This window comes from Pseudoalteromonas sp. OF7H-1 (assembly GCF_022347825.1).
Classification (GTDB): Bacteria; Pseudomonadota; Gammaproteobacteria; order Enterobacterales; family Alteromonadaceae; genus Pseudoalteromonas; species Pseudoalteromonas maricaloris.
In genome coordinates, this window is the sequence record NZ_JAKRFX010000001.1 from 1 (window position 1) to 115,343 (window position 115,343).

Sequence of the window (115,343 nt, forward strand, 5' to 3'; positions counted from 1 at the left end):
TCGATCAACTGCTTGTAACTCATGGTAACTACTCTTGTTTTTTGGCGATTACAGAGTACCACCAACAGGCAGTTGATCTCTCCTCACCGATTAACCATGAGTGGTGCACTTATTATCTGAATTCGGGTATCGCCAAACTTTCAATCATACACCTTGTTTAAATTTTTTATATTCAGTGTATACTTCCGCCCGCTTTTCATTTCAATATTTCAAACTAAATATTGCTTCCTTTTTAATCTTTAAACACCGATGTGATAATGAAAAAACAATTATTTGGACTGGCAGTACTATCGTTGCCTATGTACGCGAAGGCTGATATTGCTATATTTTCAGAAGTACTTTTTGGTAAAGCCAATAATGAATTTTATGCCGAGCAAGAATCTGATTTAGGATATAAGCGTGCATCATCCGCTAATTCTGATTCATGGGGGCTGAGGCTCGGTGTTGGGCTTACAGATCATTTAGCTCTTGAAATCGCACAGCATTTTCATGGAGAGTCACTAGCTGAATATACCGTTCACGTTTCTAACACACTCTCTGGAATCTATCAAAACCCATATGACTACTCATATAGAGCCAGATTTCCTATTGATACCGAATCTCTGAGGTTGGGGATTAAGGGAGAGATTGAGATGTCTACCAATATTAATGCAAATATAAGAGTTGGAATGGCACATTGGCAATACAAAGATGTGATCCCTGCACAGTTGGTTCCTACAGGCAGCACTAGTTCAGGTGATAGCGGTAATGATATCTATACCTCGATAGGTGTTGAGTATCGACTAACAGATAATCTCTATGTTGGTTTGGAATACTCTCTTTTGAATATTAAAGAATCAAAAGAATATGACAAAACAGGTGTAGTTCAATATGAGCATAATTTGCACGATATATCCATGTTACTTGGTTGGGCTTTTTAATACGCTGATATTCGGAGTAGAGAAAGGTTATTTTTAGAACTGTATTTAGAGTGGGGCGAATTGAGCAATTCACCCCATCAATTTTGACAAGAAAGTTAGATGTACTGTCAGTGACGAAGTTATCTAACCTCAATAGGTGTATAACCAGTTACCAGCCGTCGTAACGCTTTCTACGAGATAAAAATAGCGTCAGGATCACACCGATAATAATGCCACTGATCCCGATGATGCCACCGTAAGTGAGCAACTGGTGTTGTTCTTTTTGGACTTTTTGCTGCTGTGCTAAACGCTCATCTTGTAGCTGCTTTTCAAGCCCTGAAATAGTGTCTTGAAGTGAAGCATTTTCAGCTAGTAAATTGGTATTGTTTTGCTGCAGCATGGGAAGTTGCTGCTGAGCATCGTTCAGCGCCTCTTGGGTTTCCACCAAGGTTTGGTTAACCGTTTCTAATTGTTGCTTTAAACCCGGTTCCGTGGTGACAAATTTACTTTCTACCCAACCTTCTCTTGCTTTGTCGTCTTTAATTTGGACAAACTCGTCATTAGTGCCACTCAAAATAGTGATTGGCGTACCAGCATCAACAGAGCCTAAAATTCGATAATTTTTACTTGGACCTGTGTGCATGAAAATAAAAAGATTGTCACTAATATAGCCGTTTGGTGTTGCCGCGTTTACTGTGCTATTTTCGTCTGGCTCTTCGGCAAAGCTTACTAAGCTGGTGAAGAGCAGGCTCGCAATGATAAATTGCTTAAAGTTGAACATGCGTGGGCCTTTTATTCTTTGGGTCGTAAAGTTTACAAAATAGTAGGGATTTCGCGGCCTAATAGCAAGGCTTTGTTTATTTTGAATGGCGCGAAATAATTGATTACATAATGAAAATTGCAGCATTTAGCGCAATGATTCAGTGTTATTGATCCGTTGATGTTCAGCGAATTTAGCCTGACTATCTATTGATTTAGCGCATATTTGGTGCACTTCTCATCGGATAAAAAGATTGCAAACTTAGCCTCCTTTGTATATTTTGATCCTCCCTTAGACAAATAGGTAAAACACTGCCCTAATGGACACTGAAATAGAACTGAAATTTTTGGTTTCAGATAATGAAGTTCCGCTGATCCCTGCACTCATCACACAGTTTGCAAAAACGGTCACTAACAAGCCTGCTAAAAACTTAACTAACGCCTACTTTGACACGCCAAATCGTGAATTGCGTGCGCTAGATATCGGCCTAAGAACGCGTTGTTGCAATGATGAATGCGAGCAAACGATTAAGCTTGCGGGAGAAGTTGTCGGAGGGTTACATCAACGACCTGAGTACAATTTACCTATTCAGTCAGGACGTCCTGACTTGTTAGCGTTTGACGCGAATATTTGGCCTCACGGCATGCAACTTGAGTCTATCGCAGAAAACATATTCCCGATCTTCAGTACGAATTTCATTCGTCGTACTTGGTTAATCGAAACGGATTCGGGAACCAAAATCGAAGTCGTGTTGGATAAAGGGGAAATAGCAGCCCAAGGGAAGATGGAGCCAATCAATGAGCTTGAAATAGAGCTGATTGAGGGAAATAAAGAAGATCTTTTCTTATTAGCCGATCACCTAATTAAACAAGCTGGTATGCGCTTGGGACTATACTCAAAGGCCGCCAGAGGATATCGAATTGCCGATGATAAACCTCTAAAACCAAATAAGTTTATAGGGTTTGTACCGCTCAAATCTCAGGTAACGCAAGAACAAGCGCTAATTGCGACAGTCAGTTATGGTATTCAGTTCGTCCAAAAACATGAGCAGTGCTATTTTAATAAACCAAGTCTCAAGACATTAAAACGAGTTATTGACGGAGTTTCACTTATCCGTCACGCGTTTTGGTTGTTCGATGACATCGTTGATAAAAGCTCGACTGAGAGTATTCGCAATGAGTTAAAATGGTTGTTGTCAGAACTTGCTTGGGTCGAAAATGCAATTCATTTGAAAACCTATACCTCAAAGCGCCATGCTTATCATAAGAAACTTAATCAGTTTCCTGAATTGGCGCAGGTCATTACCGATCTGCAAGATGTTCAGCCAACACCGACGGACATTGAAGATTTATTTCATTGCACCCGCTATAACCGTTTGATCCTTTCACTTACTCGCTGGCTTGTTGATAGAGCTTGGCGTAAAAACTGGGATCAAAAAGCACTGAGTGCAGCAGAGCTACCGGTCACAGAAATCGCAAGCCAATTATTTGATAAAGACTGGCAAGAGTTGAAAAACTTGCTTCCACAGGATAAATCGCTTTCTGAAAAAGATTATTTACATGTCAGAATAAAGCTAGAAAATACGCTGCTAAGCGGTAACTGTCTGGGTAAGCTTTACGATAAAGAAGCGCGCAAAGCGTTTAGAACGCCTTGGATTGATATCGTTTATGGTATTTATGAGCTAGAAACACTGGCGTATTTATATCAGCTTTGCCAAAGCCAAAATGCAGACGAGCTGCAAGAAGTGCAGGCATGGCTTAAGCAAAAATCAGACTTTTTGATAAGTGCTATGGAGCAAAGTCGACAATCTTCCATGCATAGCGAACCATATTGGTTCTAACCAGATTAAGCGGGGTTTTATCCCGCTTTTTTGTACCACTTCATTACAATCAATACTGCAAATATCAGGCGATGAACTAAACTTGGGTGTATCAATTCTGAGGTAGCCCAATGATCGATATAGACGATAAAGTGCTGAATGATTTGCGCGGCGGATTTAACTTACCTGCTAAGCCTGAAATATTACAAGCCTTACAAAATGAACTATCACAACCGGAGCCTGAGTTATTTACCGTGGCGGATATTATTGCGGCAGATGTTGGTGCGTCTGCAGCGGTATTAAAGGTAATTAATTCACCGGCTTATGGTCTTGCCCGTACAATCACTGATATAAAACAAGCTGTGATGTTTTTGGGCGTTACCTGTATTACACAGCTAGTGACTGGGTATTTGCTTAAAAATGCGTTTGAGCAGTCAAAGTGCTGTATTTCACTGCAGCAGTTTTGGGATAATGCTGCGGATATCTCAAAAGCAGCAATGGTGGTTGGACATCATTTAAAAGCATCATTACCCCTAGAGAATTTGCAGCTGCTCGGACTCTTTCACGATGCCGGGATCCCAGCAATGGCCGTAAAATATCCAGACTACGCTGAAGTAATAAAACAGTCTATAGAGCGGCCTGAGCAAACATTGATTTACTACGAGCAGCAAAAGTATCCAGTGCCTCACACTGTGATAGGTTACTTTCTTGCGACGTCTTGGCACTTACCCAAAGAAATATGCCAGATGATTTTGCGCCACCATGACGTTAGCTATCTTGAAGAGCAAAAAAATGCACAACATGTGCAAACCTTTGCGGCACTTAAACTGGCTGAAAACCTCTGTTTCGAAGCAAAACATTTTAGAAGCGCAGCGGATTGGTATCTATTTAAAGACAAGGTGATGATTGAGCTTAATCTTCATGATGATGAGTATCAAAACTTAAAAGATGATGTCGACGAGGTATTTATCGGGTAGGGGTTATCTATGGGCATTAAAAAAGGCGCACTTGGCGCCTTTTTTACTTTTTCAGCAGGGGTTATAGGCCTGCAGCTGCACGTAGTGCGTCAGCTTTATCTGTTGCTTCCCAAGGGAACTCTTCACGACCAAAGTGGCCGTAAGCAGCAGTAGGCTGATAAATTGGACGCTCAAGGTCTAGCATAGTGATTAGACCGTAAGGACGTAAGTCGAAGTGCGCGCGGATAAGTTCGATTAAACGCGACTCATCAAGCTTGGCTGTACCGAAAGTTTCTACACTGATAGAAGTAGGTTCAGCAACACCGATTGCGTAAGACACTTGGATCTCACACTTGTCAGCAAGGCCAGCGGCAACAATGTTCTTCGCAACGTAGCGCGCTGCGTAAGCTGCAGAACGGTCAACTTTTGATGGATCTTTACCAGAGAATGCACCACCACCGTGACGAGCCATACCGCCGTATGTATCTACGATGATTTTACGACCAGTTAGACCACAGTCACCCATAGGACCACCGATAACGAAACGGCCAGTTGGGTTGATGAAGAACTTAGTCGCTTCTGTGATAAGCTCTGCAGGTAATGTAGGCTTGATGATCGTTTCCATCACAGCTTCTACAAGGTCAGCTTGTGATACAGAATCACAGTGTTGTGTAGATAATACGACTGCGTCGATACCTACTGCTTTACCGTTTTCGTACGCGAATGTTACCTGAGACTTAGCGTCTGGACGTAACCAAGGTAGCGTGCCGTCTTTACGAACTTGCGCTTGGCGCTGAACTAAACGGTGTGAGTATGTGATAGGCGCAGGCATAAGTACGTCAGTTTCGTTACACGCGTAACCAAACATTAGGCCTTGGTCACCAGCACCTTGTTCTTCTGGACGAGAACGGTCAACACCTTGGTTGATATCAGGTGATTGCTTACCAATGGTGTTAAGGATTGCACATGAATCAGCGTCAAAGCCCATGTCAGAGTGTGTGTAACCAATTTCACGCACGGTCTTACGAGTTAATTCCTCGATATCAACCCAAGCGCTAGTTGTGATTTCACCACCAACCATAACCATACCGGTTTTAACGTAAGTTTCACACGCAACACGTGCTTTTGGATCTTGCTCAAGGATGGCATCTAGAACCGCATCAGAGATCTGATCGGCGATTTTATCTGGATGGCCCTCAGAAACAGATTCAGAAGTAAATAAATGTTTAGCCATTGTATTTATGCTCACAAATATTGCGCTTCACAAACATCAGGGACAGCGCGAAAAATTAAGGGGCGTATTCTAACCAAAAAACCTAGGCATTGACTAGTTATTTTACGCCTAGACGTCCAAAATTGTGCAAACTTTTTTAATGGTCGGAAAAAGTCCGTCTGTACCCGTTTTTTTATGGCCTTTGCCGTTGCAGTTAGCCATATAAATAAGTAAGAATGGGCTCAAACCCCCGCGAAACACATTTAAAGGTAGGAGAATTCATGCCATCTCGCAAAGAACTTGCTAATGCAATTCGCGTTCTTTCCATGGACGCTGTACAAAAGGCCAAGTCTGGCCACCCAGGAGCCCCTATGGGCATGGCGGACATCGCAGAAGTACTTTGGCGCGATTTTTTAAAGCACAACCCAAGTAATCCTGAGTGGTTCGACAGAGATCGCTTCGTATTATCAAACGGTCACGGCTCGATGTTAATTTATTCATTGTTGCATTTGTCGGGTTATGACTTATCAATTGACGACATCAAAAATTTCCGTCAGCTACACTCAAAAACACCAGGCCACCCAGAATATGGTTATGCGCCAGGTATTGAAACTACTACTGGCCCATTAGGTCAGGGTATTACTAATGCGGTAGGTATGGCGATTGCTGAAAAAGCATTGGCTGCACAGTTTAACCGTGAAGATTACGACATCGTTAATCACTATACCTATGCATTTTTAGGTGATGGTTGTTTGATGGAAGGTATCTCACACGAAGCTTGTTCACTTGCGGGTACCCTTGGTCTTGGCAAACTGATTGCATTTTGGGATGACAACGGTATTTCAATCGACGGTGAAGTTGAAGGTTGGTTTAGCGACGATACACCAAAACGCTTTGAGTCTTATGGCTGGCATGTTATCGCCGGTGTTGATGGTCACGATAGCGATGCGATTAAAGCGGCAATCGAAGCGGCGCAAGCAGAGTCTGACAAGCCAACCCTTATTTGTTGTAAAACGGTTATCGGTTATGGTTCACCAAATAAATCTGGTAGCCATGATTGTCACGGTGCACCGCTAGGTGATGATGAAATCAAAGCAGCACGTGAATTCCTTGGTTGGGAACACGGTGCATTTGAAATACCAGAAGATGTGTACGCGAAATGGGACGCAACAGCACGTGGTCAAAATCAACAAAGTGACTGGTTGATTAAGTTCACTGAATACCAAATGCATTATCCTGAGCTTGCTGCTGAATTTGAGCGTCGCATGAAAGGCGAGCTTCCAGCAGACTGGTCTGAGAAAACAGAAACCTATATCGCAGAGCTTCAAGCGAATCCTGCAAACCCAGCAACTCGTAAAGCATCACAAAATGCATTGAATGCCTATGGCCCAATTCTACCTGAGTTTATGGGTGGCTCTGCTGACCTTGCGGGTTCTAACTTAACACTTTGGGATCAATCTAAAGGCTTAACGGCAGAAGATGCTGCGGGTAACTACATTTTCTACGGTGTGCGTGAATTTGGTATGTCTGCCATCATGAATGGTATTGCACTGCACAGAGGCTTTATCCCTTATGGTGCGACATTCCTAATGTTTATGGAATACGCGCGTAATGCCGTACGTATGGCTGCATTGATGAAGCAAAGAAGCATCTTTGTGTATACTCATGATTCAATCGGTCTTGGTGAAGATGGTCCAACACACCAACCTGTAGAACAAATGGCGAACTTACGCACTACGCCAAACCTAGCGAGCTGGCGTCCATGTGACCAAGTTGAGTCAGCAGTTGCTTGGCAGCAAGCGGTTGAACGCGCTGATGGTCCATCTGCACTTGTATTTACCCGTCAAGGTCTTGCGCAGCAGCCTCGTACCGCTGAGCAGGTTGCAGCGATTAAGCAAGGTGGTTATGTTCTATCTTGTGATGGTGAGCCTGAAATCATCCTTATTGCAACCGGCTCTGAAGTGCAACTTGCAGTTGAGTCTGCGGATAAGCTTCGTGCAGAAGGTAAAAAGGTACGTGTTGTGTCTATGCCTTCAACGGACATTTTTGATGCGCAATCTCCAGCATACAAAGAAAGCGTACTACCAAGCTCAGTAACGCGTCGCGTCGCTATCGAAGCGGGTATTGAGGACTTCTGGTACAAATATGTAGGCCTAAATGGTGCTATCGTTGGTATGACAACGTTTGGTGAGTCAGCGCCTGCTGATGAGCTATTCAAGCTATTTGGCTTTACGGTAGAAAATATCGTTGAGAAGGCAAACGCATTGTTTGCATAATCAAAGAAAAGAAACAAAAAAACCCATGCCATGCATGGGTTTTTTTATGCTTAGCGGTTTTGCTAAACCACCTAAAGCTTTGAGACTGTTTCCTGCTCAAAGCTCAGGTTAGATAGCTAAACCTTAAACTGTTCTACCGATAAGCGTAACTCTTCGGCGAGTTTAGCAACCTCAGAACTAGAGATTGAGGTTTGGCTCGCGCCTTCAGCCGTTTGCTCTGCGATTGTTACAATCGATTCCAAACGTTCACTAATTTCCTGTGCTACTTGTTGTTGCTCATTCGCCGCGTTTGCAATCTCTTCACTCACATCATGGGCCTGAGAAACGGCTGCAGTGATAGAGTTTAATGCTTCATTAGCAAGATCGCTCTGAGTTACGCACGACTCCGCCTGCTGTTTGCCTTTCGACATCGCGCCTACCGCTTCTTCGGCACCTGCTTGTAAGGATTCAATCATTGCTTGAATTTCTTGAGTTGACTCTTGAGTCTTACTTGCGAGCGAGCGCACTTCGTCTGCTACTACTGCGAAGCCACGACCCTGTTCACCAGCACGCGCAGCTTCGATTGCAGCGTTTAGTGCAAGGAGGTTAGTTTGCTCGGCAATGCCACGGATAACATCCAAAATACTGCCTATCGAAGCGCTGTCTTGGTGTAGTTTGTTAATCACGCGAGAGGCTTCATCCACTTCCCTTGCGAGTTGCTCAATAGTGTGTTTGTTCTCATGTGAAATGCCTTTAACACGCTCAGCTTCTTTATCAGCATTTTTAATTTCTTGTAATGCTTGATGCGCGCTGTTACTAACACCGTGAGAGGTGCTACTCATCTCAGTGGTAGCGGTAGCTGCTTGCTCTACTTGTGCCTGCTGATTCTTAATTGCTTGGCTGGATTCTGTAGTGATAGTCGATGTTTCTTCGGACGCTGCAGCAAGCTGTGTCGAACGAGAAATAATGCCAGTGATAAGTTCACGTAAGCTAGAGATTAGGGTGTTACAGCTTCTAGATAATTCACCAAACTCATCTTTTGCAGTGTCATCTAAGCGCTGTGTCATATCGCCACTGGCGACAATGTTTAAAACTCGGTTTACTTCCGATAGTGGTTTTGTGATACGGCTAACGGTAATGTAAGCTACGCCGACTGCCATTAGCGTTGCTACTATCATCCCGATCCAAGTCCATAGGTTTGCTGTGCCTACATCGGCACGTACGCCTTGCTGTAAGTTAAAGGCGACTTGGCTTGCTTCGGAGAGTAAGTCATCTAGCTGAGACAGAGCGGCTTTTGTGGTTTTCTCGGCGTCGGATAATTCCTTACGCGTTTCGGCTAATGCGTTGATCAAGCGTTTTTGATTTTCCGCGATGCTGTTGCTGCCGGTAACTGCACCTTTTAAATTAGTGTAATAGCCTTCGAGATCAGCAAACAAACTGCTATCAAGCGCGCTAACGGGGCCACGCATTAAATCAATATTACGACCTAGCTCTTCAACGAGATAGCTTTGATCTCGACTTACGATTTCTAGTGTATTGATGTCTTCAACCGTAACAACATCATTGGCGCTGGTCACAACAGAAGAAAAGTTATTTTCTAAGTTATTTGCAGCTTGAAAAGCACGTTTGTCAGCATCTTCTAAGCCATCCAAATCAATGATATCAACCGTCACCATAGTCGCATCTTCTGCGGCAACGTCGATAGTTGATAACTGCTCTTTTAATTTGTCCCGTAACGAAAGCTCAGTTGTTTTTTCGTTTACCAAGCTGTTCATGGCTGTTACGAACGCATCATAACTTTTGCCAACATCACGACTGCTTGAGGCCAATTTATTATTAGCGGCAACGACCTGCTGCAGCTCTGAATAGGTTTTGTCAAAGATCTTCTGGCGCTCTGCAAATTGCTGTTTTAGCGTCGCCAGCTCAGTCTCTGAACGTGCATAAAAACTTCCCTGAGCCATTTTGCTCATTAAAGTGAACTCTACTTGCAGAGCGGAGCTTTTAGAGAGTGCTGGTAAAGACAGGTTATTAACCTGTTGAGTTGAGTTGTCAATGTTTGCAATTCTAAATAAAGAATTGCCCCCGATAAGAAGAAGCAACAAGGTGATGGTAATAAAACCACCCCAAATACGTTGGCTAACAGTCAAATTCATAGCTGTCCTACAAAATTTACAAAGCAATACGGATACTTATCGGATTTATTGCGGATAAGTTAAGTATTTTATAGCAGATGTGACAAAAAATTTCAGTAAAAAAGGTCGGATTACAAAAAATAGCAGCTCAACGGATAAAAAGTATAAGCTTCACGTTTTCTTCGAGTGTAGCTTAGGGCCTGTTGCCCTTTGCTGTTTGACTTTTGTTCTCCTGGGTGTGTTTTGGTCGCGGCGCTCGACTTGCCGCCTAGTAATCTAAGCAAAAGTTGAGCAACAATGAACAAAGCGCACTCAGGGGAACCCAAAGGGCAGCGCTTGATTGGCATTTCTACTGTGTTATCGCCTGACTCACATAGAATACTATGCTACGCAGGCTCTGCCTTGTATAAATACCAATCAAACTGCTGCAAAAACAAACTTGAAAGATCAACAGGCCCTAGTTTAATAAAAGTTAAAGTAAGTGCTTACCCTAACGTTGATTTAGGGCTGTTATAGAGGTTAGCTATGCTGATACTTTTCGCCACTGTCGATATTTATCATTGTCATAGGGCCTCCCCACACGCAGCCAGTGTCTAAGGCAATAATATTTTTCTTGTTGGTTTCGCCTTCCAAAGCAGCCCAGTGGCCGAAAAGTAGGGTAGTGTCGGCTGATGTTTGGCTGAGCTCAAACCACGGAGTGAGACCTGCCGCATCTTTTAGGCCAGACTTGTTCTTAAGATCCAGTTCGCCATTTTGTTTTAGAAAGCGCATTCGAGTGAAGACGTTAACAATGGCTTTAAACTTATCTTGTTCACCGAGCTTATCGAGCTCAAGGCCTGGGTGAGCGCCGTACATATTGGCGTAAAACTCAGGGGCTTTTGTCGATTGATAAATAGCTTCGGCAAAGCGCGCATATTCTAGCGCTTGCGTAATATTCCAGCTTGGATGAATACCTGCATGAGAAATAAAAGTTTGCTGTGTTTCAAGCCAAATAGCCAGCGGCTGTGAACGTAATAAGTCAGCATATTTTTGGCATTTAGGGCTGGCAAAAACCGCGTCTAATTTATCTTTTGGGTTTGGAGCGACTCCCAAAGCAAGACAGGCTAAAAAGTGGAGATCGTGATTGCCGAGTGTCATGCTAATAGAGCCAGCGTGTTGATAGAGGAACTCTAAGCAAGCAAGCGAATCTGGGCCTCTGGCGATGATGTCACCGACAAAGTATAAATGGTCTTGGCTTGGGTTAAAGTTGACTTGATCGAGTAGCCCGATGAGTGGAGTGAAGCAGCCTTGCAGGTCTCCAATTGCGTATTTTGCCATTTATTACCTGTGGTTTTTATAACTCAATGTTTTTATTCTGATGTCTAGCACATATGAGGAACGCGGGGTAAACCCGCTTCCGCAAAATAAAAACGGTATCAATGCAAAATATTTGGACAGGAGAGTCTAAATACATTGATTGGCGCTTTAAACTCGGTGCCAAACTCATTACGCATTAAATAATACCCTTCCATCGTACCAACTGGGGTATCGAGCACCGCGCCGCTGGTGTACTGATAGCTTTCGCCAGGACGAATGGTGGGCTGCTCACCGACAACACCATCACCTTCTACTTCGGTCTCTTTGCCATTAGCATCGGTAATGAGCCAATAACGACTATGTAGCTTAGCGTTACATAAGCTATGGTTTTTGATGGTAATGGTGTAGGCAAACACATATTTGTCCTTTTCAGGCTGTGATTGCGCTTCAACGTAAAAGGTCTCTACCGATACTTTAATCGGTGAGCCAATATTAGTTTGAGTTGTCATATATCCAATTTGCAATTTCAATAAACTGGTTAAGCGACAGGTTTTCAGCACGAAGCGTAGGGTCAATACCTAAGTTTCGCAGCTGCTCTTCGGTTAACAGGTTCGATAAGCTATTTCTTAGTGTCTTACGACGTTGGTTGAACGCTTCTAAGCAAACAGTATTCAAAAGTTTAGTGCTTTTGGCTGTACGTTGTGAAGGATCTTTTGGGATCAATCGAACAACTGCTGAGTCAACTTTTGGTGCCGGTTTAAAGCAATGTGGTGGTACTTCAATCACGGGAATAGCGTGACAATAGTACTGCGTCATTACACTCAAGCGACCAAAGGCCTTGCTGCCAGGGCCTGCAACCATACGGTTAACCACTTCTTTTTGCAGCATAAAGTGCATATGCTCGACCTGATCGGCAAATTCAAATAAGTGAAATAGCAAAGGGGTTGATACGTTGTAAGGTAAGTTACCAAAGATCTTCAGTTTTTCCCCTTCTTTGATTAAAGAAGAGAAGTCAAACTTCATCGCGTCACCTTGGTGAACCGTTAATTTAGGTCCCAAGAATGGATGATGGATCAAGCGCTCGGCAAGATCTTTATCGAGTTCTACAACGGTTAGGTGACCACTTAAATCACAAACAGGCTCAGTGATAGCACCTAAACCAGGACCAATTTCAACCAGATTGTCTTCAGGTTTTGGGTCGATGGCAGTTACTATCTTGTCGATAATATTGTTGTCATTTAAGAAGTTTTGACCAAAGCGTTTACGCGCTCTGTGTCCGAGATGTACTTTATCTGTCATGCATTCTGTGCTTTTTTGGTTGCGAGCTTAATTGCTTCGCGGATCGCTAATTCAAAACTACCCACTTCAACATCACCAGAGCCAGCTAAATCAAGCGCTGTACCGTGATCAACCGATGTGCGAACAAAGGGTAATCCTAGGGTAATGTTTACTGAGTTTCCAAAACCTTTATATTTTAACACAGGTAAGCCTTGATCGTGATACATTGCGAGCACAGCATCAGCATTATCTAAATATTTAGCTTGGAAAAGGGTGTCAGCTGGCAGCGGTCCAACCAAGTTCATGCCTTGTTTATTCAGCATTTCCAGTGTTGGTTCAATGGTTTCTATTTCTTCACGACCAAGGTGGCCACTTTCCCCAGCATGCGGATTTAATCCACAAACTAATACTCTTGGTTGTTCAATACCAAACTTGGTTTGTAGGTCGTGATGTAAAATATGAATGACTTTGCTGAGACGCTCAGGCGTAATCGCCTTTGATACATACGCCAGTGGGATATGCGTAGTAACTAGCGCTACACGCAGCCCTTCGGTTGCGAGTAGCATAACGACATCAGCGGTATCAGACTGCTGTGCAAAGTACTCAGTATGGCCGCTAAACGAGATCCCAGCTTGGTTAATAATACCTTTATGAACAGGACCCGTGACTACCGCTGCGAATGTCCCATCCATATTCTTTTCAGAGGCAATGCGCAAGGTTTCGAGCACATAATGGCCATTGGCTTCATCTAATTGACCTGCGACCACTTCAGCACCTTTGTCTACTTGAAGGTAGTAAATAGCACCAGCAGGTGCCGCTTCAGGCGCAGCATCGCTGTCAAACGGCAATAACTTGATTTGCTCACCAAGTTCTTTGGCGCGTTTTTCTAAAATACTTTTATCAGCCACCGCAACCAACTGAGCAGGCCATGCATGCTGAGCCAGTTTGATAACAAGATCTGGGCCAATACCTGCAGGCTCACCCGGTGTAATTGCGATTCTGAGTGTCATAGCCGTTATTCCGCTTCGATAATTTCAATATGCGCTTGGTCACGCATTTCTTTAATCCATTTAAAGCTTTCTTCTTTAAATTTACGGTTAAACAGCAGACGGTGTGCGCGATTTAACTTGGCTTGTTCTGTTTTATCGGCCACGCGTTTATCTAGCAGTTGTACAATGTGCCAGCCAAATGTACTTCTAAATGGTTCACTGATCTGATCTTTTTCTAGCGACAACAGAGTGTCTCTAAACGCTGGTACGTATGTAGTTGGATCCGTCCAATCGTACTCACCGCCTTTAAGTGCAGAGCCCGGATCTTCAGAATATTCTTTAGCTAGCGTCGCAAAGTCAGCGGTACCTGCGCGCAAGTCTTTTACAAAACCTGTTAGCATTGAGCGTGCTTTTTCTTCACTTAGGATAATAGACGGTTTGATTAAGATATGACGTGAACGTACCTCAACGGTTTCAACGACTTCACGACCACGAATATCTTGTACTTTTAGAATGTGGAAACCTGCACCTGAGCGCAGTGGACCAACGATGTCGTCTTTTTTCGCACCTTTAATGGCCTCAGCGAACAAGGTTGGCATTTCGTTAATGCCCATCCAGCCTAATTGACCACCATCTAGTGCTTTTGAGCCGCTCGAAGAGGCAATTGCGATGCGCTTGAACTCTTTACCTTCGTTCAAAAACTTAATCACGTTATCAGCGCGCTCACGAGCGTCTTCAATTTCTTCTGGCGTTGCTTTATTTGGGATCTTAATCAAGATATGGCCAATATCATATTCTTCCGAGTTACCCGTTTGCTCACTCAAGATTTTTTGCAGGTTAGTCACTTCTTGAGGGCTAATATAAATACGGCGGTCAACACTGGCACGGCGCACTTGGCTTGTGGTTATTTCTTTACGGATCTCTTCTCGATATGCCTGAAAGCTTTCGCCACTCGCTTCAACTGAGCGACGTAGGTCAGCGATAGTACCGCCTTGATCTTGGGCAATATTTGCAATGGTCTGGTCTAATTGAGCATCGGAAATTTGCATACCCATGCGATCACCCAGTTGCAACATTAAAGATTGCTCAATGAGTTTATCGATGGCTTGTAAGCGTAATGTTTTATCGCTAGGAAGCTCTGTGCCTTGCTGCTCAGCCTGTTCTTTAACACGATTTATTATTTGATCGACTTCGCTTTGTAAAATTACACCATCATTAACCGTGGCAACAACAGTATCTAGCTTTACACGCTCAGCATGTGCTTGAGTAAACAGGCCTGCACTTAATGAGGCCACTAATAACAACTTTTTTAAATTCATACGGCTTTCTAAATTCTATTTATTCAAAAAATACGGTCTACGGTAACCAAAAATACCCTGTTGAAGGAGTTTACTCGCATCACCACTGCTTTGGCTTCCAAGCCCTGTAAGGACAAATTTCAGGCTGAAGCCAGAATCAAACACTGCTTCATCATTTGTAAGTGTTTGGTTTAAGTTTGTTTCAATTTGACGATTCGCAGTCACCTGAATAGCCCAACAACAAGACTGGTATTGAACACCAACAAAGGATTCAACACTTCTATTTGCCGTCATATCTCGGTGATAGCTTGCTACAAATTGCCAGTTATCGTCAATTGGTAAACTTGTAAAGAGACCGACTTGGTCAATTTCATAGTCTGAGACATCATTAACATAACGATGGTTCAATTGCACTAACTGCTTGTCGTCTCCTTTATAGTCCAAGGTAAAGTGAGACTGCACTAACTCTTTGCTATCCACATCGTATTGCACCCCACCTGAGAGGTACCAGCGCTTATGCCAATGTAACATGGATTCAGCGGCAAATAGTGCATTATAGTTGGTATCATCAGTAAATAGCTGTTCAGAAGGCTTTACAGATGACTCAAGATAAATGATCTGACCTGCACTGAAGTTAAAGCGTTCGACATTACTGCTATCGAATACACGCGTAGTTGCACCCACGGTGAATTGATTGGCTTCTGCAATACGGTCATAACCTGAGTAACGGCGTGCTCTAAACAGACCAATAAAGTCATCTTGTAATTTAGCCGTGTCGTACCAGCCAATTTGGCTTTGCTCTCTGTGTGGTGTGTAAAGGTACTGAATTTGTGGCTCAAGTGTTTGTGTGCCTTGTTCAAAAAAGAACTCGGTACTGCGTTCAAAATTCAGTTGTCCATGTACCCGTAAACTTGGCAATGTACGCGTGACAGACTCCTCATACTCTGTATCAGGCACATCTATATTTTGTTCATAACGCGTGTGAAGTAGGCGTGCTTCCGAAGTAAATGACCAAGCGTAGTCGCTACGTGAAAAAGACACGCGAGGTTCTAGGTGTAATCGCGACGCCTCTGAGATTGGTAGAGCATCATTTTGAAAATAGGCAAATTCACCCTCAAAGTCCCAATCAAGACCAACAAGTTCATAACTGTCACGTGTACGGAAGCTAATTTGCGGTAGTGCAGTGTAGGATTCTCTGTGATCACCCAACACTTCAAAATCTTGCAGTTTTAAGTCAACCAGCCAATCGTCGCCTAGATAACTCAAGCTGCCAGTACGGTACAATTGAGTGTCGGTTTCATTGGCGTATTCGGATGTTAAGTCAGTGAGGTAGTTATCGTCACTGACATTTGTGACATCAACAAATGCGCGCCATTTATCACTTAAATAGCTTTTTTGTTGCCAATGCACAAGATAGCGATCGTCTAGCTGCGGCTCGGAATCATCCTTACTGAGATATTCCACGCCAATTTTACCTTGATGTTGTTCAGTTAAATATCTGAACTCGGTAATAAGCTGAAATCCTTTATTAGCCATGTATCTTGGCGTTAAGGTCGCGTCGTAGTTGGGGGCTAGGTTGAGATAATAAGGGGTGATCAGCTCTAAACCAAACTTATTTGAGCTGGAAATTGTCGGCGTCAGCAGGCCTGATTTTCGTCTATCGTCGATTGGAAACGTAAAATAGGGTAAATAGATAATGGGCGTGTCCATAATTTTGAACACCGTATTATAGGTCTCACCCCAACCGTCTTCTCGAGAAAGTACAATGCTGCTCGCTTCGATACTCCAAAATGGGTCATCAGCAGGACACGTGGTAAAGCTCGAGTTGTCGAGTGAAATTTTGCTGCCAGAGGCATGCAATTTCTCTGCACCACCGCGGCCCTGCTGGTCTGTTAATTCATATTCAGCACCAAGCAAGCTCACGGTGTTAGCATTTAAATCAGCGAATAGCCCATTACTGTGAACTTTGGTAAATTGGTCACGATAGAGTAGTGGTCCAGAAGCGCTGAGCAGGCCTTCTTTTTTATCGATTAGCGCACGTCTAGCTTCTAAGCTCATGGTTTCAGTGTTAATCACCACATTACCCGAAAATTCAGCGCTATCAGTACCTTGTAGTTCTAAGTCATCGGCAACGATATCAATGGCATGTTTGGGCAGCGAGGCTAACGGCTTCCAGTTTTCTGGCTGCATATAGTCTTTACATTGTGCGGCGACAATGTTCGTATTAGCAAAAGCTGTAGAATGAATCGCGGATAATACAGCCAAGCCCCAAATTTTGCGCATTTAATAACCTATTAGCTGAGCATTTAATAATAAGCTCATCATGATAAATGAAAACTGTCGGAAATACAGTAGCATTTAAATATTTACAAGTAGAAGGTGTAATAGTAAATCCATGAATAGTCAAAACCAGCGCGTTGAGTTTATACAGCAAGCAATACATAGCGACGATTTTACGTGTGAGGCTATCACCTCGGATGCCAGTTTCCGCCGTTATTATCGCGTCAAGCGACAAACGATGTCGTGGATCTTGATGGAGACACCAGTCGATAAACTCGATAATGCCCCTTTTATTGGTTTAAATACGGTGTTTGCAGAGCAAGGCCTCAATGTGCCACAAATCCTTGAGAGTAATGAAGAGCAAGGGCTGTTACTGTTACAAGATTTGGGTTCTGAGCATTTGGCCGATAGATTGGCATTGCCTTCTCGGCTAGAGGACTATCGTGCGTTGATAGCGCTTATTCCAGAAATAGCCAAAACACCAAAGAGTGAATGGATGAAGCCCTATGATGCTGATTTCGTTGATATGGAACTTAATATCTTTTACGAGTGGCTTGTAGCAAAATGGCTTGGTTTAACACCCACCGAATATCAACAAGTGCAGTGGCATAATGTGAAGTTGAAGCTCGTCGATGCGATGACTCGCCAGCCGCAGGTTACGATGCATCGAGATTTTCATAGTCGCAACCTGATATGTCATCAGTCTCAGTGGTATCTCATTGATTATCAGGATGCGGTACAAGGACCTGTCACTTATGATGTGGTTTCGCTGTTGCGGGATTGTTATACTCGCCTTGATGCACATGAGTTTACCGAGCTTCAGCAACATAGCTTTGATTGCTTAAAAGCGGCAAATTTATTAGGCGATATGGATTTTAGCTCCTACCAACATTACTTTGACTTAACGGGGATGCAAAGGCACCTTAAAGCTGCCGGGATTTTTACTCGCCTATTGCAGCGAGACGGCAAAGGCGGGTACTTAGAAAATATTTTGCCAACCTTACGCTATCTTGTTGAAGTGGCGAATAAGTATAAAGAATTTCAGTGGCTTGCAAGCTGGCTGGAGAATGACATAATGCCTCAAGCGCAGGCCAAATTAGGCACTAAATAGAAGTAACAATGAAAGCGATAATTTTATCTGCTGGTCGTGGTAAACGCATGATGCCACTGACCGCGAACCAACCAAAACCTATGCTTAACGTCGCAGGAAAACCACTACTTGAGCATCATATCGAGCGTTTAAAAGCGGCTGGGATCTGCGATATTGTGATAAATCTTGCATGGCAAGGTCAGGTGATAAAAGACTATTTCGGCAATGGCATTCACTTCGGTGTCAATATTGAGTACAGCGATGAGCCTGAAGGTGGGTTAGAAACTGCAGGTGGAATAATTCAAGCATTGCCGATGTTATGTGAACAGAATGATAGCTTTATTGTACTCAATGGCGATATTTTTACTGACTATGATGTCAGCAGTCTAATGCAGTTACAGCTCGGTAGCACAGCAGAGGGTCATTGCGAGGCGCACATTGTGTTGGTAGAAAATCCCGAACATAATCCTGAAGGCGATTTTTGCCTTGCCCATCAGCCGCTCAATCAGCAAAAGTATACCTTGTCTGGCATTGGCAAATATCACCAAAGTTTTTTTGCCGAGCTTGGGGCTGGCTTTATAAAACTAGGGCCGTTGCTGCGCAGTGGGCTTGAGCAGCATAAAGTTTCTACTGAACTATATTTGGGCGCATGGGACGACATTGGCACGCCAGAGCGACTAAAAATGATCAACGAAGAGTTAGGGTATAGCGATGTGGGGTAAATTATTAGGCACAATTTTCGGCTTTTTATTTGGTCGTTGGTTAGGCGCTATTTTAGGTTTTTATCTCGGCCATTTATTTGATAAAAGTTTGCGTCAGGATTTTGATAAAGTCGGTGGCTTTCAAGGTTTCATGAAAGGTGAAGATCTGCATGAGCGCCAAGCCTTGTTCTTTTCCAGCTGTTTTTCTGTGATGGGACATATCGCCAAGTCTAATGGCCGAGTCAGTGAAATCCACATTCAAGCTGCGTCTGCGTTTATGAGCGAAATGGGCTTGCAGGGTGAAGAGCGAAAAGAAGCGCAACATGCGTTTACTGCGGGAAAAAGCAGCGACTTTTCGATAAAAGAAGCGGTTACCGATTTTAAAGAAGCTTTTGCTAGACGCTATGACTTGAGGCAGCTGTTTTTAGAGATTCAAATTCAAATGGCATTTTGTGATGGTCATGTGTCTGATGCGGAGAAGGCCTTACTTAAACAGGTGAGCAAGTATTTAGGTTTCGCAGAAACCCACTTTTTGTTCCTGCTAAAGCGCTACCAAGCAGAATTTGAGTTTCGTCGCTCTCAGGCGTCGGGGAGATCGCAACATCAACACCAGCAACAGGGCGGCCGTCAACCAGCACCACAAGATAACGGTTTAAACCGTGCTAAAGCATTGGCTGTACTGGGATTGAGTGAAGGGGCGAATGAGCGTGAAATCAAAAAAGCTTACCGCAAACTGATGTCGCAGCATCACCCTGACAAATTGGTGTCTCAGGGATTACCTAAGCATATGATGGAAGTGGCAAAGCGCAAAAGCCAAGATATTCAGTCTGCCTATGAATATTTAAAAAAGAGCTAACTTGAAACACTATAAGACGCGTAAAAAACCGAGTAATTCCTTTCTGAGCCTTTGATGTTGGAGTGGATCGGTTTTTTCTCCAAAAAGCTCCCGTTGGCGATAATCAAATTTACTGTTTTTTCTCGCCCAGCGGGCTCTGTCCGGCGTATTGTCGACCACAATAGGGTTGTCAAAACTGTAGTAAACATCCAGTAAAGCTGGGCTTACCAAAGAAAGGTTGGATGCCAAGTGCTTTTGCCGCGTTGCATTAGGTAGTTGTGGGCTAACAACGGCAAAGGCATCGATACGTAGATTGGGCAGGGTGGCTAAGTGCTCTCCAAATAAACCTGCGCTATTACCAAATGCGACAACCACCAACTTTTCTGTTTGAGTCATGGACAGGGTGTTATAAAGCACCTCAAAGCGGCTGATCAAGGCCATTTTATATTCGTCGAGATTAGATTCTGAAATGGGTGCAAGCGGTTGCTGAGCCGGTTTTTCAGCATCGGGGAGCGCGATGTCTTGCTCTAGCAGCCTCGGTGCATAAGAAAGGTCCGGCGGAGTAAGGGTATAGGTGTCGTAGCCATCATCGCTTAAGCGTTTTGCAAGAAAGCTTATGCCGCTGTTATTGAGAGGCGGAGTTTGCATGTCTGGTAATAAGATCACGATGCCTTCACGAGCAGCTGCCATATATTCTTGATGAAATACATAAAAGCTTTCGTTTTCGCTTTCCAGCTTTATCAGCTGCGATGGCTCGTAGAAACGATTAGCGTCTTGCTGATAAAGAGAACCAAGTGGTGCTGCATCAATATGTTCTGCTGCAAAAGTCGTCGCGGGTAAAGCGGTAACAAGTAATAAAAGCGTTCTGATGATCATGGTACAAGCGCGTAAAATATCATAATTGGTTATCGACCAGTTAAGCGAAAGCTTTAGCTGTCGCTATTTTTTAGCGTTTTAAGTTAAACTGCTCGGCAGTGGAAATGAAAGGAGAAATTTGTGCAGTATAAAGATAGCAAACGAGACTATCTCTTTATGTTTTTAAAAGGGGCCGGAATGGGGGCTGCGGATGTTGTTCCAGGCGTTTCTGGCGGTACTATCGCTTTTATTACCGGCATCTATGCACGCTTTTTAAATGCCATCAAAAGTGTGAACTTACAGGCTTTGAGCACATTACGCCGTGACGGCCTAAAAGCAACGTGGCAGTACATTGATGGTAGCTTTTTACTGGCGGTATTTTCTGGTTTGCTCATCAGTGCAGCGTCTTTGGCGAAGGTGATCACTTATTTATTGGAAGCACATCAAACATTGGTATGGTCATTTTTCTTTGGTCTTATCGTCGCTTCTTTTATTTATGTTGCAAAACAGGTCTCTCATTGGAACGGCCAAAATATTATTGCCTGCGCAGTTGGTGCTGTCGTGGCCTTTGCTATTACTTCCCTTTCACCAGCTGAAGCACAAGCATCTCATTGGATGTTTTTTATCTCAGGTGCTATTGCCATTTGCGCGATGATCTTACCTGGGATCTCAGGGAGCTTTATTCTACTGTTATTGGGTATGTATGGCCATGTACTCAGTGCGGTGAACCAGCTTGAACTTGGCTTAGTGAGTCTATTCTTACTAGGTTGTATTGTGGGGTTAATGTCGTTTTCGCGCCTACTCAGCTGGCTATTGGCGCACTATCAACAAGTAACGTTTTCGCTACTAGCTGGTTTTTTACTTGGCTCGCTTAATTTATTGTGGCCTTGGAAACAAGTGCTTACGACTTACGTGAATTCCAGTGGTATCGAAAAGCCATTGAGTCAGGCCAATATTTTGCCAGCGCAATATAGTACACTATACGGTCAAGATCCAAATACGCTGGCATGTATTGCGCTTGCCATCGCAGGCCTTGCGCTGATCTTAACCATTGAAAAGATAAGCGAAAAATATTAATAAAATAGACACCTAGAACAATAGACACGCGTTGAGCTTACGTGTCTATTGTTCTAAACCACCCCGTTACAGAAAGTCGCGGCGCTTTTGCGAATGGTGCTACGTAAGTCACAGAATGAATTTTGCTTACATCAAAAACCACCAGTGAATTGAACTTAGGTGCATAACTTTTAGTGGGGGTGCCATCACGTTCAAAAAACTGCAGTAGCCCGCCCCAGTCAGGGTGCCAACTTTTGCTTAGGCTGAGTACATAGGCATAAACCCGGCCCTCAGCTTCAACAATATCATTATGTCGAGTTAAATACTGACCACCAATAAATCGTGTTGCTTGGGCAGAAGTACGGATTATGTTCTGTCCAGATATCGCGGAAAAGCAGGACTGTACAGCGCTACTATTGAGGTTATTGTAGAGCTTTTTCAGAGCCTCAGGGCTCGTCGATTCTATGGAGTGGCGGCCATACATAAAACCAACACCACGTGATGCATAGCTATGTATATCTTCAAGCAAGGCTTGCTGCTCTTGCGGTGTTAAGGCAAGAATATCACTGTCTTTGACTGATTTTGCTGCCCCGTTATGAAACAGTGCTAGCTGGTAGTCTAGGTTACAGAGGCACTCATGTAGATGTTGAGCGTTTGTATCGTCTAGAATATTTTCAATCCGTGCAAAGCCTTCGTTGCTCAATTTTTGCTGTAATTCTGTTTGTTGTTGCTGCGAAAGTTGAAGCATATATACCTACTGCTGATGTATGGGCCTGTTTGTAATACTGTAAACAGGATGCCTTAGACTTCAGTCCAATGCTGATTACTTTTTATCTATGCTAAAGTGAGTTTGGCTGAAATGCCATCCCTCTGCACTCATCGATAGGCAAAAAAATGAAAATCAATGGACTACTGCTATTCTGTTGCGCATGGGTCATATCCGTGATCCCATCACCAGCCTTGGCGGCTCAAGGCACCTTAGATCTTACCAGCTCGACACTCGGCTTGGTTTGTATTGTTGTCTTCGTTTTAGCATACGCACTTGTAATGCTCGAAGAAAAACTTCATATGCGAAAATCAAAGCCAGTGCTTGTGGCGGCAGGCATCATTTGGCTCATGATTGGGGCGTATTACGTCAATCAGGGACAACCCGATGTTACCGAGCATGCGTTTCGGCACAACTTGTTAGAATTTGCGGAGTTGATGTTGTTCTTGCTCGTTGCGATGACTTATATCAACGCGCTAGAGGAGCGCCGTCTTTTTGATGCACTACGAGCGTGGATGATCCAAAAGGGTTTTAGCTATAAGAATCTCTTTTGGATCACTGGGTTCTTATCCTTTTTTATCTCTCCAATTGCAGACAACCTAACCACAGCCTTACTAATGTGTGCCGTGGTGATGAAGGTGGCTGATGGTGACAAAGAGTTTATCAATCTAAGCTGTATCAATATCGTGATAGCAGCCAATGCAGGCGGTGCGTTCAGTCCCTTTGGTGACATTACCACTTTGATGGTATGGCAAGCCGGTATGGTACATTTCAGCGAATTCTTAGCGCTATTTATTCCTTCACTGGTCAATTACATCGTACCAGCACTCGTAATGAGTTATTTTGTGGCGGATAGAAAGCCCAGTGCAGTTTATGAAAGAGTAGAGCTTAAACGCGGCGCTTTAAGAATTTTAACTTTGTTCCTACTGACTGTCGCAACCGCTGTGCTCTCACATAGTTTGCTGCATTTACCACCGGTCCTTGGCATGATGATGGGCCTCGGTTACCTACAGTTTTTTGGTTACTTTCTAAGAATGACATTACCGGGGTCATTAGCAAGAAAGCGAGCGATGGCGGAAAGAGAAGGGGATCAAGAGCGTCTTGAGAAGTTAGGAAGCGTTGTGCCATTTGATGTCTTTAGCAAAGTTTCACGCGCTGAGTGGGATACCTTATTATTCTTCTACGGTATTGTTATGTGTGTTGGTGGTCTTGGGTTTCTCGGTTATTTAAGTTTAATGTCAGAGATATTATATGGTGAATGGTCAGCAACCTATGCCAACGTATTCTTAGGGATTATTTCCGCGGTCATCGATAACATTCCTGTGATGTTTGCGGTGCTGTCGATGCAACCTGAAATGTCACATGGCCATTGGTTGTTGATCACGCTTACGGCTGGGGTAGGGGGGAGTTTACTTTCTATTGGCTCGGCGGCAGGTGTTGCGCTCATGGGGCAAGCTAGAGGCTATTATACTTTTATGGGGCACTTAAAATGGGCACCCGTGATTTTGCTTGGTTATATCGCGAGTATTTTATGTCACCTGTGGCTTAACGAATCTGCTTTTAGCGTGTTTGGCTAGCGCTTACACAAAGTATAGTGAGAGTGAATAATCAATATGTGCTTCACTCTCACTGTATTTATTGCTCGGCGAGGTAGTGCTGATATCGTTGCACCCATTCCTGTGATACTGGTTTATCCATATTCAGCACTTTCTCGACTTCAGTAATTACAATAGCACCATGTATTTTTCCTACCATAACAGGCGTCGCAACTTTAGTGTTTGCTTTGATGCTGCCATTGACCACTTCCACAGCCGCTACCCCTAATTCCGTGGCGAGCATTCTATCTTCAACAGATGGTGCCCCACCGCGTTGAATATGCCCTAACACGCAAAGTGCGCAATTGATATCGGCATTGCTATTTAACTCTGTTTTAAGCGCTTGAGCGCCGCCAGGCCATAAATTTTCGGCCAGTATTATCAAAAAGCTACCGTGTTGATGTTGCTGCTCTATGGCATTTTTGAGATGAGCTAAGACCTGAGAGGTATTCTCTGCCGTGCAATTTTCAAATGAAATGATAGCCTCAGCACCTGTCGCAATACCTACATGGTAAGCAATATGCCCGTTATGACGACCCATCACCTCGGTGATAAAAACTCGCTCAAAAGCATTTGCGGTATCACGGATTTTATCTATTGCGGAGGTGGCGGTATTGATGGCTGTGGAGAAACCAATGGTGTTGTCACACCCTGAAAGGTCATTATCTATAGTACCGGGAATACCAATTAGCTGACCTTGCCAGTGAGCTGCCAGCGCCTGCATTCCCCTAAACGAGCCGTCACCACCAATCACAATAAGTACGTCAATATGGAGCTTTCTCAGGGCATTTGCTGCTTGCAGCACGCCAGAGAGTTCTAGCATCGCAGGGCAGCGGGCACTTTTTAGAATTGTGCCACCAAGTTGGGTGATATCGGTGACGGAAACCGCACTTAGCTCGGTGTACTCTTGATTAATTAGACCATTGTAACCATGAAAAAAGCCAAAGCACTGAAATCCAGATCTCAAGGCACTTAACGTGATAGCCCTAATCGCTGAGTTCATACCGGGCGCATCGCCGCCACTTGTCAGTACTGCTATCCTTTTCGTCATGTCGCCACTCTATTATCGCTTGGTTATTCTTTTTGTATACTACCAGAGTGATTTGAAGACAAGTTGATCGACATTAAAGAGAGAGATTAAATGCGAGGATATAGAAAGGTAAAACGGCATTTAGGTCTACCTAAATGCCGTTTTAATTAACGTTGCGTGACTTTGCTAGCAAGTTCTTCACGTTGTGCGGTCGGTAGGTTATCTACGACGATTTGATAAGAATCATCGATCATTTTCTTTATTTCGTCTTCTGGAATAGTGCCATCTAAGATGACTGTGTTCCAAAGACGCTTATTCATGTGATAACCAGGCACAACAGACGAATACTTGTCTCTAAGCAATAATGCTTCGTCAGGGTCGCATTTTACATTTAACCACCAAACAGGTTCACCATTTTCATCTACTTGCCCCTCTTTCCCCTCAGTTAGAGTTGCAAACATTTTATGCTGAACTTTGTACACATCTACGTCTTGCGCAAAAGGCTTAGTGATAAAGGTTGCAGGCTTGGCCTGCAAATATTCATGTACGCTTTTCTGATCCATAGCCCGTGTCCTTGAAGTAACAGTTAATACTACATGAGAGTAAGTTTAGCAGCTCTTGTGATAATACTGTAATCGTCTATCAGTAAAAACTATCAGAAAGTCTATACTATGGCGTTATAACGCAGACAATTATTGAATAACTGACCGTTTTATATCGGTTTAACTCACAGTTGACGATTAAAATAAGTACAGTGTGTAAAAGCACTAAAATTTCAGTCGTCTACAATATTAGAAAAGCTAACTTTTAATTTCCAGTTAAGGACTAAGTTGGCTTCACAAATTATGCTAAAAATACACTCATAACCTAAGTGGACTAAGCTAGGAAATCATTGCCAGTTGACCGTAAAAAATTTCCCACTTGTCTCTGTTTCCCAAATTAGGAAAAGTTACGGCATAACATCCCTTGTGCAATGCTATACCTCTAAACAGTCCGCTATTAAATTAAATAATACAAAAATATGCAACAATAATTTCTTCATTGATTAAATATTAAACGTTGTGTAGACTCATCGGCCGCATTAGTAAATAGTATCGAAATGTGATGTTTCTTTCCTAATAAAGAATGTTTTAGTTTTCTTATTGAATTAAAAAACCGAGGAGTATCAGTGGCTTTTGGAATAATTTCAGCTTTATGTGTGATGGTAATGTATCTTCAAACTCTATGGACTGGAATGCCAAGAAAACGCTGGTTAAGTTTGGCCGTAGTAACAGGCCCCGCGGCGTTAATTCTGTTTCGAGTGCACTATCGCAGAGCGTGGATGCGTCGCTGCGCAAATTTAGTTAGTTGGAAAGCGTAAAGTGGTTAGGTCAAATGAAACTAGACTATTGCACCAGCTGTAGGTTTGGCTTTTCACTCGGGGTGTGTTGCTTTAAAAATTGTTCAAATTCACTGCTTGAAAGCGGTTTTGAATAGTAATAGCCTTGAACTGTTTGGCAGTTTAGCTGCTCTAAAATATTAAGTTGTTCTTCATTTTCAACCCCTTCCGCAACAACGTGAAGATCTAAGTTATGCGCGATAGTGACAATAGAGTCAACCATGTTTCTACCGCGCTCGTTACCCATATCGTCGATAAATGCTTTATCGACCTTGAGTGTATTTAGCGGAAATTGCTTGAGATAAGCCAGTGACGAATAGCCAGTACCAAAGTCATCCATGGCTAAGTGTATCCCTCTAGCACTAAGTGAGCGCATTATCGAAATTGCTTCTTTTGGATCGTCCATCACCGTTCCTTCTGTGATTTCTAACTCAAGAAAATAAGAAGGAAGTTGATTTTTTTGCAAGATAATGTCGATACGAGTGGTTAGATCCGGCAAGCTAAACTGTTTTGCTGATAAATTAACCGCAACTCTGCCATTGAACAGTCCTTTATCAATCCAGCGCTTAACATCACGGCATGCTTTGTCTAAAACGACTTCACCAATTTCGATGATCTGTCCGGTTTCTTCTGCGATAGGGATGAATACACCAGGACTTATTACCCCCTTTTTTGGGGTAATGAAACGGACTAGCGCTTCCATGCCAACCAGTTCACCGGTTTTAATATTCATTTTTGGCTGATAGTAGACAACAAAGTGATCTTCTTTGAGGCCATAGCGCATTAAGTTTTCAATTTGCAGACGCTTAACCGCTTGCTCGTTCATGGAATCATTAAAGAATAAATAATGGTTACCCTTTTGCTTGGCATGATACATAGCCGTATCTGCATTTTTCAGCAGACTTTCAGGAGACTTACCATCTTCAGGGCACAGTACAATTCCAACAGAAGAGGTGATCACTAACTCGTGATTAGCAATTTTAAAAGGTGTCGCAATCGCCGCTAGAAATTGTTTTGCTGTACGTGTAATCGTGTGAATATCATTGGTGCCTGAAATCACCAGCGCAAATTCGTCACCACCTAGTCGGTAGAAGGTATCTTGTTGGCGAGCTAGTTTATTTAGCCGCATTGCCAGTTTCGCAAGTAGCGTATCACCTAACTGATGGCCTAGCGAATCGTTGATCTTTTTAAAGTTATCTAAGTCAAAGACAAGTAGAGCGTGGTGCGTGCCTTGTAATGACAACTTTTGTAAATTGGTAAAGAACAAGTTGCGATTGGGAAGACCTGTTGTACGATCGCGATTAGATAAATTATGGAGTTGAGACTCTGCTTTTTTACGCTCAGTTAAATCAGAGTAAACAACCACATAGTTACTTATCTGACCGTGGTTATTTTTAATTTCATCTATCGTAATTTCGATTGGTAAGAGTACGTCTGCCGCATTACGAAGTTTGAGCTCTTCTTGCCAATGCTCTGTTTGTTTAAGCTGAGCCTTTACCTGAGCAACAAACTTATTGTCATAGCCTGGTAAGCTAAAATGTTTATTTAGATAGTGTTCTCGTTGGCCACCAAATAATTTAAGGTAACTCGGATTTAGATCGACCAAATTATAGTGTCGGTCATAAATTGCGATCGCGTCAGTAAGAGATTCAACACATTTTGCAAACAGATTTAGCCTTTCCTCGGTACTCTTGAAGTGACTAATGTCGCGAACCGTACCTGTCATTCTTAGGGGGTTAAGGTTGGCATCTTTCTCGATAATTTTGCCTCGGTCTAACACCCAGTGATACTGGCCTAGTTCATCTTTAATACGATAGCTTGCTTCAAAGAATGGTGTCTTTTCTGCGAAGTGCTGTCTCATCAGCTTTTCAACGATTAATAGGTCTTGTGGATGGATCCTATGCTGGTTGGGGATGACGCTGCCAGGCTTCGCAGAGTTCATGCCGTATTTATCGTTGATCCGAACAATCTCACCTGATTGAATATTCCAGTCCCATAGTGTATCGCCACTGCCTTCAATGGTACTTTTAAATCGTTGTTCTGAATGCTTAAGTTGAAGAGTGGACTTTTTGAGTTGGTGATTTGACCAAACTAAGTAGGGAATGCTGAGCAGAGCAATCACGCATGGTACGAGCCAAGCTAATTGGGCACCTGTTAATACACTTGCGTCACTGGCGTAAATTACATGCGGAGTCAGTGATAAAAGTAGTGCATTGATTGTTATTGTTTTTATTTTTAGGCTCATATAATGCGTAATTCATAACTGCAATCTCTAATCTAAATCAAGCCATTGTAGTAGTCAAAAGGAAAACGTTGATTAAGGGGAAATTCAGGTTAATTGCGGTTTTTCACAACAGCGAAACAAAGTTTCAGATGAAATTCATTGTTCTAACGAGTATGGTTGCGTATTTTTTGAACTTTGATTAGCTCTCAAATTAATGGACTAGGTGAGAAAAGTCTTATTAGTAATTCAAAAGTTTGATAAGCACTCCTTGCTTACACTAAAACGCTAATTACACTTTAAAATCAGTCGTGGAGCATTTGGCTCTAACATCTTATCTATATAAGTAAGGATGTCTTCTAATTCCAAGTCGGCCAAAGCTTGGATTAATCTTTGTTGCATATCAAACTGGTGAAAGTCATTGGTAATAGAAATCCACAAACGCTGCGCCCTTAGTCTTAGATTTTTGTCTTGCTCCGATATATGTAGCAACAAGCTTTCTTTCGAACGTTGCCAACTCACTTCATCGAGCTGATGCAATTGTTTGGCAAAGTGATGAAGAAATTGGTTGTGCCGTGCAAGTAGGTGTTCACTATCAAAGTTGGGAGATTGAATATAAAAAGCGATACCTGCACGTGTATTGAATGGCGCATACCCTGCGCCAACTAAATAACCAAGTTGTTCCTTTGTTCTTAATTGCTCAAAATAATCTTGATTAATGAGATTATTAATCGCCATCATGGTGACTTTTTCTTTAACGGAATCGGTACGTGATTGAAAATATTCAATGAAGGCATAATCACTGCCTTCGCGCTCGATATGTTGTTCCGTTAATTTCGTCAACTCGTTTAAGGGACGTTTCAAATCTTCTAAAATTTCGCTACTTGAAAATAGCCCGTGCACGGATGTTTTTAATTTTTCAGCATGTTTTAGTTGCCAGTTGCCATGCATGAAAGCTTTGACATGAATGGCTGAAAAGAACTGCTTTCGAAATAGTTGAAATTCGTTAAAACTGGCACTTTTAAGTGCGCTGGCTAAGTCTTCAGGGCTTGGGTTCCAGGGCATCAAATGGGCACCAAGTCGGCTAAACAGTTCGCTAACAGGCTTATTCTTATTGTGATTCTTCCAATGGCGGATAAGTTGCTTTTTATATTCCGCAAAGCGAGCTGCATGAATTGGTTGATTCAGTAGTGCCTCGACTAGCTCTAAAACCAAGGTGATTTGATTACCAGTAAGCCCTGCGGTGTGCAGTGTTAAGCCACCTTGATGGGAATTAATATGATAACTAAGGCCGGCTAATTCTGCGCTATAAAAACGCTCAGCGACCGCATCCATAAAGAGATCGGCAAACAGGCGAGAGAGTGCCATATGCTTGTGACAGGTGACGGATGGGGCGGAATCTATTTCGAGATAAAAATGCCCTTTGGTGACTCTAAAAGTCAAATCCTGCTTAAACCAAAATTCAAATCCAGGCTGATCAGCTAGACGGATCGGCGTATCCTGTTCACTCTCTACATCATGAAGTGGATTTTTTGCGCTGAGGTATGGATTAATTAGTGGCAACGACATTTGTGGCAAAGGCATATGCACATTATAGAGCGACTCAATCCAATCTTTGGCTATTGGCGAGACACTGTATGGCGTGTTGTACCACTTGGCCTTTTTATTAACCTCCACATGAGGGTGGATAAGCACAAGGCGCATATTGGTAGGGCACAAATGCATCAGTAGTTTTTCGTGCTGCTCTTGAGAAAAGCCATCCATGCGATAATCACCATAGAGAAAATCTTCTTCCTCATAGTGGTGCATATTAACGCTGATTGAATTTACCCAGTCTAACATGCGGCCGACTTCTTGGTTATCGAACGCGATATCTAGTAAAGTGCTTTTGTCTTGATAAAGGCGTGGTAGTGCGGCGGTATTTTGCTTAATTAATGCTATGTACTCGAACAGCATTTCCACTATATCTTCATAGTATTCAATCCCTTCATCGGTAAGTGCAAAGCTGATATTAAAATCTCTGAAATTACTACCCGTGATCCCACCACCAGCCGATAGTGCATTGATCCAACCTTGTGACTTGAGGATAGAATACAGTGAGCCTTTACCTTCATACCCTAACAAATGTGCTAAAAAGCTCACACTTTTATGGCGGTATAAATCTGTAGGGTTGGGCATAGCAAAACTGACAATAAGTTTTTGCATATGTTTTCTAGGCTTTATTTGCAGTTCTAGCTGCAGATCTTGCTCTCGGTACATAGGGGCTTGGATCGTTGGCTTTTGCGCTTTGCTGCCAACAATTTTTGTAAAAGGTGAGCAAAAGGTCGCAAGTGTAGCCAGCGGTTGTGGTGCAGCTATCACCAAAGTCATCCACTGGGCCTGATAGTATTGATTGAAAAACGCTCGTAATTCACTGGCAATATTACCATTACGATCTGCGAGAGTGTCTCGGGTACCAACAGAGAACTTGGCAAAAGGATGCTGAGGATTGATGGTTTCTTTATGAACTTGATAGATGCGACGGCCATCATCTTTGATTTTCATCTTAAACTCGGCATCGATGGCTTCACGCTCTTTTTCAGTATCGCTCTCGCTCAGCAGTGGAGACACAAAAAATTGGCTAAAGCGTTCTAACGCTTCGTCTAGTTGTTCGGCGTCGCAATCAAAGTAATAGCTCGAGTGCTCGGTACCGGTCCACGCATTGCTCTGGCCACCATACTGACTAATAAATTGCGAAAAGCCACCTGAATCAGGATGCTCTGCCGTACCAAGGAATAGCATATGCTCCAAAAAGTGCGCCATCCCTTGACGCGTTTCGGGGTCGTCGAAGTGGCCGACATTAACTGTTAATGATACGGCGCACTTAGCAGTTGAATCGTCATTGATCAACAAGACTCTAAGACCATTGTCCAGTGTTAGTAATTGGTACTGCCGACTATCATTATTACTCAGTTTCAATATGCTGCTGCCGATAAATTAGTTAAAAGATAACTGAAGGTAATTAGAATTTCATTTCATGTTAATCCTTCATTTGTTTTAATATAGCGAACAAACCAGTGAGATAGCTACCGGTTTAGAAGAAAATAATACCAAGCTGCATATGTGAGTAGTCAGCAAGTATAAGATCCCGAGTGTGAGTGGCGTAGAAGGGAAAGGCCATTAGCGACAATAGGTTAAACGTGGATCTCATCACGCATAAGTCCGCATATATGTAGGGTGATATAAACAGAAGGTGCTGAACAGTATGAAGACTATCTTGATAATGCGTCATGGTGAAGCTGAGCCCATGCAAGCCGACGATGCAAGCAGAAATTTAACCGAACAAGGATTACAACAAGCCAAGGATGTAGGTGAATGGTTGAAACAATATTTTGAGATAGACGCAGCACTTGTGAGTCCCTTCGTCAGAGCACAACAAACCGCGGAGCAAGTGCTTGCACTTCAAACTCCTAAATTTGTTGAAACCTGTTCAGACATAGTACCGAGTGGATCAGCACACACAGCTATCGATTATTTAGAAACACTTATCTCTATGTATCCAACATACCAAACCTGGATTTTAGTCGCACATATGCCAATAGTTAGTTACTTGGTAGACCGTTTGTGCCCGGATACAATGCCTATCTTCTCGACTGCCGCGGTAGCTATAATTGAATACAATGAACAGACTGGCCGTGCCGAATTCACATCGATGCAGTTACCTTAAGCCTTTTATTCATAATTGGCATAGAAGGGCTAAAACTTCCCTTTAATCGGTCTAATGTCCTCTTTTTAATTTTGTTTGAACTTTATCATTACACCGGTGTCATATCATTGGCATTGCAATCATGGTTTCCGATATGGCCAATACGTTTGTTTGGGCGCAAATTTGTATTGTTTAAGTAACCAGCACAGTTTCGACCACTGTGTTATGGTTCTGTTATCGGTAAAGATGGTTTTTTGGAACTTATATACCATTAAGTTTAAAGGACAATTGTCCGCTTTTTTGTGTTTTTTGTTGCTAAATGTTGTAAACTGTCAGCTAACGTCGCTGAAAGTTGCAAAAAAATTGATTTTTTAGTTCGGTTTATAAAGCAAAGTAGAAATTACCTGCTATAATTACCGCCGTCTCGTTCAGCCTTATAAAGTTGTATCGCACTCTCGACTGTAAGGTCCGCGTTATTACATTCAAATCGCGAAAAATTGAACGTTCACGCCAAGTGAAACGGCGCCCAAATTTTAAACCGTTGAACAAAGAGTGCACTAAAAGGTCGAAAACCAACATGAAAGCAATGAAAAGATCTACGTTAGCTACCCTTATTAATGCTACGTTGTTCTCTGCTGTGGCAGGTACTTCATTTTCTGCACTTGCTGAAGAAGAGCAAGCCAAAAAAAATCAACTAGAAGTTATTCAAATTACCGCACGTAAACGTGTTGAAAACGCGCAGGAAGTACCTGTGTCTGTTTCAGCGCTTCAAGGTGATAACTTGAATGCTTACAGCTCAGCGGGTATGGACATTCGCTTTATGAATGCGAAGATCCCAAGTTTATCGGTAGAATCTTCGTTTGGTCGTACTTTCCCACGTTTTTACGTACGTGGATTAGGTAACACAGACTTCGATCTAAATGCTTCTCAACCTGTATCTTTGGTTGTTGATGAAGTGGTTCAAGAAAACCCTATTCTAAAAGGCTTCCCTGTATTCGATATTGCACGTATTGAAGTATTACGTGGTCCTCAGGGCACGCTATTCGGTCGTAACACACCAGCAGGTCTTGTTAAATTTGACACAGTTAGACCAAGCCAAGAGTTTGATGGCTATGCTGCTGTTTCTTATGGTAGCCGCGGCGCGGTAGACTTTGAAGGCGCAGTAGGCGGCTCAGTAACTGAGCGTGTATCAACGCGTATTTCTGCATTGTGGCAGGAACAAGAAGACTATATCGATGTAAAAGCGCCTGGCTTCGAGAAAGAAGACTCTCTAGGTGGTTACAGCGAGCAAGCCGTTCGTGTTCAATTCCTATATGAAGGCGATGATTTTAACGGCCTACTTAACTACCACTACCGTGATTTAGATGGTCGCCCAATTGCATTTCGCGCAAATTTAATTGAAGCTGGCACAAATAACATTAACCCATTGTATGACAACGATGTGGTATACCACGATGCGGCCTCTCGTTCGACGCAACAGGTTGAAACTCAAGGTTTGAGTCTAAAGCTTGAATGGGACTTACCTGAGCATACTGTAACGTCAATTACTGCTTGGGAAAGTGCTGAAATCTATTCTCGTGCAGACGTTGACGGTGGTTACGGTGCTGACTTCCTTGGTTTCCAAGGCCCAGGTATCATTCCATTTGCTTCTGAAACAGCTGACGTTATTCCTGAGCATAATCAGTACACGCAAGAGCTTCGTTTATCTAGCAACTTCTCTGGCGATTACAACTATCAGGTAGGTATCTTCTTATTTGAAGAAGATCTCATGATTGAAAGCTACAGCTTTGATACATTTGCATTTGATGCTGGCCTTGGTCAGTACGGTGCACAAAATGGTTATGCTTACCAAGATCAAGATACATCAGCATGGGCGGTATTCGGCTCTTTTGATTACACCGTATCTGATGATTTAAAAGTAACAGCAGGTTTGCGTTATTCTGACGATGAGAAAGAGTTTTACGCCAAGCGTACTAAAAACCCAACACCTTGGAACGGCTCTCCAGACGTACTTGATGGTACCGCTAACCCAAGCGATAGCCACGTAAGCTGGGACTTAAGTGCTACTTATAAGCTAACTGATGACGTAAACTTGTTTGGTCGCGTAGCTAACGGTTTCCGTGCTCCAAGTGTTCAAGGCCGTATTTTGTTCGGTGATGAAGTGACTGTTGCTAAGTCAGAAACTACCAACTCAATTGAAGCAGGTATTAAGTCAGACGTACTTGATGGTCAAGGTCGTGTAAACGCGACAGTATTCTACTATCAGATGGATGACCAACAGCTAACAGCTGTAGGTGGCGGCTCAAACTTCAACCGCTTAGTGAATGCTGATAAAACAACCGGTTATGGTTTCGAACTTGATACCGAATGGGTGTTAACGGATGAGCTAAATGCAACCTTTAACCTAAGCTATAACAAAACTGAGCTTGAAGATAAAAACCTTGCGGTTCAAGTTTGTGCTCAATGTACCGTCACAAACGCAGTTAATGGTCAGGGCCTAGCAGTACTTGACGGTAACAGCCTACCTCACGCTCCTGAGTGGATCGCAAACGCAACACTTCGCTACACGAAAGAGTTAGAAGATGGCGAGTTCTTCGTCTATGGTGATATGTCTTACCGTAGTGAAGTAGACTTCTTCTTATACAAATCAGTAGAATTTGAAGGCGAAGCGTTGTTTGAAACAGGTCTTCGTGCTGGTTATATGTGGTCTGAAGGCGATAACGAATATGAAGTGTCAGCCTTTGTTCGTAACCTATTTGACGAGCAAGTGGTTATCGGTGGTGTAGATTTCAATAACAACACCGGTATGCTAAATGAAGCGCGCTTCATTGGTGCTGAATTCAAAGTGAAATTCTTCTAATTCACGCTACAGTGATTATAATAGAGTAACTAAAGCCCGCATTAAGCGGGCTTTTTAATGAAATTTTTATGTTAGGAGTGGATATGTCAGGTTTTTGGAATTATCGAGTGATATATTGTGAAGCAACAAAAGACGAAGCGGCTTTATATCAAATCCATGAAGTGGAATATAACTTAAATGGTAAGGTAACGAATTGGTCTGAAACGGGTGCTGCACCCTTTGGTCGTTCGATGGAAGAGTTGCAAGCGGATGCAGATAGACTGAAGTCAGCTTTCGATAAGCCAATTCTAAAAGTGATTAGACAGCCACGAGGCTATACATTAGTTGAAGTTGATAGCGGTGAAGAAGCCACTGCTGAGCCACCAGCAGGGATCAACGGTTAATTAATACAACCAAATTAAGGAGTGTAAATGCGTTTTCAGGCAGTTTTATTTGATTTTGACGGTACATTAGTTGATTCAGAAGCACTCCATTACCAAAGTTGGATGAAGGTGTTAGCCCCGTATCAGGTTACTTATACGGAGCATGACTTTTGTGATGAGTTTTCGGGTGTACCAACGCTTAAAGCCGCGCATATACTCAAAGAAAGACACCAGCTTGCGCCTTCTGCCCGCCATTTATGTGATGAGAAAAATGTCGTCTTTGTCGCAACCGCTGCGGAAATACTCCCTAAGTTAATGCATTTTGCAAAGCAAGTGGTTGAATTAACCTCAACGCGTTGTCCAATCGCACTCGTGACAGGAAGTAGCAAAGCAGAAGCGCTCCCTGTTTTACAACATTATCGGTTATTAGAGTTATTCTCTGTCATTGTGTGCAAAGACGACGTCGAACAGCCGAAGCCTCATCCAGAACCTTATCGCAAGGCGCTCGCTGCGCTAAACATTGCGCCACACGAAGCCGTGGCAATAGAAGACACCTGCACAGGGCTAACTTCAGCCAAGGAAGCCGGGTTAACTGCGGTTGTCGTGCCAAATATGCACTCTAATAAACAAGATTTAAGTCTTGCCGATCATTCATTTACCGATCTAGAAGCGGTTTTTGACTGGCTTTGCCCTGAAAGGTAATTGCAATTGGTATAAACAGGGACTGTTAGTCAAAGCTGTTCGATTTTACAAACGTCGATTCTTGTGTAATCTTTAAGTGTGAAATTTGTTAATTTTTAATATCGGCGAACGCAAACAATGCACCAAGTTGCTGGTATTAACTATCCACTGCAAAGGATTATGCTATGCGATACGTACCATTCTTGTTCTGTCTTTTTTTAGGCTTTTCCAATCTTCTTTATGGAAGTGAAACCCACACAAAAATCCAACTTGCTTCGGTATATCAAGGCGACGAAGATATTTCTAATTATCTTGTTAGTGAAAAATTCGATGGTGTTAGGGCCATTTGGGATGGCTCGCAACTGCGTACGCGTGGTGGTCATTTAATTAAGGCACCAGACTGGTTTACGCACGGGCTACCTGATACATGGTTAGACGGCGAGTTGTGGGCTGGGTACAATAACTTTGCTTTTGTGAGCGCGATTGCAAGACGCCACTCGCCTAATAATGAGCACTGGCGTCAAGTGACTTATTATGTATTTGATGCGCCAAATTCTACAGAAATATTCTCTGAGCGTCATGAGCGTTACTTAAGCCTACTAAGCCATATTGAGTTATCACACATCAAACCCGTCAAGCAGCTATCATTTGGCTCCGTTGATGAGCTAAACGACTATTATCATGATGTCTTAAAGCGAGGCGGTGAAGGGGTTATGTTGCATGCTAAAAATGCCAAACACGAAGATGGAAGAACAACCAATGTATTAAAATACAAGCCGTACCTTGATGACGAAGCCATCGTGATTAAGCATTTACCCGGCAAGGGAAAGTACCAAGGGATGATGGGGTCGCTACTGGTGAGAGATGAACAAGGTATGGAGTTTAAAGTTGGGTCGGGGTTTAGCGACGAAGAGCGCGCATCACCACCACCGATTGGTAGTCAAATTACCTATCGATATCAAGGATATACTAAGTTTGGTAAACCGCGTTTCGCGCGATTTTTAAGAGTAAGGCCAAAATTATAGAATGGCACTACTGCTGCAAAGAAAACTTGGGGATTTTTATACGCTAGCGAGCACTACGGCTCGCTATCAAAAGTGCAATGGACTTATTCTGCACGGCCCATGAACTTAGATTCAGCAGTGTTGATCTTAATTTTGTCACCGCTTGAAATATGCTCAGGAACTTGAACAACAAGGCCTGTCGTTAATGTCGCAGGCTTTGTTCTAGCGCTAGCAGATGCGCCCTTGATTGAAGGAGAAGTATCTTCAATCACAAGCTCTACGCTTGAAGGCAAGTCGATAGAAACAGGCATGCCCTGAACCACGACGATAGATAAACCTTTCGTTGATTCATCGATAAATAACAATTGCTCAGCAATAGACTCTTTATTCAGGTGGTATGGCGTGTAGTCTTCATCATCCATAAACACATATTCATCACCATCTACATATGAAAGCATTGCAGGGCGGCGGTTAAGATCTGCAAGTGTTAGCATTTCTTCCGCTTTAAAAGTTTCATCTACTTTAGAGTTATCTACTACATCGTACATACGCATACGGTATAGGCTACCACCAGCGCGACCTTGTGGTACTGAGCGCTCAATGTCACGAACAATCATTACGCGGCCGTTATACTCGATCGCGGCATGTTTTTTTATTTCACTTGCCTTTGGCATAGCTTAATTCCTAATACAAATAAAGTTGGCACAATATAATCATTTTTCGGCTTTTTGGCGAGTTTCAAAACTCATTCTGAGCCTCAAATACCGTATAAAGTCGTCATTTCTGAGTACTTGATCCCAAAGTGCTGGTCAAACCAACGGTTGATATAGTCATGCTCAGGTTCAAGCTTGGCACAGCGTAGAATATTTTCACCTTTATTGGTGCCAAGTGCCTGCCCACAGTAATTTTGCTTCCAAGTTAGCGTAAGATCTTGAGAGAATTTTTTGAGTAATTCGTCAAAGGTCTTTTCTGTTATTTGTGAAAGATTAAGAAAGTCTGGAGACAGCGGGGTGATATCAAGTTGTTCAAAATCAGCCTGATGTGCACGGGTTTTATTATGCTTACTATCGCTTGCACTGCCTTTGATATAACGATGGGCTAAACTCGCCTCATAATTAACGTTGATATCAAATTTCTCATCGTAGATGGTCACCGGGTAAGTGAACTCTCTTGTGACTTCTACGGTGTGCGTCTTATCTGAGTTATTTGGGTCTGGTCGTTCAACTTCCTGTTGATAATGCTTACGTTGAATATATTGATTGCTAGTGCGGTAATAATCTGCATCTGCATATAACTCTAATGAAAGCTGTTGACTGCCATCACTATCAAACCACAGGCTATTATTAAATGCCGTATTTAGGCTTGAGATAAATGCGCCATATTGTCCTCTGATTGAGTTGCCAAAGCGCAAGCCAATATCGACACGATCTCGTATGTTCATCGCAAAATAACGACTTTTATCTTGGTTATCTACACGTAAACGTTTTGGAGTTTGCCACGCTAAACAGTATTTTTCCGTGAAACTTTTTAAATAGAAACGCTGCCCACTGACCTGTCCTGCAAGTTCATCACACTTTTTCTGCGCTTGCGTTCTTAGCGTGTCATAGTGGGTGCTCATGGCGCTTGCTAATTGCGCATTGCTGATCAGATGGCGATAGTTATGTTCAAACAGCTTAAACTTATCGGGATAGGGCGTATTTGAGAGTGAACGGGCTTCGTCGAGTAGCCATTGCCTCGCATAATCTAGTTCTTCTCTTTGGGTATTTGCCATCGCGCCGGTCGGCTTCATTTGCCATTGTGCTTGGTTCTCTACGATTTCTTCTAGCCTAGTTGCAGCAGCGGTGTAGTTATTTGCTAAGCGCAGCATACGTACATCGATAAGACCTTTATCTATAAGCTTATCTCGCGCCAGTGTTAAGCCTTGTTTCGCTTCAAGATCTTCTGGGTCCTCCGCGAGTGCTTGTGAATAATATTCAGCAGCTTGGCGGTACATTCCCGCTTCGTAAAGTTTATTACCTTTATAAACTAGCGATTTACAGCCGCTAATAGCAGCCAATATTGCAATGATGATGGCGGTTTTCTTGATCATAATATCATTCCATTCGCGCAAAAAGTTCCATAAGCACAGTTATTGATTTTAGTATCCATTCGCGCAAAAAGTTCCATAGGCACAGTTATTGATTTTAGTATCCATTCGCTTAACGTACAGGCGCACCCGTTCCTAAGCTTTTAACAGGCTTATAATACAGGGTTCTGGCGAAATCTACATCACTGAATTGTTAAGATTTTGTTTTGGGTAATATTGAATCATTATGCTCAACGTAGCCTAAAAGTTCAGCTGCTTAAGTAAGAGCTGAGTTCACAAACTACAGCATTTTCCTCTTCGTCACACCCGAAAAGCGCATGGATGCGCTTTGATATTAAACATGGAGGTTTATGTTGCTAATAGCTAATAGCTAATAGCTCGAAATTTATCGTAAATTCAGTTTGTCCTCCTGACGGATTTCGACGCCCATCCATGGGCTACGACATACTTTTCTTTGATGCCCAAAGAAAAGTATGCAAAAGAAAGGGCACTCCCAACATCACACTGACTCCTCAAGTAAATCGCCAATATGAACGTCACCGCGGTGTAAGGGACATCCCTGTCCCTGTCACCGCTTTTCACGCATCCATGCGTTGAAATGACTCATTGGCAATTTACTTTCAGGTGTGATGAGGGAGGAAAACGGTGCTGCTAGCTTTTTTGGTGCTTGTAAGCTAATCGGCTGCTTTAGTAGATAAAACCAGAAACAACAGTCAATACCACGCCCGAAAAGCGTAACTTCTCGGCGGGTGAACCGCCCCCCACAAAATGATTCAGACTGTGAGTTCGGAGGCTACGCTGATAGTTTTTGTAACCCTTGCAAACAGCTTCACCGTAAAAATCGTAGACGATCTCACAAGCAACTTATTCCCCCCTCCATCACACCCGAAAAGCATAAGCCGATATGCAATGTGCCGACAGGATGTCGGCCAAGTCTTGTCAGGCACAAGGACGTGCCTTACAAGACGGTTGCACTATATCGGCTTAGGATTTGAGGATTGAGTGTGATGCTGGGGCGACGTTTTCTTGGTTCGCTCGATCGCGTCGTTTCAAAAGAATGAACGAGGAGCGCATGGATGCGCTTTGATATAAGCCAAGGAGGGTAAGGCTAATATGTCCTCCTGACTAGTTTCGACGCCCATCCATGGGCTACGACATACTTTTCTTTGATGCCCAAAGAACAAGTATGCAAAAGAAAGGGCACTCCCAACATCACACTGACTCCTCAAGTAAATAGCCAATATGAACGTCACCGCTGTGTAAGGGACATCCCTGTCCCTGTCACAGCTTTTCACGCATCCATGCGTTGAAATGACTCATTGGCAATTTACTTTCGGGTGTGATGAGGGAGACACAAGGCGCTGATAAATTCTTGTGGTGCTTGTAAGCGACTTAGCTGCTTCAGGAGATAAAACCAGAACTAACAAACAGCGCGATTTCCCCTCCATCGCACCCGAAAAGCATAAGTTGATATGCAATGTGCCGACAGGATGTCGGCCAAGTCTTGTCAGGCACAAGGACGTGCCTTACAAGACGGTTGCACTATATCGGCTTAGGGTTTGAGGATTAAGTGTGATGCTGGGGCGACGTTTTCTTGGTTCGTTCTTTTTCGTCGTTTAAAAAGAATGAACGAGGAGCGCATGGATGCGCTTTGATATTAACCAAGGAGGGGATGCTTGATTAGGACTGATGCGTAAAATCAAGTAGTTAACCTGCTTAATTGCTCAGGTTAGCGGCCTCTGTACGCTAAAAAAATATAATTGCTTATTAAGCCAAATTTAGGTGTAATGAATACATAATAAGCGCTGAGCAATGCAGGGAAAGTTTACATAACACTAGCTAAACTGATTACACTAGCTAGATGAGCTAGAGCCTCTAAAAAGCCTAAGTAAGCTATAGCATAAACAACACGAACCCTGTCATAACTAGCGGGTAGCGGCTCAGTCCTACAAGCGATTATGCAACGCAAACTGCGTGTCGCATAAATACTAAAATGTTAGCTCCAAAGGAAAATCATGGCACATTTAAATGAACAAGAAGGATCTATCGTCAGCCATTGCCCAGGTTGTCGTGGAGGTAGAAGCACTTTCGAATGGAAAGTAGATGGCCGAGCAATTGGGGCTCACGAGAGAAGTGAAGAAGACCGATATTGGCGGGACTGTATCATCTCTTATAGATTGTTTAAATGCGCAGGCTGCGGAATGGGAGCGTTTGGCATTGTAAAATTTGGCGGGGGAGGAAACTATCCTGGATCTTATAATCGCCTATTAAAATTCTTCCCGGAAAGTAAGCAGAGGTTATCCATACCTCACTCAGTTCCGCAAGGTATCGTCAATGAATTTCGCGAAGCTGAAACTTGCTTAGAAAACCAGTGCATCAGGGCTGCAGCGGGGCTAATTCGATCGGTACTTGATAAAACACTACGTGCAAACGGGTATAAAACCAAACAAGAATCCAATTTGTACAAACAAATTGAAGCTGCCGCTGAAGATGGTGTAATAACCCAAGCGAGGAAGCGTAGGGCTCATGATGAAATTAGAGTTCTAGGTAATGACGTTTTGCACGACGATTGGCATGAAATACCAGAGGATGATGTCGAGGCGGCGAGGCACTATTGTCAGAGAATACTTGAAGATTTTTATGATGATAGAGAATCTGTTCTAACCCTCTTGAGAGAAGCCGGAAGGAGTCCTGAAGAAGATCGTGAGTTAGAGGGTGCAGAGGGGTAGAGCTAACACATATGAGCCTTCTACGGTCAAGTAAGCATAAAGATTCTTTTTAGTTGCTTTTAAGCGGCTAATTTGTATTGGCAACGCTTAAACCTGTTCAACTTCGTTATGTCAGTTAGCCATTAAAATCGTTTACGGCAGACACATATTGAGGGCCTCTTATTGCGAACTCATCGCTGCCTAAATCAGTCGATACAACTTATAGTTTAGGGCCACTAGACATTCATCGGTTAACCTTAATCTTGCGCTACTCAAGAGGATGGCTCATTCGTCCAGTTAGTTAAAGGCTCAGCTAAGGTGTAAACGATTCAATTCATTGCTTAAATAAATGCGCACCAATGGGGTGCCTAATCAAGGCCAAGTAGCTTATTACTTCGACAACACTTAACCTGTAAAATTCAGCTATTACTGACAAAACACAAATAATGCATGGTTGTTCGTGCTTATCTAGTTAGGTGTAGAGCTCACCCCATTGTGCGACTTAGCTTTTTAAAAAGCGTTAATCGTCGAATACTATTTTGTTCTTAAGCATAAAATAAACACAACGACCGAGCTTATGGGCGAGCACTGAAAGTGCTTTGGCTTTGCTCATGCGTTTTTGTAATTTGTTTAAGTAGCACCGAGCTTTGTCATTTTCACGTAAATAAAGTAGGTAATCAATGAAACGCATGCTGATAATCTATCTACTTGCCTCATGGGGCTGTACAGGGTTAGCTTGGATCAACGGCGCTATTCTTTTATGGGATGGTTTTGATAATGCAGAGTATCGGGTTATTACTTTCGCGGTCGCACTGCTTTTTGGCTTGATCGGTGGCACTGTTTTTGGGGTGGAAAGAAGCCTGCGTAGAATCTACCGATGTTCCTACAATACTTCAGAGGAGCAGGCGAGGTCAAAATCTTCCTGTGCTTGGACATTACTCTATGTATGTCTTATTTTCGGAACGCTTCTTATAGGTGTGATAATGGGAAGCGGTTTAGTCGCGATCGTCGGAAGATTACAAAGTGGATTTCATATCTTTGGGTAAACACTAATGCAGATGTGTTCGACGCTCTAATAAGAAAGTGCTGACTAAAGTGCTACAAACCCGTTGAAGAATACCACCAAAGCGTTTTACGCTTCTAGCAAGGTACTAACACCATTCTTTTCTGACATACAGACAATCGGGTTTGATTAAATCTGATTAATCAAACCCGATAGATAGAGCTAACCCTTGTTAAACCAAGAATTAAACCAAGGTAAGATTATAGCGCTAATTTGTCTTGGGTGCTGGTATCAAAGTCGCTGGCATCGTGCCGTTCATGAAGCTGCTCATGAGGTTCTCCCCATGTTTTATTTACCATTTTTCCGCGTTTGACCGCTTCTCTTGAAGCGATGAGTCCAGCCCAGCGGATCACGTGTTCATAGCCATTGACGTCTAAAAACTCTGCCGCATCATATAGGTGTCCTTGGGCTAGCACGCCATACCACGGCCAGATTGCCATATCTGCGATAGTGTATTCATCACCACAAATATATTCTCTTGTGGCTAGGTGTTGATTTAGTAAGTCCAGTTGGCGCTTCACTTCCATCGTGTAGCGGTTGATTGGATATTCGTAGTGCTCTGGTGCGTAGGCATAGAAGTGACCAAATCCACCACCAAGTAGTGGTGCAGCCCCCATTTGCCAAAATAACCAGTTGAGGCACTCGGTGCGTTTTGTGGGATCTTGAGGAATGAACTTTTGGAACTTTTCAGCTAAATAAAGCAAAATTGAGCCAGATTCAAAGATTTTGGTAGGTTCCTTGGTGCTGGTATCTAATAACGCGGGGATCTTAGAATTTGGATTAAGTGCAACAAACCCTGAGCTAAATTGCTCACCTTCCATGATATTAATTAAAAAGGCATCATATTCTGCTTCTTTTACCCCGGCTGCTAAAAGCTCTTCTAGCAAGATAGTCACTTTCACGCCGTTTGGGGTCGCGAGAGAGTAGAGTTGTAACGGGTGTTTGCCTTGCGGTAGGGACTTTTCGAATCTTGCGCCTGCAGTAGGGCGGTTGATATTTGCAAACTTACTACCATCGCCACTTTGCCATGGCCACTGCCAAACTTTAGGTGGGGTATAACCCGATGTACTCATTTCATGAACTCCTTCTGTGACTGTCCAAATCCATTATAGAGTGTAGAAGTGAAATGGAAATGAACAAATCTTTGTGGATACAGGCTTACTCGTTGTGTCCAGATCTTAAGAGAGGGATATGAATAAGCTATCAACAAAAGATGGGGGGAGTAGTAGAATAAAAAAATGCCGATCAAAAGACCGGCATTCTTGAATTGGTTGGTTGGGAGTTAAAACACAACAGTTTGTGTTGCTGAACAGGCCGCAGTGCTACCTTGTTCGCACACTTGGTAGCCGTATGTACCGCCGCCTTTAACACTGATGCTGTCTGTATGACTATTATCATTGCTAGTTGTGACAATTTTACTACCGTTACGATAAATATCGACTTGTGACGTGCTTGCACCGTTCCAGCTTAAGTCAACATAACTGTTACCTTTTTGCTTATAACCCGAAGCTGAAAGCTCAACGCTTGTCGTGTTATCACCGTCACCTGAACCTGTACCACCGCCAGCACAACCGTTAGCGGTTAAGTAAGCGCTCGCATCTGCTGCTTTAACGATACCGTAACCAAAGTACACGTCTTTACCTGCAGCGCCAGCATCTGCTGCGGTTGCTTTTAATGCACTACGGATTTCTTCACCAGTACACTCTGGGTGGTTAGACCATACCAGTGCTGCAAGACCTGCAACAGCAGGAGTTGCCATTGACGTGCCGCTCATTAAGCCATAATCACTCGTACCAATGCTGATGTTCGCGTTTGTAGCTGCCATCAACGCAGTGCGATCTTCAAATGCAGCGCCAACCGCTGGGATTGATGTGCTGTTAGTATCACCTAAAGTGCCGTATAGCATGCCAGCTTCATTATTTACGATAATCGCACCGATACCACCAGATGCTTCACAGTTTGCTACTTTATCGTGGAATGAAATATTACCACGGTCAATTAAGCACACCTTACCGTTTGCAGCGCCATCAGTTGCTTCAGCGGTGCCCATAAAGTAAAGCGAGCCTGAAGCGTTACCACTGTTTTCCATTGCTGAACTTGCAAACGCCGCACCGTCAGCTGTCATGCTTGAAGAAGTCGCCATGTCTGCTGGGTAAGTTGAAAGTGTATCAACACCGCCTGCAGTTACCTCTACACAAATATGCTCGTCGTTAGTCGCGCGTTTTCCACGGCCAGAAGTACAGCTTGGATACTGAGAAAAGTCTGCAATTTGATTATCTGCATCGTTTGCACCGATCATCATTACTGAAGGATAGCCTGCAGGATATGAACGAACATTGTTGCCATCGTTACCAGCTGCCGCAACCACTAAGCCACCAGCATTACGGAAGTTTTCAAATGCGTTTGATTCTGTATTGTTTGAGCCACCGCCGCCCAAACTCATATTGATGATGTTTGCACCTGCTTGTGAGCATAGGTTTGCTGCGTGAGCAAGATCAGAAGAGTAGCCCCAACCTTCTGCGTTAAATACTTTAATAATGTGCATTGGCACGCCAGGTGCCATGCCGATAACACCAATATTATTGTCAGCAGCACCGATAGTACCGGCTACGTGTGTGCCGTGTGGACCACCATTTTCATACCAATTACCTGTGCCGCTGTCATTATCACCGGTGATATTACCCCAAATGAAATCAGGGTTTGATTGGTCAAGACCTGAGTCAATCACACATACTTTCATGCCGGCATTGGCATTGAAAGTAAGTTGATCAGCTTGTGATTGGTACACCGCATAAGGCGTAACCTGTTGCTGCATTGGGTTACCTGCGTCGTCGTTATAAATCCCCAGAGGGTAACGCTTTTGGTCTGCTTCAACGAGTTTGATGTGTGGGTTGTTTAATAAGCCCTTTACTTGACTAAGATCTTTGCCAGTAAAAGTTGCAGCGAAGAAGCCATCGCCATCAACGTGCAGCTCAGCGCCAAGCTTTTTAGCAAGTGCTTTTACGACGCCTTTTTTCGAATTATCGACCTGAATGATGTATCGATCGTCAGATGCCTGTGCTTGTGACATAGCGCAAGCGCCTGCGATAAGTAGTGCCCCAGTTAACTTGTTTAATTTCATTGTTATTTTCTCAGTTACATTGCGTGAATATTGTTGTTAATAAAAACTAACAACTTCTTAACGGTGGTTAGCATATAACCAATAACAAGAACTCGTAAAGAGTAAATTATGCAGATTTGTGGAATTAATAAGAATATTTAATTACTTTAATATAATGTATGGTTATGATAGGACGTCTAACCATACATCGTAGTTATTAATAAAGGAACTGTACTGATAATTGCTATTATATCAATTCTAATTAAGCTGCACTGTGAAGCTGATGACGGTGCTTCGTAGCCAGTAATAGCAAGAAAGGTAACGCCAGTAGTAAGTGCAACGCGAGTTGAATAGGGGCATCCAATGCTAGTGGTTGCGTCATGGTTGCAAGCACCCCTGCGCCACTCATCTGTAGTACCCCAATCAACGCTGAAGCCGTCCCAGCTTGTTTCGCAAACCCAGATAATGCTTTACCTGCCGCTGCTCCAATTGTAAATGCAAAGCCGACTGACGCCATATACATAGGCAGTACAAAATGCGCTATTTCAGTTTGTGGCAAAGCCAGTAACAACAGGCCGCTAAAGCTAAAAACGGCAAGGCCAAAGGTGAGTGACTTCTGGCTATTGCGCTTGATGAAGTGGGGAGCAATAAAACTTGCGACAATACTCAGCGCCGCATTGCCAGTAAACCAAAACGTGAAGTCGGAAACACTGCCGCCCATTTTTGCCATGATCCACCCCGGAGCCGAAATCACAAATACCAGCATTGCAGCCATACCAAGCATCGCTAAGGCGGCATTGTAAATGAAAGTCGTGCTACTGAGCATCGGCTTAAAACGTCTCAAATCAAGGATATGACCGCTGTAATGTGTATCTTCGGGGCGAGTCTCTTTATAGATAAGAGAAACCAAGATGAGGCCAAGAGCGGCAAAGCCAAACAAAAAGCTAAAATTACTTTGCCAGCCAAATTCGACGGTGAGCCATGCACCTAAAATAGGGGCTAATGCTGGGATAAAACATACAATACCATTGAGGTAAGTGATCATTTGGCCACTGCCTTTGTGTCCAAAGCTATCACGAACAATAGCAAAAGCGCTGACGAATGTGGCGCAAGCGCCCAGGCCTTGTAACACTCGAGCTACCATCATAAGTGGCCAAGTGGAGACTGTGCTTGCCATCACGGCGCCAAGCGCAAACAACACGATTCCAACCAGTGCAACTGGCTTACGGCCATATTTATCCGCAAGCGGACCTGCTATCAATTGTCCAAGACCCACAGCTAACATATAAATACTCACAGTTTGCTGAATTTGGCTTTCTGATACTTGAAGGCTGGACTGCATGTCCACAAACGCAGGTAGATAGAGATCGATACCTAAAGGGCAAAAGATAACAAGTAAAGCGAGAATAAAAATCAGTGCTTTTGAATTTGATTGGGTCATGGCGTCTCCTTTTGGCCGTTATTGTATTGTGGAGAATGAGAAAAGACAGGACAAAGCGCCGATTTAGCAAATTTTTAAGATATTTTATTCGCTGATAATTGTAGACGGTTGATTAACTGGTCAGATGTGTTAATTTTAAGCAAAATCATTTTAGAAAAATCTTATGTCTGCACCACTTTTAAAAATTTATAAAAGGATGAGTTGGTTGCCATTTGGTAAATGGATGTTCAGTAAGGCGGTATGTCGTAAGGCACCTTACTTTGGCACCATTAAGCCTAAAATCACACAATTGAAGCCCGGCGTTTGTAGGGCCACAATTCGTAACCGTAAAGCCATTCATAACCACATAGGTACGGTTCACGCTATTGCTCAGTGTAATCTTGCGGAGTTGTGTGCTGGAGTCATGACAGACGCGACCATCGACCATAAAACCCATCGCTGGATCCCAAAGGGGATGTCAGTGCAATACCTAGCTAAAGCCGAGACAGATCTACATGCCGTGGCGCAAATAGAATATCCGCGAACATGGCAAGATAAAGAAGAGCTCGTTGTTCCGGTGGAAGTTTTTAATACTGTGGGAGAGAAAGTGTTTCACGCCGACATTAACATGTATATCAGCGCAAAAAGATCTTAATTGTTTATGATTTGATCGTCAGCAGAGTCAATTGCCGTGACGTTATTGGCTCGCTCGTTACGGTGCGTCAGTTTACCATCGACATGCGCACCAGCTTCAATCGTTAAGGTCTCGTGTTCGATATTGCCAAATACTTGAGCGCTAGGAAGCAGCGTAACTTGTTTGGCCTGAATATCACCTTCGACCTTACCTAATATCGTCAGTTCATTGGCTTGGATATTACCTTGTACTAAACCTTTATTGCCGATGATTAGTTTTTCGATGTCGAGGTTACCATGGACGGTACCATCTAATTGCAGTTCACCTTCACAGACAATATCGCCCGTGACTTTAGTGCTTTGAGCAATAATGGCTGGGACGTCGTTTCGTTGGTTTTTAAAAGAGTTAAACACGAATGCCTCACTATCGCAGCGTAATTGCAATTAGATGTTACTTATTGAATGCGCGGGCGATTTTAATTGGGTTTAGGTGTTTTTTACCTTGAATCACTTCATAGTGCAAGTGCGTCGCTGTACTTCTTCCTGTGCTGCCCATTAGTGCAATTACGTCACCTTTATTGATTTGCTGGCCTTTTTTTACCTTAATGGTGTGAAGGTGCCCGTAGCGTGTGGTGATATCGTTGGCGTGCTCAATTTCAATAAAATTGCCATAGCCGCCATTTTTCCCCGCTCGTTTAACTGTGCCAGAAGCTGGAGCTACGATCTGTGTCTTGTGCCAACCTGCGAGATCGATACCTTTATGATAGGCACGGCGGCCAGTGATCGGGTCTTTACGAAAACCAAAAGCACTGGAGACATAATATTTCTCCTGAGCGACAGGCAGTGTATCTGGCAGTTGGCCAATCATCGTCGCTAACTGCGCATAAACAGCGTATTGATCAATGGCATTAATAAAGCTGGCTTCTACCAATTCTAAGTCGGCTTGGAAGTAGGGACCACCTTGTGCTTCTGAGAAGTCAGATGATAGTTGTAATCCTGCACTGTCGATGGATTCTTGCATCGCTGCAATTTCAGCGCTGAACGATTGCCCAAGTTGTTCGCTGAGCTGTCGTTGCTGGATAAGTAGGTGACTGGCTTGGGGAGCAAATTCGGTTGTGGTACTTGGTTGTGAGCTGTTAAGGTCTGTCGGTGTTTCTTCTAGCTCGCCTTCCACTACGTTGTCGTCAGTTGTTTGAGTCGAATCAACCAATGATTCAAGCACACTGTGCTGCTGTGACAGTTGGTCAAGCATGCCTTTTTGCTGTGCTAATTGTGCTTGAAGCTGTGATTTTTCTTTTTGCCACTTGGCTTGCAGCTGCGCTAAGTTTTGTTGCTCTTTAGTGAGCTGGTCACCGTTTTCTTGTAATTTGAGTGAGGCATTGGCTATCCAAATAGCGACAGCAAGCAAAATCAAAATCGAGCAAGCTTGAACCCAAGATGGCAGTTTCAGCATCTTGACAGTTGCGTCTTGACGAACAATTAATTGAGTCGGCTTAAACAGCTTTAGATATAGGCGCTTGAGTACTTGCAACATTCAACCTCGGATTTAAATCAGCGCTACACTCTAACAATTTTTAGTCAAATTTCCAGTTTTTAGAACTAAAAAAAGGCATGAAATCATCATGCCTTTGATTTAAAAGTAAATAAAATTGCGATTAACGCACGAATAATTGCGATTATTTTGCTGGAAGTATAGTGCCTTCAACACAGCCAAAACCAATACGGTTGTAGCCTTGGGCTTCACACCAACCGCGCATAATTACTTTATCGCCATCTTCTAGGAACTTACGCTCTTCTCCGTTTGCAAGCGTGATAGTTTCTTTACCGCCGCGTGATAGTTCGAGTAATGAACCCGCTTCTACATGCTCAGGGCCTGATTGCGTGCCTGAACCTAGCATATCACCCGGTAAGAAGTTACAGCCATTCACAGTGTGGTGTGTAACCATTTGCGCAACCGTCCAATAGCTGTGCTTGAAGCTGGATTCAGACAGTTTGCTTGGTTTAGCGCCTTCGCTACGCATTTTTTCAGTCTCTAGTAAGACATCCATGCGAATATCAATAGCACCAGACTCGCGGTTTTGCGTTGATTCTAAGTATTCTAGCGGTTGTGGATCGTTTTCATCACGGTGCCATTGAGTACGGTATGGTGCAAGTGCTTCGGTGGTTACAACCCAAGGAGAAACTGTTGAAGCAAAGTTTTTCGCAAGGAATGGACCTAATGGTTGATATTCCCAAGCTTGCAAGTCACGTGCAGACCAGTCATTGAATAAACAAAAACCAAAAACGTGATCTTCAGCGTCTTTAATTGCGATAGAGTCGCCAAGTTCATTACCTTTACCTAGGTAAATACCTAGCTCTAATTCGTAGTCTAGACGCTTACAAGGACCGAATGACGGCGTATCTGCATCTGGTGCTTTGGTCTGGCCTTTAGGGCGAGGGAACGTTTGACCTGAAACACCAATAGACGATGCACGGCCATGATAACCGATTGGTACCCACTTGTAGTTTGGTAGCAGTGGGTTATCAGGACGGAACAGGCTACCTACCGCTGTTGCATGGTAGATTGAGGTATAAAAGTCGGTGTAATCGCCAATGTGACAAGGCAAAGCATATTCCACGTCATCTTGTGCAACCAATGCGCTTTCAAGGCTTGATTGCAGCTCAGAACCTTCACGTAATGCGCGAGACAGGGCAAGTCGAAGTGCTGACCAGTACTGCTGGCCCATACCCATAAATTCATTTAATGCTGGGGCATTTGCAGCTTCGGCGGCCTCAGCTGCGTCGCCTGTAAATAGGTTAGCGTCAACAACAGCGCCAAGGTCTAGTACTTGATCGCCAATCGCAACACCGCCGCGAAACTCTTCATTACTGTTCTTACGACGAAATACTGCAAAAGGTAAGTTTTGAATAGGGAAATCAGTTCCAGTCGCATTCGCACTAGCTACCCAACTTGTTAATTGGATGTCGTGTGTTTCATTAATTTGAGACATTGCCTTTCCTTTAATTTTGGCTTTCAACTTGAGTTATGGTCAAAAGTGAAAAACTCAAGTCGTAATAGCAATTTGATAAACCACAAAAAGCAGCTATCGCTAGCTGCTTTTTTATTAATTTGATATGTGTGTTTAGATTACACCACGGCGCTCTTGGTCGCGTTCAATCGACTCGAATAACGCTTGGAAGTTACCTTCACCAAAGCCGCCATCGTCAACACGTTGGATCATTTCGATGAAGATTGGGCCAAACAGGTTTTTAGTGAAGATCTGTAGTAGGTAGCAGTCTTCGCTTTGGCTATCTACTAGGATTTGGTGCTGTCTGATCTTTTCTTTATCTTCTTTAACCCAAGGCACACGGTCAAAGATAGTGTCGTAGTAGTGATCTACGATATCTAAGGTGGCAATGGTGCTCTTGTCTAGTTTATCTAGTGAACTAACCAAGTCGTCAGTCAAAAATGCTAAATGCTGTACACCTGGACCATTGTACTCATCTAAGTACTCATCGATCTGGTTGTTGTTGTCGTCTTTGCCTTCGTTGATTGGAATAGAGAAGGTGCCACATGGTGACTTAAGTGCATAAGAAAGCAGCGCCGTTTTTTGACCTTTGATGTCAAAGTAACGAACTTCAGTAAAGCCAAATACGTCTTTATAGAAGTTAGCCCAAGTTTCCATCGTCCCTTTGTAAACATTGTTCGTTAGGTGGTCGATGCGCTTAAAGCCTTTGTCTTCAACAATTTTTTGCTCTTCTAGGTCAACGAAGTCTTGCTCGAAGATTGACCCTTTATCGCCAAAGTTTTCGATGAAATAGATAAGGCTATCGCCGATACCGTAAATCGCTGGGTATGGTAAGTCTTTGTGTGTTGAGTCAGTCGCAGGTTTTGCACCACGCTCAACCGCAGTATCAAACGCCTTTTGCGCATTTTCTACACGCCAGCCCATAGAGCAAATTGCCGGGCCGTGGCTTTTAGCAAACTGTGCTGAGAAGCCTTCACGCTCGTTATTCAACAGGAAGTGAATATCGTGCTGGTTGTAGTAAACGATATCTTTGTCTTTAAATTTCTTTAGTTTTGAGAATCCAAAGTCAGTGAATACCTTATCCATGTAATCAGCGTCTGGTGTTGCATATTCTGTAAACTCGATGCCGACTAGGCCTAGTGGATTATTTACTTCACTCATTGTTTTACTCCCGTATTAAGCACTGGGTGACTTGTTAGTATTTATGACTGGATGATTAATCAAATTACTGCAAAGGGGAAGTTAGAGGCAGTAAATAGCAGTAGGAGACTTTGTAAATTTAGTTGCACAATTGCCATGTAAAAGACACAAAATTGACACAGGCGTGACGATAATTATTTTTGCTTAAATTTTGACTAAAAACAGCAAGGTGCTTTGCGGGGTATTTTGTAACTTTATTTTTATATTGCTATGATTTTATTTGGTTTTTATGTTTTTAGTTGATGGACTATATGAGAGAGGGGATTTTTATCACACGACTACATTGAGAGGGAAAATGGCGCTAAGTGTATTTAAATCTTTACGTATGGCTATTGTGGGAGAGGTAAACCACGCTAAATTAGCGTGGTTTACAGCAAATATTATTGCTTCTCAGCGGATACTTCTAGCTCTTCCGCAAGGTAATGTTCTTGCGTATGAGGTTCGTGCTTGCCCTCAGCGCCGTGCATCCAATCTACAAGCTTGTTGCTTAATAGATACATTAACACAGCAGATAGCAAGGCAACGCCGCCTAAACCAATGAAGATGCTCATCGCGTTTTCCATTGCTTCTTGGCCTTCACCGATGAAAGAGCCAACAAGGCCAGCAAGCTTGTTTGCAACAGCTGTACATAGGAACCAAATACCCATTAGCAGTGATGCTAAGCGCAGCGGCGCCAGTTTACTTACCATAGAAAGACCGATCGGTGATAAACATAGCTCACCAAGGGTGTGGAACATGTAGAACAATACTAACCAAATCATGCTGATCTGAAGTGTGCCACCGGCTTCACCACCTTCTGTTGCAAGCGCAAGCATCATGGTTAAGAAACCAAGTGCTAAGAACACTAGACCAATTGCAAACTTCACGGGAGAGTTCGGTTCTTTGTTATCTAGCTTTAACCAGATCATCGCTACTAATGGCGCAAATACAATGATGAAGATAGAGTTAAGCGACTGGAACCAAGAAGCCGGGATCTCAAAGCCCATAAACATACGGTTGGTATAGTCGTTTGCGAATAGGTTCATCAAACCACCAGCCTGTTCGAAACCCATCCAGAAGATAATTGAGAAAACACTCATGGTGAAAATAACACGGATACGATCTTTTTCTTTCTTCGTAAGCGGTTCTTTAGTCTGTGAGTCAGACATCTGTTGAGAAAGTTTAGCAGAAGGTACTTTACCGATATCGCCAAGGTATTTCTGGCTTAAGATAAGCTGCATAACCACAGAAATGATCATACCAATACCTGCTGCGATAAAGCCTGCCTGCCAGTTCACGACCGCTGCTACATAACCCGCAACAAGTGGACCTAATGCACCACCTAAGTTGATACCCATATAGAAGATAGTGAATGCACCGTCACGGCGCTTGTCACCTTCTTGGTATAAATCGCCAACCATCGTTGAGATATTTGGCTTGAATAAACCATTACCTAAACAAAGCAATGCCAAGCCAAGGTAGAAGACGTTTACTTCTTGTCCTGCCACAACGCTGTGAGGAATACCCATAATAAAATGGCCAGCAGCCATTAAAATACCGCCAATAATGATGGCTTTGCGCTGACCTAATACGTTATCTGCAAGCCAACCACCAAATAGTGGGGTGAGATAAACGGCCATCGTAAATGTGCCGTAAAGACTTAGTGCGTCGGCATTACTCCAACCGAAGCCACCATTTTGAACTTGTGCTACAAGATAAAGAACTAAGATGGCACGCATACCGTAGTAGCCAAAGCGCTCCCACATTTCGGTACCAAATAATAAGAAGAGGCCTTTAGGGTGACCCAGAAATTCTCCGGCCTTCGGAACTGAATTCATATGTACTTCCTAATCTAATCAATGTGTTGTATCTGGTCATTTTTATAAAGGATGCGTTATTGCATCTAATGTTTTTCAATCAACACTGAATAATGAGCCATGTACTTAGCGTGCAACGTTTGAAGCGACGTGCGGTAAATAGAACACTTTTCAATGCAGATTGGCATTGCTCATCGAGTCACCGAGTAAAAATCTTAATCAGATATTTGCTTGTATGAACTCAGGCATGCCTGTACTTTTTTTGAACGGGTGACCAGTACCTATTTCAACTAGCGTTTGTTGTATGTAACGACTAACTAATTTAAAAAAGTGCGTCAGTATACTCAGTGAGAATTAATAGGGGAAGTGTTTGGAGTCAGAAAGCGCATAAAATGCGGTCAGTGATTCAGGGAAGGATCATGCTTTTAGATGGCGGTTATATCTAAACGAATGGCGTGAGCATTAATATCGCTGATATTTACCACTCATTGCAGGTGTAGGAGCAGGTTGACCCTGCGATCCATTTATCTTTACCTTGCTGAAAAAACGCCTGCCCTAGTGGTGACAGGATTTGTGGGGGCTGCGACCCCCACATCATTAGGCTTCTTGACTCAAATATTGTTGGATAAACTCGGTTGCGGCTAAAAAGTCCTGCTCCAATTTATCACGCATCTGGATCAGCTGATCGGTGGTAAGCGTGCCTTCCTTACATAAAGTCTCAAACTCTATGGCTGTTTCAGCTACTTTTTCGGCACCGATAGTTTTAGAAATGGACTTAAGTTGATGACAAGCTTCAATGATTTCTTCTTGGTTCATCGTGATCACCGCACCATTTACATCACGTGTTAACTGGCTACTTTGCTCTAAGTACATTCGAAAAAAGCGATTTCGTTTCGCTTCATCATGATTTACATACTTGTTGAGCATGTCCATATTGATAGCTGGCGCGGGCTCGCTTGCTGCTGTCGCAATAACTTCAGGCTCTGCAACCATAACTTCATCAACTTCAGGCTCCAGCTCTGTTTCTTGCTCTGATCCCGGCTGTACTTGGCTAGCGGCTGCTGGTACAGCAGCTGATGGCTCAGCACTTGGTTTCGGTTGCTGTGCTTTTGGTAAGCTTTCTATACACTTATTAAGTGTTGCCTCTAATACATTTAACTCTACTGGTTTGGTGATATAGTCATTCATGCCACCAGCCTCACAACGTTCTCTTTCACCTTTGAGCGCATTGGCTGTCACGGCAATGATGTATGGTTGTTCAATGGTATCTGTTGCGGTTTCTACATAGTCTCTAATATGTTTGACCATGTCGTAGCCCGACATCTTCGGCATATGTAAATCGGTCAGTACGATTGGAAAGTGCTCTTTTTTCCAAAGCTCTAGGCCTTCCTCACCATTTTCCGCAACCTCGACACCATAGCCTAACAGGTGTAATTGGTCGGTCAGCACTTGCTGATTTAATACGTTATCTTCAACTAACAACACCAGTTTGTTGGTTGCTCTTGCTTCATCAACGCTTAAAAAGTCGTTGATAGTGCGTGATGGTTTAATTTCCTTTGGTTTATGCAAACCGGCAGCAACCAAGATAGCCGTCATAAAGCTAGACTTACATAACGGTGATGCATTGAGATAGAAAATATTTTTGTGATTAAGGGCAGCTTCGTCCATTTTACTTAGAACAACAACTTGCTGTTCGTTTTTCTCAAGCGAGTAAACGACGGTTCTTAGCTCTTCATTGACCTTGTCCATGCCGTCTAAACCATCTAGCACCCAAATAAGTTTATCTTCGTGCTGGTGTTCGGTTATTTCGCTTTCATCGATAGCAATCACACTCGCGCCCATGAATGAAAGGTAGCGGTTTAAAATAGTGCGTCTTTCATTATTTGGGGTGAGTAGGGCAACAGTACGGCCGTTTAACAATTGCTTATTCGCGTAATTAACTTTGCCATCCACACTAAATGGCAATTCCACGACAAACTCGCTTCCCATGCCAATATCCGAGTTAACATGGATACTACCCAGCATGAGTTCGATTAAACTTTTACAAATAGAAAGGCCAAGTCCTGTACCGCCAAATTCGCGGGTGATAGAGCCCTCAGCTTGAATAAACGGATTAAAAATTTCTCTCAACTGAGCTTTTGTCATGCCTTTACCATTGTCAGTGACGGTAAAGCGTAAGGTGTAATGCTCCGAGGTGTTTTGTGCAACTTCAACGGAGATTTTTACATAACCTTGGGTTGAGTCATCTGTAGTCGTGAATTTAATAGCATTACTGCACAGGTTATAAAGTACTTGCCTAACGCGCACGGTGTCACCAACTAAATTCGTTGGAATGTCAGGAGCAATAAACAGTTGTAAGTCTAACTTACGTTTTTTTGCTACTGATGAAAGCACACGTGCGACTTCCTCTGTGGTTTCAGCCACCGAGAAAGCACTGTTGTCTATGCGTAATTTACCGGCCTCAATTTTAGAAAAGTCGAGAATATCATCGAGAATACCAAGTAAAGAGAAAGCCGAGTCGCGAATAATCGTGGTGAGGCGATGTTGAGCACCATCAAGATCGGTTTGACGCAGTAAATCAATAGTACCAATGACGCCGTTCATTGGCGTGCGGATCTCATGGCTCATGGTGGCTAAGAAAGTGGTTTTAGCATCACTAGCACGCTCCGCATTTAAAATCGCTTTTTCTAGCGCCAGCGTGCGGGCTTGAACTTCAGTTTCGAGACTTTCTTGAAGCTGCTTTAACTCATTTTGCGTTGCTTGATCGGACTCTATGGATGATTGAACTTGCTTTAACAGTGCATTTATCGCTTCAGCAACCTCAGCCAGACCGCCACTATAATAAGTACCCACCGTCGACTTGTAGTTTTTATCCGTCGTTAGATGATTGATTTCTGAGATAAGCTCTTCAGTATCGTTACTTGATGCGCCAGAAAGCCGACGAGCCGCAATCACAACAATCATCAAGGCGCTAATAATAGCGGCAGCGAGCAGTATATAGGCAATGAATGGATCGCCTGATGATGTAGTTGCAACGGGTGGTGTATAAGTCAAAATGAGTTCACCAACGTTTTGCTCATCTAGTCGCAGTGGCATGTGGTAAACCTGCATTGTGTCTCTGTTATAAGACTCTTCGCGATTCAGTGCAATGATTTGCTCACCTGCACTTTGTTGAAATACCAAGTTTGGTTGCCCCATCCCCGTATTGACGTACAAATAGCCGCCCAAATGTTCGTTAGATGCTAATAATGCGGATACAATCTGTTTGGCACTGTCAAAACCGTGTTGTGTGACCACCTTAGCAAGGGGAGTTGCAACTGTTGTTGCTTGTTGTTGTAGATTTACGGTTGGTGCGGCAGGGACGTCAGCTTGCTTTGGCAGTAGGTAAGCACCTGCGGCGCTACATAGTCCAACAGTCAGTATTGCGATAAATAAAAAAAGTATCCGTCCATTTGCATTGGTATTCGCGCTATTTGGCATGCTTAATCCCGAAAGAATTATTTATACTTATTAGTTGTAGCAATCCTACCACCTTCGGCAAGTTTTTACCTCTCGTTTTTCAATCAATAGTGGCAATACACTGAGATCACCTGATTGTTTTAAATCTTAAAATAATCAGGTTGTTATCTCGATAATTGTAACTACGCCTGCGATGTGTAAAGCATTAAACTTTAATAAAAATTAAATTTTACGTAACGTTTTTATAAAGTAGTATTCGTTCAACCTAATACTTATAAGGATATCTCATGTTTCTACGTCAAAGTCGGCTGGCGTTTGGTTGGCTTATTACACTGCTGGGCTGCGCCTTACTAACTGGCTGTAATAACAGTGACAATTCTATTGTTATTGAAAAGAGTGCTCGCGAAGACATAGCCGTCACTCCGCCGCGCTATGGCAAGGTGGGAGACGGGCTACTCAACGAACAACTGGAAGCAATCCGAGCTGAGTTTGCTATGCCCGCACTTGGCGGGTTTATCGTTTATGGGGATGAGTTGATTGAGCTTGATGTAGCTGGTGTGCGAGTGAGTACAGGGCAAGCTCTGGTCACCAAACTTGATAAGTGGTCGATTGGTTCGTTCAGTAAATCCATGACAGCAACCGTCGCTGCTCGCTTGGTTGAGCAGGGGTTAATTCAATTTGACAGTCGGGTGAGTGATGTTTTTCCTGAGTTAATCGGAAAAATTAACCCTGAATTTGAGTCTGTTACACTAGGGCCTGTTGATCTTTCAAGTTTGTTTTTGCAGCAGTTTGATTGGTATTTATACAAGGCAGAGCCGGCGTAGCATAGTTATTCTATGTGAGTCAGGCGATAAAGACTTTATGCTCCTGCAAAGTCACCTTACCCCACATCCTTGTGGGGCAACACAGAAGAAATGCCAATCAAGCGCTGCCCTTTGGGTTCACCTGAGTGCGCTTTGTTCATTGTTGCTCAACTTTTGCCTAGATTACTAGGCGGCAAGTCGAGCGTCGCGACCAAAACACACTCAGAAGAACAAAAATCAAACAGCAAAGGTCAACAGGCCCTAACTGCACTGCTTTCGATGACTTCGGGCTTAAAGCGTGATCTTGACTCCATGTATTCTGGTAAGTGGCATTTAGATCAACGTGGCATGGTCGAGCAAAGATATGCCTGGACTCAAGAGGTGTTAACGACGCAACCAGAAGTGACTCACGGAACCTATCTATATAGCAATGCAGGTTATGTTGTTGCAGGCCATATGTTGGAGCGTGTGACGGGGCAATCATGGGAAGCGTTAGTGAAGCAAGAGGTATTCATCCCTCTTGGAATGGAAAATATTGGATTTGGGCCTGCTAGTTATGGAGACCCAGAAGGACAGCCGAGTGGTCATCAGATGCGAGAAGGGCAGTGGCATCCAATAACACCGGCCGACAGGGTCGATCTACCAAACGTTGTTGGACCTGCTGGGTTAGTCAGTACGACCTTGACCGATCTGTCATACTATTTACGTGCTTATCTCGCGGGTGCCAGAGGTGGTGATAATTTGATTGGTGCTAATTCATATACGCGACTGCTCACACCGGTTAGCCCAGAATATGGCTTAGGCTGGATCCTTACTCCAAACGACAATAGCTTTCATCACAATGGCTTTACTGGGACCTTCTATTTAGACAACTTAGTGTTGCCAGAAAAGAACATAGCGATATTAGCGGTAACAAATGGCGATACAAGTAATGCAAAACAAGCGGTAGAAAAAGCGATACAGGTCATGCAACAAAGATTTGAAGCTCAACATAAAGACAATCTCTAAACAGGGTTGATAAACCTTGTTGCCGAGCTTCGCTATAGGGATGAGATAGAATATGTATCTCCATTCTATTTTATTCCTTTAAGCACATATTTCTCTTAAGTGACGCCTTTTTCTTTGTTGTTGGCCTAGAGCGGTTTGCGTTATTCATAGATATAAGTCGATAAATACAGTAAAACATGGCTAGTCGGGTGTTTTTTCATCGAAAAAGCGGTATTTTAACCGCTTTGTCTGAAAACTGTGCAAACGATAAATGTATTTAAAAAAAGGGTTGACTTAGAACCGCAAAACCCGTTTAATACGCCGCACGCCCAGATAGCTCAGTCGGTAGAGCAGAGGATTGAAAATCCTCGTGTCGGTGGTTCGATTCCGCCTCTGGGCACCAGATTAAAATCATTGCATTAGCAATGTGGTGCATGCAGAAACTGCATGGTACACGAATTAGTGTGCCGACTTAGCTCAGTTGGTAGAGCAACTGACTTGTAATCAGTAGGTCATCCGTTCGACTCGGATAGTCGGCACCATTTAATTTAGGCGTCAGCCAATAATTTCTAGTTAGCTTAGTAAGAAGAGTTTCCTAGACATTAAAAAAGATTTGCCCAGATAGCTCAGTCGGTAGAGCAGAGGATTGAAAATCCTCGTGTCGGTGGTTCGATTCCGCCTCTGGGCACCAATAATTTAGTGTGCCGACTTAGCTCAGTTGGTAGAGCAACTGACTTGTAATCAGTAGGTCATCCGTTCGACTCGGATAGTCGGCACCACTTTATTTAGGCGTTAGCCTGTGTTTTCTAGATAGCTTAGTTATTTAGATACTAAAAAATTTGCCCAGATAGCTCAGTCGGTAGAGCAGAGGATTGAAAATCCTCGTGTCGGTGGTTCGATTCCGCCTCTGGGCACCATCCCCTCTCGCTTACAGCACATTTTTAAAATACCGTTTCCTACAAAAACACCCATTTCCTACAAAATCTATAGCTTCGTCGCGCATGACGGAGGCGATTTAGCGAACGCCAGAAAGCAAAAAACCGCGATATAGAAACTCAGATTAAGTTTGGCGACTTAAGCTTCCAACGCGGCTTTCATAAACATTCGAAAGTGTTTATATGGCTATCTTAGCCGTAGGGTAATCCTGTGTCTAGTAGGTAGTTAAAAATTTGCTGACGACGTTCCTGTCGAAAATGAGTTGAGTCACAACCAAAAAAATAAATTTGCACCAAATGCAAAGCAAAACTTGGGCAACCAAGGTAGAAAGAAGCAAGTCTTCTTCTCATTAGAAGTGCTGCATGAAACTAAATCTGATACCCAGACATTAATTTTGGGTCATATTGCGTATCATCATGCTAAACACGGAAAATTTAACTCCAGCGTTTCATCTATCGCGAAACACCTGTGCTATTCAATCAACGCTGTAAAAAATGCGCTGAGTCAGCTTCTAAGCGCTGAAAATGATGAAAAACAGCCATTGTTGTTCGAAGAGTGTACAAAAGACTACAGTCGTACATTGAGGCTTAATTTAAAACATCCGCTAGGCTACCGACTACTTCAAAGCTACACGCAAATCATTCATGGCCAACAAGCAGCGAATACACTTCCCCTCTATGGTCTTCAGTTACATTTATTCGACTCAAAAAGCCGATATGACTCTCGTCACCAACACAAAATGCTGATGCTACATGCGTTGATCAGCAGTAAAATCAAAGCTAGCAAACTATCTACACGCAATAAACGAGATACCTACCAACAAAGCATTTCCCAGCTTTCTAAAAAGTTGGGATGGGCATACATGACAGTAAAGTCTTTAATTGAAACGATGCGGCCACTTGGTTTGTTGTCTGTGATAAAAGAGCAAGTAAGTCGTGTAGCAAAGTTTATATTTGGTGAAGTGAAGGCTAGTAAAGCCAAAGTGCACCGAACGATAATTCCCAACAAAGAGTTCGAAACACCTCCAATTGAGCGATACCGCGATATTCCCATAGCTTAATACAGCTTTCGCAAAGCTAAATCAGAACTGCCTCGATGTAGGGCTTTGTAGTGCCTGAAATTCAAGAAATAGAGCACACAGCTTCTCCGTTGGCTTTTCAAGATGAATGAAAGTCAGAGTTTTCCTAGTTTAAGCAACTTAAAGGTCTAAATGTGCTCTTTGCAAAGCCTTGAGGGCACTGTGTAGGTAAATTAGTGGTAGGTGTTTTAGGCTCAGCCTAAATTAGGACACAAGGTGGTAAATTTAGTGATTTATCACTTTTAACTGGTGATACCTTTAAATATAGTGTTTAAATATAAATAGATAGATTTTTACCAAAACTTAGTTTGGCCAAAATCATTTTTAAGTTTTTTAAAGGTAGCCGTTGTAATGGAAAAGATTGAGCTTGGAGTTGAGCCAGTAACGTTTCAGCATGATCTGAATGGTGAAAATGTATTTTTCTGTGTTGGTCAAACTGACTTTGAGCGATTTGGTGTCGAGTGCGTTTCAAAACGAGCTGTGTTGAAAGGTGTGTCAGATGATGAAAGTGAAGCAATTCAAGACTATATGATGCAAGTTATTTTGAGCATGTCTGATGAAAAGCCTTTGAGTAGTAGTGGTACACACTAAAAAGTGAACAAGTCTAGGAGGGGGTGCGTTTCGCCGTGGTTGAGGCTTTAGATATTTCCCCTCTAGTTTCTTGCGTGGAGTACCTCCAGATTGACAATTTAGTTCAGACTATGAGAAAAGTTATGCTTAATCGACATTGTTTAAGGAAGGAGATGCTGTGAATTTATCTCAATTGATTGGACGCATGGTTAACTTTTTACAAAAGCATATTTGGCTATTGAGCATCTTTTTCTACTTACAAGGAACTGTTTATTATGTCGAGTATCTTAAGGTATTGAGAGTCGATCCCGATTACTACCCATTGACCTTCGAACAAGTCCTGTCATATTCAGTGACGATCTATATGCAAGAGCCTTTTTTAACCGGCCTTTTACTTCTTTTTTGTTTTGGTATATCAGCGTGCCTGTTGACTGATAGGGTTATGAACTGGGTGAGAAACAAGTTTAATAAAGTATTAAAAAAACAAAAGCGTAAAGAAAATATAGTAAGAGACATAGACTTGATTACGCCACTTGAAAATATTCAGCCGAACTCAGTGCAAAAGGGAGGATTACAGGTTGCAATTATTGTTTATTCGGTACTTGTGTTTCTAATTACAGCAATCTTACCTGCAGGAGTGGTGGGGCATATTGACGCTAAAGAGTTGCTAGAAGATGCAAAAAGCCAGATTGAATCAATGAGTAAAAACGAAGGTCTTAATGATGGGAAAATTCAGATAAAGTGCAAGTCATTTCATGATACCTTCTCAGGCCCATATTTTAGTTTAAAAAATTCAACTCAATATCACTCTTTGTTCAATGGAGTACATACCATAACTATTCCAAGCAGTTGTATCGAGTTCACAAGTGAAAGGCATGAGAGCGTAAAAGCTTTAAACAATGGAAGTTCTAAAGTTGCAGGTTCTTAGTTAAACGGCTGATATATGGTATTTATTCAGATTGTTAATATTTTGGAGTGAGTGTGGTAATAAATTTAGAACTAATGAAAGTTGTTATTTCCGGCCTGACACCACTGTCAATTTTTATCGCTTATATGACATATCGCTCCAATGTTAAAAAACAGAGATTAGATATGGAAATGGCACAGGATATGGAGATTTTTGAACAAGCTGTACTCTCGTTAAAATGGGCTTATGATGCACTAACCGATGAAGGGAGGTGTGCTCCACCTTCAGCCGACAGATTAAACTGGCTAACTTGTGCTAGGCATTTATGTAGGTACTATCAGATAGCTAAAGCGATAAAAACAGATCTATACAAAACATCACTATCTGAACACGAAGAATATTGGCGGCATAAGTTCTATATGGTTCTAGATTTCAAAGAGTTAAATAGGAAAGACTATTATATGGATGAGAGAGAAGTACTGTGGCCTGAAAATATAGAACCAACTTCTGCAAGTATAATCAATGAGTTTTCTTCTTGGAAAGAAAGCGCTATTGATCCAATAGACTCATATGAAGTTGAAACTGTTAGTAACGGGGTGATAAGTAGAGGCCTAAGCGCTTATAGGAGTGTTTTTGACTCTCTAAGCAAGTAATTAGGCTCCATTATCAGGTTGCCGCTAAGAGTTCTTCATTCTAAGCAATTACGCTTATATTCACTGAGTTGTCTACAAACATCGCTATACTGGTAAAATTGGCCAGAAAGCCAACCCATATTTGGATTCTCAATCATATTTGCTTGTTCGTATACCGCTTTTTTAAGCGTGAGAGAGTGCAACTTTTGCAGAATGAAGATCAGCTCACCATCCATAAAATGTGATAGACGGAAGAGTTGTGCAAGAAGCTCGTCATTTTCTCGTAAGCAAAGTTCCAAGTATTGGTACCAGTTAGCATTACAATTCATGCGTGCCAAAAACACGGGCGCAGTTTTGTCTCTAGGACATATTTTCGATAATGAAACTTCTAGCTCATCTTTTGTCGGGTACTGATTAAGTTCTGTATCGGTGTGATCTTTAAAATGCTGCAATTGCATCTGGTGAGATTTCAAAATTGTAGAAATAGGTGCCGTTATTGATGGCTTTATTGCTTGCCAGTCATCAAGCTCTTTTTTGTGCACAACAATCAAGTAGAATACATAACTTGCGATAATAGATAAGCAGATCTGACTACATATCAAAGACACTTCAGCACCCCACCAAAATAGCTCAGGAAGCTTTGAAAGCCAAAGCTCATAAACGACTACAAAAGTTACAGCACTAAATGCAACACAGTTGATAGGGAGCTTTACAGAGGCAACATACTTAAACAAGGATGTCTTAGGTTGGTTGTTATTTTGCATTTTTAAGCCTTTTTTGAGCATTCTGCTCGAACTCATAGTCTACAACTTTAACACAAATGACCGCGTCATTCCGCGAAGCAAAGAGGAATGACGCGGTGATAAGTCCCGCGCTAAACAAAGCAGAACAAAGAGGGGAAATTATTTGTTGAGCTTATGTGCGCGTTATGACACTCTAAACATGATTCCAACAATAGCGAGACATTGGTCATCGCGTCATCAAACAAAGCCTTTGGCTTTGTCATACCAGTGAGATCTACTCACAACTAAAAACCAAGCTTTCGGGCTTTTTAACTTACAAATTAGTTCATCTGATTTAGGCACTTTTATGCCTTGAATTTGGCTATTTGTACCTGCGTTTTGCAGAGAATTAAGCGATCCCTAACGAACTCAAATAGGAGAAATGTTATGACCTAACTGACCTGTGCTGAGCACATTTTTATTTGCGTTTTATCATGCACGCCCACTACGGGAAGCATCTAAAGCGAGGCTAATTTGGCCATTTTGAACTGTTGTGCCCTTATTCGTATTTATACGGAAATTGTACGCTCCAACGTGCAGTTGGCATTTAAAACTTACCATTTGGATATTGATTCAAATAGTTAGTTGGGTTGGTAACGTGTAATCGAATTTATAAACACGGTGAGTGAACAAATATTGAGTAATTTAAAATATCAGCTTCAAGGGCTTATGCTCAGAAACCAAGACGGCAGTTTTGGAGTTAAGGCTGAGCGTAAAAAAGTACTGGTCCAGATCTCTGCTCAGCTTAAACAGGGCGGATATCGCTTGCAATCAGTACAATCACTCAAACCCAAACACGTAAACTATCTTGTTGAGCGCTGGCAGGGAGAAGGGCTATCTGCTGGCACCATTAAAAACCGGCTTAGTCATGTAAGATGGTGGGCGGAAAAAATCGGCAAAGCCTCGATGCTGCCAAAGTCCAACAATGGCGCAAACCAAGCAATCACACTGGATTTGGAAAAGCGAACCTACACACCTACCGAGTCAAAAGCAAAAGAACTAGAACAAAATAAGCTTGATAAAGTCAGCGACCCACTTGTTAAGCTCTCACTTCGGCTGCAGCGAGAGTTTGGCTTACGTAGAGAAGAAGCCATTAAATTTCGACCTAATTATGCCATTAGAGGCGAACAGTTAGTGCTAAAACCCAGCTGGACAAAGGGCGGTCGTCCCAGAGTCATTCCTATCAGAACAGAATCTCAGCGACATCTACTTCAACAAGTGCAAAAGCAAGTCGGTGGAGGCGCGCTGATCCGCCCCGACCGAAACTATATTCAACAACTCAAAGCGTATGAACGGCAAACAAGCCAAGCAGGGCTAGATAAAAACCACGGGCTTAGGCACATGTATGCCCAAAAGCGCTACTTAGAACTAACCGGTTGGCGCTCTCCAATTGCCGGTGGGCCAACAAGCAAACAGCTCACACCAGAACAAAAACAAATTGATAGGCAAGCACGATTACAAGTTTCGAATGAACTCGGCCACGGCCGAGAACAGATCACAGTCATATATTTAGGTCGATGATAGGGGGAGCATTTGGCGGAAAAGATAATGTACAGAGATGTTGAAGGGTTATTCATACCAACATCCGAATGGGAAAGGTTTAAATGCGATTTAGAAGCGTTAAATCGGCGAGCACATGATTCAGAAAAGCAGCTAGAAATTGTGCAAGGACAAGCGAAGTTCAAGCTTAAAAAATTGGCTCGAATCATCGAGCGTAAAGATAAGCAAATAGATGAATTAAATAAAAAGTTTGAGATGAGGAAGTGACTGCGTTAGGTCTAGTAAAAGGCATTTTGGATGGTATTGAGTCGTTAGCTAGCTCTGGGAATTACAGTATACGGACTTGATCAGAATGTCAGATAGCTACTATGAACTAGACTGGTAAACTTGAGGTATATTCTGTTATTTTGCTGGTTTAATACGAGTCTATTCGTATAATAACAGTATGTTTTTAAATTTAGTTTGTCATAGTTGAGTAGAAATGGTTGAGCAAGCAATGATTAATCCAAAAATTGTAACTTGGGCTAGAGAGCGTGCAGGCCTAAGTGTGGATGCGCTTGCTCGTAAATTAAATGTTAGTGACACCGAAAAAATTCTAAAATGGGAACTAGGTGGGGCTAGACCTACGTTTAGACAAGCACAAAATATTGCAAACGTTACAAGCATTCCCTTCGGCTACCTTTTTTTACCCAAGCCTCCCCAAGAAAAACTACCAATTCCTGACCTGCGTACCATTGGCAACAGACATGCAGATGACGCTTCTATTGATATGAAAGACGTTATCAAGCAGGTAATGATGAAGCAAGAATGGTACAAAGAGCATTTAATTAAACTTGACGCTCTTCCTTTGGCGTTTGTCGGAAAATTTACCGTTAAAGATTCTGTAATTGAGGTGGCGCAAGATATCCGGAATATTTTGGGAGTGCCTTTACCTCAAAAGGGGAGCTGGGAAGATTATTTCAGAGCACTTATTAAAGGAGCTGAAGGCGCGCGCGTGCTCGTGATGAGAAGTGGTATTGTTGGCAATAATACTAGGCGAAAACTTGAAGTTTCTGAGTTTCGAGGATTTGCTATTTGTGATGAACTAGCGCCTGTAGTGTTCATTAATAGTTCTGATGCTCCAACTGCTCGCCTTTTTACTTTTATCCATGAGCTGGCCCACTTATGGATTGGAAGTAGTGGTGTGTCCGATATAGAGCACTCTCATGCAGAAGAAGAAAAGTTTTGTAACGCCGTTGCTGGTGAATTTCTTGTTCCAGAAGAAGCATTTCATCGCATATGGAGCCAAAATACCAGCATACTTGCAAATTTAACTGAGATTAGTTCTCAGCTGCACGTAAGTAAGCTGGTTGCTGCAAAAAGAGCTTTAGATTGCGGTGCAATAGATAAAGAAGCTTATTGGAAATATTACAACACAGAGCTAAATGCTTTTAGAAATAAAAAAGGTGGAAAAGGGGACTTTAATCGAAACGCCGGGGCAAAAAACAGCATATTGTTTTCCAGTGCTGTTGTTGCTGAAGCATTAAGTGGAAGAATGCTACTTAGAGATGCAGGAAACCTTTTGGGCATTAAACCGAGTAACATAAAAACTTATGCGAGAAAATTAGCTTTATGAATTATCTGCTGGATGCAAACACTTTTATCGAAGCTAAAAACCGTTACTACTCAATGTCTATATGTCCTGGATATTGGCAATGGATTTTACAGTCGAATATCTACTCAGGAGTGGCTAGCATCCGGTTTATAAAGGATGAACTCACCAATGGTAATGATGATCTGGCTCAGTGGGCTAAAGACAACTCGCATCTATTTTTAGCCAATGACGATGAGCCGACACAGATTGCATATACTCAAGTTGTGCAGCATGTGATGGAACAGGAAGGGATGAAAAATGGTGCCCAAGAAGAGTTTCTTCGAGGCGCGGATCCATGGTTAATCGCTAAGGCTATGACTAGCGGTGCAACTATCGTTACCCATGAAAAACTCGATCGAAATATTAGGCGCAAGATCTTGATTCCAAATGTCTGCGAGCACTTCGGGGTACAATATATAGATACCTTTGAGTTACTTCATCAGTTGGAAGCTCAATTCATAATGCTGCCAGCGATCCCTGCAGCCTAAATTTTTTATGACTCTCCATTTTATATAAGCCTCGATAAAAAATAGTTTATAGAGACAGTAGGAAATAACTCGACGGTGCTGCGTATTAATACCCTAACAGAGCCGAACACCTTGGTGAACATTTAGCGCTTAACTAAGTTTGTGAAAAGTTGTTCACAATTGAGGTTTGGATCCTTGGTAGCTTTTTGAAGCCAAAGACCATGAACTTTGCTCCTCTGTACATATGTACAATTCAATGTTTTTATTAGACCACTCTAAAGCTTTTTGTTTATTGTTCTCGTTGGTACGGAGACCTAAATAAGCGGAAACGATAGACTCAGAGGGGATTTTAAAGCAATCTAAAAGCCTCTTTTCACTATTATTTTCAGTATCTTCAACTACAGCTATCCCTGAGCCTCCCTTATTCTCATTTTTAGATTTACTGTTCAAGTTGATACGTTCCCATCGATCTGAACCAACTTCGTATTGACCTAGCTCTGGGTACATTTCAATTGCTTTAACAACCCTGACTTCCTCTTCATATGCCCATTCTAGAGACTTATACAGGTATGCTTGTTTGAAAAATTCATACCCATCATGGGTAAACCCTTTTTGTCGAAATAGTTGAGGTAACCGAACTATTGAAGGCAAACTTCGAGCCTTGTCTGGCTTTTTTGATGTGTAAACTAAATCACCATATTGAGCTGGGATTAGGCATGTCTGTGTATCACATAAATTGGCTTTTTCTATATCTATCCCAAGAACAACTCCGGTATGTGAGTCACCATAATGTGCCCACATTAAAGAGTTGAGTGGTTGTCTAGTCAATGAAAGCACTGCAAACTTTGAGAGTAGTCTTGAGCACAAGCTTTTATAAGCGCCTTCACCATGTTGGTTGATGTAACTGGCTTGAAGGTAAGTTCCTTCAAAAGGGTCATTAAGGAAACGCATGCCACTAAATCCGATGGTAGAGTTTTCTATTATTTTTTCAGCAGAGCTAAAAGACATGTATTTGTATAAAATCAAAGTGTCATTCCTTTTTAGTCGTTATCAAATTCAAAGACTGTTTTTCGATATCGATCTATAACCTCGTTATAGCTCTTTGCGTTTAGCAGGCTTTACCGTTTGAGGTCGTCGAATCACAACTGAAGCCTTGTAATTACCCCAAAAAAGTAAATATGTCTAAAAAAATTATGCAAGCTCAATAATTTCGCTATTTAATTCTATCTTTTCAAATGCTTGAAATGCATAAAAACTGCTTAACGTATCTTGCAATAGCTTATTATTTTTAACTTCGCTCAAGTCTAAAAAACGTGTTTCATAGAGGCTAAATAGTTCACTAGAACCAAGCGTGTCGGACAACTCTTCCCTAACTTTCAGATATAATATTTTCTGAAGTTCTGGGGCGGTAATATGAGATAAGTAATTGAGGAAGTTCAGCATAGCTGTATCGACGCGTTCCATGAAGTCTTTTCTGCGAAGCCAATCTAATGAAATAAGCTTTTCAGCACCTAAACGCAAGTGCATTTTAATGTCTCGTTCAGATCCTGAACTCCCAATTTGCCGTAGCTCATATTTTTTGGAAAGGTAAGTAAGAGCTTTGCCAAACGATGTTAGGTTTTCAATTCTATTTTCATAATCAATTGATGAGACAACCGTTTCTCGGCTGACAGCTGCTCCGCAACAATAAGTGGCTAGCGAATCAGTATCAATTTTATTGAGGTCAATAAAAGGTGAGTTCAGGGCAGTGACTTTTAGTTCACCTAGTTGGTCGAATATTTCTCTCAAGTTAGCTTTGGTTCTATTGATGTCATCTCGTTGATTAAGTAACGTAGATATCTCTCCTGTGATATATCGTAAGTTTTCAGCAAACTTGTCAAATAGTAAAAGTTCGGTTTGAGACTTTAAAACTTCCCTTGTTTGATTTAGCTCTGTATCGCTTGTTTTCCAAGTCATATACAAAAGTATGACTGTTGCAAAGAGTAACAAGGGAGAAAATGCATTATTGAAATAAACTGCAACATCTACCCAAGTTTTAAAATCGGTATTATTTAAATCTACATCAAATTTCTCGAAGTAGATGAAACCTATGATTAATCCACAAAGAAAGATAAAAATGGCAAAGCGGGTCATCTTTATATCACCTGCTAGTGCTTTTTCAGCATGTCTAAAAAGCACGACACCAACTATTATAGCCATCACCAACAAAAACCAGAGCATATCTGTCATTAACCCTCCTAGGCATCTACTTCTCGGTTGTGATAATAACATTATTTTTCACAGCCGTTTCACTCAGGTGCTATTTTATGCTTAATAGAGAACGATTTGGTTGCCGTATGCAAAAAATTCAAATACTACAAACCGCCCCTTTTAATTTCATTCGCACTATTGCAAACCAAAAACTCATAAAGTAGAGTAAAAAACGCTGAAATATTGGGAAATCAGCAGAAATAAGCAAAAGCGAAATTCTGATTATCGCGAATAAGGTGAGTCCCAAGCTGATTCACGGCTAGTTGTTAGTCGTGGTTACTTATTCGCAGGAGGATTTCGTGAGCACATTCCTATCTAAAACTGAAGTTGCTGAGTTAACTGGTCGTAAGCAGCGCCAGAAGCAAATTGAGCAACTGACCTCAATGCATATTACTTTCACCCTTGATGCCTTTGGCTGGCCTAAAGTTTTGCGTAAAACGATTGAAACAGAGCTGGGCGCTGGTGATAGCTGTCAAATTAAGCGTGGCGGGGCTACGCTTAGTGATGACGAGCTGTACACGGGGTAAGCGGTCATGGGAAGAAAACGTTCTGCAGAAAATGCAAACCTGCCCAAGGGCATGATCTTTAATAAAAAAGGGAATACCTATTACTTAAGGGCAAGCGGTCAGAAAGATATCCGCCTTGGTAAAACGCTGAGTGAAGCTTTTCGCAATTACTACGCTTACGCATCAATTAATTTTGAATGTCAAACGATGCATGATTTGATTGACCGCTATCTCAAAGAGATTTCACCCACGAAGGCAGAATCGACACACAAGAGTAATATTAGTGCGTCAAAGCATTTGATAAAGCGCTTTGGTCATATGAACCCAAGAGTGCTCAGAGCCAGGCATGCCTATCAATATCTCGATCTTAGGAATCGAGAGGGGGCACCGGTAAGAGGCAATCGTGAGTTTGCGTTACTGAGCACCATTATGTCTCATGCTGTGCGTTGGGGCGTAATTGACGACACACCATTTCATGGAATTATACGTAACCCAGAACAGCCAAGAGATCGGCTAGTCACAGATGATGAATTGGCAGTGTTTGTTAAGTATTGCCCTCGATGGCTGCAATTATATGTGGCGCTAAAGCTGGCAACCGGCTTAAGGCAAACCGACATGCTTAAACTTAGCAGCAAAGACTGGGATGACGAAAAAGGACTCAAAGTTCAAGCATCAAAAACAGGTAGCCGGTTGCAGTTTGAAGCGGTGGATCACCTTAGCTTTATCATCAGCGAGCTTAAACAAATTAATGGTTACCGCACCACTAGAAAGCACAGAACGCCGTTATTACATTGGTATTTCTTTGCATCAAGCGCTAATGCACGAAAGGAACAAGCCCTGACGCCTGACGGTTTTAGAACTGCATGGAACAAAGCGATGCGTGTAGCAATCGAAAGTGGTGAGTTACAACCAGAGCAGCGCTTTCAGGATCGTGACTTACGAGCTAAAACAGCAAGTGAGTGTGAGACGATTACTCAGGCATTTGAGTTATTGGGCCACTCAAGTGTGGCAACAACAAAGCGTGTTTATCGGCGAGGTTACTCACAAGTAACGCCAGTCACGCCAAAGTCTCCAGATGATAAGAAAAAACAAAGCATTGAAAAGTAGTCATAAAAAAGGCATTATTTTTAAATTAAGAATTGTATGTTTAGCTAAAATTTCTAAGCTATTAAAAACAAAGTAATTTTAGCGAAATTAACCATAAATATTAAACTAGACGAAAGTTATAGGAAATATTTTGTGGGTTTGTGTAGTAAAAATAGTATGTTAGATGCACAAGCGTTAAGGATTGAAAATCCTCGTGTCGGTGGTTCGATTCCGCCTCTGGGCACCATCCTTTAAAAAGCCTCGCAATTGCGAGGCTTTTTGCTTTCTGGCATTTGCAAACCATAACTTAGTGCGGGATTCTACCTACACTAAGCTACAACTCTTATTAGCCTATCACTCAATTCCCATGCAGCTGGCGTAAAAGCTGGTAGTCGCAGGCCAGTCACTAAATACAGCAACTACGCCAACCTGTTTTGCCAATATGTCCAATACCCTAAGTATATCGCCATCATGCTTAACTGCGTTTTTCACGGATTGATAATACCAACCGCTGCCGCTCGCTAAAGGGCCTGAGCGCTCTAGCGACCAAGCAACTATCTTTAATCCTGCGCGTTTAGCGGCTAGGGCGTACTGCGATGGAATGATATCGCCGTTTTTATCTTCGCTAATGAGCATCCAAATTGGTGGGGCGATAATTTTTACCTTATTTTTGGCTAAGTCTTCCATTGACGGTTGCCAAGTACTTGGTTTGTTAATATCAAAATGTTCGCCAGCTTCTCTACCATCAAGAAATACGGCATGGTTTGCAAACTCTGGCGCATGTTTTATCCAGTAGTGAATATCTTGGTAAGAAAAGGATTGTGGAAAAACTTGAGATGGGGGGACATTGTGCTCAGTATATTCGTCCAGCATTTTTTGCGCGAGCTGGTTTTGGCTTAACCCATTAAATGGCATTGGCACTTCTGGCGCTTTTAACTCAGGTGTCATATTTACACCCAGTTGCTTAAATAAAGCAATGCTTTCACTGTGGGTCATTAATGTTCCAGAACTTGCATAAAGATCTGTACGCCAATTCGGTGTGCCTTTTACATATTCGGCGGCAGTTGTGGCTTTATTATTTACGCCATCCATTTTACCGGTTAGCTGTTTAAACTCCGCTAATGTGAGATCTGAGGTACAACACTCTGCAAAAGCGGGCTCATTCGTGTTTGGATTGGCTGGTGTGAAAGGCTTTTTACATTTAGCCGCAAGCTGGGGTTTTAGTAAGATATCTGTCGTTGCGTGTAAGTCACATTGTGCATGGCGGCAAACCAAGGTCTTGTCTTTCGTAAAAGTAACATCACATTCGAGCGTGCCAGCTCCCATTTTTGCGGCGGCAATGTATGATTCTTTGGTGTGCTCGGGGTATAAAAGTGGCGCACCGCGATGTCCTATGGAAAAACGTGTGCGCTTGATTGGTTTATCTAAACAGCTTGCAAGCTTTTCTTTAAGCTCACCATCTGGAAGTTGCGAGACTAAAAATTGAGGCCGTGTACCGACATCAAACTGTTTTGTTGCCTGGCACCCCGTTAAAAATACCGTTAACCAGATAAGGCCTAATGTTAGGCGCATAGCGACTCCGCTGAATACTTGCAAAAAAGTAAGTAAAGCATGAGTTTTTGACAGCTAGATGTCAGTCATACGAGCGTCTTAGCGATATTGCTGACGATAGTTCTCTACCCACAATTTAGTGGCGCCACAAACGGCAACGGGCATCACGATGAGGTTAACAAATGGGATTGAGGTCAGTACAAACACCGCAAAGCCAAAGCCATAAGACAGCCCTTGTTTACTCTTCAAATCGTCTTTCATTTGCTTGAAATGAATTTTATGGTTATCAAACGGATAATCATTATATTGCACGCTGTACATCCAACACGTAAACATAATCCATAAAATTTGCCCAACGATAGGCAGTATCCAAAGTAAGATGAAAAAGCCAAATGCACGTGGAAGGTAATAACAGAGTTTGGTCCATTCTCTACCCAACATTCGCGGCACATCTTTTATGGTATCAATTAGCTTATCATCATTGATGTGTTGGTTGGTTAGGTAAAGTTCCACTTTTTCGGAGAGTAAGCCATTGAAAGGCGCAGCAATAAAGTTGGTTATCACCGTGAAAATCATACTATAACTGAAAAGTATCACTAAGATAGCAATTGGCCACATTAGCCATTCCAGCCAACTGAGCCAATCTGGTAATAATCCGTTGAGATAAGTAAATCCTTGAGTCAGCCAGTCATAAAGAAAAAAGAGTGATGCACCAAATAGCAGTACATTGATTGTTAAAGGAATAAATACAAAACGTTTTAATCCTTTTTGGGTGATTAAAGAAAAACCAGCAATAAAGTACTCGATACCGCGTGATAGTTGCACTGTACACCTCGTGTTGTAATACCAACTTGTCTTAATACTTGCTCAATTTGAAGGAGCAAGTCTGACGCTAACTGCGTTAAAAATGTCTCATTTAGAACAACTAAATAGCAAAATTTTTGCCTGGTTATCGGCAAGATTTTCTCACCTCAAAAAGACCACTTAATTAAGCAAATTGGTATGGTTTAATTCTTTTGATTTAAGGCACATACCAAAAATGTTGGCGTTAGTATAACGCTAAACGACGCGCTACAAATAGGAGATTAGTAACAATTCATCTCAGCTCACACAGTGCCTGAGTGTGCGTATGAAAATTAACCTTAGTATATTTAGATGCTTAGTAAATAGATTAGAAATAATACTTGTAAACGCAAGAAACTGCCCATACACTCAAAGTAAGGCAGTAGAAGTGAGAATACTATGCGGTTAGTTCGTTGGATGATTACATTTTGTATGTTGAGTCTGTTGACAGTGTCAACGGCCGATGCTGCTAAATGTGATACCACGCTTTCAATCGCGCCTATCGTTGTCGACCTAGACAATTCTAACTCCAGCCCTGACTTAGATGATTGCGTTGTATCAACAACTCATCGTTTCGTGGTTGCTAGTAGCTTTGTCATAGCGCAATCACAACCCACCTATTCTTATTCAAACTCAGTATGCGAGTCTATTAGAGCACCACCTGTCGCAAATTAATTTAGTCCTTTTCCGTGCTTAATTAATTTTAAAGATAGAGGTGATCTATGAACACTTACACAGTATTGAAAACTCAACCTGTTGCAAATTATGAACTTGCTGAAAATAACTTCCCAGCTTGTAACACTGACAACCTAGAGCAAGCGCCAGCACATTGCCTAATGCACAATTTACATTTGGCACCAATGCAACATATTGATGAAAACAGTAGCATAGATGAAGCTACGTTAGTGCTGGACAAAACACACCGCAGAGCAAGCTTTGTTGTTGATAGCAAAGAAAAGCTTGTTGGTATGATCTCTAATGCAAGAATTGGTAGTCGTTACGTGTTGAGCATTGCAGAAAGACGTGGTTGTACAAGACGTGATTTAAACGTCAATGATGTCATGATCCCACTAACAGATCTTCGTCAAATCACCTTAAAACAAACTAGCCAAACAGTGGTTGGCAATGTGCTAAAAACAATGGAAGAAGGTGGCTTTGAGTTTTTACTTGTTATTGATGAAGTGACTCAGCATCCAGTTGGTTATTTTGACCTGATCGATATGATGAAGGCCTGTGGACGTGCAGTAAATTCAATGAAACCGGCAAATAAATTCAGTGACATTGTTGGTACGATTTTGCACCACGCAGAAATTTAAAAGAATCCCTATAGTTAATGTAAATTAAAGTTAGCAAGGCGTCGTAAGGCGCCTTTTTTGTGCCTCAAGTTCGCTCCTATGCAGTAGAGGATAGGAGCTATTTTTAGATATATACCAATTAGTGTTCTAAATGAGAAATTTTTAACGTAGTTAGCGTCAGATTTGCTCCTTCAAATTGAGCAAATATTGAGGCTAATTGGTATTATTATTTTGCGCCAGCAAACCCAAGTTGTCTCCAAGACTCATAAACAAAAACGGAAACAGCATTAGATAGGTTCATACTGCGGCTATCTGGGCGCATTGGAATGCGGACTCGTTGCGGCTCAGGCAGTGAAAAAATAATGTCTTCTGGCAAACCTCGAGTTTCAGGGCCAAACAGTAGACAGTCACCAGCTTCATAGGCAACTTCATGATGATACTTGGTACCTTTTGTCGTGCAAGCAAATACTCGCTTTGGGTTTCGTTTTGCTAAGTATGCTTCAAAGTTTGGGTGGCGCTCTACTTCGCTAAATTCATGATAATCAAGGCCAGCACGTCTTACCCGTTTATCATCCCACTCAAATCCTAGCGGCTCTATCAGGTGTAATGAATACCCTGTATTGGCACACAAACGAATAATATTACCTGTATTAGGCGGGATCTCGGGTTGGTATAAAACGATATCTAACATGATAGGCCTCAATTAAATTTTGCCCGGCAGTATAGCTGATACTTGTCGATATTTATATGTGCTGCGCTTGATAGAGTGAAAGGTATTACCCAGTTTTTAAAGTACGACTGTTGTGAAAAACTATACAACCGTAATCTGTTTTTCATTTCAAAGCATTACCCTGTAATATAACAGCATCGCGATGCCATGGCATTTTGCGAGTGGTTTGACGACTAATCATTTCAGTTAGCCAAACGTCAGATTAAATAACATGAAAAAATGAGGTGCCAGTGGATCGCAGCTATGAATTTTGGGTTAGGTTTTCGAGTGTCTTTACCATCATAATGGTGGGATTGATGATCGCAGCTAAGTGTTGGGCTTGGCTGTCTTCAGGTAGTGCCGCTATGCTCGGCTCTTTAACTGATTCACTGCTTGATATTAGCGCCTCTTTAATGAATTTCTTTGTACTGAGCTACGCACTGCGTCCTGCGGACGATGATCATCGATTTGGTCATGGAAAGGCTGAAGCATTAGCTGGGCTTGGACAAGCAGCCTTTATCGCGGGCTCTGCGAGTTTATTGGCTTTTCATGGTGTAGAGCGCATTATCAATCCAACCCACATTCCACATTCATTGTTTGGTGTGTGGGTGAGTTTATTTGCGATAGTGTGTACTTTGTTGGTGGTTGCGGTGCAGTATCAAGTCGTTAAACGCACGCAGTCCATCGCCATTAAGGCCGACTCGTTACATTATAAGGGCGATATTTTATTAAACCTTGCGGTGCTTCTAGCGGTATTGCTTAACTTTTATGGTGTAGGTTACGCCGATCCGATTTTTGGTATTTTGGTGGCGATGTATTTACTTTATAACAGTTGGGACATTGCCAAGGAAAGTGCTGCGCACTTAATGGATAAAGAGCTGCCAGACGAAGAAAAAGCACAGATCATACTTATTGCGTCGAGTCATGAGGACGTTTACGGAGTACATGATTTGCGTACCAGGCAAGGTGGCAAAATCAAATTTATTCAACTGCATCTAGAGCTTGATGACGATATGCCGCTGATGCGAGCGCATCAAGTTGCGGATGAGGTGGTTGCTAGCATTAAAGAAGAGTTTGATTGTGAGATGGACGTACTCATCCATCAAGACCCAGTTTCTTTAGCGCTAAGTAGCTCGGCTGTAAACGCATAAAAATCATCTAACACGGCTTTGCGGGTATTATCTTGCTCGCAAAGTAGTTCATGTTTCCCGATAAACTCTGTAACTGTCACATTGTCTCTGTGCGCGGCAAAGTGTACTTGTGCCTGATTATCAACAATGCTGTCTTCACTGGCTGTCGCGATACGGATTGGCAGATCTAGCTTAATATCTTGAAACGAGCGGCATTTATGTAGTGCCGTGTATAACCAAGCAAAGCTGACACCACCGAGTTGTAGCTCGGGAAATTGATCGTACAAACCTCTAAATAGCGCATATCTGATTGGGCAATCAGTAAGGTCATTATCTTGAAAAGGTTTGTTGTGGTAGTGCACCTGTCCCAGTGCATAATGCTTACCTAGCCCAAATAAACAAGCTGCGCCTGCCAGTCCCTCGGCAAACCAAGCCGGGTAGGGAGTCGTATTGATCCCAAGCATCGGGGCTGATAAATAGACTCCCTCTATGTTGTGAGGCGCAAATAATGTTAAATAATCGCAGGTAATGGCACCACCCATTGAATGCGCCAATATAAAAAGTGGCAAGGTATTTTGCTGGGCAACGATTTGATCCATAAAGCAGTGCAGTGTTGCTGCATAATCTTCAAAGCGCCTAACATAGCCGATTTGCTTATCTTTAAGTAATCGCGGCGAGTAGCCTTGTCCTGGATGGTCATAGGTAAATACCGCTATGTTGTTTTGCGCAAACTCCCACAGCAATTCTCTGTATTTATGAGCAGATTCAATACGACCATTAACCAATACCAGGCTGAAGGTTGCCTTTTTTGGAATGTGGTAGGCGTAAAATAGCCTACCATGAGGGGTATCAAAAAAGCCTTTTTGGCAGCCTTGCCAGTGCTTATCAATTTCCGGAAGGTGTGATTCAAGTTGCTGACTTTGGCTATAAAACATGGCTACCTGTGTAATGGAATTCGAATGCTGACTTGCAAACCAATATTATTACTAAATTCGATATTGGCGTCATGTACTTTTAACGCATGCTGCGCAATGGCAAGACCCAGTCCAAACCCGCCCATTTGATTTTTGCTTGGCGTACGTGCGCTGGACACTCTGAAAAAAGGAATACAAAGCTTGTCGAGCATGTCTTCACTTACGCCTTTACCATCATCACTGATAGTGCATAGCAACAGATCACCATCACTCTCAATATCGACATTAATACGGTTAGTCGCATACTTTATCGCGTTACGAATAATGTTTTCGAATGCGCGGTTAAGTAGCATTGGATCGCCATAAAGAGTTGCCTCGGGTAGTGCTGTGACGACAAGGTCCTTCCCTAATTGTTGTGCCTCAAACAGTGCATCTTCCAATATCGGGTCGAGCAGTTCATTGAGCTTAATTATCTGCTTATCGATTGGTACTTGATCCGCTTCGAGCTTAGATAAATGCAAAATATCGCTGAGCATATTTTCAACTAACTGAGCTTCACGCTCAATGCGCTCGATATAACTTTGGCTTTGCGCTGTGGCATGACCGGCAGCGAGGCCTGTGGCCATTTGTAAGCGGGTGAGCGGTGAGCGTAGTTCATGGGATATATCAGCAAGCAAGCGCTTTTGGTTGTTAACCAAAGACTCTAACTTATCAGCCATTAAGTTAAAATCATGACCCAATTGACCGAGCTCATCCTGGCGCTTGGTGTTTATATCGGCTCTGCTCGACAGCTCCCCACGAGAAAGTTTTGCAGCGGCTTTTTGTAGCTCTTTAATTGGCGACAATAGATCTCGAGTAAACCAAAAACACAGTAATAAGCTTGCGCCGAGCACGACCGCGATTTTTACCCAAAGCGGCAGAGTTCTTAATTTGATGAGCGCACTTGGAGTATGGTTTTCAAAAATTAAATAAAGACGATAGCTTTCACCTTGAAGTGTAAGCTCTAGAGGGCCAAAAGCCTTGTACTCTGGGGTAAAAATAGCGGCCGGTTTGGCATCTTCGGTAAAACTGAGTAAATCTAAATTCAGCGTTTTTATATTGGGATCGGCGGCAACGCTTTTTTCGGCATCGCGGTGGCTCAAGTAGATATTTCTCGCCTTTCTTTTACGCAGTTTGGCGACCTTATTCAGCTCAAAATTAGGACGCTCGCTTGCGCGTATTAACGCTTGCTCTAATTGTTTTAGATTTTGCAGCATGGGTTTTGAGATGCGGTGAGTTTCTACAACATCAGGTTGTAGCATGCTGATCCCAAGCAACAACAACATAGTGGCAATGATAGTGAGCCAAAACCAGGCAAAAACCTTAACAAGTAAGTACCGCTTCATTCATTATGCCTTTAGAAATATATAGCCAGCGCCGCGGATCGTTTTGATATAAGTGTGTTCACTTAATGCGGCAATTTTCTTGCGAACGTTAGAGACATGCATATCGATAGAGCGATCATAAGGCACAAGTGGCCGGCCTAGTACTTGTCGTGAAATAGTCTGCTTGTCGACCACTTCTCCTGCGGTTCTGACCAGCAAGAGTAGCACCTCGTATTCGGTGCCCGTCAGTGACAGCACCTCGCCATTAACAGTAGCACTTCTTGAAGCTACATCTAAACGCAGCTGGTGGATAGTAAAGGTATCATCCGGGCTGTGTTGCTTATAATGATCGACGCGACGCGTAATGGCTTTAACGCGCGCGAGTAGCTCGCGGTGGTTAAACGGTTTTGGAATATAATCGTCAGCACCTAGCTCCAAACCAAAGATGCGGTCAAAGTCATCACCTTTTGCCGTTAGCATAATAACGGGTGTCATCTTCTGGACACGTAACGCCTTTAGTACTTCAAAACCATCCATTTCGGGAAGCATTACGTCTAATAATATCAGGTCGAAATTTTGCTTTAATGCCAGCTGTAGACCTTCTGTTCCTGTGTGGGCCATCGCCGCTTCAAAGCCTTCTGCAGTAAAGTATTCTTTTAACAGGCTGCAAAGTTCTTGGTCGTCATCAATAAGTAAAATGGAATGTTTCATTGTCATACTTAGTCCAGCATTGTTGATTGGCGTTGGCCTGAATAGTTCGGCTCTAGCATATTACACCTTACTTCAACGCCTTATGTAAATTGCCTTTGCTTTTTTTTGCAAAGCACTGACAAAACTTTACCTCTGTCTGACGTTCCTTTTCTTTGTGCTTGCTAAATTTGGAAGTGACAAAGCAATGGCGAACAAGGAGCCAATACCATGAAATTACTATCTACTTTAGCATTAGTTACAGCACTTGGCGTATCGACTTTCAGCTTCACTGCAAACGCGGGCCCGATGGGCGGGCAGCTTGAGCACTCAGCAAGGTTGCTACTATCAGATAAAGGCCAGAAGTTATTAGAGTTGACAGACGCGCAGCAAGGCCAACTAAAGACAATTTATACGGATTACAAAACTGCCAAAAAAGCGCTAAAAGAAAGCGGGAAAGAAGCACATTCAGCTTATCGTGAAGAAATGAAAGCACTTATGGCAGCGCCAACCTTTGATAAGGTTCAAGCGCAACTTTTACTGGAAAAAGGCCAAGATAAAAAGCAAGCGTGGGCGCTACTTTCAATGGAAACTCGCCACAAAGTATTCCATGTATTGAATGAAGAGCAGCGCGATAAGCTCCAAGCACTTAAATCACGTCGTAGTCACAAAGGCCATAAAAAAGCAGATTAAGTCTCAATGTTTCTCTCCAACTTAGCCCTGACCTTTCCGGTAAGGGCTTTATCATTTCTTGCCAATCACTTTTGAATAATGAGAGCTGGTACTCCAAATTGACAAAGAGTACTGGCCAATTGCGATTAATGTACAAAATATTACAACTGTTTGTACTGGTTTAAGTTACATGTTGATAACATGTTTGCGTTGTGATATTTTTCGATTAAGAGTACATCTTGCAAGTCTGCGGACAACTCTTTGAAATAGTGTTGAATTGAAAAATTCTTAATTTACGCGCACAAACTTTCCAATAACTTTTGTTTTCTTCAGAGTAACTAAGGGTATTCTTTGTTGTTGGCTGTTTGTTACTAGGTATCACTGAGGGAGACATGCAGACACCTGAAGAATACGAGGTGACACTTAGGATCCGAGAACTGCTAAAAGAACTCAAAAAGCGCAAAGGCTATACTAAAAAAACCATTAGCCAAAAGCTCGGAATAGGTCTCACCACACTAGACGACTATCTTAACGGAACAAGCTCATTTCGCTTAGGTACCTTAATTAAATTGTCGGAAATTTGCCGGATCCAATTAAGTGATATTTTGGAAGGGGCGGGGCATATAGCTAAAACCTATCAAAATGAGGTGAGAAACACAGAGCAAAAGACGGAACAAGATCAAACGGAAATAGAGCGCTAGCATAAGCTGCCGAGTTTGAATTGTTTGTCTTGCCAAACAAGTTGTAACGAGAGGGAAAGGCCGAGGAAATCGGCCTACAGGTTTATTCTTTAAAAAAGCTGTCGTCGTTTTTTGCCAGCATCGCTTCTATATCTTCAATCAAACTTTCCGCATCTTGAGGCGTGAGCTCACCGCTTTTCATCGGCGTTGAAATCGTATTTGATTCGTCAGACCAATCACCTAAATCAATTAATTGACAGCGTTTTGAGCAAAACGGGCGAAATGGGCTTTTATCAGACCATTCAACAGCCTGTTGGCAGGTTGGACACTTTACTGTAGTTGTCATCATACACTTACTTTTTACTTCCTAATTGCATAAGTCTAATCGCATTTAATTGCTTTGTGAACCGAGTGCTTGTCGACTTCGAGCAGCTTGCATACAAGGTAGGGATCCATGATAGGATGAGATTGCGAGGTAAACTAAGGAAAAAGGTGTACAAAAGGTGGAGAAGTTCGAAGCAACATTAGACAACTGTCATAAAGAGCCAATTCATATTCCAGGTTCAATTCAGCCGCATGGCTATTTATTGCTATTCGACACCAACACATTAACACTACGCTATTTTAGCGAAAACTTTGCTGTGCTTGTAGGACTTGAGCCTAGTGCTTTGGTCAATACTCATGCAGAAACGATTTTTGCGTCTCCATTTTCTGAGTTGCTTGCCAGCAACTGTAACTCCTCTGATATCCATCGTTTGAATCCGATGACAGCCAGCATAAAAACCAAGGACTCAACATGCGTTGAATTCTCTGTAGTCGCTAGTCAAAACGAAGCTGGGCTCATATTAGAACTTGAGCAAAACACGGCGCATGGCGTTGAAATCAATCATTCAATGCAACACCTTATGAAGCATTCGTTGTCTAGTATGGTAGATTCTCAGTCGTTACAGGCTTCGTACGAGATGGCCGTGGAAGAAATTAGAGAGTTAACGCGGTTTGACAGAGTGATGCTGTATAAATTTGACCATGAATATAATGGTGAGGTGGTTGCAGAAGCTAAGCGCAGTGGACTTAACTCCTTTTTACATCAGCATTTTCCCGAGTCTGATATTCCAAAACAAGCAAGAGCACTTTATCTAAGAAATCCGATCCGCTTGCTTGCCGATGTTGATGGTGAAAATTCACCGCTTTATCCGCAAGACAGGGCGATTGATTTAAGCGCCTGTATTTTACGTAGTGTATCACCTATTCATTGCCAGTATTTACGCAATATGGGCGTTCAGGCAACCATGTCTATCAGTATTATTGTTGCTGGTAAATTATGGGGATTGATTGCCTGCCACCACTACGAAAAGCACATAGTCCCATTTAACACTCGTGAAGTCGCCCAGTATATGGGGTTGATGTTGTCTTATCTGATCTCTCTCAAAACCTCATCCTTAGAAGCAATGGCAGAAGCTAATGCACTGACATTGAGCTCCTCCGTCACAGAGCGCATGGCAAAAGAAATCTTTTTTGTTGATGGACTACGTTACGAGTCCGCGGCACTACAAGAGATGATGAAAGCTACAGGTGTCGCGTGGCGCGTTGAGAATGATTTGGAGTGCTACGGGCAAACTCCCGCAAAGGCGGATATTGAGAATATTTACCGTTGGCTTGCAGAGCATCAACTTGGGGATGACTCCATTTTTTATTGCCATAACTTAGGTGAGCTTAACGAAGCATTTAAAGCCTTTGCGAAAACCGCGAGTGGGGTGCTATTGATGCCACTTTCAGCGGATGCTAATCACTTCATCATGTGGTTTAGAAAGGAAGTTATTCAAACCAAAAATTGGGGAGGGAAGCCTGAGAAATCCATTGAGTTTTTGGATGATGGTAGCCACCGTTTAATGCCGCGCAGTTCGTTTAAGTTGTGGGTCGAGAATGTGAAGTGCAAATCTCACCCTTGGACGGAAGCCGAAGTAAGTTGTGCATTGAAGTTTCGTAATACCTTGGTTAATTATGTACTAGCTAAATCTGAGCGATATAAAAAGCTTAACGCAATTCTAGAGCAAAAAGTTACCAAGCGTACCGAAGCGTTGGAAAATGAGATCACTTCGCGTCGTACTGCAGAGCAATTACTGACGATAGCACTTGAGAAAGCACATGAGTCGAATCAAGAGCTGGAGCGTTTTGCATTTTTAGCGTCCCATGATCTGCAAGAGCCGCTCAGAAAAATCCAAATGTTCGGCGATCGGATCCAGTGTTCAGCTGAGGGACTAAATGATAGACATGCCTCTTATCTTAAGCGCATGATGGATTCTGCTGAGCGAATGCAAAAGTTGATCAAAGGATTACTAAGCTTTTCACGAATTGATCGTAAAGGTGAGTCATTTAAATCATTTGATGGCGATAATGCGTTAGCTGAAACCTTACTGGATCTTGAGTTAGTGATTAAAGAGTCAAATGCACAAGTGGATACCACAGGGCTTGGTGATGTATTTGGAGATCGCAGGCAGTTGCAACGCGTGCTGCTAAACTTAATCAATAATGGGATTAAATTTAGTGCGCCTGAAAGAGCACCACGAGTCTCGATTAGCAGCGAACGTAAAGCAAATGAACTAATTGTTGCCGTTAAGGATAACGGGATTGGTTTTGATCCCGAATTTAGTGAGCAGATCTTCAATCTTTTTGAAAGATTACATGGTCGTAGCGCATATGCCGGTACTGGACTTGGACTTGCTATTTGTAAAAAAATCGTCGAAAGACATCATGGTCGCATATGGGTCGAAACGGAAGTGGGACAAGGTTCTACTTTCTATTTTAGCTTGCCGATTTCAGCGCAAGTGATTTAACTTAGCTGTAGAGCCATTGATGCGGTTCTGATATCAGCATACAAACTCGAGGTTTAATGCGAGTTTAAGGAGAGTGTGTATGGTTCATCATCATGATTTAATTAAACAGCTTCACTCTGTAAACTATATCTTGGTTGCAGATGATGATTCCGACGACCAAGAATTAATCCGTGATGCATTTGAAGATAACGGCGTGATGGAGACTAAGCTACAATTTGTCAGTGACGGCGTTGAGTTGATTGAAAAACTTAATAGCACCGAGCTATTACCTAGCCTTATTATTCTTGACTTAAATATGCCACGAAAAAGCGGTAAAGATGTATTGGCTGAGATGCGTGGGGCTGCAAACCTTAAGCATATTCCGGTTATTATGTTCAGTACATCGGACTCTGAGCTAGATATAAAGCAGTGTTACTTGCTTGGGGCGAATTCTTATATGACCAAACCTTCTCAATATCATGAGCTGGTGGATTCAATGAAGTCCTTGCTGACTTTTTGGCTTGGTACTGCAAAGCTCGTGATTGATTAGAAGTGAAGGGCCAGAATAACTAGCTAGCCCTCAAGCTGTCATAGCACTATATTGCTTCGTTAGTATGCTTTTGCTTTAACAAGCGACTTGTCACTGTACCTGCGGTCATTGAGCCCGATACATTGAGTGCCGTTCTTGCCATATCAATTAATGGCTCAATAGAAATAAGCAGCGCTGCAATTGTCACTGGTAGTCCCATCGCAGGCAGTACTACCAAAGCTGCGAAAGTGGCACCACCTCCAACACCCGCAATACCAAACGAGCTAATTGCAACCATAGCTACTAAAGAGACAATAAAATCGAGTGCGAACGGGTCAATTCCTACCGTTGGCGCAACCATTACTGCAAGCATTGCAGGATAAATACCAGCGCAGCCATTTTGTCCGATTGTCGCACCAAACGATGCAGAAAGGTTTGCAATCGCAGGAGGAACATTAAGCTTGTGGATCTGCGCTTCAACATTCAATGGGATGGTTGCCGCAGAGCTTCTTGAGGTGAAAGCAAAAGTTAAAACAGGCCAAATTTTTTGGAAGAAATGCTTTGGGTTTTCACCAACCAAAGTAACTAACAAACCATGCACCAAAAACATCAGTAAAATGGCAACGTAAGAGGCAATAATAAAACCGAGTAAGCTAATAATGTCAGCCATGCTTGATGTGGCGATCACTTTGGCCATCAAGCCAGCCACACCATAAGGCGTAAGGGCGATGATCATACGTACCAATCTCAACACAACAGCCTGTGCGCCTTCAACTGCATTTTTTATCGGACTACTTAAATCTGACTCTTCCATGATGGCTCTACGAGCAGCAATACCAGTTAACACACCAAAAATCACCACGGCGATAATCGAGGTTGAGCGCTCGCCAGTTAAGTCAGCAAACGGATTGGTTGGTACAAAGCTAAGCAGCATTTGTGGAATGGTTAAATCGGCAACGGTTGTTGCACGTTCTTCTAGTACTGCTATTCTGGCCGTTTCGCGCGCACCTTCAACTAAGCCTTGAGCGCTTAACCCAAATGCTTGAGTGATAAAAATACCAATAAGCGCTGCAATGGCCGTGGTAAACACTAATATAGCGATAGTGACAAACGAGATCTTTCCAAGAGAGCCTTGATTATCTAATTTTACGACCGCTGCGATCATAGAAACCAAGACCAATGGCATAATCACCATTTTGAGAAGATTGACATAGCCGCTACCAACAATCGCAACCCAATCTAGTACAGTCTGTTTGGTGGTTAAGTCACCTGAGAAAACAAACTGCAGCGCGAGTCCAAATAGGCTGCCCGCAACTAAGCCTAATAATACCGTTCGTGACAGGGTTTCGGAGCGCTGTTGAAAGCGGTAAAGACCGAAAAGTATGGCAATAAAAACTGCCAGCGCGGCGATAACAGCAAAAGACATCAGAATACCTTTCGAAATATATGAAAATAACGCGCTACTATAGAGGTTTTGTTGATTGGGCTAAAATATTCTTTGACTATGGAATAGAACAAAAGGTTATCAATAAAAATGAAAGTTTTTAATGGTCTTTCCAATCATATAAAGATGTTTTGTAGTGAGTTGGTACTAACTCCTATTAATTAAAAACACCGAGATATGCGCATAGCGTGTAATGCTCTTCCGTAGCAGCGAGTTTATCTCGCGACTCTTTTCGAGCATTTATCTCGCAATTTCTTTTGCGTTGCGACGTTAACCGTGTAGCTGTTTTTAGTATGGAGTTGAACATGTGATTTATTAAGTATACGTAAAAGCGAGTTAGCTTTGAGGCGATGACATGTGTCAAGTGGGAAAGGTTGTTCCCCGGCTTCGCGGATGCCGATGTCAGCCCTTGAACCCTGAGGTTCAAGGCGGAGAGCAACAGCCTACCGTAGGCTTCTCGGTACATGCCGAGCATGCTCAATAGTAAACAAACTGCTATCCTAAACGAAATTTATCGGCTCAGGGACTTAATCAGCTGTCCTACGAGCTAGGGAACAATTACAGTATATAAAACATCTGCCGATCACGAAACCATAGTAATGCAATTTATGTGTTAACCGCGTGCTTTTTACCCGCTTTGTTTAGTGACTAAGCAAACGTTAATCTGAGCGTTAGCTGGCAACGCTAAATTTGCTTAATTTTTCGAAGGCCACAGTTTCTAAACCGTTTCTAACTAACAGAGTAAACAGGTTACTTAGAAAGGAATCGGTGCGGTAAAGGTCATCATCTCAGCAGTTGTTGGATGTGAAATTTTCAGCATCTCTGCATGCAACTGTAGACGTGAAGCCGCCGCTAACGCCTCTCCCGTAGCGTATAGTCTATCACCTAGGATAACGTGTCCAAGCGAAAGCATATGTACTCTGAGTTGATGAGAGCGTCCTGTGATGGGGGTTAGCTTTACGCGTGTTGCTTGTGCTTCATATTCCATAACTTCAAAATGCGTTAATGAAGGTTTTCCGGTCTCATGACAAACCATTTGCTTAGGGCGGTTAGGCCAATCACACACCAGCGGTAAATCAACAGAACCCGTTTGCTGTTGTAATTTGCCATGAACCCGGGCGATGTAGTGTTTGTGGGTTAACCTGTCTTGAAATTGAATACTGAGATGGCGATGCGCTGCTTTATTCATCGCAAGGCACAGTACGCCGGATGTTGCCATATCAAGGCGATGCACAATTCTTGCCGTAGGGTAGACAAAATTCACTCTGGCGATAGCGCTGTCCCAATGCTTTGGATCTTTACCTGGTACGGTGAGTAACCCGCTTGGTTTATTGATCACCAGCATATCTTCATCTTGGTACAAAATATCAAGATAGGGAGAAAGGGGGGGAGCGTAATTTAGTAACACCAGCTGCCTCAGCATGAACAGAACGAAGCCGCGTATTATATATGAGTTGCTAAGTGAGCGGTAGCGAGAAAGAGAGCCGAGGCTCTCTTTCGGTACGGGAGGTTTACTGGTTGGCAACCACAATTAAACGAATCGCATCCAACTTAAGCTGCGCTTTTTCAATGTGTGTGCTCAGCTCAGCTCTTTGTTTATCAAATACTTGAACTTCTTCGTCACGGATGTTCGGATTGATAGCCTTAAGTGCTTGCAAACGACCTTGCTCATCACCTAATTGCTTTTGCATTTTATCCATCGCGTTGGCTTGAATGCTTTCAAGTTGAGCTTGTGCAATATCGCCAGCTTGAGTAATAAGCGGGTGAATAGCACTTTGTAGCGCATTAACTAGCTTACTGCCGGTTTGTCTGCCAACGGCAGAAAGCTGTTGATTGAATGCATCAAACGCCACGTTTTGGGCTAAGTCATTGCCACCTTTATCCATTAGGACGCGAATTGGCGTTGGCGGTAAAAAGCGGCCCACTTGAAGAGACTTAGGTGCAGAAGCTTCTGCAACGAAGATCATTTCAACAAAGAAAGTACCGACAGGTAACTTGTTGTTTTTAAGCAGTGCCACTGATGCACAACCAAAGTCATCGTTACAGATCATATCCATTACGCCGCTGACCATAGGGTGATCCCAGCTGATGAAATGCGCGTCTTCTTGTGACAGTGAGGTGTTACGGTCAAAAGTCACTGTGATGCCATCATCTTTCAAACAAGGGAAAGAAGGGTTAAGCATGTGCTCGGTAGGTTTGAGAATAATCGTATTCTCGCCTTTGTCTTCTTGGTTAACACCAAAAGTATCAAACACATTAATCATAAACGCAGGCAAAATGACGTCGTTATCAAGTGCTTCAAGTTCAGCAACGATATTATCTGTTTTACCTTGACCACTTGAGTGAAGCTCAAGTAGGCGGTCTCGACCTTGCTCCATTTTTGTGCGCAGCTGTGCGTTTTCTTTTGCGGCTTGCTCCAATAGAGGATCTAATTCGTCTTCGTCACAGTTGTGTTCAGCGATCAGCGCTAACAAATCATCAGAAAAAGACTTATACAGCATTTGCCCCGTAGTGCTGGTGGTTTCGAATGCATCTAAGCCCTCGTGATACCAACGTAGTAATACTTCTTGTGCGGTACTTTCAAAGTACGGCACGTGAATATTGATGTCGTGCTTTTGACCAATGCGGTCAAGACGACCAATACGTTGCTCAAGTAAGTCAGGGTTAAGCGGTAAGTCAAATAGCACCAAGTGATGTGAGAACTGGAAGTTACGACCTTCAGAGCCAATTTCAGAGCAGAGTAATACTTGTGCGCTATCATATTCATCAGCAAAAAACGCTGCCGCGCGGTCGCGCTCAATGATAGACATGCCTTCGTGGAACACCGCCGCTTTAATCGCTTCGCGCTCACGTAATACTTGTTCAAGGCTAATTGCGGTTTCCGCTTTGGCACAAATAAGCAGTACTTTTTCGTGCTTTAACTCTTTTAATTTAGCAATCAACCACTCAACGCGCGGGTCAAACTGCGCCCAGCTGCTTCCTTCACCTTCGAACTCTTGGAAGATTTTTTCAGGGAACAAAGCACGCATCGCGTTAAATTCAGGACTTTGAATACCACCAATGTTGCCCATTACCGACATTGCTGTTTTGTATTGCTTTGGTAAAGGTACTGGGTATTGATGTAACAAACGACTTGGGTAGCCATCAATGCCACTGCGGCTATTTCTAAATAGAATACGGCCAGTACCATGACGGTCTAGTAACATAGACAAGATTTCAGCTTTGGCGTCGCTATCGCCACTTTGTGCCTTTGCAAGTAGCTCAGAAATATCGGTTTCTTTTAGCAGTGTACAAAGTGTTTGCTCTTCTTTTGCGTCTAACTTTTTGTCTTGCAGTAAGTTGTTCGCGGCTTCTGCGACTTCTTTATAATGACTTTCTTCTTCAACAAACACGTCGTAGTCGTAGAAGCGGTCTGGATCGAGTAGCTGTAAACGCGCAAAGTGACTGCGGTGACCCAGTTGGTCAGGCGTTGCAGTCAACAAGATAAGCCCAGGAATGTCCTGAGAAAGCTCAGCAATACGTTGATATTCAGTGCTTGGCTTTTCCTTTGTGACCGTCAGGTGGTGTGCTTCATCAACAATCAGTAGATCCCAATCAGCGAGTGTGGCTTGTTCAAACCAGCGGCGCTTTTTAGTAATAAACTCTAGGCTAACCAGTACCAGTTGCTCTGTTTCGAATACATTTGGTGCATCTGCATAAGCTTCGCTACAACGCTCTTCATCAAAAATCGAAAAGTGCAGGTTAAAGCGGCGTAGCATCTCTACCAGCCATTGGTGTTGTAAGTTCTCTGGAACCACGATCAACACACGGTTGGCACGACCAGAGAGAATTTGCTGGTGTAAAATCATGCCCGCTTCAATGGTTTTACCTAGGCCTACTTCATCAGACAGAAGTACGCGAGGTGCAAAGCGCTTACCGACTTCATCGGCAATATAAAGCTGGTGCGGAATAAGGCTAGCACGCTGACCTATCAACCCTTTAAGGTGAGATTGTTCTTTATCAAACTGATGTTGCCAAGTTTGATAACGCAGTGTGTAGCGATCAAAACGGTCGATTTGGCCTGCAAATAGACGATCTTGAGGTTTATTGAACTTGAGGAAGTGATCAAGAAAGGTCTCTTTGAATGAAGTCTCTTCTTCATTATCAACTCGAGTACCATGATAGCAAAATAGTCCATTTTGCTCTTCCACGCTGTCAACACGTAGTTCCCACTCTTCAACATGGCGGATCACATCGCCTGGGTTGAATACAACTCGAGTTACAGGTGCTTCCTGTACTGAGTAAACACGGTTTTCTCCGCTAGCGGGAAATAAAATAGTCACTTGACGCCCCTCAAGTGCCACTATTGTACCCAATCCCAAATCTGATTCCGTATCACTGATCCAGCGCTGACCTAAGGAAAAATTCATGGTTATCTCGTCTATGCAGAAAAAAGGCGGCTATGTTACCTATTCATGTCGGTTTGTTCAATACACAACAGTGACTCAGGCCTTTATTTATCAAGTGCTGGCGCTTTTTCTATCTAGTTGGCATGGCAATCGCCAACTAGTTGTTTTTTATCAATATGCAAGTTGGATTTTCTACTGTCATAAAAGCGACTTTTGTGACAAATAGACTAAACTTGAACTATACCCAAAACATAATCGGTCACTATGTTGTGTATTGGGTATAGCATAATAATCTGTAAACAACAGGAATGCGCTATGGTAAAACAAGACAAAGACCATAAAGTGTACGTGCTCGACACCAACGTACTTCTCCATGAACCGCTCGCTTACCTTTCCTTCCAAGAACACGATGTTGTTATTCCTATGACTGTCCTTGAAGAACTCGATCACATTAAAGATCGAAAGAGTGACGTGAGCCGAGACGCAAGAGTTGCCATTCGTGGGTTAGATGATGTGCTTCGCGATGCAACACCAGAGCAAATGCTAGAGGGGGTAGCGCTACCAACATTGAGGATTGAAAGTCACCGAACGCCCAGTTCGGGTAAATTGATTATTGTAAACGATCACCTGTTTCCTGATTCCATCTCCGGGTTACCCGGCAACGAAAATGACCACCGCATTATTAATTGTGCGGTACATTTGCAAACTCAGTACAGCGACAAAAAAGTGGTGCTGGTTACCAAAGACATCAACATGCGACTAAAAGCGAAAGGCGCTGGACTCAAGTATGTTGAAGACTATCGTACCGATCAACTGATTGACGACATTGCGCTGTTAACCAGTGGCTTTAAAAAGGTTGAAGGCGATTTTTGGCAAAATGTTGGTGAGTGTCAAACGCAGCAGGAAGGACGATACACGGTTCATGATGTGCCAAAATCACTCGTACCTGATGTGTTCTGTAATGAGTATCTGATAGACGATACTAATCACTTCGCGGCTCGGGTTGTGGGTTACGACTCTGAACACATTCGATTAAAAGACTTAGGCGTTGAACGTTTGATGCACCGTCAAGCATGGGGAGTGAAACCGAAAAATATCAACCAAGGTATGGCGCTGGATGCATTACTTGATACTGACATTGAACTGGTGATACTAACTGGGCCAGCAGGGTGCGGAAAAACCTTATTGGCGCTTGCCAGTGCGCTTGAAATGATCATCGAAAAAGGGATTTACGATAAGGTAATTGTGACGCGAAATACGCCTGAAATTGCGGAGAGCATCGGCTTTTTACCGGGTACGGAAGAAGAGAAAATGGCCCCTTGGCTTGCGGCCATCACAGATACCTTAGAAGTGCTCCACAAACACGATGAAAGCCCCGTGACTAGCCGTAACTACATTATGGAAAAGGCGAACATTCAGTTCAAATCGGTGAATTTTATGCGTGGCCGAAGCATTCAAAATGCGGTCGTTATTTTAGATGAGAGCCAAAACTTAACGGCATCACAGTTAAAAACCATCATCACTCGCTGCGGTGAAGGGACTAAATTGATTTGTACGGGAAACCTCGCCCAAATTGATAGTAATTATCTCACCCCTGTGACATCAGGGTTAACCTATATTGTCGAGCGCTTTAAAGACTTTGAAGGTAGCGCTACCATTAACTTAAACGGTGTAGTACGAAGCCGCTTGGCAAGTTTTGCTGAAGAAAATTTATAACTTGCCTTGAGCCGACTGGCTCGTTACTCTTTTGCTAACACTGTGTGCAAACGGGAACGAGCCAGTAAATGGATGCGACAAAAGAATTTTTACCACTAAAAAGTTACCGAAAGGGAATTTTAGTGGCGGTAATAATACCCATCCTACTTGTCCTCGTCTTAGCTTACCATCTCTATCAAATTAAACTCGAACGCCAGTACAAAGTGCGTTTTGGCCAGTATGAATATGTTTCTCAGCAGCTGAAACAAGAGTTTTATGCTGCACATGTCGTTCTTGATAGCATCGCCGTTAACCTAGCGCAGCCCATTTCTTTTCAAAAGCCACCAGAGTGGTTAGAAGATATAGAGCAACACCCTGAACATTATTATCATGCGTTACCAAACAATGGTGGAGAGATTGTTGGTCGTGGGCAAGTCAGTGAAGCGCTTTTTGCCACTAAACGATGGCAAACCGTACTGTCGCTTAATACCGCTTTTGATGCCGCGCTCGCGTTGCAGGGTGGATTGTATGCGGTCGCATACATAGAAGATGACGGCTTTGCGTATGTTAAGCGTCGAGAAGCCTCAAGCAGCCATTTTATCACGCGGCTAGTTCAAGGTAAGTTCGAACCCGACTTTAGCTTGGGCAATATAGTCGTTGGCCCACCCGTGAAGTTTTTCGATAGACAAATGTTTGCGCTCGGTAAGAAACTATCAACGGTGGATAACGCTCATGTATTGATGATCTATGATAGCGATATTATTGATAGGTGGTTGTTAAACATCGGCTCCTTAGACGGTACGATGGAATTTAAAAACCAAAGTGATGAGATTATCGCGGGGGAACGCTATGATCACGACCACGATGGGCTTGTAAACTCATCAGCACCTTGGCAGTACGGACTGCACTTTATTGCAAAACCCGCCAAAGAGCCTATTAGTTTAAACTATCATGAAAGCTATGAGCAGTTTGCCGCTCCGCTACAGCGGGAGATCTTGCTCGAACTTGCACTATTACTGTTTTTTATTCTTTTTACCTTTGTGACTATTGTATGGTTAAGCGGACAAATATTTGTCCGACCTCTAAAGCATTTTGTGAATTATCTATCTTTGCAAGAGCATACACCACAAGCCACTTTAAACTATCCTATTCCCTCAGAATGGCAACCTTGGTTTATACAAATCAAACAGGTGGTGGAGCAAAAATCGCGCTTAATGCATGCCCTTAAGCAACATAATCAAGAACTAGACGACGAAATTAAGCGTAAACAACAGGCATTAAAGCAAAGCTTTGAGGCAAAAGAGCGTCAAGCTGCTTTGCTAAATGCAGTGCTTGACTCTGTGCCCGATATTATCTATTTCAAAAATATAGACGGTTCATTCATAGGCTGTAATCGCGCGTTTGAAGAGTTTATGGGGGTTGATAAGTCGGATTTAGTTGCGAAAACACAACCTGAAGTGACATCTGGATTAACCATTTTACTTGAGCAAGAAGCGGCGATGGAGCGCTCGCAAGAACAAGTGGCAACTAATTTTGTCCTTGGGGCAAATACCTACTTTTTGACTATTACGCCATTGAAATCGGAAACAGGAAAGCTCATCGGTTGTTTGGGGGTTGCGAGAGATATTACTGCCGCACAAGAGGCATATAATGCCCTAAGAGACTCTGAAGAAAACTTTAGGGCAGCGACTGAGTTTGCACCTAATGGCGTTATTTTGGCTGCGATCAGCGGTAAAATTTTGGAGATGAACAAGGCTGCCAAACGTTACTTATCACTTGATAAGAATACCGGAGAAAAGCAGCTGGAACGCTTGTTTGATGAACAAAACTGGCAAGAGCTGAAGCCTGTCTTGGCTGGGCTATTAAAAGAGCAAAAGAAAGTCGTTGAGCACATGATTTCACAGTCGGGTAAGCACCGCTGGTTACAATTGAGTATTTCTTTAGTTTGGGATAAAAATAAGCGCCCTAAGTATTACGTGATCCATATTCAAAATATCACTGGTCTGCTGTTAGCGAAGCAAGATGCTGAGCGCGCAACGCTTGCCAAAAGCCGCTTTATCGCGAATATCAGCCATGAAATTAGAACGCCAATTAATGCCATATTAGGTCTGGCGGATATGATCAAAAGTGAGGCGCTGACTCGAGTTCAGAGTAAAAAATTGCAGCAGCTTTCTGGGGCTGCAAACGAGCTGCTTACCATGCTCAACAGTATTTTAGAGTTTGCCAAAGTAGAAAGTCATCAAGGCACAATTCAATACGAGACATTTCAAACCTGCCATGTATTTACCACTATAGAATCACTGATTAAGCCTTTATGTATACAAAAAGGCTTGGAGTTTGAGTTACAGGTCGACCCTCAAGTTTGGCCTTACCTTTACAGTGATGAAGATAAAGTAAAGCAAATCTTAGTAAACCTACTTGGTAACGCCGTAAAGTATACCAACCATGGTAAGGTGGGTCTGAAAGTAACGTTAACTAATGATAGAGCTGCAAAACAAACCATAAAGTTTGCTGTTTGGGACACTGGCGTTGGGATCAAATCGCAAGAAATTGAACACCTTTTTGATGCATTTACCCAAGGTGATGAAAGCTTCACACGTCGTCACGAAGGCATTGGTTTGGGGCTTGCGATTGTGAAGCAAGAAGTTGCACTCTTAGGTGGCGATATTGCGGTTAACTCAACCCCGAACGAAGGAAGCTGCTTTTTCTTCGAATTGGTGCTAGATAAAGGCGCTTGTCCAGTTGTGGATAGTCACAAAGAAGTCTACTGTCTCATCACCGAAGCACATAGCTTACCAAGCTATTTTTCAGGTCTTGCGGAACCTTTATCTGTTGAGCGATTGCACGGGATGCATGCTCAGCTCGACAAGTCTATTGTTGTTATTCCACCAGAAGCAGCGCTTGACCCCGCTTATGCGCTACCTGGAAATACCGCATTACTACTGCATTGTGAAGGGGAGTTTCCTGAGCAAAGTAACCATATTGCGCTTAATCAAAGTGTGTTTTACCAATCAGCTTATACTTGGCTTGCTGAATTTGCCCATATGACGCAAACCGTCGACAACGTGTGTATGCAGGTTGCCGGTGCACTTTGCTTGGTGGTCGACGATAACAACTTAAATTTAGATATTACTGAAAATATGTTGAAGCAGAATGGTATTTCTACCGTAGGGCTCCAAAGCGCCGAACATATTGAGGAAGTTTGCCGCTCACTGCAACCCGATATCATCCTGATGGATATCCATATGCCAAATATTGATGGCTATCAAGCGACCAAGCAGATCAGAGCCGTGTGGTCTGAAACTGAGCTTCCCGTTATCGCCTTGACCGCCAATGCAAGCAAAGAAGAGCGGGCGAAAGCCACAGCCGTTGGCATGAATGATTATTTGGTAAAACCAATTAATAGCACACAGGCGTGCAAGGCATTGGCAAGTAATATTTTCCAGTCGGATAAAACAGAAGAAGCCTTTTTTGATTATGAGTTTGCTTTATCACAAATGATGCAAAATGAAACGTTTTTGCAAACAATGTTAGATAAATTTGCTAAACTTTGCCATGATTACCTAGAACAGGTTGCTGAAATAGAGCAAGGTTCAGCATTATTCGAGTTAGCACACGGAATTAAGGGCGCTGCTGCAGGTCTGGGCTTTAAGCGACTAGCGAAAGTTGCAAAAGACCTTGAAACGCAAAGCAAAACGATCACAACAATAACAAATCGCACTGACTTGGATGTGTTAACAAATGCACTTTCACAGGTGGTGTGCTTTATCGAGCTAAAAAGGTAGCGTCATAAGATGCAGCAAGCTGAGCACATTTTTATTATTGATGATGACCCAATAAATAAGATGGTCCTAAGCAATACATTAGGTGACGGCCATCGGTTATCCCATAGCACTGACACTAAATTATGTATTGATGAACTAAAAGCAAGTAAACCAGACCTTATTATTTTAGATGTGTTAATGGCTGACGGCGCTGGATTTTCTGTTTTAGAGTGCCTAAAAAAGGATGCGAGCACTTACGGTATTCCCGTTGTCGTGATCTCTGGTAGTGTGAGCTTTAAAGATGAAGCGCGAGGTTTGGAGTTAGGGGCTGTGGATTATATTACTAAACCCTTTAACCCTTTGATTGTAAAAGCCAGAATCAAAAACCATTTAGCAATAAAAAAGAAAAATGACCTGCTAGAAAAGCTAGCCTCTATCGATGGTTTAACGGAGTTGCCCAATCGTAGATATCTAGATGAAGCGATGAAATCAGCATTAGAAAGCGCAAAAGCTGATGGCAGTGCGTTTACCGTTATGCTGGTTGAGGTGGACTATTTTAAAACGTTTAATGAGCATTATGGCTACATGCACGGTGATGATTGTTTATTTAAGGTCGCCAAAGCGCTAGAAGAAGGCGCTACCCGACGTTCTTTATTTATTGGCCGTTTTGATGGTACTCGTTTTGCGTTGGTACTAACTCAGCATAATATCGACGTAATTAATGAGATAGCAGAAGCGCTGCACGACTCGGTTAATGCGTTAAAAATCCCCCATATTGCTTCACCGATATGTGCGCATGTGAGCGTTAGCATTGGTGCAGTTCATATTGAAAATCACTGTAGTAGTGAGCTTAGTGAGCTGATAAAAATGGCCGATAGCGCCCTTGCCGTTGCCCAAAAGCAGCAAAGCACGGTATTTATTAAAGCGCTATAAATATCTAAAGCCATATACAGGAGCGAAAGCATATTCGCATTCAGACCATAAGTGCACTGCATAAAGCTTGGCTATGCTCATGCTTTATAGATCTTTAACCGAGTATGTTGTGCCTTTTGGTGTGGTGTTAGGTTTATTCTATGGATATACGGCGTAAAATAATTTGGGTGGACTGTATCGCGGCTATATCCGTGGGATTAATCGTATTGCTTTTCCACTCAATGATTGGTGCGATCTATCATATACCTGAACAAACCATTATCTTTATCGCATTATCAAATCTGTTGTATGGCGCGTACTCTTTTAGCCTTGCCATTCAAAAAGCGAAGAACATAAAACATTTGCAGCTTTTAGTGTTCGGCAATCTTTTTTGGGCGCTAGTCTGCGCTGGAGTGGTTGTTCAGTATTTTAACGTTGCAAGTCTAATTGGTATTGCTTTTATTGTTTGTGAAGCTATGTTTGTCATCATGCTTGCCTATTTCGAATGGAAGTATAGGTATGAGCTGGTATCAGAGGACAGTTCAGCTTAATAGGCTGGGTTATTAAAGTTTGGCTCTGTTTTGTTTTTAACTTATTAAGATGACAAGAAAATAAGGAGTTGGCCACACACAACTGTGCGTCAGTTTACTCTGATTATTCACCATCCTTGGTGCGATAAAGTCTTACTGAATTTGCTTTAATGCGTTGTCGCCAAAGCCAACCAGTTGGTTATTTTTGAATACCAATGGCGTGCACTCATCTTTTGTTACTTTGCCGTCTGAGTGTTTACTGTTGGTTGCATAGTACAGCACTTGATAGTTATCGCCGTCTTTTGACACCAACTCGCTAAAATCAGGGGTTGCAAACATGTCTTTTACTGATGAGTAAGACGCGCCCATTTCAAGGTTGGCAATCTTGTCACGATTTTTACGCTGTTTATGTTCCCAGTTAGACGAGTTGTATTCAGAAGCCCAACTGTGCTCTACTTCACCGTCGGATACAGCAACGATACAGCCTGATAATAGAGTAGAGCTAAGCGCAGCCACTAACATTAATTTTTTCATTGTTGTTTTCCTTTTTAATTTTGTTGCTGAGCAAATAATGCAAACAGCCATTTGTTTTTGCTTGAATTATCACAAGAGTTGCAAACTCTTTGCCAACTAATAAAGTTTATAAATATCAGTTTGTTGCTGGTTTTTAATCAGTTTATAGTTGATGGTTTTCACTAACATTTAGTGATATCACTCACTAAAACAATAATCTAGACCACTCGGTTTCTCGTTGTCCCAGCCACAAAACTTTCAATATTAATGGCAATTTCGCCGACTAAACGTTCGATGGCCTCTTTACTTGCCCATGCCGTATGCGGTGTTAAAAGCAAGTTTTCCCCTTGGTATTGAACGAGAGGATTGCTTGCTTGCGCCGGCTCTTGAGTGAGGACATCCACAGCAGCACCAGCTATTTGTTTGTTAGTTAGTGCATCGACCAGCGCATGCTCATTGACTATTCCGCCTCTTGCGGTGTTGATAATATAGGCATGATTTGGAAGTAGGGCGAACTCAGCACTTGAAATCAGGTTTTCTGTTTCAGCGGTAAGCGGGCAGTGAATCGATACAATATCCGCAATCTGCAGTGCTTCTTCAAAAGCCATTCGTCCTGATCTAACCTCAGTTACGCCCCTACGTTCGGCAACAATTACCTGAGCTCCAAATGCTTGTGCGACTTTTGCAACGGCTTCTCCTAACGTTCCATGGCCTACGATCACAAAGTTTTTGCCTGCAATTTCGTTGATGCTGTAATCCAAACGACAAAACATGTCACTTTGTTGCCAAAGCCCTGCATGGCAGTCTTGCTGATAACGATGAATATTTGTCATTAAGTTACCAAGCATAGTAAAGGTGTGCTGCACTACAGAAGGGGTGGAGTAACCAGCCACATTGGCTATCGCAATTTGATGGGCTTTTGCAGCTGCTAAGTCGATGTTGTTGACGCCTGTGGCCGCAACACAAATCAATTGTAATTGTGGTAACGCCGCGATTGCTTGTTCAGTTAACTGTACTTTATTGGTGATGATGACTGCTGCATCTTTACAGCGTGTGATGATGTCCTCACTGGGTGTGGTGTCGTAAGACGTTAATGTGCCTAGTTTGGCAATGGGAGAAAGATCGGTTCCTGCAAGGGTTTTAGCGTCTAATACCACGATTTGCATTATTTTTATCCTTTTCTTGACTTTGGAGTTAACTCTAAGGTTTATACTTGTGATGTCGACTAGGATAATCTTCAGGACTTGGGAGTGTAAAGTGGTAAAGATTGGTGAGCTGGCAAAGCGGCTTAACGTATCAACTGACACGTTAAGGTATTATGAAGCAAACGATCTCCTACACCCTTGCACAAGGAGCGAGGGCGGGTATCGGTTGTTTGATGAGCAAAGTGAAAAACAAATGCGCTTTATTCTTCGCGCGAAGGAAGTGGGGTTCAGCCTCAAAGAAGTGCAAGACTTGCTGAAGATAAAGTTTGAAAAGCATCAGCACAGTTGTGAAGAAGTGAAAACGCTGACTATCACTAAACGGGATTTAGTGAGAGCGCGGATCGCTGAGTTACAAAAATTTGAACAATCGTTATCGACGCTAGCAGAGCAATGCTGCGGCGGTAAGGAAGCGGCAGTGAGCTGCTCGATTTTAACGGCCTTGGAGGCTATCGATGAATGAACTGATAGTAAATTTTTGGCAGCTATTTTTAGTATCTGCACCGTGGTTACTGCTTGGTCTAATATTGGCCGGGCTACTTAATGTATTTATTCCAAAAGATTTGTTGCAAAAGCATTTAGGGAAAGAAGGTTTTTGGACGACGATAAAGGCAGCGCTGATTGGGGCGCCTATGCCGCTTTGCTCTTGCGGCGTTATTCCTGCTGCGGTGGGACTGAGAAGAGCAGGGGGCTCGAAAAGTGCGACAACCGCATTTTTAGTCTCAACGCCTGAAACTGGAGTGGATTCTATCTCGGTTTCTTATGTGCTACTTGGTCCTTTTATGGCGGTGATTAGGCCAATTGCGGCTGTGGTTAGCGCAATTGCGGCTGGGTTGCTCGTTGGTAGTGAGAAAGATGATAAGCCTGTGGCGCTAAAGCACCTAAATACCTCAGAAGAACCAAGCGCGACTAGCGGTTGTTGTGACGCTAATCATCACTCAGAGCCAAAGCCTGCTGAAAAGCATCACAGCCATGATAGCTGTTGCGCCAGTACTAAAGTGGAAACCGTAAAAGTAAGCTCAAGCTGCTGTGCGCCTGCAGGCCCGCAATTAGCAATGGCAGGGGCGAATATGTCTTGTTGTGATACTACGGAGCCTACCGTAACCAGTTGTTGCGATTCTGCATCAGCCACGACAAATTGTTGTGAGCCTGCTCCTGTACCTGAAAACCAAGGGATTTTTGGTAAAATTGTAGAAGCTGTTAAGTTCAGCTGTAATCAATTACTGTCTGACACTGCAGTTTGGCTTCTTATCGGTTTATTCTTTGCAGCGTTAGTGCAAACCTTTGTGCCTGAGTCTTTCTTATCTCAGTGGGGCGACGGTATTATCGCCATGCTAGTGGTTATCCTTATCAGTATCCCAATGTATATTTGCGCCACTGCGTCAACTCCAATCGCTGCGGGTTTATTACTGGCAGGTGTGTCACCCGGTGCGGTATTGGTATTTATGCTCGCAGGTCCTGCAACTAACATCGCCACAATTGGGGTAGTTGGTAAAGAGTTAGGGCGTCGAGCCGTGTTTGCCTACCTAGGCGGCGTCATTGGGGTTGCACTTATCTTTGGCTATTTAACTGATTACTTAGTTAATACTTACGGTTTTGTGGTAACGCCAATGATAGGTGAAGAACACGAAGTGCTACCACATTGGTTAACAGTATCAATGGGCGCATTATTAGCAGCACTGTTACTAAGATTAGCTATACTCAAATTAGGTAAAGTTGTTAGAAGATAAACTATTGTGGTACTTTTTACCGTATTACAATTGCATGACGCTTAAGCATGTATTGTTCCAACTTGGTATATTGCCTTGGTGGTCAGACATGAAATGCTTAGCGTCTGTTTATTTGACACGATAGAATGCGTTCCAGTATTCGTTAATCCGACAATTTGAGAAGTAGAGTGGATAAATACGCTGACATTAGACCGTATAATGATGATGAAGTAGTGCCAGCATTGGCACGTCTACTAGGTGATGATCAATTTATTGATGTGATCGCCAAATATAACCTGCCAGCTTGGTTGAATGCTTGGCCAGCAATTGCACGCCCACTAGTAAGAATGAAACTAAAAAAGAAGTGGGGAGATTTTTGTACGATTGAACAAGTACAAGATGAAGTGGCGTACTATCTGCAAATTTTAATCAATAAAACGACGTCTAAAGTAACTTATTCTGGCCTTGAAACATTAGACTCGAATACCTCGTATTTATTTATTTCAAACCACCGTGACATCGTATTAGACCCTGCACTTGTTAACTGGGGTTTGCATCAGCAAGATATGCGTACGGTACGTATCGCTATTGGTGATAACTTACTGCAAGTACCTTATATCACTGAGCTTATGCGTCTTAATAAGAGTTTTATTGTAAAACGTTCGGCAAAGGCGCCGAAAGAAATGCTAAAAGCATTAACCCAGCTTTCAGCCTATATTTCTGATTCATTAAGTGAAGGTAACTCCATTTGGATTGCGCAAAAAGAGGGGCGTGCAAAGGATGGGGTGGATCAAACCGATCCGGCACTGTTAAAAATGCTACAGCTCAATGGTCGCAAACAGAAGCTAGATTTTTCAGATTATGTAAAGCAGCTCAGAATAGTGCCCGTTGCCATCTCCTATCAATATGAGCCATGCGCGGTTGCTAAGGCTAAAGAGCTATACCATAAAAAGCAGTTTGGCCAATATGTGAAAGCACAAGGTGAAGACATTGCCAGCATTGTCGAGGGCTTTAGTTCAGATAAAGGCCATGTGCATATCGCATTTGGCGACCCTATCACTGCGGATGTTGAAAACCCAGATGAGCTGGCGAATGTCATTGATAAACAGATTTTAGATTTATACTATCTGCATTCAACCAATCACCTAGCAGCAGGCGATGATGCGCAAGTTAGTCCAGAAGATAAAGAGGACTTTATCTCTAAACTAGAGTCTGTACCGGAAGAGCTGAAGCAATTGGTGTTGAGCATGTATGCTGAACCACTGCGTCGCAAAGGCATTTAATAGTAGTGAGCATGCGCAACCGTGGTGTTAAGTGGTTGCGCTTTTGTTCGGTTAATTAAGAACTTTATGATAATAAACGACTTCCATATCTCCTAAAATATCTTTGTGAAGCCCTTTTTTCACATAACTCATCCCAAGTTTTTTCATAATATTGATGGAGCCAAGGTTCTCTTCTTCAGCGATAGCGCTCAAGTGCGTCAAGGTAGGATTTGCTGCTATTAGGTCTGGAATAAGATGTTGTGCGGCCTCTGTTGCAAACCCTTTGCCCCAAGAAGCTTGTTTAAAACGCCAACCGAGTTCTAAATCCTGATCGTTTCTTTGTTCTGAAAAGAAGTTAGCAGGGCGAACCAAAATCCAACCAATAAATGCCTTGTTTGGCAGCTCGAAACAGCCCCAAAGCCCCCAACCTTTGATCTCGTCCGTATACTCGGTTAAACGTGGAATATATACGGCTTTTACTTCTTCAAGTGAGTTAGTCTGACCGCCTGTGATGTATTTCATTACTTCAGGGTCGCTATCAAGATCGGCGAGCAGCTGTGCATCTTGTGGGGTGAGTAGGCGATAACTCAGCCTTGCAGAATCCTTTACTTGCATTTTTTACTCCTAATGAAACCCAATAAAACTTTAGAGTACAAAAGCTTATGTCATGAGTAAAGATGTTGCATAAGTTTGCGTAGACGCCAGCCGAGCGCTTTACTAAAATACGCCGGCATTTTTAGATGGGGAACAGAGTGAATAATTCAGTACTAGCGCTTAGACAGCGTCAAATCGCTGCGGCTCAACGCGAATATAAGGCAAGGGGATCAAAGCTTGCGCGTTGTGAATGCTGCTTATTAGCCACGACTCTATGTATTTGTGATAAAGTCGAAGTGGCCAAAGCAGACTGTGCTGTGTGTTTGCTTATGTATCATAATGAAAGCTTTAAGCCCTCTAACACCGGACGCTTGATTGCCGATGTGATCCCAGATAATCATGCCTTTCGTTGGGACAGAACTGAGCCTGACGCTGCGTTATTAGCGCTTCTTTCGGATGAGCAGTATGCACCAATAGTTGTTTTCCCAGAGCAGGGCGTGGAGCCTGAACGGGTAATTACTAAGGTGGCCCGCACTGAAAATAAAACACCACTATTTATCTTTTTGGATGGCACATGGCGTGAAGCTAAGAAAATGTTCAGAAAGAGCCCCTACCTAGATAATTTACCTGTATTATCCATCGCCCCTGAAAAGCTCTCGGATTACAAGCTACGAGTCGCGCCGCATGAACATCAGCTTGGTACGGCAGAAGTTGCGTGTGTATTGTTTGCCGAATGCGGCGAGCAGGATGCGGCAGATAAATTAACCGCGCATTTTATCGATTTCAGAGATGCCTACTTAAAAGGTAAGCGCAGCAAACTGTAGGCTTAGCCTTAACTGTAGGTCGAGGTGTACCTCGACAAAAACAGTATTGTTCACGCGGTACAGCGAGCAAGATGTTGGTAGGTCGAAATTTATCTCGACAAAAAGCTGAATTGTTTACGCTGTACGGCCAACAAGATGATGGTAGGTTGAAATTTATTTCGACAAAAAACTGAGTTGTTTACGAAATACGGCAAGCAAGATGCCGGTAGGTCGAAATTTATTTCGACAAAAAGCTGAATTGTTTACGAAATACGGCAAGCAAGATGCTGGTAGGTCGAGATTTATCTCGACAAAAAACCATTGTTTACGCAGCACAGCAAGCAAGATGTTGGTAGGTCGAGATTTATCTCGACAATACAAACATCTCGACAACACAAACGCAATCTCACGCGATAGATAGGAACAAAATAAGAAGCGCGCGACCCATTGCTGAGTCGCGCTTACGGAATCTTCTAAATGCATCCTGCAAAGTTGAGTAGTTCAACGTCCTGAATCTTTCCTCTTCCATGGCATCGCTTGGTGTTCTCGTTTTGCGAATAAAGGCATCTAGCCCTGTGTCCATTTTCCTTTTACACGTCCGCTGTCTTATCCATTGCCATCCACTTGCTAAGAACAAGCCCTTGTTCTAATTGTCCCTATTTGCTACTTTCCAAAATAGCAGTGCCAATCATCACCTTGTTTTACCTTGGCACTTGGTAGCCTGAACGTGTTGCTTCAAGCTAGGTGTTGCGCTGTTAATTGCAACAATTGGCATCTCCTAAGCCACATTTTACCAGTACATCCGATGTACCTTCCTTCCTCATCCTTAACCACCTGCATATCCAATGCAGTAACGTTATCCCTCAACGTTTAGCCTCTCCCCTGAAGCAATCCTTAGATTCATCATGAATCTTAAATCCCTGTCCTTTAATGTAATCACACCATGTGACATACAATCTCGCTCGCTTTTCCCTATTTCCTTTAAGTGGGTGCTTATCCATTAGCAAGTCCTGCCCTGAGCGTATCCTGTGTATCCTTTATCTCTCTTCCTGAGATGTTGTTAAGTATAAGCAGACTAAAAAAAATCGGGAGCAGTGAAATTCAATCTTTTTTTCGTCTTTTTCTAGTAATAATAAATAACTTTATATTTTTTAATTGGTTACTTTAATTCCGAGTGTTATTTCAACACGTCTTTACTCAATTTCTGGTAGCTAAGTGAGATATATCTCACAGGTAATTCTCCCGTTTTCTACAACGCTAATTTTATCTTGAGCGTAGTTTCAAATATTCAGGGTGTAAAACGGCACAATTACAGGTAGAATTAGTTGATAATAATTATTGTTTACCTAATGGAGTCTTTATGAAAAAAGCACTTGTTACTATACTGGCAACGCTTACTTGCCTACCAGCAATGGCTGCAGAGGAAGTTAATATCTACTCGTTTAGACAACCTTTTCTGATCCAACCTATTTTGGATGACTTCACCAAGCAAACCGGTATCAAGACCAATGTGGTTTTTGCAAAAAAAGGCTTAATCGAGCGTGTTAAGCGTGAAGGCAAGCATAGCCGTGCTGATCTTGTACTCACTTCAAACTTCAGTGCGCTAATTCAACTTGAAGACGAAAACCTAACACAAGCAATTAACAGCGAAACCGTCACTAATAATATCCCAGCGAACTTCAGAGATCCTGAAGGTCAGTGGGTTGCGCTTACTAAGCGTGTGCGCAATGTATATTCCGCAAAAGACCGTGTCGGCAAGTTAGATGCGCTTACGTATGAAGCACTAGCGGATGAACAATACCGAGGTAAAATATGTACGCGCTCAGGTAAACATCCCTATAACCTTGGTTTAGTGGCGTCTATGATTGCCCATCATGGTGAAGCAAAAACCAAAGAATGGCTTGAAGGCGTGAAGAAAAACTTAGCTCGTAAGCCTCAAGGTAACGACCGTGCACAAGTCAAAGCAGTAAAGGAAGGACTGTGTGATTTGGCCATCGGAAACAGCTATTACTTCGGTAAGATGATGGAAGATGAGAAACAAAAAGCTTGGGCTGAAGCGGTGTATATTAACTTCCCAAATCAACAAGATCGTGGTTCACACATTAACGTTTCTGGTGTTGTCTTGACCAAGCACGCTAAAAATACTGAAAATGCCTTGAAACTCATTGAGTTTATGACCGACAATAAGGCGCAAAATATGTATGCGTCGATGAATATGGAATACCCGGTTAAACCTGGCGTCGAGTTATCGAAACTTGTGGCATCTTGGGGTGAGTTTAAGGAAGACAGCCTACCATTGTCAGAGATCAGTAAATACCGTCCGTTAGCGCTTAAGCTAATCGATGAGGTAAAATTTGACCTTTAATGCAATTATCATTTTCACTGTCTAAATGGCAGAGTTTCGCGTGGCTGATAGGGCTTAGCCTATCAGTCCCGCTGATATTTTTAATCTTTGAGTCGCTACAACCTGACTCCGAAGTCTTTGCTCATCTTTGGGATACCGTTTTGTGGGATTATGTCCGCAATACGATTTTGCTGATTGTGGGTGTATCTATCCTTTGCGCTTTGATCGCGCTACCACTTGGCTGGCTAACCGCGTATTGTGAATTTCCTGGACGGCGCTTTTTCGAGTGGTCGTTGATGCTACCCCTAGCGATGCCAACCTATTTGATTGCTTACGTGTATACCGATTTGTTGGATTATGCCGGGCCTGTACAAATAGCGCTGCGAGAGTGGTTTGGTTGGCAATCTCCAGATGATTATTGGTTCTTTGATATTCGCACTTTGTCAGGTGCTATCGTGATGATTGCACTGGTGCTTTATCCTTATTTGTTTTTGATTTTTAGAACGGCGCTAAGAGAGCAGTCGTTTAAGCTGGTGCAAGCCAGCCAATTAATGGGCAAGTCGCCTTCACAGAGCTTCTTTAAGGTAAGTTTACCTTTGTCGCGAGGGGCGATTGTGGCTGGGCTGGCACTGATCGCCATGGAAAGCATGGCAGATTTTGCAACCGTACATTATTTTGCCGTGAGTACACTAACCACCGCCGTTTACGATACTTGGTTGGGTTATTATTCACTGACTGCTGCGGCTAAAATTTCAGGCATTATGCTTCTGTTTTTATTTTTAGCCCTAACACTGGAGCGAGTGAGCCGCCCAACTCAGGTAGTGCATGAGCGCCAATCGAGTGTTAACAGTACCACGCTTTATCATCTAAAAGGCGCGCAGGCTTGGCTCGCTAGCGCTTTTTGTTGGCTTATTCTTATTGCGGCTTTTATCGTGCCTACATGGGTGCTTGCAGATTACGCCATCGACTATTTTGAACAAGCTTGGAATGACGACTTTTTCTTGTATGCGTGGCAAAGTTTAAAAATAGCGTTTTGGGTGAGCGTGGTATTAATTATCATGAGCATGCTGGTGGTGTTTAACCAGCGAGTTAGCAGTGGTAAACGCGTCACGCTTCCGGGCAAGCTTGCAAGTACCGGATATGCGCTACCGGGCACCGTACTGGCAATTGCAGTACTTATTCCACTCACTTTATTAGACGACAAGCTAAATACTTGGCTTGAAGGTACTTCATTTGAGCCAGGCTTGCTGTTCAGTGGGACGATTTTTGCATTGGTTTTTGCTTACGTAGTACGATTTTATGCAATTGCGCAAGGCGCGGTCGAATCGAGTTATCAGCGGATCAGCCCAAGTCTAGATATGGCGAGTTTTTCGTTGGGTCGCAATCGTTTCAAAACCATGTTATCAATACATTTGCCATTGCTGCGTCGCGGCATTTTAACCGCAGCGCTGCTGGTTTTTATTGAGTGTATGAAAGAACTTCCAGCGGCATTGTTATTACGACCCTTTAATTATGAAACACTGGCAACACACGTTTTCCAATATGTGAGCGATGAGCAGCTGGAGCTGGCTTCTGTCTCTGCGTTATTTATTGTGTTGGTTGGTTTAATTCCGCTTTATGTTGTAAACCGTTCTATGGAGCAGCGAAGTTAATGCATAGTTTAGTGCTTGAAAATCTCTCTTATCGCTATGACGGTGAAGCCGTTGTGGATAGCCTAAATCTGACCGTAGAACAAAACGAGATTGTTTGTTTGCTTGGTGCCAGTGGCTGCGGTAAAACTACCACGCTGAAGGCGATAGCGGGCTTGATTGAACCATTTCAAGGCGCGGTGAGTATTTTAGGCAAAGCCATGAATGGTAATGGCACTTTCGTACCTCCACAAAAACGCAATATTGGCATGATGTTTCAAGACTATGCGCTATTCCCACACCTCACTGTGGCGAAAAATGTCGCGTTTGGTTTAACCTCGAAAAGCAAGCGTGAACGTCAAGACCGAGTGGCTGAAATGCTCCATTTGGTGCAGCTGCAAGACTATAGCGACCGCTTTCCACACGAGCTTTCAGGTGGCCAGCAACAACGTGTCGCAATTGCGCGAGCACTGGCGTACAAGCCAAATCTGTTGCTGCTTGATGAGCCGTTTTCAAATATAGATGCCCAAGTGCGGTTTCAGTTAATTAACGATATTCGCCGTATAATCAAAGACCAGCAAGTTTCCGCGATTTTTGTTAGTCACTCGAAAGAAGAAGCTTTTGCTTTTGCCGATCGGTTGGCAATTATGGATAAAGGGAAGATCGCACAAGTGGGCGAGCCGAGAACGCTATTCCAACGACCAAAGAGCAAAATGGTTGCCGAGTTTTTGGGTCAGGGAATTTATATTCCTGCACAGCGAGTGAATGGCGCTTCGGTAGAAACCCAATTTGGTGCCGTAAAATCACTCGTTGAGCTCGGTAATATCGACGCGAAGGGCGAAATGTATGTGAGACCGCAGCACATCACGTTAGAAAACGCCGAGCTTGGCTGCGTTAAAATACTCAATCAGCGCTTTATGGGAACAGAGTACATTTACCGTGTTGCATTAGAGGGACAAGAGCTCGAAATACCGCATCCAGCGCATGAACCGCTCGACTTAAATCAACCAATCTCTTTAAAAATTAAAGCACATGCTGTAAATTTCTTTTCTTAATAGCAAATGAATAAACGCAGGGAGTAGAGCATGGCGCTTGCCCAATCAGGTGTGTGTGCTGAAGCCAATTTGCACGGCTTACACTTGTTCTTCAATGTGCTTGAAGGGCAAGACGAGGCGCTAAGAGCGACGCTCGCCAATTGTGGACGCTTGCAAGAGGAGTTAGAAGATAGATTCTCTGAATCTATGCTGTCGAGCTTTGTCGCGGTAGGTGCGCAATACTGGCCGCACATTTATCCTGAGTTTATTCCTCAAGAGCTGAAAAGCTTTCCACATATTGTTGAGGCTGAGCACACAGTGCATACTCAGCCTTTTGACTTGCTTTACGTGATCCGCTCCGACCGAGAAGACGTTAATCATATCTTTGCTCAAAGTGTGCTACATATGCTAAATGGCCTAGTCGAAATGGTGGCACATGTACGCGCATTTCGTTTCTTAGATGGTCGTGATTTTAATGGCTTTATTTATGGCGCAGACACCCCTAGAGGGCGCAACAAACGGGAAGTTGCACTTGTGCACAACCCGAATGCAGCCGACCACCTTGGTAGTTATATTCACGTACAGCGGGTGAAGTTTGATTTACTGCGCTGGCAGGCGTTGCCGCTCTCTGAGCAAGAGCAATTGATGGGGCGTACACGTCTAGACAATGACCTAATTGAAGATTGCGACCCCTGTAATCATGCGGCATTAACCGAATTGAAAGACCTAAATGGTAATGCGCTACTGCTTAACCAAAGCATGCCATTTGGTGATGTATTTGAACAAGGAAGCTTGTCGCTAAGTTGCAGTGCCAAGGGCGATGCTTTTGAGCAGGTACTTAGAAGCCGATTGGGTGAAGGGGATGAATACGACCCCATATTGGATTATTCCAGTGCCGATATGGGTTCCGCGTTTTTTGCACCCTCACTAGAGTTTTTGGCGGTGATGGCAAAAATGCCAGAGTAAGTTATCTGCCACTTTACATCTCCAAAGCCCATCCATGCATGGGCTTTGACTTGTTTCGCAAGCGTTTGTTGCCGTTACAACATATACGGATTTTTCGCAGGTGATCCGTTACTAACTACAGGTCTTGATTGAATATCCTCTAGCTTGTGTAAAATGTCTTTTAGCTGTTGCTGCTGGACTTGTTCAGCACTTGAGTTTGCCAAGGTATTTGTCAGCAAAGTGGTGACGGCTTCAAGCGCTTTTGCACTGCTATCATCAATGTGATTGTCGACTTGAATATGCGGTTGTGCCACCGCTTCTAAGCGCTCAGACAGGTTTTCAAATAGCGTATTTTGCTGCTGACCTTGTTGACCTAATGCTTGTTGTATTTGCGCTTGGGTGCTGAGCAAGTCATTGAGTTTGCCAAGGTTAGTGAGTAGCTGCTCATTGTTCGCTGTGTGTTTGATAGTGTTTTGCAGCCCCGCAATTTCCTCTGCGACTTGTTGCTGTGAAGCTATCAATTGCTTTAGCGGTGTAGCGTAAGGTTGCTGCGTTAAGGCCTCACGTAGCTCAGTTAACTGCGTGGCAAACTCTTGCTCGTTAAGCACTTGAGCCAATTGTTGCAACAGCGCACTGTAGTCAAAGCTAAGCTGCTCTTTATCGAGTTTAGCGGCGATTTGCGAAAGGGATTTATTGACAAAGCTTAGTTGTTCAACTGCCAGCTGCGCTGGGCTTCCCTCATCGCTATTGCGGTGCAGGCGGGCATATTCGGCCTTGATGTCATGCCAGCGCGTTGCTTCTTCAGCCGTTAAGGTACCGCGTAATTCAGCCAGTTTCAGTAAGTTTTCTTCGCTGCCTTTGCTAAGTGTTTGTGCTTCTCCGCGATAGTGATCTTGAATTAGATTTTCAAGTTCACTGTCATTCATGGCAGCAACCACCTTTTCAGCCATCTTATTCATGTTACGGTAACTGCCTTGTAGCTTAAACGGCGGCTCGGTTCGATAGTTATCATCTTGCGCTGCTGAGGCAATGTATTGGGCATTTACTTTGAGCACGGTGTTGCGAATGGTGAGCAGCTTTTTCAGTACGCTGACAATTTCATTCACTTGCGCTTGAGAGTAATTAAATTCCAATTCATTGATGGAGATGCTTTCTCCGTCGGCAATGCGCACTAGCCTGTATAAGTCTTCCATACCACGATTGGCAAGGGGCCCAAGCACTGCATTGGAAGTGAGCGTATTTTCAATAAAGCTCATGGCAAATTCTTGTTCGCAGCCACTGAGAGTGTCACCGAGGTTGTAAATATCCGCACGGTTGGCAAGCATATCTGGGATCTTAAAGGATTCACCGGACTCGGTGTAGGGGTTTCCTGCCATCACAACGGCAAATTTTTTGCCTCTCAGATCATAGGTTTTGCTGCGGCCATTCCACACCCCGTCTATGCGTCTTGAACCGTCACATAAAGAGATGAACTTTTGTAAAAATTCGGGGTTGGTGTGCTGAATATCGTCAAGGTACAGCATCACATTATTGCCCATCTCAAAGCTTTGGTTGATCTTCTCAATTTCTTTTGCGGCGGTCGCGTTGATGGCTTGAGCTGGATCCAAAGAAACTTGGTCGTGACCAATGGATGGACAGTTGACCTTAACAAAGGTGAGTCCTAAGCGGTTGGCCACATACTCTATTAGCGTGGTTTTACCATAGCCCGGTGGAGAGATAAGCAGCAACATGCCCATTAAGTCGGTGCGTTTATTGTTTCCTGCTGCCCCTATTTGTTTTGCTAAGTTATCGCCAATAATAGGGAAGTAGACTTTGTCAATCAGCTGGTTACGTACAAATGAGCTTAGTGGTCTGGGTTTAAACTCATCTAATTGCAAGCGCTGCTTTTGTGCCTCAAGCACTTGTGCTTTTAATTGTTGGTACTGTTTGTAGGCCGGAACATGAATCGTGAGATACTCGTTACTACGGGCAAAAAAGTCTGCGTAATCTAGGTGTAGTACTTGGTTCTCGATACGTGGGTGTTGGCCCATTAAACCTGAAATTTCCGTTTTTATTTCGGCTTCTTTGACTTGGTAGGTGATATCTAACTGGGTGGAAAGCAAAATGCAGTTAGCGGCCTCAAGCAAGGTCTCAGCATTTTCATTTTGTTTGCTGCCATAGGCGCGCAGCCAGCTGCTTAACAGGCGGCATTTGTCCGCAAGTTTAGTCAAATGTGTTAATGAGTCTTCAAGCTGTTGCCAAACGCCTTTGGCCTTTGCCATCGAGATAAACTGCTCGCTGGTGTGTTTTGCAGGTGAAGCTAAGTCAAATTGTCTCGGCTTAACTTGCTTGGCAAGGGCTTTAATTAAGTAAGTTGCGCTTAACTCGCCTGAAAAGCGGTTGAGTTCTGTTAAATAGCTCGATAAATTTTGTTGGCAAAATGCCGTGATTTTTTCACTTAATTCTTTGCTTAGCTGTTGGCTAAAGCTATGGTCATCTAACTTCGTTGCCATCAGCTCTGCTTGTGTGGCCTGAAACGCCAATTCAGCTAGCTCAGCCTTACTTTGTTGAGTATAAAATAGCTGTGCCGCAATTCGACAGCTGGCAGGGTAGACGAGTAACTCAAGCTGTCGTTTTTGTTTTAGCAAATTAGCTAAGATCAGGCTGGCATCTTGATCATGAATGCCTTTTTCATAGCCTTCTTGATATCTGGGTTCTGCAAATTTTTGTACGATAGACAGTAAACTTCCCTCATCAACGGCAAGTTCTAAATCCGCTTGACTAAAGTCGTTGCCATCTTGCTCCGCAGCTGCTAATACTTGAGCCGCAAGGTACTCACCTCGATACAAGTGACGATTTTCTGAGATCAGGTTTTGCTGCCAGTACGTGCTTGCGTCATTGAGTTGTTGATTGACCTTGGCGTCAGGGATGGTATCAAAATACTCAGTGCCAGTGAGGTGTAACATCAGTTGTTCACCACGAGGCAGCAAAGTCAAATCAAGGATTTGTTTATTGAAACTAAACGCATGTTTGCCGACTTTAACGGTATTGCCACCATCAATGTAAATATCTTGCTTGTCTCGCAAAGCGCGGATTGCTTGATCTTTGCAGGCCTTGAGTTTGGCTTGAATATCATCCGCCTTCACTTCATCGCTTAGGCTTTTTAGCTCTTGCGTTAAATCGCGAAGCTTGCCAATCATAGGGTCGGAGGCAAAATAGCTATTGATGTCGTCTAAGGTTTTAAAACTTTGCGACCGTCGATTCACCCCCTGTAAAATACGCTCGGCAGCGTTTGCTAGGCTCAGCGCGCGGCGCTGTCTTTCGTCAATGAGCTGCTGTTTGTGCGCTTCAAAGCTTTCATAAACGTCATCACGTTTAGCCAAGATCTCCGTTAAAAACTCATCATACTGACTAAATTGAGACTCGAGCTCTTCTAATTGAATAAGTAAGCGAGAGAGCTGGTCGTCACATTGCTCTGGGGTTTTGGCCGCGCTTAGACCGCTGGTAATACTTTGGCTGAAAAGCTTAAAGCGAGCCGCGAATTCGGCTTTTGCTTCAACACTGCCCACGCTCTTTTTCTGGATTTCTAACGCTGCTTTGGCGCGGTTTAGTTGACCGTAAATGGCGCTGACATCTTCCAAAATTTTAGTGCGTACGCGGCTATCGTCAATGTCGAGATCCAGCATGGTATGGTTGAGCAGATCAAGTTCAGCGCTCAAGGTTTCCAAGGTCGCCAAAAAGCCGTTAAGCTCGGTGACACTCTCTGTTTGTGCTCTGGCTTGCTCTAAGGAGTCTAGCTGCTCGTAGTATGGCGCCAAAGCACTATCTTGCTGCAAAAACTCCGCGGTTTTATGGCTTAAGCTCAGGGTTTGCTCATCAATCTGCTGCTGCATGACAGATAGCGCGTCAAGATTGATATACTTCACTTCTTCAAGGCTTATCACTTTGCCTTTTAAGCGTTTGAGAGATTCTAAGCTCTGGACAAACTGCTCCGCTGTTTTAAAGCTATCTGGTCTCACCTCGCGAAGCACATCTTGCATGGCTTGCTCTATTTCGGCTTCTGCGCGCCGAGCGTCGGCCTCAATTTGGCTTACCTTTTCAAATTCGTCTAGTACCTGCTCCGAGGTTTCAAAAATTTCATGTAGTTTTGCTGTGACATCTGCAAAGTCCGCTTCGGCAAGCCAATGATAGCGGTCTAGGATACTGCGGGTGAGGGCAATTAAATCTTCATAATGAAAGACTGTGGGGCTTTGTTCGTTAATGGCTTTGAACACACTGTATAAATCAGAAATAGCGCGTACTAAATCCGGGTTGCCAATTCGGCCAAATAAGCCGGTTGCGCGAGGGGCTTGTGCGGCAAACTCGCTGCCACAAAATGGGCTTTGCCAGATCTGAATAGGGTGCACGCGCTCAGGCTCAGGCTCTGCTTTAAAGGTTAGCGTTAAGCCATCGTCATAGATTCCATAGCCATGACAATAAATGGGATTTTGCAGGTTTTTCTCAATAATATTGTAAGAGAAAAGTGCGTAACGACCCTCGTTTGGTTCGTAGAAGATATACAGTACATCTTCACCATTGGGTGATTTTATCTGGCGATGGAATATTAAATCGTCCAGTTGGTCGTCAAAATAGCGTGTTTGCCCTGATTGTAAATAATAGCCACCAGGAAAAATAATCCCTTGGTTCTCAGGTAATTGAACACAGGCACCACCCAAAGCATCTTGGCGCAATACCTGCTGGGTGCGGCAATTATAAATAAAATAACGCCACTGTTTTTCACGGTAGGGAAGTAACTTTACCAACACCATTTCGCCAACTTCGGCAAAACGTAAATCGCAATCTGCGAGTGATTGACTGGCGTCATCAACGGCTTCTTGATAAATACCTTCACCGCTTTGGGTATTGTTTTCTATTTTTACGGTGAGTTTGCCACCCGACACTTCAATAAACACTTTGTCGTTTACATTAATATGTGGGTGACGGCCTTCGACGTGATCGGCGCGATCGGTTTTTTGCCACTCAAAGTCAAAGTTTTCCACCTCACCTAGGTCACGCTCTCCTCGGTTATCAATGTAATCTAAGGTTTCGTCTTTGGCGACTTGCCAGCGGAATACACGAACATCGGAGAGCTTTTCGCCAATCTGAAATAGTGCAAAAAGCTTGTTTGATTTAACAAATAGGTGTTGTAGACGGGTGTCTTTGTAATACGTGTATAGTTCGTCAAAGTCCCGTAAGAAACGTTGGTCAGTGAGAAATTTGGTTTCTTGCGGGTAAGGTTCTATTTCGTAATGGTCTTCTTGCAAGTGTAGCTTTTGTACGGTGAATACATCACTGACTTGGGTATTTTGTTTAAGCCCCATAAAGACATTATAAGCAAAGATAAGCTTGTCGCCGATCAGCACGATGTCGCGCGGTACGCAGTTATGCTCAGTACGAACTCTTGCTCGACCTTTCACTTTAAGCTCAGTGCTGCCAAAAGTGTCAACACGCTGTTGGTTGAGTTTAT

At 43.0% G+C, this 115,343-nt stretch carries 94 protein-coding genes, 5 tRNA genes, 1 other RNA gene and 1 pseudogene (1 of these 101 running past the window's edge); 55 read left to right on the forward strand and 46 right to left on the reverse strand.

Features of this window, described 5'->3' with window-relative positions:
* Positions 1 to 257: 257 nt before the first annotated feature.
* A complete protein-coding gene (locus MHN30_RS00005) occupies positions 258 to 920 on the forward strand; it encodes an outer membrane beta-barrel protein (protein WP_130163485.1) in 663 nt (220 codons plus the stop codon).
* Positions 921 to 1,068: 148 nt separating this feature from the next.
* Here the strand turns inward: MHN30_RS00005 and MHN30_RS00010 are convergent, their stop codons facing one another.
* Positions 1,069 to 1,680: a TIGR04211 family SH3 domain-containing protein gene (locus tag MHN30_RS00010; RefSeq protein WP_239356733.1), complete on the reverse strand. Its 612-nt coding sequence runs from the start codon at positions 1,678 to 1,680 to the stop codon at positions 1,069 to 1,071.
* Between the two features lie 298 nt (positions 1,681 to 1,978).
* On the opposite strand from MHN30_RS00010, the gene MHN30_RS00015 reads away from it, so the two are divergent.
* Complete coding sequence (locus MHN30_RS00015; RefSeq protein WP_010605999.1) at positions 1,979 to 3,499, forward strand: CYTH domain-containing protein; 1,521 nt, start codon at positions 1,979 to 1,981, stop codon at positions 3,497 to 3,499.
* A 110-nt stretch (positions 3,500 to 3,609) separates the two neighbouring features.
* A complete protein-coding gene (locus tag MHN30_RS00020; protein ID WP_039493910.1) occupies positions 3,610 to 4,455 on the forward strand; it encodes an HDOD domain-containing protein in 846 nt (281 codons plus the stop codon).
* A gap of 61 nt (positions 4,456 to 4,516) precedes the next feature.
* Here the strand turns inward: MHN30_RS00020 and metK are convergent, their stop codons facing one another.
* On the reverse strand, positions 4,517 to 5,668 hold the full coding sequence (gene metK, locus MHN30_RS00025) for a methionine adenosyltransferase (RefSeq protein WP_010374713.1): 1,152 nt from the start codon (positions 5,666 to 5,668) through the stop codon (positions 4,517 to 4,519).
* Positions 5,669 to 5,928: 260 nt separating this feature from the next.
* Between metK and tkt the strand changes: the two genes are divergently transcribed.
* Positions 5,929 to 7,923 (forward strand): transketolase, encoded by a 1,995-nt coding sequence (tkt, locus tag MHN30_RS00030; protein ID WP_239356746.1) that lies wholly within the window; start codon positions 5,929 to 5,931, stop codon positions 7,921 to 7,923.
* Positions 7,924 to 8,039: 116 nt separating this feature from the next.
* On the opposite strand, the gene MHN30_RS00035 is transcribed toward tkt, so the two are convergent.
* The 8 genes from MHN30_RS00035 to lptD form a co-directional block, all read right to left on the reverse strand.
* Complete coding sequence (locus tag MHN30_RS00035) at positions 8,040 to 10,055, reverse strand: methyl-accepting chemotaxis protein (RefSeq protein ID WP_130163488.1); 2,016 nt, start codon at positions 10,053 to 10,055, stop codon at positions 8,040 to 8,042.
* A gap of 110 nt (positions 10,056 to 10,165) precedes the next feature.
* The gene (locus tag MHN30_RS00040; RefSeq protein ID WP_039493901.1) at positions 10,166 to 10,381 is read right to left on the reverse strand and encodes a hypothetical protein; all 216 of its coding nucleotides are present in this window, start codon (positions 10,379 to 10,381) and stop codon (positions 10,166 to 10,168) included.
* A gap of 172 nt (positions 10,382 to 10,553) precedes the next feature.
* Positions 10,554 to 11,351 carry a symmetrical bis(5'-nucleosyl)-tetraphosphatase gene (locus MHN30_RS00045; protein ID WP_239356772.1) on the reverse strand — a complete coding sequence of 266 codons (798 nt, stop codon included), beginning with the start codon at positions 11,349 to 11,351 and terminating at the stop codon, positions 10,554 to 10,556.
* Between the two features lie 98 nt (positions 11,352 to 11,449).
* Positions 11,450 to 11,839 (reverse strand): Co2+/Mg2+ efflux protein ApaG, encoded by a 390-nt coding sequence (gene apaG, locus MHN30_RS00050; RefSeq protein WP_010374721.1) that lies wholly within the window; start codon positions 11,837 to 11,839, stop codon positions 11,450 to 11,452.
* Positions 11,823 to 12,629 carry a 16S rRNA (adenine(1518)-N(6)/adenine(1519)-N(6))-dimethyltransferase RsmA gene (rsmA, locus tag MHN30_RS00055; protein WP_010606006.1) on the reverse strand — a complete coding sequence of 269 codons (807 nt, stop codon included), beginning with the start codon at positions 12,627 to 12,629 and terminating at the stop codon, positions 11,823 to 11,825. The genes apaG and rsmA overlap by 17 nt, the downstream gene beginning before the upstream one ends.
* Complete coding sequence (gene pdxA, locus MHN30_RS00060; RefSeq protein WP_010374725.1) at positions 12,626 to 13,618, reverse strand: 4-hydroxythreonine-4-phosphate dehydrogenase PdxA; 993 nt, start codon at positions 13,616 to 13,618, stop codon at positions 12,626 to 12,628. Before pdxA ends, rsmA begins: the two co-directional genes overlap by 4 nt.
* Positions 13,619 to 13,623: 5 nt before the next feature.
* On the reverse strand, positions 13,624 to 14,916 hold the full coding sequence (gene surA / locus MHN30_RS00065; protein ID WP_099030509.1) for a peptidylprolyl isomerase SurA: 1,293 nt from the start codon (positions 14,914 to 14,916) through the stop codon (positions 13,624 to 13,626).
* Positions 14,917 to 14,931: 15 nt separating this feature from the next.
* A complete protein-coding gene (gene lptD, locus MHN30_RS00070; protein WP_010374728.1) occupies positions 14,932 to 17,178 on the reverse strand; it encodes an LPS assembly protein LptD in 2,247 nt (748 codons plus the stop codon).
* 112 nt (positions 17,179 to 17,290) lie between these two features.
* On the opposite strand from lptD, the gene MHN30_RS00075 reads away from it, so the two are divergent.
* From MHN30_RS00075 to djlA, 3 genes are read left to right on the forward strand one after another with little or no spacing between them, the layout of a single operon-like run.
* A complete protein-coding gene (locus tag MHN30_RS00075; RefSeq protein ID WP_239356780.1) occupies positions 17,291 to 18,286 on the forward strand; it encodes a phosphotransferase in 996 nt (331 codons plus the stop codon).
* An 8-nt stretch (positions 18,287 to 18,294) separates the two neighbouring features.
* On the forward strand, positions 18,295 to 18,987 hold the full coding sequence (murU, locus tag MHN30_RS00080) for an N-acetylmuramate alpha-1-phosphate uridylyltransferase MurU (protein WP_239356783.1): 693 nt from the start codon (positions 18,295 to 18,297) through the stop codon (positions 18,985 to 18,987).
* Entirely contained in the window at positions 18,977 to 19,822 is an 846-nt protein-coding gene (gene djlA / locus MHN30_RS00085) for a co-chaperone DjlA (protein WP_069023565.1), read from the forward strand. Before murU ends, djlA begins: the two co-directional genes overlap by 11 nt.
* A gap of 9 nt (positions 19,823 to 19,831) precedes the next feature.
* Here djlA and MHN30_RS00090 read toward each other — a convergent pair whose 3' ends face one another.
* Positions 19,832 to 20,677, reverse strand: coding sequence for a DUF3530 family protein (locus tag MHN30_RS00090; protein ID WP_239356785.1), 846 nt, complete (start codon positions 20,675 to 20,677; stop codon positions 19,832 to 19,834).
* 120 nt (positions 20,678 to 20,797) lie between these two features.
* On the opposite strand from MHN30_RS00090, the gene MHN30_RS00095 reads away from it, so the two are divergent.
* Positions 20,798 to 21,733 carry a DUF368 domain-containing protein gene (locus MHN30_RS00095; protein ID WP_039493885.1) on the forward strand — a complete coding sequence of 312 codons (936 nt, stop codon included), beginning with the start codon at positions 20,798 to 20,800 and terminating at the stop codon, positions 21,731 to 21,733.
* Positions 21,734 to 21,770: 37 nt separating this feature from the next.
* Here MHN30_RS00095 and MHN30_RS00100 read toward each other — a convergent pair whose 3' ends face one another.
* Positions 21,771 to 22,460 carry a 2OG-Fe(II) oxygenase family protein gene (locus MHN30_RS00100; protein ID WP_193522049.1) on the reverse strand — a complete coding sequence of 230 codons (690 nt, stop codon included), beginning with the start codon at positions 22,458 to 22,460 and terminating at the stop codon, positions 21,771 to 21,773.
* 146 nt (positions 22,461 to 22,606) lie between these two features.
* Here MHN30_RS00100 and nhaD point away from each other — a divergent pair, with 146 nt between their 5' ends.
* Entirely contained in the window at positions 22,607 to 24,055 is a 1,449-nt protein-coding gene (gene nhaD / locus MHN30_RS00105) for a sodium:proton antiporter NhaD (RefSeq protein WP_045987740.1), read from the forward strand.
* A 58-nt stretch (positions 24,056 to 24,113) separates the two neighbouring features.
* Here the strand turns inward: nhaD and MHN30_RS00110 are convergent, their stop codons facing one another.
* Both MHN30_RS00110 and MHN30_RS00115 read right to left on the reverse strand, forming a co-directional pair.
* Entirely contained in the window at positions 24,114 to 25,124 is a 1,011-nt protein-coding gene (locus tag MHN30_RS00110; protein ID WP_130163496.1) for an ATP-dependent 6-phosphofructokinase, read from the reverse strand.
* Between the two features lie 146 nt (positions 25,125 to 25,270).
* A complete protein-coding gene (locus MHN30_RS00115) occupies positions 25,271 to 25,666 on the reverse strand; it encodes an MmcQ/YjbR family DNA-binding protein (protein WP_010374742.1) in 396 nt (131 codons plus the stop codon).
* 605 nt (positions 25,667 to 26,271) lie between these two features.
* Here MHN30_RS00115 and MHN30_RS00120 point away from each other — a divergent pair.
* Positions 26,272 to 26,463 (forward strand): hypothetical protein, encoded by a 192-nt coding sequence (locus tag MHN30_RS00120; RefSeq protein WP_130163497.1) that lies wholly within the window; start codon positions 26,272 to 26,274, stop codon positions 26,461 to 26,463.
* Positions 26,464 to 26,488: 25 nt separating this feature from the next.
* Here the strand turns inward: MHN30_RS00120 and MHN30_RS00125 are convergent, their stop codons facing one another.
* Both MHN30_RS00125 and MHN30_RS00130 read right to left on the reverse strand, forming a co-directional pair.
* Positions 26,489 to 28,726, reverse strand: a complete 2,238-nt coding sequence (locus MHN30_RS00125) for a bifunctional diguanylate cyclase/phosphodiesterase (RefSeq protein WP_239356789.1) — start codon at positions 28,724 to 28,726, stop codon at positions 26,489 to 26,491.
* A 264-nt stretch (positions 28,727 to 28,990) separates the two neighbouring features.
* Positions 28,991 to 31,660, reverse strand: a complete 2,670-nt coding sequence (locus tag MHN30_RS00130; protein ID WP_239356791.1) for an insulinase family protein — start codon at positions 31,658 to 31,660, stop codon at positions 28,991 to 28,993.
* 286 nt (positions 31,661 to 31,946) lie between these two features.
* Between MHN30_RS00130 and sixA the strand changes: the two genes are divergently transcribed.
* From sixA to MHN30_RS00155, 5 genes are all read left to right on the forward strand, one after another.
* The gene (gene sixA / locus MHN30_RS00135) at positions 31,947 to 32,408 is read left to right on the forward strand and encodes a phosphohistidine phosphatase SixA (RefSeq protein ID WP_045987736.1); all 462 of its coding nucleotides are present in this window, start codon (positions 31,947 to 31,949) and stop codon (positions 32,406 to 32,408) included.
* Between the two features lie 556 nt (positions 32,409 to 32,964).
* The gene (locus MHN30_RS00140; RefSeq protein WP_239356794.1) at positions 32,965 to 35,247 is read left to right on the forward strand and encodes a TonB-dependent receptor; all 2,283 of its coding nucleotides are present in this window, start codon (positions 32,965 to 32,967) and stop codon (positions 35,245 to 35,247) included.
* 83 nt (positions 35,248 to 35,330) lie between these two features.
* Complete coding sequence (locus tag MHN30_RS00145) at positions 35,331 to 35,630, forward strand: hypothetical protein (RefSeq protein ID WP_010374748.1); 300 nt, start codon at positions 35,331 to 35,333, stop codon at positions 35,628 to 35,630.
* 27 nt (positions 35,631 to 35,657) lie between these two features.
* Positions 35,658 to 36,311 (forward strand): HAD family phosphatase, encoded by a 654-nt coding sequence (locus MHN30_RS00150; RefSeq protein ID WP_239356795.1) that lies wholly within the window; start codon positions 35,658 to 35,660, stop codon positions 36,309 to 36,311.
* A 164-nt stretch (positions 36,312 to 36,475) separates the two neighbouring features.
* Complete coding sequence (locus MHN30_RS00155) at positions 36,476 to 37,315, forward strand: DNA ligase (RefSeq protein WP_039493864.1); 840 nt, start codon at positions 36,476 to 36,478, stop codon at positions 37,313 to 37,315.
* An 83-nt stretch (positions 37,316 to 37,398) separates the two neighbouring features.
* Here the strand turns inward: MHN30_RS00155 and yeiP are convergent, their stop codons facing one another.
* Together yeiP and MHN30_RS00165 are read right to left on the reverse strand one after the other, a co-directional pair.
* Complete coding sequence (gene yeiP / locus MHN30_RS00160; RefSeq protein WP_010606026.1) at positions 37,399 to 37,968, reverse strand: elongation factor P-like protein YeiP; 570 nt, start codon at positions 37,966 to 37,968, stop codon at positions 37,399 to 37,401.
* Between the two features lie 83 nt (positions 37,969 to 38,051).
* Positions 38,052 to 39,383 carry a tetratricopeptide repeat protein gene (locus MHN30_RS00165; protein WP_039493861.1) on the reverse strand — a complete coding sequence of 444 codons (1,332 nt, stop codon included), beginning with the start codon at positions 39,381 to 39,383 and terminating at the stop codon, positions 38,052 to 38,054.
* 2,012 nt (positions 39,384 to 41,395) lie between these two features.
* On the opposite strand from MHN30_RS00165, the gene MHN30_RS00170 reads away from it, so the two are divergent.
* Complete coding sequence (locus MHN30_RS00170; protein ID WP_239356796.1) at positions 41,396 to 42,109, forward strand: DUF4145 domain-containing protein; 714 nt, start codon at positions 41,396 to 41,398, stop codon at positions 42,107 to 42,109.
* A 499-nt stretch (positions 42,110 to 42,608) separates the two neighbouring features.
* Here MHN30_RS00170 and MHN30_RS00175 read toward each other — a convergent pair.
* A pseudogene (locus tag MHN30_RS00175) lies at positions 42,609 to 42,761 on the reverse strand (IS110 family transposase); the annotation flags it as partial.
* Between the two features lie 7 nt (positions 42,762 to 42,768).
* On the opposite strand from MHN30_RS00175, the gene MHN30_RS00180 reads away from it, so the two are divergent.
* Positions 42,769 to 43,134 carry a hypothetical protein gene (locus tag MHN30_RS00180; protein WP_239356797.1) on the forward strand — a complete coding sequence of 122 codons (366 nt, stop codon included), beginning with the start codon at positions 42,769 to 42,771 and terminating at the stop codon, positions 43,132 to 43,134.
* Positions 43,135 to 43,351: 217 nt separating this feature from the next.
* On the opposite strand, the gene yghU is transcribed toward MHN30_RS00180, so the two are convergent.
* The 3 genes from yghU to MHN30_RS00195 form a co-directional block, all read right to left on the reverse strand.
* On the reverse strand, positions 43,352 to 44,224 hold the full coding sequence (yghU, locus tag MHN30_RS00185; protein ID WP_239356817.1) for a glutathione-dependent disulfide-bond oxidoreductase: 873 nt from the start codon (positions 44,222 to 44,224) through the stop codon (positions 43,352 to 43,354).
* 209 nt (positions 44,225 to 44,433) lie between these two features.
* Positions 44,434 to 46,272 (reverse strand): S8 family serine peptidase, encoded by a 1,839-nt coding sequence (locus tag MHN30_RS00190; RefSeq protein WP_239356820.1) that lies wholly within the window; start codon positions 46,270 to 46,272, stop codon positions 44,434 to 44,436.
* A gap of 241 nt (positions 46,273 to 46,513) precedes the next feature.
* Positions 46,514 to 47,692, reverse strand: coding sequence for a multidrug effflux MFS transporter (locus tag MHN30_RS00195; RefSeq protein WP_069023078.1), 1,179 nt, complete (start codon positions 47,690 to 47,692; stop codon positions 46,514 to 46,516).
* Between the two features lie 163 nt (positions 47,693 to 47,855).
* Here MHN30_RS00195 and MHN30_RS00200 point away from each other — a divergent pair, with 163 nt between their 5' ends.
* Positions 47,856 to 48,326: a hotdog fold domain-containing protein gene (locus MHN30_RS00200; protein WP_222241350.1), complete on the forward strand. Its 471-nt coding sequence runs from the start codon at positions 47,856 to 47,858 to the stop codon at positions 48,324 to 48,326.
* On the opposite strand, the gene MHN30_RS00205 is transcribed toward MHN30_RS00200, so the two are convergent.
* From MHN30_RS00205 to MHN30_RS00230, 6 genes are all read right to left on the reverse strand, one after another.
* Positions 48,323 to 48,718: a polymer-forming cytoskeletal protein gene (locus tag MHN30_RS00205; RefSeq protein WP_130125830.1), complete on the reverse strand. Its 396-nt coding sequence runs from the start codon at positions 48,716 to 48,718 to the stop codon at positions 48,323 to 48,325. The two genes, MHN30_RS00200 and MHN30_RS00205, sit on opposite strands and share 4 nt — an antisense overlap.
* Positions 48,719 to 48,755: 37 nt before the next feature.
* On the reverse strand, positions 48,756 to 49,838 hold the full coding sequence (locus MHN30_RS00210; RefSeq protein ID WP_239356823.1) for a M23 family metallopeptidase: 1,083 nt from the start codon (positions 49,836 to 49,838) through the stop codon (positions 48,756 to 48,758).
* A 142-nt stretch (positions 49,839 to 49,980) separates the two neighbouring features.
* Positions 49,981 to 51,294 (reverse strand): fumarylacetoacetase, encoded by a 1,314-nt coding sequence (fahA, locus tag MHN30_RS00215; protein ID WP_239356826.1) that lies wholly within the window; start codon positions 51,292 to 51,294, stop codon positions 49,981 to 49,983.
* 132 nt (positions 51,295 to 51,426) lie between these two features.
* Positions 51,427 to 52,473 (reverse strand): 4-hydroxyphenylpyruvate dioxygenase, encoded by a 1,047-nt coding sequence (hppD, locus tag MHN30_RS00220; protein ID WP_211858435.1) that lies wholly within the window; start codon positions 52,471 to 52,473, stop codon positions 51,427 to 51,429.
* A gap of 419 nt (positions 52,474 to 52,892) precedes the next feature.
* On the reverse strand, positions 52,893 to 54,329 hold the full coding sequence (locus MHN30_RS00225) for a peptide MFS transporter (RefSeq protein ID WP_017216449.1): 1,437 nt from the start codon (positions 54,327 to 54,329) through the stop codon (positions 52,893 to 52,895).
* Positions 54,330 to 54,905: 576 nt separating this feature from the next.
* Positions 54,906 to 57,788 carry an ATP-binding protein gene (locus MHN30_RS00230; RefSeq protein WP_239356838.1) on the reverse strand — a complete coding sequence of 961 codons (2,883 nt, stop codon included), beginning with the start codon at positions 57,786 to 57,788 and terminating at the stop codon, positions 54,906 to 54,908.
* Between the two features lie 266 nt (positions 57,789 to 58,054).
* Between MHN30_RS00230 and MHN30_RS00235 the strand changes: the two genes are divergently transcribed.
* The 11 genes from MHN30_RS00235 (at position 58,055) to MHN30_RS00285 (ending at position 63,701) form a co-directional block, all read left to right on the forward strand.
* The gene (locus tag MHN30_RS00235; protein ID WP_239356840.1) at positions 58,055 to 58,591 is read left to right on the forward strand and encodes a beta-lactamase family protein; all 537 of its coding nucleotides are present in this window, start codon (positions 58,055 to 58,057) and stop codon (positions 58,589 to 58,591) included.
* Between the two features lie 90 nt (positions 58,592 to 58,681).
* A complete protein-coding gene (locus tag MHN30_RS00240) occupies positions 58,682 to 59,578 on the forward strand; it encodes a serine hydrolase domain-containing protein (protein ID WP_239356842.1) in 897 nt (298 codons plus the stop codon).
* Between the two features lie 306 nt (positions 59,579 to 59,884).
* Positions 59,885 to 59,960: transfer RNA gene (locus MHN30_RS00245), tRNA-Phe, on the forward strand.
* Positions 59,961 to 60,023: 63 nt separating this feature from the next.
* Positions 60,024 to 60,099, forward strand: a tRNA-Thr gene (locus tag MHN30_RS00250).
* A gap of 73 nt (positions 60,100 to 60,172) precedes the next feature.
* Positions 60,173 to 60,248: transfer RNA gene (locus MHN30_RS00255), tRNA-Phe, on the forward strand.
* 12 nt (positions 60,249 to 60,260) lie between these two features.
* Positions 60,261 to 60,336, forward strand: a tRNA-Thr gene (locus MHN30_RS00260).
* Positions 60,337 to 60,398: 62 nt separating this feature from the next.
* A tRNA-Phe gene (locus MHN30_RS00265) sits at positions 60,399 to 60,474 on the forward strand.
* A 281-nt stretch (positions 60,475 to 60,755) separates the two neighbouring features.
* Positions 60,756 to 61,553: a hypothetical protein gene (locus tag MHN30_RS00270; RefSeq protein WP_239356844.1), complete on the forward strand. Its 798-nt coding sequence runs from the start codon at positions 60,756 to 60,758 to the stop codon at positions 61,551 to 61,553.
* A gap of 369 nt (positions 61,554 to 61,922) precedes the next feature.
* Positions 61,923 to 62,162 (forward strand): hypothetical protein, encoded by a 240-nt coding sequence (locus tag MHN30_RS00275; RefSeq protein ID WP_206472169.1) that lies wholly within the window; start codon positions 61,923 to 61,925, stop codon positions 62,160 to 62,162.
* A gap of 157 nt (positions 62,163 to 62,319) precedes the next feature.
* On the forward strand, positions 62,320 to 63,069 hold the full coding sequence (locus tag MHN30_RS00280) for a hypothetical protein (RefSeq protein WP_239356854.1): 750 nt from the start codon (positions 62,320 to 62,322) through the stop codon (positions 63,067 to 63,069).
* A gap of 53 nt (positions 63,070 to 63,122) precedes the next feature.
* A complete protein-coding gene (locus MHN30_RS00285; protein ID WP_239356856.1) occupies positions 63,123 to 63,701 on the forward strand; it encodes a hypothetical protein in 579 nt (192 codons plus the stop codon).
* A gap of 35 nt (positions 63,702 to 63,736) precedes the next feature.
* Here MHN30_RS00285 and MHN30_RS00290 read toward each other — a convergent pair whose 3' ends face one another.
* A complete protein-coding gene (locus MHN30_RS00290; protein WP_239356859.1) occupies positions 63,737 to 64,444 on the reverse strand; it encodes a hypothetical protein in 708 nt (235 codons plus the stop codon).
* A 654-nt stretch (positions 64,445 to 65,098) separates the two neighbouring features.
* Here MHN30_RS00290 and MHN30_RS00295 point away from each other — a divergent pair.
* The 4 genes from MHN30_RS00295 to MHN30_RS00310 all read left to right on the forward strand — a co-directional run bounded on the left by MHN30_RS00295 (position 65,099) and on the right by MHN30_RS00310 (position 68,083).
* A complete protein-coding gene (locus tag MHN30_RS00295; RefSeq protein WP_239356875.1) occupies positions 65,099 to 65,983 on the forward strand; it encodes a phage integrase N-terminal domain-containing protein in 885 nt (294 codons plus the stop codon).
* Positions 65,984 to 65,995: 12 nt separating this feature from the next.
* Positions 65,996 to 66,229: a hypothetical protein gene (locus MHN30_RS00300; RefSeq protein ID WP_239356877.1), complete on the forward strand. Its 234-nt coding sequence runs from the start codon at positions 65,996 to 65,998 to the stop codon at positions 66,227 to 66,229.
* Positions 66,230 to 66,443: 214 nt separating this feature from the next.
* Positions 66,444 to 67,577 (forward strand): XRE family transcriptional regulator, encoded by a 1,134-nt coding sequence (locus MHN30_RS00305; RefSeq protein ID WP_239356887.1) that lies wholly within the window; start codon positions 66,444 to 66,446, stop codon positions 67,575 to 67,577.
* Positions 67,574 to 68,083, forward strand: a complete 510-nt coding sequence (locus MHN30_RS00310; RefSeq protein WP_239356890.1) for a DUF4411 family protein — start codon at positions 67,574 to 67,576, stop codon at positions 68,081 to 68,083. Before MHN30_RS00305 ends, MHN30_RS00310 begins: the two co-directional genes overlap by 4 nt.
* A gap of 153 nt (positions 68,084 to 68,236) precedes the next feature.
* On the opposite strand, the gene MHN30_RS00315 is transcribed toward MHN30_RS00310, so the two are convergent.
* Positions 68,237 to 69,088, reverse strand: a complete 852-nt coding sequence (locus tag MHN30_RS00315; protein ID WP_239356893.1) for a DUF2971 domain-containing protein — start codon at positions 69,086 to 69,088, stop codon at positions 68,237 to 68,239.
* 165 nt (positions 69,089 to 69,253) lie between these two features.
* The gene (locus MHN30_RS00320) at positions 69,254 to 70,291 is read right to left on the reverse strand and encodes a hypothetical protein (protein WP_239356896.1); all 1,038 of its coding nucleotides are present in this window, start codon (positions 70,289 to 70,291) and stop codon (positions 69,254 to 69,256) included.
* Between the two features lie 320 nt (positions 70,292 to 70,611).
* Between MHN30_RS00320 and MHN30_RS00325 the strand changes: the two genes are divergently transcribed.
* The gene (locus MHN30_RS00325; RefSeq protein WP_220475200.1) at positions 70,612 to 70,839 is read left to right on the forward strand and encodes a DUF4224 domain-containing protein; all 228 of its coding nucleotides are present in this window, start codon (positions 70,612 to 70,614) and stop codon (positions 70,837 to 70,839) included.
* 6 nt (positions 70,840 to 70,845) lie between these two features.
* Positions 70,846 to 71,925: a tyrosine-type recombinase/integrase gene (locus MHN30_RS00330; protein WP_239356908.1), complete on the forward strand. Its 1,080-nt coding sequence runs from the start codon at positions 70,846 to 70,848 to the stop codon at positions 71,923 to 71,925.
* A gap of 333 nt (positions 71,926 to 72,258) precedes the next feature.
* Here the strand turns inward: MHN30_RS00330 and MHN30_RS00335 are convergent, their stop codons facing one another.
* Both MHN30_RS00335 and cysZ read right to left on the reverse strand, forming a co-directional pair.
* Complete coding sequence (locus tag MHN30_RS00335) at positions 72,259 to 73,476, reverse strand: glycerophosphodiester phosphodiesterase family protein (protein ID WP_239356911.1); 1,218 nt, start codon at positions 73,474 to 73,476, stop codon at positions 72,259 to 72,261.
* A gap of 78 nt (positions 73,477 to 73,554) precedes the next feature.
* Positions 73,555 to 74,280: a sulfate transporter CysZ gene (gene cysZ / locus MHN30_RS00340; RefSeq protein ID WP_039493825.1), complete on the reverse strand. Its 726-nt coding sequence runs from the start codon at positions 74,278 to 74,280 to the stop codon at positions 73,555 to 73,557.
* Between the two features lie 417 nt (positions 74,281 to 74,697).
* Between cysZ and MHN30_RS00345 the strand changes: the two genes are divergently transcribed.
* Positions 74,698 to 74,973 (forward strand): hypothetical protein, encoded by a 276-nt coding sequence (locus MHN30_RS00345; RefSeq protein WP_130163516.1) that lies wholly within the window; start codon positions 74,698 to 74,700, stop codon positions 74,971 to 74,973.
* 47 nt (positions 74,974 to 75,020) lie between these two features.
* Positions 75,021 to 75,614: a CBS domain-containing protein gene (locus MHN30_RS00350; protein ID WP_045987717.1), complete on the forward strand. Its 594-nt coding sequence runs from the start codon at positions 75,021 to 75,023 to the stop codon at positions 75,612 to 75,614.
* Positions 75,615 to 75,819: 205 nt separating this feature from the next.
* On the opposite strand, the gene trmL is transcribed toward MHN30_RS00350, so the two are convergent.
* The gene (gene trmL, locus MHN30_RS00355; protein ID WP_017216443.1) at positions 75,820 to 76,284 is read right to left on the reverse strand and encodes a tRNA (uridine(34)/cytosine(34)/5-carboxymethylaminomethyluridine(34)-2'-O)-methyltransferase TrmL; all 465 of its coding nucleotides are present in this window, start codon (positions 76,282 to 76,284) and stop codon (positions 75,820 to 75,822) included.
* Between the two features lie 323 nt (positions 76,285 to 76,607).
* On the opposite strand from trmL, the gene MHN30_RS00360 reads away from it, so the two are divergent.
* Complete coding sequence (locus MHN30_RS00360) at positions 76,608 to 77,453, forward strand: cation diffusion facilitator family transporter (RefSeq protein WP_082086207.1); 846 nt, start codon at positions 76,608 to 76,610, stop codon at positions 77,451 to 77,453.
* On the opposite strand, the gene MHN30_RS00365 is transcribed toward MHN30_RS00360, so the two are convergent.
* From MHN30_RS00365 to MHN30_RS00375, 3 genes are read right to left on the reverse strand one after another with little or no spacing between them, the layout of a single operon-like run.
* Positions 77,405 to 78,367: an alpha/beta hydrolase gene (locus tag MHN30_RS00365; protein ID WP_130163517.1), complete on the reverse strand. Its 963-nt coding sequence runs from the start codon at positions 78,365 to 78,367 to the stop codon at positions 77,405 to 77,407. The two genes, MHN30_RS00360 and MHN30_RS00365, sit on opposite strands and share 49 nt — an antisense overlap.
* Positions 78,368 to 78,369: 2 nt before the next feature.
* Positions 78,370 to 79,731, reverse strand: coding sequence for an ATP-binding protein (locus tag MHN30_RS00370; RefSeq protein ID WP_130163518.1), 1,362 nt, complete (start codon positions 79,729 to 79,731; stop codon positions 78,370 to 78,372).
* 3 nt (positions 79,732 to 79,734) lie between these two features.
* Positions 79,735 to 80,421 carry a response regulator gene (locus MHN30_RS00375; protein ID WP_130163519.1) on the reverse strand — a complete coding sequence of 229 codons (687 nt, stop codon included), beginning with the start codon at positions 80,419 to 80,421 and terminating at the stop codon, positions 79,735 to 79,737.
* 207 nt (positions 80,422 to 80,628) lie between these two features.
* Between MHN30_RS00375 and MHN30_RS00380 the strand changes: the two genes are divergently transcribed.
* Together MHN30_RS00380 and MHN30_RS00385 are read left to right on the forward strand one after the other, a co-directional pair.
* Complete coding sequence (locus MHN30_RS00380) at positions 80,629 to 81,090, forward strand: Spy/CpxP family protein refolding chaperone (RefSeq protein ID WP_130163520.1); 462 nt, start codon at positions 80,629 to 80,631, stop codon at positions 81,088 to 81,090.
* Positions 81,091 to 81,461: 371 nt separating this feature from the next.
* Positions 81,462 to 81,770, forward strand: a complete 309-nt coding sequence (locus MHN30_RS00385; protein ID WP_017216438.1) for a helix-turn-helix transcriptional regulator — start codon at positions 81,462 to 81,464, stop codon at positions 81,768 to 81,770.
* Positions 81,771 to 81,852: 82 nt separating this feature from the next.
* Here MHN30_RS00385 and yacG read toward each other — a convergent pair whose 3' ends face one another.
* Entirely contained in the window at positions 81,853 to 82,095 is a 243-nt protein-coding gene (yacG, locus tag MHN30_RS00390; protein ID WP_026000869.1) for a DNA gyrase inhibitor YacG, read from the reverse strand.
* A 157-nt stretch (positions 82,096 to 82,252) separates the two neighbouring features.
* Here yacG and MHN30_RS23870 point away from each other — a divergent pair, with 157 nt between their 5' ends.
* A complete protein-coding gene (locus tag MHN30_RS23870) occupies positions 82,253 to 84,583 on the forward strand; it encodes an ATP-binding protein (protein ID WP_130163521.1) in 2,331 nt (776 codons plus the stop codon).
* A 79-nt stretch (positions 84,584 to 84,662) separates the two neighbouring features.
* Complete coding sequence (locus tag MHN30_RS00400; RefSeq protein WP_130163522.1) at positions 84,663 to 85,112, forward strand: response regulator; 450 nt, start codon at positions 84,663 to 84,665, stop codon at positions 85,110 to 85,112.
* A 46-nt stretch (positions 85,113 to 85,158) separates the two neighbouring features.
* On the opposite strand, the gene MHN30_RS00405 is transcribed toward MHN30_RS00400, so the two are convergent.
* From MHN30_RS00405 to rapA, 4 genes are all read right to left on the reverse strand, one after another.
* Entirely contained in the window at positions 85,159 to 86,517 is a 1,359-nt protein-coding gene (locus MHN30_RS00405) for an L-cystine transporter (protein ID WP_130163523.1), read from the reverse strand.
* Between the two features lie 392 nt (positions 86,518 to 86,909).
* Positions 86,910 to 87,092: non-coding RNA, 6S RNA (ssrS, locus tag MHN30_RS00410), on the reverse strand.
* 197 nt (positions 87,093 to 87,289) lie between these two features.
* Positions 87,290 to 87,943 carry a bifunctional tRNA pseudouridine(32) synthase/23S rRNA pseudouridine(746) synthase RluA gene (gene rluA, locus MHN30_RS00415; RefSeq protein ID WP_175401308.1) on the reverse strand — a complete coding sequence of 218 codons (654 nt, stop codon included), beginning with the start codon at positions 87,941 to 87,943 and terminating at the stop codon, positions 87,290 to 87,292.
* A gap of 103 nt (positions 87,944 to 88,046) precedes the next feature.
* Positions 88,047 to 90,944: an RNA polymerase-associated protein RapA gene (rapA, locus tag MHN30_RS00420; RefSeq protein WP_130163524.1), complete on the reverse strand. Its 2,898-nt coding sequence runs from the start codon at positions 90,942 to 90,944 to the stop codon at positions 88,047 to 88,049.
* Between rapA and MHN30_RS00425 the strand changes: the two genes are divergently transcribed.
* The 5 genes from MHN30_RS00425 to MHN30_RS00445 all read left to right on the forward strand — a co-directional run bounded on the left by MHN30_RS00425 (position 90,943) and on the right by MHN30_RS00445 (position 97,845).
* Positions 90,943 to 91,149 (forward strand): hypothetical protein, encoded by a 207-nt coding sequence (locus MHN30_RS00425; RefSeq protein ID WP_039493807.1) that lies wholly within the window; start codon positions 90,943 to 90,945, stop codon positions 91,147 to 91,149. The two genes, rapA and MHN30_RS00425, sit on opposite strands and share 2 nt — an antisense overlap.
* Positions 91,150 to 91,238: 89 nt before the next feature.
* Positions 91,239 to 92,639: a PhoH family protein gene (locus tag MHN30_RS00430; protein ID WP_010372335.1), complete on the forward strand. Its 1,401-nt coding sequence runs from the start codon at positions 91,239 to 91,241 to the stop codon at positions 92,637 to 92,639.
* Between the two features lie 122 nt (positions 92,640 to 92,761).
* Entirely contained in the window at positions 92,762 to 96,403 is a 3,642-nt protein-coding gene (locus MHN30_RS00435; protein ID WP_239356925.1) for a response regulator, read from the forward strand.
* Between the two features lie 9 nt (positions 96,404 to 96,412).
* Positions 96,413 to 97,315: a diguanylate cyclase gene (locus MHN30_RS00440; protein ID WP_039493801.1), complete on the forward strand. Its 903-nt coding sequence runs from the start codon at positions 96,413 to 96,415 to the stop codon at positions 97,313 to 97,315.
* 191 nt (positions 97,316 to 97,506) lie between these two features.
* On the forward strand, positions 97,507 to 97,845 hold the full coding sequence (locus MHN30_RS00445; protein ID WP_138556349.1) for a hypothetical protein: 339 nt from the start codon (positions 97,507 to 97,509) through the stop codon (positions 97,843 to 97,845).
* A gap of 132 nt (positions 97,846 to 97,977) precedes the next feature.
* Here MHN30_RS00445 and MHN30_RS00450 read toward each other — a convergent pair whose 3' ends face one another.
* Positions 97,978 to 98,358, reverse strand: a complete 381-nt coding sequence (locus MHN30_RS00450; RefSeq protein WP_130163527.1) for a DUF3192 domain-containing protein — start codon at positions 98,356 to 98,358, stop codon at positions 97,978 to 97,980.
* Between the two features lie 197 nt (positions 98,359 to 98,555).
* Positions 98,556 to 99,503, reverse strand: coding sequence for a D-2-hydroxyacid dehydrogenase (locus tag MHN30_RS00455; RefSeq protein ID WP_130163528.1), 948 nt, complete (start codon positions 99,501 to 99,503; stop codon positions 98,556 to 98,558).
* A gap of 91 nt (positions 99,504 to 99,594) precedes the next feature.
* Here MHN30_RS00455 and zntR point away from each other — a divergent pair, with 91 nt between their 5' ends.
* The 3 genes from zntR to MHN30_RS00470 all read left to right on the forward strand — a co-directional run bounded on the left by zntR (position 99,595) and on the right by MHN30_RS00470 (position 102,531).
* On the forward strand, positions 99,595 to 100,002 hold the full coding sequence (zntR, locus tag MHN30_RS00460) for a Zn(2+)-responsive transcriptional regulator (protein ID WP_010606066.1): 408 nt from the start codon (positions 99,595 to 99,597) through the stop codon (positions 100,000 to 100,002).
* Positions 99,995 to 101,269 carry an SO_0444 family Cu/Zn efflux transporter gene (locus tag MHN30_RS00465; protein WP_130163529.1) on the forward strand — a complete coding sequence of 425 codons (1,275 nt, stop codon included), beginning with the start codon at positions 99,995 to 99,997 and terminating at the stop codon, positions 101,267 to 101,269. Before zntR ends, MHN30_RS00465 begins: the two co-directional genes overlap by 8 nt.
* 167 nt (positions 101,270 to 101,436) lie before the next feature.
* Complete coding sequence (locus MHN30_RS00470) at positions 101,437 to 102,531, forward strand: 1-acyl-sn-glycerol-3-phosphate acyltransferase (protein ID WP_039493796.1); 1,095 nt, start codon at positions 101,437 to 101,439, stop codon at positions 102,529 to 102,531.
* Positions 102,532 to 102,582: 51 nt separating this feature from the next.
* Here MHN30_RS00470 and MHN30_RS00475 read toward each other — a convergent pair whose 3' ends face one another.
* Positions 102,583 to 103,125 (reverse strand): GNAT family N-acetyltransferase, encoded by a 543-nt coding sequence (locus tag MHN30_RS00475; protein ID WP_130163530.1) that lies wholly within the window; start codon positions 103,123 to 103,125, stop codon positions 102,583 to 102,585.
* A gap of 137 nt (positions 103,126 to 103,262) precedes the next feature.
* Here MHN30_RS00475 and MHN30_RS00480 point away from each other — a divergent pair, with 137 nt between their 5' ends.
* From MHN30_RS00480 to MHN30_RS00500, 5 genes are all read left to right on the forward strand, one after another.
* The gene (locus tag MHN30_RS00480) at positions 103,263 to 103,928 is read left to right on the forward strand and encodes a DTW domain-containing protein (RefSeq protein ID WP_069023039.1); all 666 of its coding nucleotides are present in this window, start codon (positions 103,263 to 103,265) and stop codon (positions 103,926 to 103,928) included.
* Between the two features lie 1,390 nt (positions 103,929 to 105,318).
* A complete protein-coding gene (locus tag MHN30_RS00485) occupies positions 105,319 to 106,272 on the forward strand; it encodes a Fe(3+) ABC transporter substrate-binding protein (RefSeq protein ID WP_239357698.1) in 954 nt (317 codons plus the stop codon).
* Positions 106,272 to 107,903, forward strand: a complete 1,632-nt coding sequence (locus MHN30_RS00490) for an iron ABC transporter permease (RefSeq protein WP_130163532.1) — start codon at positions 106,272 to 106,274, stop codon at positions 107,901 to 107,903. Before MHN30_RS00485 ends, MHN30_RS00490 begins: the two co-directional genes overlap by 1 nt.
* Positions 107,903 to 108,934: an ABC transporter ATP-binding protein gene (locus tag MHN30_RS00495; RefSeq protein ID WP_130163533.1), complete on the forward strand. Its 1,032-nt coding sequence runs from the start codon at positions 107,903 to 107,905 to the stop codon at positions 108,932 to 108,934. The genes MHN30_RS00490 and MHN30_RS00495 overlap by 1 nt, the downstream gene beginning before the upstream one ends.
* A 30-nt stretch (positions 108,935 to 108,964) precedes the next feature.
* On the forward strand, positions 108,965 to 109,879 hold the full coding sequence (locus MHN30_RS00500) for a Dyp-type peroxidase (protein ID WP_130163534.1): 915 nt from the start codon (positions 108,965 to 108,967) through the stop codon (positions 109,877 to 109,879).
* A 74-nt stretch (positions 109,880 to 109,953) separates the two neighbouring features.
* Here the strand turns inward: MHN30_RS00500 and MHN30_RS00505 are convergent, their stop codons facing one another.
* A protein-coding gene (locus MHN30_RS00505) for a DNA repair ATPase (RefSeq protein ID WP_239356939.1) crosses the window boundary here: on the reverse strand, positions 109,954 to 115,343 show its 3' portion. Its footprint extends 109 nt past the window's final position; only the last 5,390 of its 5,499 coding nucleotides appear in the window; its start codon lies off the right edge, out of view — the gene reads right to left on this strand; it ends in the stop codon at positions 109,954 to 109,956.

Excerpts from the sequence above, each read along its gene's own strand:
- MHN30_RS00360 (WP_082086207.1), top strand. The coding sequence starts at position 76,608 with ATGGTGGGATTGATGATCGCAGCTAAGTGTTGGGCTTGGCTGTCTTCA.
- MHN30_RS00310 (WP_239356890.1), top strand. The coding sequence starts at position 67,574 with ATGAATTATCTGCTGGATGCAAACACTTTTATCGAAGCTAAAAACCGT.
- MHN30_RS00440 (WP_039493801.1), top strand. The coding sequence starts at position 96,413 with ATGCAGCAAGCTGAGCACATTTTTATTATTGATGATGACCCAATAAAT.
- MHN30_RS00165 (WP_039493861.1), bottom strand. The coding sequence starts at position 39,383 with ATGATCAAGAAAACCGCCATCATCATTGCAATATTGGCTGCTATTAGC.
- MHN30_RS00275 (WP_206472169.1), top strand. The coding sequence starts at position 61,923 with ATGGAAAAGATTGAGCTTGGAGTTGAGCCAGTAACGTTTCAGCATGAT.
- MHN30_RS00100 (WP_193522049.1), bottom strand. The coding sequence starts at position 22,460 with ATGCTTCAACTTTCGCAGCAACAACAAACAGAATTACAGCAAAAATTG.
- MHN30_RS00115 (WP_010374742.1), bottom strand. The coding sequence starts at position 25,666 with ATGGATCAGAAAAGCGTACATGAATATTTGCAGGCCAAGCCTGCAACC.
- MHN30_RS00110 (WP_130163496.1), bottom strand. The coding sequence starts at position 25,124 with ATGACGAAAAGGATAGCAGTACTGACAAGTGGCGGCGATGCGCCCGGT.
- MHN30_RS00010 (WP_239356733.1), bottom strand. The coding sequence starts at position 1,680 with ATGTTCAACTTTAAGCAATTTATCATTGCGAGCCTGCTCTTCACCAGC.
- MHN30_RS00455 (WP_130163528.1), bottom strand. The coding sequence starts at position 99,503 with ATGCAAATCGTGGTATTAGACGCTAAAACCCTTGCAGGAACCGATCTT.
- MHN30_RS00495 (WP_130163533.1), top strand. The coding sequence starts at position 107,903 with ATGCATAGTTTAGTGCTTGAAAATCTCTCTTATCGCTATGACGGTGAA.
- MHN30_RS00345 (WP_130163516.1), top strand. The coding sequence starts at position 74,698 with ATGCGGTTAGTTCGTTGGATGATTACATTTTGTATGTTGAGTCTGTTG.
- MHN30_RS00040 (WP_039493901.1), bottom strand. The coding sequence starts at position 10,381 with ATGCCAATCAAGCGCTGCCCTTTGGGTTCCCCTGAGTGCGCTTTGTTC.
- djlA (WP_069023565.1), top strand. The coding sequence starts at position 18,977 with ATGTGGGGTAAATTATTAGGCACAATTTTCGGCTTTTTATTTGGTCGT.
- MHN30_RS00430 (WP_010372335.1), top strand. The coding sequence starts at position 91,239 with ATGGTAAAACAAGACAAAGACCATAAAGTGTACGTGCTCGACACCAAC.
- pdxA (WP_010374725.1), bottom strand. The coding sequence starts at position 13,618 with ATGACACTCAGAATCGCAATTACACCGGGTGAGCCTGCAGGTATTGGC.
- yeiP (WP_010606026.1), bottom strand. The coding sequence starts at position 37,968 with ATGCCAAAGGCAAGTGAAATAAAAAAACATGCCGCGATCGAGTATAAC.
- MHN30_RS00400 (WP_130163522.1), top strand. The coding sequence starts at position 84,663 with ATGGTTCATCATCATGATTTAATTAAACAGCTTCACTCTGTAAACTAT.
- MHN30_RS00425 (WP_039493807.1), top strand. The coding sequence starts at position 90,943 with ATGGTTATCTCGTCTATGCAGAAAAAAGGCGGCTATGTTACCTATTCA.
- MHN30_RS00330 (WP_239356908.1), top strand. The coding sequence starts at position 70,846 with ATGGGAAGAAAACGTTCTGCAGAAAATGCAAACCTGCCCAAGGGCATG.
- MHN30_RS00045 (WP_239356772.1), bottom strand. The coding sequence starts at position 11,351 with ATGGCAAAATACGCAATTGGAGACCTGCAAGGCTGCTTCACTCCACTC.
- tkt (WP_239356746.1), top strand. The coding sequence starts at position 5,929 with ATGCCATCTCGCAAAGAACTTGCTAATGCAATTCGCGTTCTTTCCATG.
- rapA (WP_130163524.1), bottom strand. The coding sequence starts at position 90,944 with ATGAATTTTTCCTTAGGTCAGCGCTGGATCAGTGATACGGAATCAGAT.
- rsmA (WP_010606006.1), bottom strand. The coding sequence starts at position 12,629 with ATGACAGATAAAGTACATCTCGGACACAGAGCGCGTAAACGCTTTGGT.
- MHN30_RS00485 (WP_239357698.1), top strand. The coding sequence starts at position 105,319 with ATGGCTGCAGAGGAAGTTAATATCTACTCGTTTAGACAACCTTTTCTG.
- MHN30_RS00235 (WP_239356840.1), top strand. The coding sequence starts at position 58,055 with ATGTTTCTACGTCAAAGTCGGCTGGCGTTTGGTTGGCTTATTACACTG.
- MHN30_RS00155 (WP_039493864.1), top strand. The coding sequence starts at position 36,476 with ATGCGATACGTACCATTCTTGTTCTGTCTTTTTTTAGGCTTTTCCAAT.
- MHN30_RS00230 (WP_239356838.1), bottom strand. The coding sequence starts at position 57,788 with ATGCCAAATAGCGCGAATACCAATGCAAATGGACGGATACTTTTTTTA.
- MHN30_RS00075 (WP_239356780.1), top strand. The coding sequence starts at position 17,291 with ATGAATAGTCAAAACCAGCGCGTTGAGTTTATACAGCAAGCAATACAT.
- MHN30_RS00145 (WP_010374748.1), top strand. The coding sequence starts at position 35,331 with ATGTCAGGTTTTTGGAATTATCGAGTGATATATTGTGAAGCAACAAAA.
- MHN30_RS00380 (WP_130163520.1), top strand. The coding sequence starts at position 80,629 with ATGAAATTACTATCTACTTTAGCATTAGTTACAGCACTTGGCGTATCG.
- MHN30_RS00385 (WP_017216438.1), top strand. The coding sequence starts at position 81,462 with ATGCAGACACCTGAAGAATACGAGGTGACACTTAGGATCCGAGAACTG.
- yghU (WP_239356817.1), bottom strand. The coding sequence starts at position 44,224 with ATGAGTACATCGGGTTATACCCCACCTAAAGTTTGGCAGTGGCCATGG.
- surA (WP_099030509.1), bottom strand. The coding sequence starts at position 14,916 with ATGAATTTAAAAAAGTTGTTATTAGTGGCCTCATTAAGTGCAGGCCTG.
- MHN30_RS00305 (WP_239356887.1), top strand. The coding sequence starts at position 66,444 with ATGGTTGAGCAAGCAATGATTAATCCAAAAATTGTAACTTGGGCTAGA.
- yacG (WP_026000869.1), bottom strand. The coding sequence starts at position 82,095 with ATGACAACTACAGTAAAGTGTCCAACCTGCCAACAGGCTGTTGAATGG.
- MHN30_RS00350 (WP_045987717.1), top strand. The coding sequence starts at position 75,021 with ATGAACACTTACACAGTATTGAAAACTCAACCTGTTGCAAATTATGAA.
- MHN30_RS00475 (WP_130163530.1), bottom strand. The coding sequence starts at position 103,125 with ATGCAAGTAAAGGATTCTGCAAGGCTGAGTTATCGCCTACTCACCCCA.
- MHN30_RS00190 (WP_239356820.1), bottom strand. The coding sequence starts at position 46,272 with ATGAAATTAAACAAGTTAACTGGGGCACTACTTATCGCAGGCGCTTGC.
- MHN30_RS00335 (WP_239356911.1), bottom strand. The coding sequence starts at position 73,476 with ATGCGCCTAACATTAGGCCTTATCTGGTTAACGGTATTTTTAACGGGG.
- MHN30_RS00125 (WP_239356789.1), bottom strand. The coding sequence starts at position 28,726 with ATGAGCCTAAAAATAAAAACAATAACAATCAATGCACTACTTTTATCA.
- metK (WP_010374713.1), bottom strand. The coding sequence starts at position 5,668 with ATGGCTAAACATTTATTTACTTCTGAATCTGTTTCTGAGGGCCATCCA.
- MHN30_RS00375 (WP_130163519.1), bottom strand. The coding sequence starts at position 80,421 with ATGAAACATTCCATTTTACTTATTGATGACGACCAAGAACTTTGCAGC.
- sixA (WP_045987736.1), top strand. The coding sequence starts at position 31,947 with ATGAAGACTATCTTGATAATGCGTCATGGTGAAGCTGAGCCCATGCAA.
- hppD (WP_211858435.1), bottom strand. The coding sequence starts at position 52,473 with ATGAGTGAAGTAAATAATCCACTAGGCCTAGTCGGCATCGAGTTTACA.
- MHN30_RS00200 (WP_222241350.1), top strand. The coding sequence starts at position 47,856 with ATGTCTGCACCACTTTTAAAAATTTATAAAAGGATGAGTTGGTTGCCA.
- MHN30_RS00020 (WP_039493910.1), top strand. The coding sequence starts at position 3,610 with ATGATCGATATAGACGATAAAGTGCTGAATGATTTGCGCGGCGGATTT.
- MHN30_RS00210 (WP_239356823.1), bottom strand. The coding sequence starts at position 49,838 with ATGTTGCAAGTACTCAAGCGCCTATATCTAAAGCTGTTTAAGCCGACT.
- MHN30_RS00180 (WP_239356797.1), top strand. The coding sequence starts at position 42,769 with ATGAAACGCATGCTGATAATCTATCTACTTGCCTCATGGGGCTGTACA.
- MHN30_RS00005 (WP_130163485.1), top strand. The coding sequence starts at position 258 with ATGAAAAAACAATTATTTGGACTGGCAGTACTATCGTTGCCTATGTAC.
- MHN30_RS00370 (WP_130163518.1), bottom strand. The coding sequence starts at position 79,731 with ATGAAGCGGTACTTACTTGTTAAGGTTTTTGCCTGGTTTTGGCTCACT.
- MHN30_RS00140 (WP_239356794.1), top strand. The coding sequence starts at position 32,965 with ATGAAAGCAATGAAAAGATCTACGTTAGCTACCCTTATTAATGCTACG.
- lptD (WP_010374728.1), bottom strand. The coding sequence starts at position 17,178 with ATGCGCAAAATTTGGGGCTTGGCTGTATTATCCGCGATTCATTCTACA.
- MHN30_RS00225 (WP_017216449.1), bottom strand. The coding sequence starts at position 54,329 with ATGAATTCAGTTCCGAAGGCCGGAGAATTTCTGGGTCACCCTAAAGGC.
- MHN30_RS00500 (WP_130163534.1), top strand. The coding sequence starts at position 108,965 with ATGGCGCTTGCCCAATCAGGTGTGTGTGCTGAAGCCAATTTGCACGGC.
- MHN30_RS00240 (WP_239356842.1), top strand. The coding sequence starts at position 58,682 with ATGCCAATCAAGCGCTGCCCTTTGGGTTCACCTGAGTGCGCTTTGTTC.
- MHN30_RS00365 (WP_130163517.1), bottom strand. The coding sequence starts at position 78,367 with ATGTTTTATAGCCAAAGTCAGCAACTTGAATCACACCTTCCGGAAATT.
- MHN30_RS00015 (WP_010605999.1), top strand. The coding sequence starts at position 1,979 with ATGGACACTGAAATAGAACTGAAATTTTTGGTTTCAGATAATGAAGTT.
- MHN30_RS00195 (WP_069023078.1), bottom strand. The coding sequence starts at position 47,692 with ATGACCCAATCAAATTCAAAAGCACTGATTTTTATTCTCGCTTTACTT.
- MHN30_RS00320 (WP_239356896.1), bottom strand. The coding sequence starts at position 70,291 with ATGACAGATATGCTCTGGTTTTTGTTGGTGATGGCTATAATAGTTGGT.
- MHN30_RS00090 (WP_239356785.1), bottom strand. The coding sequence starts at position 20,677 with ATGATCATCAGAACGCTTTTATTACTTGTTACCGCTTTACCCGCGACG.
- MHN30_RS00290 (WP_239356859.1), bottom strand. The coding sequence starts at position 64,444 with ATGCAAAATAACAACCAACCTAAGACATCCTTGTTTAAGTATGTTGCC.
- MHN30_RS00405 (WP_130163523.1), bottom strand. The coding sequence starts at position 86,517 with ATGTCTTTTGCTGTTATCGCCGCGCTGGCAGTTTTTATTGCCATACTT.
- MHN30_RS00450 (WP_130163527.1), bottom strand. The coding sequence starts at position 98,358 with ATGAAAAAATTAATGTTAGTGGCTGCGCTTAGCTCTACTCTATTATCA.
- fahA (WP_239356826.1), bottom strand. The coding sequence starts at position 51,294 with ATGTCTCAAATTAATGAAACACACGACATCCAATTAACAAGTTGGGTA.
- apaG (WP_010374721.1), bottom strand. The coding sequence starts at position 11,839 with ATGACAACTCAAACTAATATTGGCTCACCGATTAAAGTATCGGTAGAG.
- MHN30_RS00150 (WP_239356795.1), top strand. The coding sequence starts at position 35,658 with ATGCGTTTTCAGGCAGTTTTATTTGATTTTGACGGTACATTAGTTGAT.
- nhaD (WP_045987740.1), top strand. The coding sequence starts at position 22,607 with ATGAAAATCAATGGACTACTGCTATTCTGTTGCGCATGGGTCATATCC.
- MHN30_RS00465 (WP_130163529.1), top strand. The coding sequence starts at position 99,995 with ATGAATGAACTGATAGTAAATTTTTGGCAGCTATTTTTAGTATCTGCA.
- MHN30_RS00170 (WP_239356796.1), top strand. The coding sequence starts at position 41,396 with ATGGCACATTTAAATGAACAAGAAGGATCTATCGTCAGCCATTGCCCA.
- trmL (WP_017216443.1), bottom strand. The coding sequence starts at position 76,284 with ATGTTAGATATCGTTTTATACCAACCCGAGATCCCGCCTAATACAGGT.
- MHN30_RS00035 (WP_130163488.1), bottom strand. The coding sequence starts at position 10,055 with ATGAATTTGACTGTTAGCCAACGTATTTGGGGTGGTTTTATTACCATC.
- murU (WP_239356783.1), top strand. The coding sequence starts at position 18,295 with ATGAAAGCGATAATTTTATCTGCTGGTCGTGGTAAACGCATGATGCCA.
- MHN30_RS00490 (WP_130163532.1), top strand. The coding sequence starts at position 106,272 with ATGCAATTATCATTTTCACTGTCTAAATGGCAGAGTTTCGCGTGGCTG.